112 protein-coding genes, 5 pseudogenes, 1 riboswitch and 2 other annotated features (2 of these 120 running past the window's edge) are annotated in these 115,343 nt (G+C 44.4%); of the genes and pseudogenes, 23 read left to right on the forward strand and 94 right to left on the reverse strand.

Annotated elements, in window-relative coordinates; all coding sequences use genetic code 11:
- Positions 1 to 220: the 5' portion of a 30S ribosomal protein S15 gene (rpsO, locus tag NRIC_RS09940; RefSeq protein WP_146622558.1), read on the reverse strand. Its footprint begins 50 nt before the window's first position; only the first 220 of its 270 coding nucleotides appear in the window; it begins with the start codon at positions 218 to 220; its stop codon lies off the left edge, out of view.
- A 267-nt stretch (positions 221 to 487) separates the two neighbouring features.
- On the opposite strand from rpsO, the gene def reads away from it, so the two are divergent.
- Complete coding sequence (gene def / locus NRIC_RS09945; protein ID WP_146622559.1) at positions 488 to 1,051, forward strand: peptide deformylase; 564 nt, start codon at positions 488 to 490, stop codon at positions 1,049 to 1,051.
- Positions 1,052 to 1,066: 15 nt separating this feature from the next.
- On the opposite strand, the gene NRIC_RS09950 is transcribed toward def, so the two are convergent.
- Genes NRIC_RS09950 through NRIC_RS09960 form a run of 3 tightly spaced genes read right to left on the reverse strand, consistent with a single transcriptional unit; the run spans position 1,067 to position 3,132 of the window.
- Positions 1,067 to 1,591 carry a transcription repressor NadR gene (locus NRIC_RS09950; protein ID WP_146622560.1) on the reverse strand — a complete coding sequence of 175 codons (525 nt, stop codon included), beginning with the start codon at positions 1,589 to 1,591 and terminating at the stop codon, positions 1,067 to 1,069.
- Positions 1,592 to 1,593: 2 nt separating this feature from the next.
- On the reverse strand, positions 1,594 to 2,430 hold the full coding sequence (locus NRIC_RS09955) for a chorismate mutase (RefSeq protein ID WP_146622561.1): 837 nt from the start codon (positions 2,428 to 2,430) through the stop codon (positions 1,594 to 1,596).
- Positions 2,431 to 2,433: 3 nt separating this feature from the next.
- Entirely contained in the window at positions 2,434 to 3,132 is a 699-nt protein-coding gene (locus NRIC_RS09960; RefSeq protein WP_146622562.1) for an NAD-dependent protein deacylase, read from the reverse strand.
- A 136-nt stretch (positions 3,133 to 3,268) separates the two neighbouring features.
- On the opposite strand from NRIC_RS09960, the gene NRIC_RS09965 reads away from it, so the two are divergent.
- On the forward strand, positions 3,269 to 4,294 hold the full coding sequence (locus tag NRIC_RS09965; protein WP_146622563.1) for a hypothetical protein: 1,026 nt from the start codon (positions 3,269 to 3,271) through the stop codon (positions 4,292 to 4,294).
- 73 nt (positions 4,295 to 4,367) lie between these two features.
- Here the strand turns inward: NRIC_RS09965 and NRIC_RS09970 are convergent, their stop codons facing one another.
- From NRIC_RS09970 to NRIC_RS10005, 8 genes are all read right to left on the reverse strand, one after another.
- Positions 4,368 to 4,964 (reverse strand): type 1 glutamine amidotransferase family protein, encoded by a 597-nt coding sequence (locus NRIC_RS09970; protein WP_146622564.1) that lies wholly within the window; start codon positions 4,962 to 4,964, stop codon positions 4,368 to 4,370.
- 67 nt (positions 4,965 to 5,031) lie between these two features.
- Complete coding sequence (locus NRIC_RS09975) at positions 5,032 to 5,331, reverse strand: YciI family protein (protein ID WP_146622565.1); 300 nt, start codon at positions 5,329 to 5,331, stop codon at positions 5,032 to 5,034.
- A 121-nt stretch (positions 5,332 to 5,452) separates the two neighbouring features.
- Positions 5,453 to 6,409, reverse strand: a complete 957-nt coding sequence (locus NRIC_RS09980; RefSeq protein ID WP_146622566.1) for a transketolase family protein — start codon at positions 6,407 to 6,409, stop codon at positions 5,453 to 5,455.
- Positions 6,410 to 7,258 (reverse strand): transketolase, encoded by an 849-nt coding sequence (locus NRIC_RS09985; RefSeq protein ID WP_146622688.1) that lies wholly within the window; start codon positions 7,256 to 7,258, stop codon positions 6,410 to 6,412.
- Between the two features lie 17 nt (positions 7,259 to 7,275).
- Complete coding sequence (gene ulaA, locus NRIC_RS09990; RefSeq protein WP_146622567.1) at positions 7,276 to 8,640, reverse strand: PTS ascorbate transporter subunit IIC; 1,365 nt, start codon at positions 8,638 to 8,640, stop codon at positions 7,276 to 7,278.
- A 108-nt stretch (positions 8,641 to 8,748) separates the two neighbouring features.
- Positions 8,749 to 9,030, reverse strand: coding sequence for a PTS sugar transporter subunit IIB (locus NRIC_RS09995; RefSeq protein WP_146622568.1), 282 nt, complete (start codon positions 9,028 to 9,030; stop codon positions 8,749 to 8,751).
- Positions 9,027 to 11,060, reverse strand: a complete 2,034-nt coding sequence (locus tag NRIC_RS10000) for a BglG family transcription antiterminator (protein WP_146622569.1) — start codon at positions 11,058 to 11,060, stop codon at positions 9,027 to 9,029. Before NRIC_RS10000 ends, NRIC_RS09995 begins: the two co-directional genes overlap by 4 nt.
- Before the next feature lie 378 nt (positions 11,061 to 11,438).
- On the reverse strand, positions 11,439 to 12,350 hold the full coding sequence (locus NRIC_RS10005; RefSeq protein WP_146622570.1) for an EamA family transporter: 912 nt from the start codon (positions 12,348 to 12,350) through the stop codon (positions 11,439 to 11,441).
- Between the two features lie 172 nt (positions 12,351 to 12,522).
- A riboswitch (Lysine riboswitch) is annotated at positions 12,523 to 12,696 on the forward strand.
- Between the two features lie 119 nt (positions 12,697 to 12,815).
- Here NRIC_RS10005 and NRIC_RS10015 point away from each other — a divergent pair.
- The 4 genes from NRIC_RS10015 (at position 12,816) to NRIC_RS10030 (ending at position 16,479) form a co-directional block, all read left to right on the forward strand.
- Positions 12,816 to 14,411, forward strand: a complete 1,596-nt coding sequence (locus tag NRIC_RS10015) for an ABC transporter permease subunit (RefSeq protein ID WP_146622572.1) — start codon at positions 12,816 to 12,818, stop codon at positions 14,409 to 14,411.
- Positions 14,412 to 14,422: 11 nt separating this feature from the next.
- On the forward strand, positions 14,423 to 15,163 hold the full coding sequence (locus tag NRIC_RS10020) for an amino acid ABC transporter ATP-binding protein (RefSeq protein ID WP_146622573.1): 741 nt from the start codon (positions 14,423 to 14,425) through the stop codon (positions 15,161 to 15,163).
- Between the two features lie 109 nt (positions 15,164 to 15,272).
- Complete coding sequence (locus NRIC_RS10025; protein ID WP_175580057.1) at positions 15,273 to 15,719, forward strand: MerR family transcriptional regulator; 447 nt, start codon at positions 15,273 to 15,275, stop codon at positions 15,717 to 15,719.
- Entirely contained in the window at positions 15,712 to 16,479 is a 768-nt protein-coding gene (locus NRIC_RS10030; RefSeq protein ID WP_146622575.1) for an SDR family NAD(P)-dependent oxidoreductase, read from the forward strand. Before NRIC_RS10025 ends, NRIC_RS10030 begins: the two co-directional genes overlap by 8 nt.
- A gap of 53 nt (positions 16,480 to 16,532) precedes the next feature.
- Here the strand turns inward: NRIC_RS10030 and NRIC_RS10035 are convergent.
- Positions 16,533 to 17,133: pseudogene (locus NRIC_RS10035) on the reverse strand (TMEM175 family protein).
- A 150-nt stretch (positions 17,134 to 17,283) separates the two neighbouring features.
- Between NRIC_RS10035 and NRIC_RS10040 the strand changes: the two are divergent.
- Together NRIC_RS10040 and NRIC_RS10045 are read left to right on the forward strand one after the other, a co-directional pair.
- On the forward strand, positions 17,284 to 18,789 hold the full coding sequence (locus NRIC_RS10040) for a helix-turn-helix domain-containing protein (RefSeq protein ID WP_146622576.1): 1,506 nt from the start codon (positions 17,284 to 17,286) through the stop codon (positions 18,787 to 18,789).
- A 1,159-nt stretch (positions 18,790 to 19,948) separates the two neighbouring features.
- Positions 19,949 to 20,608 carry an alpha/beta fold hydrolase gene (locus NRIC_RS10045; protein WP_146622577.1) on the forward strand — a complete coding sequence of 220 codons (660 nt, stop codon included), beginning with the start codon at positions 19,949 to 19,951 and terminating at the stop codon, positions 20,606 to 20,608.
- Positions 20,609 to 20,939: 331 nt separating this feature from the next.
- On the opposite strand, the gene NRIC_RS10050 is transcribed toward NRIC_RS10045, so the two are convergent.
- The 19 genes from NRIC_RS10050 to NRIC_RS10140 form a co-directional block, all read right to left on the reverse strand.
- Entirely contained in the window at positions 20,940 to 21,917 is a 978-nt protein-coding gene (locus NRIC_RS10050; RefSeq protein WP_146622578.1) for a ribose-phosphate diphosphokinase, read from the reverse strand.
- Positions 21,918 to 22,013: 96 nt separating this feature from the next.
- Positions 22,014 to 23,381, reverse strand: coding sequence for a bifunctional UDP-N-acetylglucosamine diphosphorylase/glucosamine-1-phosphate N-acetyltransferase GlmU (gene glmU, locus NRIC_RS10055; RefSeq protein ID WP_146622579.1), 1,368 nt, complete (start codon positions 23,379 to 23,381; stop codon positions 22,014 to 22,016).
- 90 nt (positions 23,382 to 23,471) lie between these two features.
- Positions 23,472 to 24,290, reverse strand: coding sequence for a pur operon repressor (purR, locus tag NRIC_RS10060; protein WP_146622580.1), 819 nt, complete (start codon positions 24,288 to 24,290; stop codon positions 23,472 to 23,474).
- A gap of 345 nt (positions 24,291 to 24,635) precedes the next feature.
- The gene (locus NRIC_RS10065) at positions 24,636 to 25,469 is read right to left on the reverse strand and encodes a metal ABC transporter permease (protein ID WP_146622581.1); all 834 of its coding nucleotides are present in this window, start codon (positions 25,467 to 25,469) and stop codon (positions 24,636 to 24,638) included.
- Positions 25,442 to 26,122 carry a metal ABC transporter ATP-binding protein gene (locus NRIC_RS10070; RefSeq protein ID WP_146622582.1) on the reverse strand — a complete coding sequence of 227 codons (681 nt, stop codon included), beginning with the start codon at positions 26,120 to 26,122 and terminating at the stop codon, positions 25,442 to 25,444. Before NRIC_RS10070 ends, NRIC_RS10065 begins: the two co-directional genes overlap by 28 nt.
- A 23-nt stretch (positions 26,123 to 26,145) precedes the next feature.
- Positions 26,146 to 27,102, reverse strand: coding sequence for a metal ABC transporter substrate-binding protein (locus NRIC_RS10075; RefSeq protein ID WP_146622583.1), 957 nt, complete (start codon positions 27,100 to 27,102; stop codon positions 26,146 to 26,148).
- 650 nt (positions 27,103 to 27,752) lie between these two features.
- Complete coding sequence (ispE, locus tag NRIC_RS10080; protein ID WP_146622584.1) at positions 27,753 to 28,604, reverse strand: 4-(cytidine 5'-diphospho)-2-C-methyl-D-erythritol kinase; 852 nt, start codon at positions 28,602 to 28,604, stop codon at positions 27,753 to 27,755.
- Positions 28,605 to 28,783: 179 nt separating this feature from the next.
- Entirely contained in the window at positions 28,784 to 30,460 is a 1,677-nt protein-coding gene (locus NRIC_RS10085) for a SpaH/EbpB family LPXTG-anchored major pilin (RefSeq protein ID WP_146622689.1), read from the reverse strand.
- On the reverse strand, positions 30,450 to 31,217 hold the full coding sequence (locus NRIC_RS10090; protein WP_146622585.1) for a pilin N-terminal domain-containing protein: 768 nt from the start codon (positions 31,215 to 31,217) through the stop codon (positions 30,450 to 30,452). The genes NRIC_RS10085 and NRIC_RS10090 overlap by 11 nt, the downstream gene beginning before the upstream one ends.
- The gene (locus NRIC_RS10095) at positions 31,214 to 31,867 is read right to left on the reverse strand and encodes a hypothetical protein (RefSeq protein WP_146622586.1); all 654 of its coding nucleotides are present in this window, start codon (positions 31,865 to 31,867) and stop codon (positions 31,214 to 31,216) included. Before NRIC_RS10095 ends, NRIC_RS10090 begins: the two co-directional genes overlap by 4 nt.
- A gap of 687 nt (positions 31,868 to 32,554) precedes the next feature.
- Positions 32,555 to 35,128, reverse strand: coding sequence for a bifunctional lysylphosphatidylglycerol flippase/synthetase MprF (mprF, locus tag NRIC_RS10100; RefSeq protein WP_373862074.1), 2,574 nt, complete (start codon positions 35,126 to 35,128; stop codon positions 32,555 to 32,557).
- 344 nt (positions 35,129 to 35,472) lie between these two features.
- On the reverse strand, positions 35,473 to 37,029 hold the full coding sequence (gene rny, locus NRIC_RS10105; RefSeq protein ID WP_146622587.1) for a ribonuclease Y: 1,557 nt from the start codon (positions 37,027 to 37,029) through the stop codon (positions 35,473 to 35,475).
- A 257-nt stretch (positions 37,030 to 37,286) separates the two neighbouring features.
- Positions 37,287 to 38,342: a recombinase RecA gene (gene recA / locus NRIC_RS10110; protein ID WP_146622588.1), complete on the reverse strand. Its 1,056-nt coding sequence runs from the start codon at positions 38,340 to 38,342 to the stop codon at positions 37,287 to 37,289.
- A 142-nt stretch (positions 38,343 to 38,484) separates the two neighbouring features.
- Entirely contained in the window at positions 38,485 to 39,732 is a 1,248-nt protein-coding gene (locus NRIC_RS10115) for a competence/damage-inducible protein A (protein WP_146622589.1), read from the reverse strand.
- A gap of 151 nt (positions 39,733 to 39,883) precedes the next feature.
- On the reverse strand, positions 39,884 to 41,491 hold the full coding sequence (locus NRIC_RS10120) for an aryl-sulfate sulfotransferase (protein WP_227873781.1): 1,608 nt from the start codon (positions 41,489 to 41,491) through the stop codon (positions 39,884 to 39,886).
- Positions 41,492 to 41,894: 403 nt separating this feature from the next.
- Entirely contained in the window at positions 41,895 to 42,803 is a 909-nt protein-coding gene (locus tag NRIC_RS10125; RefSeq protein WP_146622591.1) for a sensor histidine kinase, read from the reverse strand.
- Complete coding sequence (locus tag NRIC_RS10130; RefSeq protein ID WP_146622592.1) at positions 42,790 to 43,476, reverse strand: response regulator transcription factor; 687 nt, start codon at positions 43,474 to 43,476, stop codon at positions 42,790 to 42,792. The genes NRIC_RS10125 and NRIC_RS10130 overlap by 14 nt, the downstream gene beginning before the upstream one ends.
- A 56-nt stretch (positions 43,477 to 43,532) precedes the next feature.
- Positions 43,533 to 44,291: an ABC transporter ATP-binding protein gene (locus NRIC_RS10135; protein WP_146622593.1), complete on the reverse strand. Its 759-nt coding sequence runs from the start codon at positions 44,289 to 44,291 to the stop codon at positions 43,533 to 43,535.
- A 14-nt stretch (positions 44,292 to 44,305) separates the two neighbouring features.
- Positions 44,306 to 46,624, reverse strand: coding sequence for an ABC transporter permease (locus NRIC_RS10140; RefSeq protein ID WP_146622594.1), 2,319 nt, complete (start codon positions 46,622 to 46,624; stop codon positions 44,306 to 44,308).
- 217 nt (positions 46,625 to 46,841) lie between these two features.
- Here NRIC_RS10140 and NRIC_RS10145 point away from each other — a divergent pair, with 217 nt between their 5' ends.
- Together NRIC_RS10145 and NRIC_RS10150 are read left to right on the forward strand one after the other, a co-directional pair.
- Positions 46,842 to 47,432, forward strand: a complete 591-nt coding sequence (locus NRIC_RS10145; protein ID WP_146622595.1) for a TetR/AcrR family transcriptional regulator — start codon at positions 46,842 to 46,844, stop codon at positions 47,430 to 47,432.
- A gap of 21 nt (positions 47,433 to 47,453) precedes the next feature.
- Entirely contained in the window at positions 47,454 to 47,678 is a 225-nt protein-coding gene (locus NRIC_RS10150) for a hypothetical protein (RefSeq protein WP_146622596.1), read from the forward strand.
- Positions 47,679 to 47,818: 140 nt separating this feature from the next.
- Here NRIC_RS10150 and NRIC_RS10155 read toward each other — a convergent pair whose 3' ends face one another.
- On the reverse strand, positions 47,819 to 48,367 hold the full coding sequence (locus tag NRIC_RS10155) for a TetR/AcrR family transcriptional regulator (protein ID WP_175580058.1): 549 nt from the start codon (positions 48,365 to 48,367) through the stop codon (positions 47,819 to 47,821).
- A 148-nt stretch (positions 48,368 to 48,515) separates the two neighbouring features.
- On the opposite strand from NRIC_RS10155, the gene NRIC_RS10160 reads away from it, so the two are divergent.
- From NRIC_RS10160 to NRIC_RS10170, 3 genes are read left to right on the forward strand one after another with little or no spacing between them, the layout of a single operon-like run.
- Positions 48,516 to 49,280, forward strand: a complete 765-nt coding sequence (locus tag NRIC_RS10160; protein ID WP_146622598.1) for an EFR1 family ferrodoxin — start codon at positions 48,516 to 48,518, stop codon at positions 49,278 to 49,280.
- On the forward strand, positions 49,280 to 49,906 hold the full coding sequence (locus NRIC_RS10165) for a GNAT family N-acetyltransferase (RefSeq protein ID WP_146622599.1): 627 nt from the start codon (positions 49,280 to 49,282) through the stop codon (positions 49,904 to 49,906). The genes NRIC_RS10160 and NRIC_RS10165 overlap by 1 nt, the downstream gene beginning before the upstream one ends.
- Before the next feature lies 1 nt (position 49,907).
- On the forward strand, positions 49,908 to 50,954 hold the full coding sequence (locus tag NRIC_RS10170) for a saccharopine dehydrogenase NADP-binding domain-containing protein (RefSeq protein WP_146622600.1): 1,047 nt from the start codon (positions 49,908 to 49,910) through the stop codon (positions 50,952 to 50,954).
- Between the two features lie 239 nt (positions 50,955 to 51,193).
- On the opposite strand, the gene NRIC_RS10175 is transcribed toward NRIC_RS10170, so the two are convergent.
- The 6 genes from NRIC_RS10175 to NRIC_RS10200 form a co-directional block, all read right to left on the reverse strand.
- Complete coding sequence (locus tag NRIC_RS10175) at positions 51,194 to 51,958, reverse strand: helix-turn-helix domain-containing protein (RefSeq protein WP_146622601.1); 765 nt, start codon at positions 51,956 to 51,958, stop codon at positions 51,194 to 51,196.
- A 157-nt stretch (positions 51,959 to 52,115) separates the two neighbouring features.
- The gene (locus tag NRIC_RS10180; RefSeq protein WP_146622602.1) at positions 52,116 to 52,592 is read right to left on the reverse strand and encodes a MarR family winged helix-turn-helix transcriptional regulator; all 477 of its coding nucleotides are present in this window, start codon (positions 52,590 to 52,592) and stop codon (positions 52,116 to 52,118) included.
- A 55-nt stretch (positions 52,593 to 52,647) separates the two neighbouring features.
- The gene (locus NRIC_RS10185) at positions 52,648 to 53,388 is read right to left on the reverse strand and encodes a CPBP family intramembrane glutamic endopeptidase (RefSeq protein ID WP_146622603.1); all 741 of its coding nucleotides are present in this window, start codon (positions 53,386 to 53,388) and stop codon (positions 52,648 to 52,650) included.
- Between the two features lies 1 nt (position 53,389).
- Entirely contained in the window at positions 53,390 to 54,457 is a 1,068-nt protein-coding gene (locus NRIC_RS10190; protein WP_146622604.1) for an alpha/beta fold hydrolase, read from the reverse strand.
- Positions 54,458 to 54,566: 109 nt separating this feature from the next.
- A complete protein-coding gene (locus NRIC_RS10195; protein WP_146622605.1) occupies positions 54,567 to 55,313 on the reverse strand; it encodes a CPBP family intramembrane glutamic endopeptidase in 747 nt (248 codons plus the stop codon).
- A gap of 222 nt (positions 55,314 to 55,535) precedes the next feature.
- Positions 55,536 to 56,033, reverse strand: a complete 498-nt coding sequence (locus NRIC_RS10200) for a GyrI-like domain-containing protein (RefSeq protein WP_146622606.1) — start codon at positions 56,031 to 56,033, stop codon at positions 55,536 to 55,538.
- Between the two features lie 397 nt (positions 56,034 to 56,430).
- On the opposite strand from NRIC_RS10200, the gene NRIC_RS10205 reads away from it, so the two are divergent.
- Positions 56,431 to 56,967 carry a GNAT family N-acetyltransferase gene (locus NRIC_RS10205; RefSeq protein WP_146622607.1) on the forward strand — a complete coding sequence of 179 codons (537 nt, stop codon included), beginning with the start codon at positions 56,431 to 56,433 and terminating at the stop codon, positions 56,965 to 56,967.
- Between the two features lie 115 nt (positions 56,968 to 57,082).
- Here NRIC_RS10205 and hxlB (NRIC_RS10210) read toward each other — a convergent pair whose 3' ends face one another.
- From hxlB (NRIC_RS10210) to NRIC_RS10235, 6 genes are all read right to left on the reverse strand, one after another.
- Entirely contained in the window at positions 57,083 to 57,643 is a 561-nt protein-coding gene (gene hxlB / locus NRIC_RS10210; RefSeq protein WP_146622608.1) for a 6-phospho-3-hexuloisomerase, read from the reverse strand.
- Positions 57,644 to 57,658: 15 nt separating this feature from the next.
- The gene (gene hxlA / locus NRIC_RS10215; RefSeq protein WP_146622609.1) at positions 57,659 to 58,294 is read right to left on the reverse strand and encodes a 3-hexulose-6-phosphate synthase; all 636 of its coding nucleotides are present in this window, start codon (positions 58,292 to 58,294) and stop codon (positions 57,659 to 57,661) included.
- 186 nt (positions 58,295 to 58,480) lie between these two features.
- Positions 58,481 to 59,650, reverse strand: a complete 1,170-nt coding sequence (locus tag NRIC_RS10220; RefSeq protein WP_146622610.1) for a mannitol dehydrogenase family protein — start codon at positions 59,648 to 59,650, stop codon at positions 58,481 to 58,483.
- Positions 59,650 to 60,081, reverse strand: coding sequence for a PTS mannitol transporter subunit IIA (locus NRIC_RS10225; protein WP_146622611.1), 432 nt, complete (start codon positions 60,079 to 60,081; stop codon positions 59,650 to 59,652). Before NRIC_RS10225 ends, NRIC_RS10220 begins: the two co-directional genes overlap by 1 nt.
- Before the next feature lie 16 nt (positions 60,082 to 60,097).
- Positions 60,098 to 62,089, reverse strand: a complete 1,992-nt coding sequence (locus NRIC_RS10230; RefSeq protein ID WP_146622612.1) for a BglG family transcription antiterminator — start codon at positions 62,087 to 62,089, stop codon at positions 60,098 to 60,100.
- A gap of 63 nt (positions 62,090 to 62,152) precedes the next feature.
- Complete coding sequence (locus NRIC_RS10235; protein ID WP_146622613.1) at positions 62,153 to 63,604, reverse strand: PTS transporter subunit EIIC; 1,452 nt, start codon at positions 63,602 to 63,604, stop codon at positions 62,153 to 62,155.
- Positions 63,605 to 63,793: 189 nt separating this feature from the next.
- On the opposite strand from NRIC_RS10235, the gene hxlB (NRIC_RS10240) reads away from it, so the two are divergent.
- Positions 63,794 to 64,351: a 6-phospho-3-hexuloisomerase gene (gene hxlB, locus NRIC_RS10240; protein WP_146622614.1), complete on the forward strand. Its 558-nt coding sequence runs from the start codon at positions 63,794 to 63,796 to the stop codon at positions 64,349 to 64,351.
- Between the two features lie 123 nt (positions 64,352 to 64,474).
- Here hxlB (NRIC_RS10240) and NRIC_RS10245 read toward each other — a convergent pair whose 3' ends face one another.
- Together NRIC_RS10245 and NRIC_RS10250 are read right to left on the reverse strand one after the other, a co-directional pair.
- Positions 64,475 to 65,977, reverse strand: coding sequence for a sulfatase-like hydrolase/transferase (locus tag NRIC_RS10245; protein ID WP_146622615.1), 1,503 nt, complete (start codon positions 65,975 to 65,977; stop codon positions 64,475 to 64,477).
- Entirely contained in the window at positions 65,970 to 67,712 is a 1,743-nt protein-coding gene (locus NRIC_RS10250) for a solute:sodium symporter family transporter (RefSeq protein ID WP_146622616.1), read from the reverse strand. The genes NRIC_RS10245 and NRIC_RS10250 overlap by 8 nt, the downstream gene beginning before the upstream one ends.
- Positions 67,713 to 67,859: 147 nt before the next feature.
- Here NRIC_RS10250 and NRIC_RS10255 point away from each other — a divergent pair, with 147 nt between their 5' ends.
- Complete coding sequence (locus NRIC_RS10255; RefSeq protein ID WP_146622617.1) at positions 67,860 to 69,017, forward strand: ROK family transcriptional regulator; 1,158 nt, start codon at positions 67,860 to 67,862, stop codon at positions 69,015 to 69,017.
- Between the two features lie 34 nt (positions 69,018 to 69,051).
- Here NRIC_RS10255 and NRIC_RS10260 read toward each other — a convergent pair whose 3' ends face one another.
- The 15 genes from NRIC_RS10260 to yfmF all read right to left on the reverse strand — a co-directional run bounded on the left by NRIC_RS10260 (position 69,052) and on the right by yfmF (position 82,105).
- On the reverse strand, positions 69,052 to 69,828 hold the full coding sequence (locus tag NRIC_RS10260; protein ID WP_146622618.1) for a sulfite exporter TauE/SafE family protein: 777 nt from the start codon (positions 69,826 to 69,828) through the stop codon (positions 69,052 to 69,054).
- Positions 69,825 to 70,940 carry a radical SAM/SPASM domain-containing protein gene (locus tag NRIC_RS10265; protein WP_146622619.1) on the reverse strand — a complete coding sequence of 372 codons (1,116 nt, stop codon included), beginning with the start codon at positions 70,938 to 70,940 and terminating at the stop codon, positions 69,825 to 69,827. The genes NRIC_RS10260 and NRIC_RS10265 overlap by 4 nt, the downstream gene beginning before the upstream one ends.
- Positions 70,941 to 71,491: 551 nt before the next feature.
- On the reverse strand, positions 71,492 to 72,739 hold the full coding sequence (locus NRIC_RS10270) for an MFS transporter (protein ID WP_146622620.1): 1,248 nt from the start codon (positions 72,737 to 72,739) through the stop codon (positions 71,492 to 71,494).
- A gap of 53 nt (positions 72,740 to 72,792) precedes the next feature.
- Entirely contained in the window at positions 72,793 to 73,461 is a 669-nt protein-coding gene (locus NRIC_RS10275) for a TetR/AcrR family transcriptional regulator (RefSeq protein WP_146622621.1), read from the reverse strand.
- A gap of 525 nt (positions 73,462 to 73,986) precedes the next feature.
- Positions 73,987 to 74,232 carry a hypothetical protein gene (locus NRIC_RS10280; RefSeq protein WP_146622622.1) on the reverse strand — a complete coding sequence of 82 codons (246 nt, stop codon included), beginning with the start codon at positions 74,230 to 74,232 and terminating at the stop codon, positions 73,987 to 73,989.
- 25 nt (positions 74,233 to 74,257) lie between these two features.
- Positions 74,258 to 74,752, reverse strand: coding sequence for a flavodoxin domain-containing protein (locus tag NRIC_RS10285; RefSeq protein ID WP_146622623.1), 495 nt, complete (start codon positions 74,750 to 74,752; stop codon positions 74,258 to 74,260).
- Positions 74,753 to 74,755: 3 nt separating this feature from the next.
- On the reverse strand, positions 74,756 to 75,610 hold the full coding sequence (locus NRIC_RS10290) for a DUF6544 family protein (RefSeq protein WP_146622624.1): 855 nt from the start codon (positions 75,608 to 75,610) through the stop codon (positions 74,756 to 74,758).
- Between the two features lie 154 nt (positions 75,611 to 75,764).
- Complete coding sequence (locus NRIC_RS10295; RefSeq protein ID WP_146622625.1) at positions 75,765 to 76,097, reverse strand: energy-coupled thiamine transporter ThiT; 333 nt, start codon at positions 76,095 to 76,097, stop codon at positions 75,765 to 75,767.
- Positions 76,084 to 76,494, reverse strand: a complete 411-nt coding sequence (locus NRIC_RS10300) for an FMN-binding protein (protein ID WP_146622626.1) — start codon at positions 76,492 to 76,494, stop codon at positions 76,084 to 76,086. The genes NRIC_RS10295 and NRIC_RS10300 overlap by 14 nt, the downstream gene beginning before the upstream one ends.
- A 1-nt stretch (position 76,495) precedes the next feature.
- Positions 76,496 to 76,945, reverse strand: coding sequence for a MerR family transcriptional regulator (locus NRIC_RS10305; RefSeq protein WP_146622627.1), 450 nt, complete (start codon positions 76,943 to 76,945; stop codon positions 76,496 to 76,498).
- A gap of 206 nt (positions 76,946 to 77,151) precedes the next feature.
- Positions 77,152 to 77,733: a CDP-diacylglycerol--glycerol-3-phosphate 3-phosphatidyltransferase gene (pgsA, locus tag NRIC_RS10310; protein WP_146622628.1), complete on the reverse strand. Its 582-nt coding sequence runs from the start codon at positions 77,731 to 77,733 to the stop codon at positions 77,152 to 77,154.
- Between the two features lie 15 nt (positions 77,734 to 77,748).
- A complete protein-coding gene (locus NRIC_RS10315) occupies positions 77,749 to 78,570 on the reverse strand; it encodes a helix-turn-helix domain-containing protein (protein WP_265416108.1) in 822 nt (273 codons plus the stop codon).
- A 260-nt stretch (positions 78,571 to 78,830) separates the two neighbouring features.
- On the reverse strand, positions 78,831 to 79,556 hold the full coding sequence (ymfI, locus tag NRIC_RS10320; RefSeq protein WP_146622630.1) for an elongation factor P 5-aminopentanone reductase: 726 nt from the start codon (positions 79,554 to 79,556) through the stop codon (positions 78,831 to 78,833).
- Position 79,557: 1 nt separating this feature from the next.
- Positions 79,558 to 80,850 carry an EF-P 5-aminopentanol modification-associated protein YfmH gene (yfmH, locus tag NRIC_RS10325; protein WP_146622631.1) on the reverse strand — a complete coding sequence of 431 codons (1,293 nt, stop codon included), beginning with the start codon at positions 80,848 to 80,850 and terminating at the stop codon, positions 79,558 to 79,560.
- 1 nt (position 80,851) lies between these two features.
- Positions 80,852 to 82,105: an EF-P 5-aminopentanol modification-associated protein YfmF gene (yfmF, locus tag NRIC_RS10330; protein ID WP_146622632.1), complete on the reverse strand. Its 1,254-nt coding sequence runs from the start codon at positions 82,103 to 82,105 to the stop codon at positions 80,852 to 80,854.
- A 185-nt stretch (positions 82,106 to 82,290) separates the two neighbouring features.
- Between yfmF and mscL the strand changes: the two genes are divergently transcribed.
- Positions 82,291 to 82,734: a large conductance mechanosensitive channel protein MscL gene (gene mscL, locus NRIC_RS10335; protein WP_146622633.1), complete on the forward strand. Its 444-nt coding sequence runs from the start codon at positions 82,291 to 82,293 to the stop codon at positions 82,732 to 82,734.
- 28 nt (positions 82,735 to 82,762) lie between these two features.
- Here mscL and NRIC_RS10340 read toward each other — a convergent pair whose 3' ends face one another.
- The 15 genes from NRIC_RS10340 to NRIC_RS10410 all read right to left on the reverse strand — a co-directional run bounded on the left by NRIC_RS10340 (position 82,763) and on the right by NRIC_RS10410 (position 96,856).
- On the reverse strand, positions 82,763 to 83,008 hold the full coding sequence (locus NRIC_RS10340; protein ID WP_146622634.1) for a Veg family protein: 246 nt from the start codon (positions 83,006 to 83,008) through the stop codon (positions 82,763 to 82,765).
- Positions 83,009 to 83,101: 93 nt separating this feature from the next.
- Positions 83,102 to 83,680, reverse strand: coding sequence for an RNA polymerase sigma factor (locus tag NRIC_RS10345; RefSeq protein ID WP_146622635.1), 579 nt, complete (start codon positions 83,678 to 83,680; stop codon positions 83,102 to 83,104).
- Positions 83,681 to 83,746: 66 nt separating this feature from the next.
- Entirely contained in the window at positions 83,747 to 84,271 is a 525-nt protein-coding gene (locus NRIC_RS10350) for an NYN domain-containing protein (protein WP_146622636.1), read from the reverse strand.
- Positions 84,271 to 85,107, reverse strand: coding sequence for a 23S rRNA (guanosine(2251)-2'-O)-methyltransferase RlmB (rlmB, locus tag NRIC_RS10355; protein WP_146622637.1), 837 nt, complete (start codon positions 85,105 to 85,107; stop codon positions 84,271 to 84,273). The genes NRIC_RS10350 and rlmB overlap by 1 nt, the downstream gene beginning before the upstream one ends.
- On the reverse strand, positions 85,097 to 85,495 hold the full coding sequence (locus NRIC_RS10360) for a Mini-ribonuclease 3 (RefSeq protein WP_146622638.1): 399 nt from the start codon (positions 85,493 to 85,495) through the stop codon (positions 85,097 to 85,099). Before NRIC_RS10360 ends, rlmB begins: the two co-directional genes overlap by 11 nt.
- Positions 85,495 to 86,904 (reverse strand): cysteine--tRNA ligase, encoded by a 1,410-nt coding sequence (cysS, locus tag NRIC_RS10365; protein ID WP_146622639.1) that lies wholly within the window; start codon positions 86,902 to 86,904, stop codon positions 85,495 to 85,497. The genes NRIC_RS10360 and cysS overlap by 1 nt, the downstream gene beginning before the upstream one ends.
- On the reverse strand, positions 86,897 to 87,430 hold the full coding sequence (gene epsC, locus NRIC_RS10370) for a serine O-acetyltransferase EpsC (protein WP_146622640.1): 534 nt from the start codon (positions 87,428 to 87,430) through the stop codon (positions 86,897 to 86,899). Before epsC ends, cysS begins: the two co-directional genes overlap by 8 nt.
- Positions 87,431 to 87,751: 321 nt before the next feature.
- Positions 87,752 to 87,954, reverse strand: a binding site (T-box leader).
- Positions 87,951 to 89,408 (reverse strand): glutamate--tRNA ligase, encoded by a 1,458-nt coding sequence (gene gltX, locus NRIC_RS10375; protein ID WP_146622641.1) that lies wholly within the window; start codon positions 89,406 to 89,408, stop codon positions 87,951 to 87,953. It overlaps the preceding feature by 4 nt.
- A 96-nt stretch (positions 89,409 to 89,504) precedes the next feature.
- On the reverse strand, positions 89,505 to 90,656 hold the full coding sequence (locus NRIC_RS10380; protein WP_146622642.1) for a PIN/TRAM domain-containing protein: 1,152 nt from the start codon (positions 90,654 to 90,656) through the stop codon (positions 89,505 to 89,507).
- Positions 90,657 to 90,788: 132 nt separating this feature from the next.
- The gene (radA, locus tag NRIC_RS10385) at positions 90,789 to 92,159 is read right to left on the reverse strand and encodes a DNA repair protein RadA (RefSeq protein WP_146622643.1); all 1,371 of its coding nucleotides are present in this window, start codon (positions 92,157 to 92,159) and stop codon (positions 90,789 to 90,791) included.
- A gap of 30 nt (positions 92,160 to 92,189) precedes the next feature.
- Positions 92,190 to 92,702: a dCTP deaminase/dUTPase family protein gene (locus tag NRIC_RS10390; protein WP_146622644.1), complete on the reverse strand. Its 513-nt coding sequence runs from the start codon at positions 92,700 to 92,702 to the stop codon at positions 92,190 to 92,192.
- A gap of 212 nt (positions 92,703 to 92,914) precedes the next feature.
- Positions 92,915 to 93,847 (reverse strand): cation diffusion facilitator family transporter, encoded by a 933-nt coding sequence (locus NRIC_RS10395; RefSeq protein ID WP_146622645.1) that lies wholly within the window; start codon positions 93,845 to 93,847, stop codon positions 92,915 to 92,917.
- A gap of 81 nt (positions 93,848 to 93,928) precedes the next feature.
- Positions 93,929 to 94,486 (reverse strand): TetR/AcrR family transcriptional regulator, encoded by a 558-nt coding sequence (locus NRIC_RS10400; protein ID WP_227873783.1) that lies wholly within the window; start codon positions 94,484 to 94,486, stop codon positions 93,929 to 93,931.
- Positions 94,483 to 95,379, reverse strand: coding sequence for a phytoene/squalene synthase family protein (locus NRIC_RS10405; protein WP_146622646.1), 897 nt, complete (start codon positions 95,377 to 95,379; stop codon positions 94,483 to 94,485). The genes NRIC_RS10400 and NRIC_RS10405 overlap by 4 nt, the downstream gene beginning before the upstream one ends.
- Positions 95,369 to 96,856 carry a phytoene desaturase family protein gene (locus tag NRIC_RS10410; RefSeq protein WP_146622647.1) on the reverse strand — a complete coding sequence of 496 codons (1,488 nt, stop codon included), beginning with the start codon at positions 96,854 to 96,856 and terminating at the stop codon, positions 95,369 to 95,371. Before NRIC_RS10410 ends, NRIC_RS10405 begins: the two co-directional genes overlap by 11 nt.
- Positions 96,857 to 97,089: 233 nt before the next feature.
- Between NRIC_RS10410 and NRIC_RS10415 the strand changes: the two genes are divergently transcribed.
- Positions 97,090 to 98,577: a helix-turn-helix domain-containing protein gene (locus NRIC_RS10415; RefSeq protein ID WP_146622648.1), complete on the forward strand. Its 1,488-nt coding sequence runs from the start codon at positions 97,090 to 97,092 to the stop codon at positions 98,575 to 98,577.
- A 267-nt stretch (positions 98,578 to 98,844) separates the two neighbouring features.
- Here the strand turns inward: NRIC_RS10415 and NRIC_RS10420 are convergent, their stop codons facing one another.
- The 6 genes from NRIC_RS10420 to NRIC_RS10445 all read right to left on the reverse strand — a co-directional run bounded on the left by NRIC_RS10420 (position 98,845) and on the right by NRIC_RS10445 (position 104,173).
- On the reverse strand, positions 98,845 to 99,825 hold the full coding sequence (locus NRIC_RS10420) for a WxLIP family cell surface protein (RefSeq protein WP_146622649.1): 981 nt from the start codon (positions 99,823 to 99,825) through the stop codon (positions 98,845 to 98,847).
- A 175-nt stretch (positions 99,826 to 100,000) separates the two neighbouring features.
- Positions 100,001 to 100,675 (reverse strand): chloramphenicol acetyltransferase, encoded by a 675-nt coding sequence (locus NRIC_RS10425; protein WP_146622650.1) that lies wholly within the window; start codon positions 100,673 to 100,675, stop codon positions 100,001 to 100,003.
- The gene (locus tag NRIC_RS10430; RefSeq protein ID WP_146622651.1) at positions 100,662 to 101,249 is read right to left on the reverse strand and encodes a helix-turn-helix domain-containing protein; all 588 of its coding nucleotides are present in this window, start codon (positions 101,247 to 101,249) and stop codon (positions 100,662 to 100,664) included. Before NRIC_RS10430 ends, NRIC_RS10425 begins: the two co-directional genes overlap by 14 nt.
- 90 nt (positions 101,250 to 101,339) lie before the next feature.
- Positions 101,340 to 102,056, reverse strand: coding sequence for an alpha/beta family hydrolase (locus NRIC_RS10435; protein WP_146622652.1), 717 nt, complete (start codon positions 102,054 to 102,056; stop codon positions 101,340 to 101,342).
- Between the two features lie 65 nt (positions 102,057 to 102,121).
- Positions 102,122 to 102,865, reverse strand: a complete 744-nt coding sequence (locus NRIC_RS10440; RefSeq protein ID WP_146622653.1) for a TIGR03915 family putative DNA repair protein — start codon at positions 102,863 to 102,865, stop codon at positions 102,122 to 102,124.
- A gap of 6 nt (positions 102,866 to 102,871) precedes the next feature.
- Entirely contained in the window at positions 102,872 to 104,173 is a 1,302-nt protein-coding gene (locus NRIC_RS10445) for a putative DNA modification/repair radical SAM protein (protein WP_146622654.1), read from the reverse strand.
- Positions 104,174 to 104,682: 509 nt separating this feature from the next.
- Here NRIC_RS10445 and NRIC_RS10450 point away from each other — a divergent pair.
- Positions 104,683 to 105,648 (forward strand): ABC transporter substrate-binding protein, encoded by a 966-nt coding sequence (locus tag NRIC_RS10450; protein WP_146622655.1) that lies wholly within the window; start codon positions 104,683 to 104,685, stop codon positions 105,646 to 105,648.
- 23 nt (positions 105,649 to 105,671) lie between these two features.
- Here NRIC_RS10450 and NRIC_RS10455 read toward each other — a convergent pair whose 3' ends face one another.
- On the reverse strand, positions 105,672 to 107,291 hold the full coding sequence (locus tag NRIC_RS10455; protein WP_146622656.1) for a putative polysaccharide biosynthesis protein: 1,620 nt from the start codon (positions 107,289 to 107,291) through the stop codon (positions 105,672 to 105,674).
- Positions 107,292 to 107,548: 257 nt separating this feature from the next.
- Between NRIC_RS10455 and NRIC_RS10460 the strand changes: the two genes are divergently transcribed.
- Positions 107,549 to 108,154, forward strand: a complete 606-nt coding sequence (locus NRIC_RS10460; protein ID WP_146622657.1) for a hypothetical protein — start codon at positions 107,549 to 107,551, stop codon at positions 108,152 to 108,154.
- Between the two features lie 102 nt (positions 108,155 to 108,256).
- Here NRIC_RS10460 and NRIC_RS19550 read toward each other — a convergent pair.
- The 5 genes and pseudogenes from NRIC_RS19550 to NRIC_RS10480 form a co-directional block, all read right to left on the reverse strand.
- Positions 108,257 to 108,370: pseudogene (locus NRIC_RS19550) on the reverse strand (recombinase family protein); the annotation flags it as partial.
- A gap of 13 nt (positions 108,371 to 108,383) precedes the next feature.
- Positions 108,384 to 109,466, reverse strand: coding sequence for a pentapeptide repeat-containing protein (locus NRIC_RS10470; protein ID WP_175580059.1), 1,083 nt, complete (start codon positions 109,464 to 109,466; stop codon positions 108,384 to 108,386).
- Between the two features lie 112 nt (positions 109,467 to 109,578).
- Positions 109,579 to 110,016: pseudogene (locus NRIC_RS19855) on the reverse strand (AAA family ATPase); the annotation flags it as partial.
- A gap of 58 nt (positions 110,017 to 110,074) precedes the next feature.
- Positions 110,075 to 110,386, reverse strand: coding sequence for a hypothetical protein (locus tag NRIC_RS19860; RefSeq protein ID WP_373862075.1), 312 nt, complete (start codon positions 110,384 to 110,386; stop codon positions 110,075 to 110,077).
- Positions 110,387 to 110,397: 11 nt separating this feature from the next.
- Positions 110,398 to 110,676, reverse strand: a pseudogene (locus NRIC_RS10480) (proline--tRNA ligase); the annotation flags it as partial.
- A gap of 46 nt (positions 110,677 to 110,722) precedes the next feature.
- Positions 110,723 to 110,920, reverse strand: a binding site (T-box leader).
- 197 nt (positions 110,921 to 111,117) lie between these two features.
- Between NRIC_RS10480 and NRIC_RS19695 the strand changes: the two are divergent.
- Positions 111,118 to 111,312 (forward strand): annotated as a pseudogene (locus NRIC_RS19695) (AraC family ligand binding domain-containing protein); the annotation flags it as partial.
- A gap of 15 nt (positions 111,313 to 111,327) precedes the next feature.
- Entirely contained in the window at positions 111,328 to 111,873 is a 546-nt protein-coding gene (locus tag NRIC_RS10485) for a helix-turn-helix transcriptional regulator (protein ID WP_265416109.1), read from the forward strand.
- A 400-nt stretch (positions 111,874 to 112,273) separates the two neighbouring features.
- On the opposite strand, the gene NRIC_RS10490 is transcribed toward NRIC_RS10485, so the two are convergent.
- Together NRIC_RS10490 and NRIC_RS10495 are read right to left on the reverse strand one after the other, a co-directional pair.
- Positions 112,274 to 112,768 (reverse strand): macro domain-containing protein, encoded by a 495-nt coding sequence (locus NRIC_RS10490; RefSeq protein WP_146622661.1) that lies wholly within the window; start codon positions 112,766 to 112,768, stop codon positions 112,274 to 112,276.
- Positions 112,769 to 112,915: 147 nt separating this feature from the next.
- Entirely contained in the window at positions 112,916 to 113,371 is a 456-nt protein-coding gene (locus NRIC_RS10495; RefSeq protein WP_227873784.1) for a hypothetical protein, read from the reverse strand.
- Positions 113,372 to 113,584: 213 nt separating this feature from the next.
- Between NRIC_RS10495 and NRIC_RS19285 the strand changes: the two genes are divergently transcribed.
- Positions 113,585 to 113,731: a hypothetical protein gene (locus tag NRIC_RS19285; protein WP_175580060.1), complete on the forward strand. Its 147-nt coding sequence runs from the start codon at positions 113,585 to 113,587 to the stop codon at positions 113,729 to 113,731.
- A gap of 108 nt (positions 113,732 to 113,839) precedes the next feature.
- Here the strand turns inward: NRIC_RS19285 and NRIC_RS10500 are convergent, their stop codons facing one another.
- The 3 genes in view from NRIC_RS10500 to NRIC_RS10510 are tightly spaced (at most 32 nt apart) and all read right to left on the reverse strand, a layout consistent with a single transcriptional unit that may run on beyond the window.
- A complete protein-coding gene (locus tag NRIC_RS10500; RefSeq protein WP_146622662.1) occupies positions 113,840 to 114,067 on the reverse strand; it encodes a putative Se/S carrier protein in 228 nt (75 codons plus the stop codon).
- A gap of 32 nt (positions 114,068 to 114,099) precedes the next feature.
- Complete coding sequence (yedE, locus tag NRIC_RS10505; protein WP_146622663.1) at positions 114,100 to 115,152, reverse strand: YedE family putative selenium transporter; 1,053 nt, start codon at positions 115,150 to 115,152, stop codon at positions 114,100 to 114,102.
- A 6-nt stretch (positions 115,153 to 115,158) separates the two neighbouring features.
- Positions 115,159 to 115,343, reverse strand: partial view of an aminotransferase class V-fold PLP-dependent enzyme gene (locus NRIC_RS10510; protein ID WP_146622664.1) — the end only. The gene runs 958 nt beyond the window's last position; 185 of the gene's 1,143 nt are visible here — the last part of the coding sequence; the start codon falls outside the window, past its right edge; it ends in the stop codon at positions 115,159 to 115,161.

The following is a 115,343-nucleotide window of genomic DNA, read 5'->3' on the forward strand; positions in this document are numbered from 1 at the left end:
CAGTCTTACGCAGGTAAGCCAACAAGTTACGACGATGACCAACTTTTTTCATTAGACCGCGGTATGAATGGTGGTCTTTTTTGTGGACACGCGCATGCTCATTCAGTTGATTGATTTCTTCCGTCAATACAGCGATTTGTACTTCTGGAGAACCAGTATCTCCTTCATGGCGAGCAAAATCATTGATGATTTCATTTTTACGTTCTTTTGTTAATGCCATGTTTTTCACCTCTTTCTGCTTTTGTTCCTACAACTGAGTAAAACGTTGGTGAAGCGTCCAACCAAGTAGTAGGCAAAGTATGCAACAACATACCTATATTACTTTACTTGATTTAACTGAAAAAAGCAAGGTATGCAGCGAATAAAAGCCGATTTTGATTCAGTAATTTTCCTTAAAGAAATACATTTTTTAAACAGCTCATTTGCGAAGACTCGCTTTTGTGATAAACTATCTTGATGAATAAAGACTTGAGAGGAGACCTTTTGAATGATCACAATGGATGACATTATCCGGGAAGGGCATCCCACCTTGCGCGAGGTCGCACAGGAAGTACCAATTCCGCCATCGGCTGAGGACGTAAAGCTGGGGGAAGAAATGATTCAATTTTTGAAAAACAGTCAAGATCCCGAGAAGGCCGAAGAGCTGCACCTGCGCGGCGGAGTGGGCCTGGCTGCTCCCCAATTAGATATCTCCAAACGCATCATTGCGGTCCATGTTCCTTCGATTGATCCTGAAAAACCAGAAGCAGAACTCAGCACCGTGATGTACAATCCGAAAATTTTAAGCCATTCCGTTCAGCAAGCTTGCTTGGGCGAAGGGGAAGGCTGTTTATCAGTAGACCGCGAAGTTCCAGGCTATGTGGTTCGCGCTGCGCGGATTACCGTTTCCTATTTTGACAAAGACGGCAACAAGCAAAAGATCCGTCTAAAAAACTACGATGCCATCGTCGTTCAACACGAGATCGACCACCTCAATGGTGTCATGTTCTACGATCATATTAACGAACAAAATCCATTGCACCTGGAAGACGGTGTACTGGTGATTGAATAAAGAGGCCTAGCTGAGCTACGCCTCTTTTTCTTCATATAAAATCCCTTTTTCCGAAAGGGCTTGTTTGATCTTAGCTAAATCGTCTGGTTCCTCATAGGCGATCGTATGCAAGTGGATGCCGTCTGTCAGTTGCGACAAAAGACTAGCCTCTGTTGCACGATAGTTCTGCAGGAAATTATCGACATCTTGTTGGGTCTTGATATGCAGCCCGCCTACTAGTTCTCCGTATAAAGGATGCTCAACGATGACATCGATGATTTCTGCACCCCTATCGACGATCGTCCGCAGTTCTTCTTCAGCTTGGGTTTCGTCATGCTGAACCGCTAGTTTGCTGATTCGTTTCGTGCTTTTTTGTTCAAGCACATAGCCTCTAGCGGTGGCGATAATCTCTTCTCCACTCGCCCGCAGCAAGGCCACATCTCCCACGATGATCTGACGGCTGACCCCAAACTCCTTGGCAAAGCGGCTAGCACTGATCGGTTTTTCTGCCGCAGCAAGATCGGTTAGAATCTTTTCACGGCGCTTGTTTCCGTCTTTCATCTCTACTCACCTAATTCTTTCGCTTGAAATTCACGGGAACGCTTCATCATGTCTTCAAACGTCGCAACGATGGTCTCACGATAGTCATCCTCTTTGACCTGAGCGGCAACCTGTTCCAGCACTTTTGTTTCTCTGCTCTGATCGAGAACATCTTGCTGGTTTGTTTTTTTATACGCCGCAACGGCCTTCACCGCAGTCATGCGTTGTTCCATCAGCTCTACTAATTGCCGATCGATCCGATCGATGGTTTGACGCACCTGATCGAGTGCATTTACGGGTTTTTCTGTCTCGATTGTCTTGATGATGCGGGCCGGATTGCCTCCGACCACGACATTTGCTGGGAAGGATTTCGTGATCACAGCTCCGGCGGCAGCCACGACATTGTCACCTAGCGTTACTCCTGGTGTGACCACTACTCCGCCGCCAAACCAAACGTTGTTGCCGATCGTAATCGGCTTGCCAAACTCAAGTCCGCTGTTGCGTTTAATCGGTTCCAACGGATGCGATGCCGTGTACAGCTGACAATTGGGGCCAAACAAGCAGTTATCTCCGATCGTGATCGGACAAATATCCAAAAAAACATTGTGGAAATTGCAATAAAAATTTTCGCCTACAAAGATGTTGTAGCCATAATCAAATGAGATCGTGGGTTCTACATGGACATGGTTTCCCGTCCTGCCAAACGTTGCTTTGACCAGCTGCTGTCTTTTCTCCGAGTCGATTTCTCCGTTGATCTCCCTTAAACGGATACGTGCGCTGCGACGATCCGCGGCCAATTCTGGATCTCCCGCGATATAAAGATCACCAGCAATCATTTTTTCTTTTTCTGTACGTTCCATTCTCTACAACCTTTCAAAAACAGCTGTCCCGTTTGCCTCAACAAAGGTATGGGTCTCCCAGATCGGGATCGGGGTTTGATTGATGACTAAAACAGCTGCAGTGTCTTTCTTTTCATTTATTAAATCACAAAATGGATGGACTTGAAAGCTGGTTCCTGCGATGACGAGCAAGTCAGCTGAATGAACCGCCTGAACCGCTCGCTGGATTGTATCCTCCGTAAAGCCTTCTCCATACAAAACAATGTCCGGACGAATTTGACCCCCACAGTCTCGATGGCTGTCGGAGATCAGATATTCTTGCCAAGGGACCTTTTGGCCGCAGGTTCGGCACGTGCATTCATACAACGACCCATGGAAATCAACGAATCGCTGACTGCCTGCAGCTCGATGCAGACCGTCGATGTTTTGTGAAACAATTTGTACGGATTTTCGTTTTTCCAACTTTGCCATTTTTTTGTGGATTACGTTAGGTGCTGCTTCTGGATGATATAACGTTTTAGCAAAACTGTAAAATTTCTCAGGTTCTCGATTCAAGCAATCAATGCTCAGCAGATACTCTGGTGCCTCGATTCCTTGATAAATGCCCTTCAATGATCGATAATCCGGCACGCCTGAAGGGGTTGAGACCCCGGCTCCGGTCAAAAATGTGATGGTTTGCGCCTGTTGGATCATCTGGACTGCTTTTTGAACTATTGTTTCCATCACTGATCCTCCGTTCCTAATCGTCCTTTGACTTTTCTTTCAATTACTACTATATAGCATTCCACGGTTTGCATAAAGTGGAATAAAAATGTATGGTTAAATTGACTAAAACAAAGAACTATTCGGAGGGAAAAGAATGAGTGCTTCAGAGATTAAAGAGTTGAAAGAACATGTCGAAGAGTTGCTGGATGGGGGAGAAGACCCTTATTCGATTGCCCTTTTTGCAATCACTGCACACTTTTTGGCTACCGCAACGAAAAAAGAGGCGGAAAAACAGATCGCCTTTTTTGACGAAACAACTATGGACTTCGATATGCTGATCAATGCAGAAGAAGAACAGTCGATTCAGCTGGAAATCTATACGATGTACTACCTGCTTTCAAGAAATATCAAAATGTTTATCAAAAGTGTCAATTGGTTGCCAAAATTTACGGCTGAGCAAAAACAGACGATCCTGGATTGGCCCAACAGCTACGTGCTGAGCCTCTTTGAACTATCTGTGCAAAGCTCGAAAGTCACCTTCGTTGACGTAAAAGACAGTCAAAAATATGGACTGGACCTTTCGACAACGGAGTTGATATCTCCTAAGGATGCGAAGGACATTCGTCTGTTCTCACTATTGGTGCCGGCTGAAAACGGCTATGCCTGCGAACCGCCGCTTTTTTCAATGATCAGTGATTCATCCTTGGCGAAGCTGCGAAAGATATCAGACAGAAAAGCCTATGAACTGGCGCTGCTGAAAGAACTTAATCGCTCTTTGGATTTCGATTTTGAGGGCGATGCCTTCGACGACGAAGTCATGTTTTATCCGGCTCTTCGGAAAAAAGGGGAATCTGATAAGGGGTTTGCCAAACGTCTGCTGGCATTGGATGAATTTTTCCAAACCTTTAAACATTACCAGGTTGCTGAGGATTTACTGGTTAAGATCATTAAGACGTTCCCTCAGCTGTTCTTTTCAAATGCCAACGCCTATGTACTCTTAGAGGCCTTACATGAATTGTTCTACAAGCAAAGCTTTGATGAAGAAGAAACGGTTTACCGCTCCGATGAGCTTGCCTACTTTTGGACAGCGCTGATCAAAGAGCACCTGCCTGAAGAGGTTGCTGCACTGGCAGCGTATCAAATCGATCTGAATGAGGAAGGGGATTTCCTGCCCTTCTAATTGAAAAACCCCCAATGAGTTGTTGCACTCATTGGGGGTTTTTATGTTGGCAAGATCGAATCGATCCATGCGCCTAAGAAAGATAAGGATTCCCATACGTCTCACAATATTGATAATAGCCCAAGCGATACATCGCGACCGTTTTTTCCACCTCTTCCGCTGTATCGAAATCCAGTGCTAACAAGAGCTGTTCAGTGAATTCCAATGGCGCTGTTCCGTTCGCCGTCACTAAATTTCGATCTCTGACGGCCTGCTGCTCGATAAAATCGGCCGGATTGGTGTAATTTGAATAATCAGACCAAAAGAAAATGGTGTTGCCAGTATGTGCATAAGACGTCAGCAAACCATTTTTTGCCAAATAATCCACTGCTCCGCAGATCGCCCCCACGACTACGCCGTTTTCAAGATCACGCTTGACTCTGCTTTTCAGCTGTTCATTTTCGAAATCCCAGGTATTGCCGCCGATCAACACAAAAAGCTCCGCTTGTTCAGGAAGATCCGCTAAGCGATAATCGACCTTTGTTGTAAAGCCGCCGATCGAAGTCACCTCATCCTGCAAAGCGGCTGTTTTTATCGTCCATTGTTCGGATCTGTTCAACAAGGCAGACAAATAAGCCCCTTCCCAATCCGCGTACTGATCTACTAAGAAAAAAATCGCTGTTTGTTTCATCTACATACCCACTCCTTTTTTCTTTAATTATACCATACGAACGGGAACTTATGTTCTTTTTTCTCGATCACAGCAAATAATTATTTTCCTTATCAGCCATCCGCAACGCATACAGTTGATACGTCGCAAACCCTTCAACGACCAGCGGCTCCTGCTTGCAAAGTTCTTCTGCTTCTTCGTAGCTGTCTGCTTTTAAAAGATACATTCCAGCCACGCCTTTGTACCCTTTGTACACCCCACAAAGTTCTAGTTTCCCAGCTTCGTCTAATCTTCGGATGTTTTCTACGTGGCGTTCGACTGCGGCTTTGTTCAATCGATTGTATAATTTTGTTTTGATGATCGTCATTTGATACAACCACTTTTCCATAGGTTCTCCTCCTTTTTTTCATTCTGACTTGATTATATCAAAATCTATTCCAAGATTTGACTTTTGCCAAAATAAACCCTCTAAAGCAGAATCGCCTGCTTTAAAGGGTTCAAAAATTGAGCTATTTTACAAATTCTTCTATCTGCTCTAGGATTGCTTCAGTGGTCAAGCCAAATTCTTTTTGCAAGAAGTCAGGTGTCCCCACCTGTCCAAAGCGTTCATTAACTCCAATACGCTTCAGCGGGATTCCTGCACCAGCATCAGCCAATACTTCCGCTGCTGCACTGCCGAGTCCACCAATGATGGAATGATTTTCGATCGTGATAACGCCTTTTTTACCGTCAAATCGTTCCAACAACAGTTCTTTATCTAATGGCTTGATGGTAAACATGTCAACAACCTCGGTTGAGATTCCTTGGCCTGCCAAATGTTCAGCCACATCTAATGCTTCTGAGATCAATTGTCCAGCAGCAACGATCAAGTAATCGGTCCCCTCACGCAACAGATTCCCTTTCCCGATCGTAAAGGAGGAGCCAGGTGCGTAGACATTGCGAACTCCTTTACGATTGCCGCGAACATAATGAACACCCTCTATGGTGCTGAATTCTTTAATGATCCAATCCATTTGAACTTCATCGGCGGCATCGCAAATCACGACATCTGGAATCGAACGCAGCAAGGCTACATCTTCCCAAGTCGTGTGGGTCCCGCCATTGTGCCCTGCCGCAAATCCCGGATCGGAACCAAAAAGATTCAGTGTGTTTTTCGAATAAGCACCGGACAAGAAGATTTGATCCAGCACTCGACGTGTCGCGAAAGGACCAAAGGTATGGATAAAGGGAACAAATCCAGTCAGATTCAGCCCAGCAGCGACGCCGATCATGTTGGCTTCGGCGATCCCAACATTGATGAACCGCTCTGGATTGGTCTTAGCGATCGACGTCCAGCCGCTGGCTCCGCCAAGATCGGCATCCAAAGCCACAATTTTTTCGTTTTCTTCCATCAGCTCTTTTAGTGCCTCAACGACGGTCGCGCGTAGTTCTTTGCCGACTTCTTTGTTTCCTGTCAATTCAAACATCTACCCACGCCCCTTCACTGTTCGTAATTCCGCCAACGCTTTGTCGGTTTCTTCTTGCACTTCTGGACTGTTAAATTTCACAGAATGGTTGGCCTCCATTTCTTCAAAGAAGGTCACCCCTTGGCCTTTGATCGAATCCAAGACGATACAGACAGCCTGGTCGTTGACTGCCTTGCACTGTTCTATCGCCTGATCGATCGCTTCTAAGTCATCGCCCTTCACTTTGACAGTCGCAAACCCAAATGCCCGCATCTTTTCCACCAAATCAAAAGGATTCAAAATCTCTTTTGTAGTGCCATCCAACTGCTTTTTATTTTCATCGATGATCAAGATACAATGGTTCAGCTTGAAATGTGCCAAATACTGGAACGCTTCCCAGCATTGTCCCTCGTTCAATTCGCCGTCGCCAACGATCAAATAAACATAGCTGTCCTTATTTTGCATTCTTAACCCGGTCGCAATCCCTGCTGCCACTGAGGTTCCCTGGCCTAATGAACCCGTAGTGGCGTCTACACCGGGCGTTTTCGTACGGTCAGGATGAGAAGGCAGCCGTGTGCCGCCTTCATTCAATGTGCCTAACCATGCTTTGTCGAAAAATCCAACCGCAGCCAATGCACTATACCAAGCTGGACCTGCATGCCCTTTAGACAGAACCAACCGATCTCTGTCTTCCCACTCAGGATTTCTCGGATCATACGTCATTTGTTTGCCATACAATACTGCCAGCAGCTCAACGATCGACAGCGAGCCGCCGATATGTCCAGAGCCCACCTTGCGGATCGCTTCGATGCTTTCGGTCCGAATTTCCGCGGCTAAGCCTTTCAATTGAGAAAGGGTCTCTTTTTTCATCATGTCGTTCTCCTCTACTATTCAGAAACAGTCGGTGTTTTCTTTCCTTTGGATACCACAGTCAAGCCGATCAATACCGCTAAAACGGCTACGATCCCGGCAATTGCCGCGATTTGTCCACCGAAGTTTGCCAAGTTTCCTAAAAAGATTCCTGTCACCCCATAATCCGTGTCTGAGAAGGTCGACCCTTGGAATCCAAGATCACCCATTACCGGCATCAATAAGATTGGCATGAAGCTGATGATTACTCCGTGGACAAAAGACCCAACCAAAGCTCCGCGCAGACCGCCAGTTGCGTTTCCGTAAACCCCTGCAGTTGCTCCGCAGAAGAAGTGAGGAACAACCCCCGGAATAATCACTGTCGTCCCTGCAAAAACCATAATCACCAAACTGACGATTCCGCCAACAAAGCTGGTCAAGAAACCGATCAACACCGCATTTGGTGCATAAGGGAAGACAATCGGGCAGTCCAAAGCTGGGATCGAATTTGGAACTAATTTTTCAGAGATCCCCTTGAAAGCTGGCACGATCTCCGCTAAGATCAAACGAACCCCAGCCAGAATAACGAATACGCCTGCCGCAAAAGCCCCTGCCTGCTGTAAGGAATATATAATGTAATTCGTGCCGCCGCTTAGATTTTCAGTCACAAAGACATTTCCAGCAAACAATGCTACGATCACATAAACGACTGCCATGGTAATGGTGATACTGACTGTTGAATCGCGCAAGAAAGACAGTCCCTTTGGAAAGTTAATGTCTTCCGTCGATCTTTCCTTGTTGCCAACCCATTTTCCGATCAGACCGCTCAATGCATACCCGAAGTTTCCTGTATGTCCTAACGCAACAGTGTCATTTTTAGTGATTTGACGTGTGAACGGTTGGGCGATCGCCGGGAAGATCGTATTTGCCAATCCCAAAGCCAGTCCGCCAAATAACACCAACGGAACTGTTCCTATGCCAGTTACACTCAAAATCACAGCAATCATGCAAGACATATAAAGTGTTGCGTGCCCAGTCAGATAGATGTATTTGAATCGAGTAATTCGTGCGATCAAAATGTTAAAAGCCATACCAACCAACATAATAAGTGCTGTATACGTACCAAATTGATTCAATGCGAGTGCGACGATCGCTTCGTTGTTCGGAACGACCCCTTGCATATTAAATGCGGCTTGGAACATTTCACCAAACGGCTGCAGCGAGCCTTCGATCACACCAGCCCCCGCAGTTACTACTAAAAAGCCTACAAAGGTCTTGATCCCGCCCTTGACTGTTGAAGCGGCATCCTTTTTCTGCAATACATTTCCCAATACGGCAATGATTGCTACCAGTAAAGCTGGCGTGCTTGCGATATCCACTAGGATGTCTAAAATTCCGTTCATTTTACTTCCTCCCTATATTTGTTTTACGATTTTTTTAACTCAAAAGAATAGAGATGCACAAAAGGTCTAATCGCTGATGATTCGACCTTTTGCTCCTTTTTGATCCTTTTAAAGCAACCCTTTTTCCTGACAAACAGCAGAAACCTTTTCCCTCAGCTCATCCATGTCGATGATACTATCCAAGACGATCACTTCACCTAAGTGTTGTGCGCTGTCTGCTAAATCGCCACCTACAAAAAAGACATCTGCCAGATCAGGCGCTGCACTGCCCATGTCGTAATGAGCAACTTCCACACCGTCAACTCCCAACTCCTTCAAAACGGAATTGATATTCATTTCTACCATAAAGCTCGAGCCTAACCCTGAGCCGCATACTGCTGCAAATTTCATTGTTCCATCTCTCCTTTAGCTAATATTGTCAAAATCTCTTCTTTCGAAGCTGCTGCCAATAATTCATTCAGATTGTCTTTGTTGGAAAGCAGCTTGGTCAGGCTTGATAATGCTCGAAGATGGGCCTCATTATCGACAGCCGCCAAGCAAACGAACAAACGAATAGCATGCTTCTCATCTTCCATCAGCAAAACCGGGTCCTTAACTTTCAATAGAGACATCCCTAATTTTTTCACTCCATCCTCTGGCCGGGCGTGAGGCAGCGCAATGCCTTTTCCGATATGGATAAATGGCCCATATTGATTGACTTTGCTGATCATCGCCTCAATATAGCTTTCCTCGATCCTCTCGCTTTCCAGCAATGGTCTCGCGGTCAAACGAATGGCTTCCTCCCAATCCAGCGATTCTTCAGACAATTGGATCATCTCGGGAGTAATAAGTTCAGTTAACATAGGTCGGCGATCCTCCTTCTTTTCAATCATGCGATTCATTTTTTTGTTCAATACTTTGTAAATTTTTTCCTTCGAGACACCCGGTTTGATCTCGATATACGGCAATAACGCATCGACGATTTCCTTGGCACTCGGCAATGAGAAGCCTGGAATCAACAGCTCCTGTTGGATTTGATTGATCAATTGATTTTTTTCTAATTGCGACATCAATGGCTTGACTAGATACACCGACTTGGCAATATCCAGATTGATCGTAGAAAACACCACATCATAGCTGCTTTCCGGAATACTCTGCAGCTGATCCACAGAGTTGGCTTCCTCAAAGTGAATCGTAGGGAACATCTTTTTCAGCTCCGTCTGCAGGATCAATGAAGAGCTGATCCCGCTTGGACAAACGATCAATGCACGGACCTCGTCTTGTTCCGGCTCTTCTTTTTGACGCGCGATCTCCCCGCCAAAGAGAATGGAAAAAAATCCAACTTCCTCATCTGGAATCCGCTGACCAACCACTCTTTCCAGCGGCAGCAAGGCTTCCTTGGTAAAGCCAAAGATCTCAGCGTATTCCAATTGAATATTTTCGATCAGTACATTCGGCAAATAAAACTGATTGCTGATCCGAAAATATGCCGGCACCAAATGATGAAACAAGTTCATCAGCAACTCGCGAAAGTTCGAGAACTCGATAGCTGCCAGCCCTTCCATGCGATGGATGATCTCGGCTGAGCAGCTGAGCAATTGATCCAACTGGATGTCCTGAATCTCTCCTTGGACTACGGTCATCAAAACCGCCGTTAAATAAGCTGTTTCGATCGACTCGTCCTTTGTAAAAAATGTTTGGTAAATCGCCTCACCCGCTTGGTAGGCAGTCAAGGAAGTCAACAATTCCAGCTGCTCGACCCGCTCCAGCGGATGATGCTTGATCCGGTTCAATGACATGCCTAAGAAAAAAGCAACTTCATCGATACGGCTGGGCACAATCTCCAGACCGGCCATCTTTGTGTGGACCAATATTGCATCCCGTACTTTTGCGTAAAGTGCCAAATCCTGCTGATTCATCCAATGATGCAGTCCGAATTTCCCTGAACCGCTTTGCAGCAATTCCGCTACAAAGTTTTTAGCCAATCGGCGAATCTGTTCTTCCTCTCCGGTCACAAAAAAACCATTTTTTCGAGTGTAGTCCAATTGAATGTCGAAATCGTTCAAGAGGCTGCGCAGTTTTTTGATGTCTGCGATTGCGGTGCCTTTGGAAATCTCTAAGAAATCCTGAAAGTGATACAACGACAGCTCTTCATATTGAGAGTAGCTCAATAGATAAATCAGTGCCTGCCGCTCTTCTTCCGTATAAATCAACGGAAGTTCCTCCCCGCTCACCAGCAGCTGGGCCCACAAGTTTGGTGAGACTTTCGGAACATAGAGCTTCGTGGCTGTTTCCTTTTTTTCCATTCGTAAATGGTCGGTTAGCTCAGTCAATTGCTTCTGCAGCTCTTGAAAGGACAAATTTGTCAATTGGCTGGCCTGTTCAAAAGACACATATTCTTTCGAGCCATGGGATAGGAGATAACTAAATGCATAGTTCAATTCTCCTCACCTCCTGCATTCAGTATAGTTTGAAATCGCTTCATCGGCGACCTCTGTTCGGTACAACTTGTTTAAAAAAAACAAAAATGATTGTACCAAAGACACCAATCCTCGTATAGAGGGATTAATTCTATTATGAATTTCTTTAGAGTTTCCGGGTATTTTCTTACATATTAAAAGGAGAATTCTTGCTATTAAATTGATTATAAAATGACGGTCATGAGGATTGCGAGGCCGTTGAGTGTCTGAAAAAATGAAACCAATTTTCGATACGCATATCATCCAACTAAACTTTTCGCACGTTACTAATAAAACATTTGTTGGTTTTTTCCTTGATCTTTACTAACTGCAAAAAGAGGACAAACGTGGTGTTTGTCCTTAGCCGTCATAGAAGCCTAATATCGCAATGCCGATCATGACCATGGTGATCACGACATATTGCTTCCAGTTTAGTTTTTCTTTCAAAAAAATGCGTCCTAAAATAACAGATATGATCGCATAAGAAGAGATCAAAGGTGCTGCAATGACTGCTTCTTTGCTGGCGATCGCATCGACATAAAAGAATTGTCCGATCGTTTCAAAAATGGCAGCCAATCCTTTGGCTCGTTCTTGAAATATCTGAATTTTTTCACCTTGTTTTACGCGCAGATAAACGATCAGTATCAACGCAACGATCAAAAAAGTCAGCTCGTAGCTCATATTGGCTTGGTCTTCGGGCATGATTTTCCGGTACTCTAAATAATAACTGTCTAAGAATGTTCCCATGCCATCAATAACCATATAGATGATCGGAAAAATGATGGCTAACGCACCAAAACGATACTTTTCTTCTATTATTACGCCTTCTTTTTTTAACTCGGCGTTTTCTTCTCTCTTTTCCAAAATCGACAGCATCAAGATCCCAAGCAAGATCAATGCTACTGCAAACAATTGTCCGCCGCCGATCTGATTGCCCAGCAAAACGATCCCCAAAAGAGCGGTGACTGCCCCAGAAGAATTCGAGATTGGCGAGGAAATCGAAACCTCAATGTAGCGCAGACCAAAATAGCCAACTGCCATCGAACCAATATACATCGAAGAGACTGGCAAATAGCGGATCAAATTAAACCAATCGTAGGAAATTCTTTCGATCATCCCGTAATAAATAACTGCATGAAGCCCCATGACCAAGCCGACCATGATCGTCGTTTTGCTGGCGCTGAACCGATCACCGGGTGCATTGCCCTTTTTGTAAAACAAATCGGCGCTTCCCCATGCTAAAACCGTCAACATGGCATAAACAAACCACATTCCAACCCCTCCTGTCTGCAAACTTCTTCATTAAGCTACCGTAATTCCTCAAAAAGGTCAACCGGATACCCATTATTTTTAAATAACTGCTGTTTCAGTTTCTTCCCATTGACATTTTGGATAACAGCCTTTAGACTATAACCTACAATAACTGAATACGAGATGCCTCAATCAATGAGGTAGAGGTCGCGGGACTTATTAACCCTATCGAGTGGAGAGACACGAAGAAGTAGGACTAGGAAGTTTCGCCGAAATGTGCAGAATTCTCTTTGTTCTGTATGTTGGGACGCAAGTCAATAACTTGCGGACTGTCTTAGTAGTAATACTAAGTTGCGCTATGTTTTGTGAGAGGATCATCTTCTTATCATCTGCAAGCGGCCTTCTGTACATCGGCGGCTTTTTTGTTTTAGATGAACCAGCAGCTAGCTATTATTGATCTCGTGCATAGAAAAAGGGGAGAGTTTAATGAACAAAAGAATTTTTTCAGTTATCGCACTACTAGCGATGTTCGTCACGTTTTTAGGCATGCCGCAGGTGTCCAGAGCAGACGACAAAACGCCGGAGGGCGAGTTAAGAGTCGGCATGGAAGCTGGGTATGCGCCCTTCAACTGGACACAAAAGGATGACCGCAATGGTGCGGTGCCGATCCAAGGCGATCGAGCATATGCTGGTGGATACGACGTGGAAATCGCCAAACGAGTTGCTGATCAGATGAACCGCAAATTGGTCATCGTCAAAACCGAATGGGACGGCCTCTTGCCTGCCCTGCAGTCCGGTAAAATCGACGCCGTCATCGCCGGAATGTCGCCAACGGCAGAACGCCGCAAAGAAGTCGACTTTTCTGATAACTACTACGAATCCCAATTAGTCATCATTACCCGCAAGGATTCAAAATATGCTACTGCAACAAGCCTGGCTGATTTTTCTGGCGCCAAAATTACCGGCCAGCTAAGCACGTTCCATTACGATGTCATCGACCAAATTCCAGATGTGCAAAAACAGCAGGCGATGGACAATTTCCCCGCCATGCGTGTGGCTTTGGAGTCAGGGACGATCGACGGCTATGTCGGCGAACGGCCAGAAGGAGTCACTGTAGAAGCCGTGAATCCTGATTTGAAAATGATCGAATTTGCTCCGGCTGACGGGTTCCAATCCAATCCAGAGGATGTACAGGTTTCTGTCGGGATGCGAAAAGGCGACCCATTGATGGCTGAAGTTAATCAGATCCTAGCGGGAATCCCGTTAGATGAACGTACACAGATCATGGATCAAGCCATCAAAGACCAGCCTGCCAGCGAGGAAAGTGCATCCTCTGATTCCAACGAAAACGCGCTGGTACGAATCATCAAGCAAAACGGCATGATGTTCCTGCGAGGAACGGGCATGACCTTGCTGTTGGCGATTTTTGGTACGACTGTCGGAACAGGTATCGGCCTGCTGATCGGGGTCTTCCGTTCCTTGCCTGAAGCAAAAAGCGGGATTAAACGCGGTCTGCAAAAAGGCTTTGGCTGGCTGTTGAACATTTATATTGAAGTCTTCCGCGGCACACCAATGATCGTTCAGTCCGCAGTGATCTATTACGGGATCGCCATGGCTTTTGGTATTGATTTGAATCGAACCGCAGCTGCCTTGTTTATCGTTTCGATTAACACCGGAGCGTATATGTCCGAGATCGTGCGCGGCGGCATCTACGCTGTTGAAAAAGGCCAGTTTGAAGCGGCCCAAGCCATCGGGATGACCCACGGACAAATGATGCGTAAAGTCATACTGCCGCAAGTTCTGCGTAATATCTTGCCAGCCACTGGGAATGAATTGGTGATCAACATCAAAGATACCTCCGTATTAAGTATCATTTCGGTATCTGAGCTGTTCTTCCAAGGGAAATCCGCTGCAGGTACGAACTATATGTTCTTCCAAACTTATTTCATCATTTGTGTAATCTATTTTGTATTGACCTTTACAGCCACACGTCTGCTTCGCTTGGTGGAGAAGAAAATGGACGGACCAAGTGCCTACGTGCGTTTGGAAGAATCCGATGTTGCGATTGAAGCAGATAAATAGGAGGAACCAGTATGAGCATTATCCAAATTGAACACTTGAAAAAAAGTTTTGGCGAGAATCTCGTCTTAAAAGATATCAGCATGGATGTCAACAAAGGAGAAGTGGTGACCATAATCGGTGCTTCTGGTTCTGGGAAATCAACTTTTCTGCGTTGTATCAACCTGCTGGAGACACCAACGGGAGGTAAAATCCTTTATAAAGGTGAGAACGTATTGGAAGGCGGCTACAATCTGCCAAACTACCGAACACATCTAGGTATGGTGTTCCAATCCTTTAACCTATTCAACAACATGAACGTTCTGCAAAACTGCATGTCCGGACAAACTACCGTGCTGGGCCGGAAGGAAGCCGAAGCTCGAAAAGTGGCGCTGGAAAATCTGGAAAAGGTTGGGATGGATCGTTTTATCGATGCCAAACCAGCACAGCTTTCCGGTGGACAAAAGCAGCGAGTCGCGATTGCCAGAGCCCTGTCGATGGATCCTGAAGTGATGCTGTTCGATGAACCTACCTCTGCCTTAGATCCCGAGATGGTCGGCGATGTTCTGAGTATCATGAAAAACTTGGCAGAATCTGGCCTGACGATGGTGGTCGTAACCCATGAGATGGCTTTCGCCAAAGAAGTTTCTGACCGCGTGATTTTCATGGATCAAGGCCTGATCGCCGAAGAAGGCACGCCTGAGGATCTGTTCGTTCGGCCAAAAGAAGCTCGGACAAAAGAATTCCTGCGCCGCGTGCTGCACCCAGAAGCATAAACAACCTTCGCCAGACGACACCTCGTCTGGCTTTTTTTGTAAAACGAAAAACGGGGCTTGACATGGAGTACACACCATCTTTTATAGTAATTTCATAGAGGTGATGAAATTGAACTACACTGCAAGCGAAGCTGCCAAAAAACTAGGTCTGACCAAAGATGGATTGCGTTACTACGAAAAAGAAGGATTGGTGCCAGCAATCAGACGAAATGATGCCGGTCACCGCATGTACAGCGAGTCTGATATCGAGTGGCTCTATTTGATTCGCTGTCTGCGGGATACCGATATGCCCATCGCCAAAATCAAAGAATATGTGTCTCTTCTGCTGCAGGGCGGTAGTGAGTCGCTGTCCAAACGGCGGACAATATTGCAAGAACACCAAGACTACATCCTTAAAAAGATGCAGACGTATCAGCAGCTTTCCCAGATGATCGATCAAAAGATCACTTTTTATGATCATGCGCTTGAATCGAAGGACCCTGCCGTCACCTGCATGAACTACAATGATGAATGGGAACAGTTTAAATCCTTGATTCGAGGTGCGGAAAATGACTGAGGCCGCACTGATCACCGGCTGCACCAGTGGGATCGGCGAAGCCTTTACCCATCTGCTCGCGCGCGAGTATACGTCCTTGATCCTAGTAGCCAGAAATGAAATCCAGTTAACCCAACAAGCCCAAAACTTATCCGAAGTCTACGGAATAGCTGTCTATCCGATAGTCGCAGACTTGGAGGTCGCAGGTGCCGCTGCTGCGATCGCTCAAAAGACCAAAGAGTCTCGCTTGACTGTCACAACCTTGATCAATAATGCAGGCTTTAATGTCTGCGGCGCTTTTTTAAACACCGATTGGCAAAAAGAGCAGGCGATGCTTCAGCTCCACGCGGTTTTTCCGACCGAAATGATGAAACTCTTTTTGCCTGACATGGCGAAACTCAAAGCGGGTCGTATCCTAAATGTCGGCTCTACAGGTTCGTACCTTCCCACTCCAAATGATGCAGTCTATGCTGCTACCAAGTCCTATCTTCTCTCCGTATCAAAAGCAATTGCTGCTGAACTGCAAGGATCTGGTGTGACCATCACAACCCTGTGCCCCGGGGCTACCAAAACGAATTTTGCCAAAAAGGCCGGCATTGAGGACACTTGGCTGTTTAAATTATTTGTTATGGACCCGAACACGGTCGCTGCGATCGGCTATCGAGCGATGCGGAGAGGAAAATCCGCCGTGACAGCAGGAATTTACAATAAATTACTTGTAAGCTGTTCCTGCCTGCTGCCGAATCCGCTGCTTTATTATATTTCGAAAAAAATGCTCTGACGGGTAATAGACCCACCCTCGTTACCAACAAAAAGGAAACGAGGGTGGGCTTTTTACATTGATAAATCTCTTTTGATCCACTTATTGTAATAATAATCCGCTTTACGGTACGACAAGATCCACAAGCCCGATACTAGAAAGCGCCCGATCATCCCAATCATCGGGTAAATAAACACACTCGCTAAAGTGATCACATTGATGACCATAGACAGCTTGCTGCGCTGATCTCTAGATAGTACTTTGACGACATGACTGTTCGGATCATTGGCTTGAATCACCTTTTTCGTCAAGATTCCAAAGGAGAAGCTCCACATGGAATAGACGATCACATAAGCAAATTCCGGCCAAAAGGTGTTCGGATTTCGTCCGACCCAGCTTGTCACCGCCGGACACAGTGTCAGCCAAAACAACCAAAAAATATTGGCCCAGATCACTCCATAATTGATTTTTTTCGCTCATCTGCATGACCCGGTGATGATTCACCCAAATCACTGCAACAAAGATAAAACTGACCGTGTAGGCGATCAGCGTATTAAAAATGCTGTATAAAGAAGCAAAGGTCGGTGCATCAGGAATTTGAATGTCCAAAACCAAGACCGTAAGAACGATTGCGACGACCCCATCCGTAAATGCTTCTAAACGAGATTTTGTCAAAAAATCACCTTCTTCATGAGAAGAATACCACGAAATTCACTGAATGCCCCCATGAAAAGCTTGCTGCTGCGCATCTTAACTGACAGTTTTTGTCAAATAAAGTACAATGTAGGGAACATCCTTGAAGATTTTTACAAAGGAGGAATCAGGATGCTTTATGAAGAGCTTATGTTCGACCCTTCGCTTTTGCTGCGATTTACGATTTATCGATATTTGGAGCAGTCACAAAAACAAATACTATCCATCAGCCAACTTTCTGATGATCTTGATTTGAATTACCAGCAAAGCGTCATCGAATTAAATGAGATCGACCATGAATTGGCCGAGATTCATCCAGAACACCACTCATTTATGCTGCGTGCTGGAAAGGTCAATATCGACAACCTTTCGGCGACCGTTGACGAATACCGCTACCACCTGTTGAAGCAAGCTGTCCCTTTCCAATTCATCTTGTACTTTTTGGACGAGGAAGACCCGACCGTTGAGAAATTTTGTGAAAAATATTATGTCAGTCGTTCGACTGTTTCCCGGAAAATTGAAAAGCTGAAAAAATACTTAAAACGTTTCAATCTACGCTTTACATATACCGAAGCCGGTATGTCCGGAGATGAACGGTTGATTCGGATCGCCCTGTTCGACATTTTATGGTTGGGAACTCGCGGAATCGACATGCCGCTGAAGGCAGATAATCAAGTCATTGACCAGTTGGTTGAGCATTACCGAGAATACTTCCCACTTTCACGAACCTTTTTTGGGATCCATGAACTGCGTTTGTTCACCGCAATTTTCCTGAAACGGATCGAACGAGGAAATTTTGTCAAGTATGATCCGAGATACAATTTCCTGATGAAGGACAACCCGTATTACGATTTCACTTCATTGGAAACGTTGGTTCCAGTGCCGCTCACTTCTAGACAGCTAAAAGGAGAATCTGGATTCATCTACTTTTTGGCCCATTATGCACCTTTTTACACGATTCGCGACGACACCAGTTTGCGCCAAACGCTTCATGACTTTGAAGTTCGCGACAACCCGGTTAACGAATTCGTGACAGAATTTCGTCAGTTTGCCAAAAAGACGTTGTTCCCTGATCAGCCAGGAGTGATGGATGACCCGCTGATCGTTGGCAATTTACTGAATATCACATTTGCCTATTTCATTTTCCGTCAGCCGTTTCCTAATATCATGAGTCAGGTGATTCCACACAACGACCGCCCTTCTCATGGAGAATACGTCTTGGAACAAAATATTTTGAATTTCATGCAAAGCGCGAGTGAGAATCCTGCCTACCAATTTTCGCGATCTGTTCACGAATTGATGGGCAAGGCCTTTAAACACCTGCTGTTGCCGAGCTTCAATCAATTTCCTTATTCAGAAAATCTGCACGTCGGTATCGCAATGGAACACAATGCGATTTTTGTCCGTCAGCTGTATCGATTCTTAGAGGATCTGAAGTTTGTTGAAGCCGAACCATATGACAATTCGTTGAGTGAAGACTATGACCTGATCATCAGTTCTTCCTTGCTGCTGCAAAAGGAACGTTCGCACCTGCCGATCCATGTTTTGGATCATAACTATGGAGAAAAGGACTTAATCCCACTCTATTTATTGCTGCGGAATACCTACGATAAGAAAAACGAAGCACGAAAAGTATAAACATGAAGAAGCCGAATCCATTGGCTCCTTCGTTTTCGGATAATCTTCAGGGGCCCTTTACTTTATCTTAGTAAACGTCATAAGTCGCCTCAGAAGTTTTACTGTTTGAAAAAACTTTATTCACAGTTCTTTCATATCTGACTTGTATGATATACACATACCAACAAACAACCCTAACACTTTTTCATTTTTAACTCCTTTCCCGTCGGCCACCCACCGACGGGTATTTTTTTGCCAGTTTATCATATGAGACCTGAAAGGCGATCGGTTCGTAGAATGATGATCAGCATGTTTCGTATGAAATAGTCAGCCCTAGATACTGTTCATCAGAAAACAGCATCCTGCGACACTCCAAAAAAGTCAGTTGAAGCGGCTTGGTTTACCAAGATTTTAATTTTCAAACAAATGTTTTACAATTTGTCAAGACTTATTTCACAATTAATTCATAAATCCCCTGTATTATATAAGTATACCAACAAACAACCCTAACACTTTTTCATTTTTAACTCCTTCCTGTCGGCCACCCACCGACGGGTATTTTTTTGTTTTAAATAGAAAGCGTTTCATCAGTAAATCACTTTACTTCTTCTCTAAAGTTTTACTGTTTTGCAATAGATCATTCACAGTTCATTCATATCTAACTTGTATGATATATACATACCAACAAACAACCCTAACACTTTTTCATTTTTTAACTCCTTTCCGTCGGCCACCCACCGGCGGTATTTTTTTTGTTTATTTGGTGTTAGCTGACCGAAGAAAATCAATCAGCAGGGACCTGTGAGCTCCGTTCACAATTTCTTCACATTTATCCTATATTGTACAAGTATACCAACAAACAACCCTTAACACTTTTTCATTTTTTAACTCCTTTCCTCACCAGCCCCCACTGGTGGGGTATTTTTTTGACTAATTAAGATTATCGCTGAAAAAATGACTAATGGATGCCTGCAAGCTCCGTTCACAATTTCTTCACATTTATCCTATATTGTATAAGCATACCAACAAACAACCCTTAACACTTTTTCATTTTTTAACTCCTTTCCCCGCCAGCCCCCACTGGCGGGGATATTTTTTTGCCTGAAAGACATTTGTCCTTTTCCATACTCCGATACTTGCTTTATACTTAAAAGCAACCAAGAAAAGAAAGGAATTGCTTATGATCATTCAAGCCAACGAGGTGTCTTTGTTTTATCAAAAGGTCGGCAGTGGAAAACCGCTGCTTTTGCTACATGGAAACGGAGAAGACCATCAGATCTTTGACGAATTGTCAGCCAAGCTGGCGAAGCATTACACCGTCTATGCTCTTGACAGCCGAAACCACGGACAAAGTCAGAAAACCGCAGACTATTCCTATGAGACCATGACAGAGGATCTTTTTCACTTCATCGAAGCACTGAACTTGTCTTCAGTTGATCTCCTTGGTTTTAGCGACGGAGCGATCATCGGATTGATGTTAGCCATGAAGTCGCCAGAACGCATTCGTCGGATGGCTTTGCTGGGAGTCAACCTATCTCCAGAAGACTTTATCGACGAAGAGTATCAAGCAATTAAAGAAATGTATCAGAAGACCCGCGATCCATTGATTAAATTGATGCTGGAGCAGCCTCAGCTTGCCTTAGAAGATGTTCGCACAGTGAATCTGCCGATCCTGTTGATCCACGGCGAACACGATTTGTTCAAGCCAACTGTTTACCCCCGTCTCAAAGAGGCACTTCCGCAAGCAGAGGTAAAGGTCATGCTGGGGCACGATCATGACAGCTATATTACTCATCAGGACCTGCTTTTCCCTGACCTCCTCGATTTTTTTGAAGCCTAAAAGGACCACAGATTTTTTCTCTAAGCGCTCGTTTTAATTGAGCCTTTCGTTTTCTTAAAGCCATCCAGACTTCACTGTATACCTGCTCCGGATCATCCCCGAAGTTGATAAAAGACAGTTCTGAGGCTTCTGTCCGTTCATACTCTGGAGTCGGCAACCGTTCTGCTCAGCTCTTTCCCAGAGTAAAAGGAAATTTTTTTTAATCGACAGATATACGGTCGATAACTGATTTTCTTTTAAGCAAACGATTGCAAAGCTTGCTCTCATTTTCCATCCAACAAAAAAATCGTTGAGCCTCTTGCTCTTAAAGCAAATGGCTCAACGATTTTATTTATTTAGTTGATTTCTGTGTTTCGAACAATGGGCTGACAGGCTTGTTTTCATGGATACGTTTGATGGCATCTCCCATTAATTCGCCGACACTGATTTCATCGATCTTGTCGATTTTGCGATCGTCTGAAAGGTAGATCGAATCTGTAACGACAAGTTGTTCGATCGCAGAATCTTGGATACGCTGCATTGCTGGTCCAGAAAGTACCGGGTGTGTACAAGAAGCATAAACTTTTGTCGCACCGGCTTCCTTCAATGCATTGGCTGCCAATGTAATGGTTCCTGCAGTATCGATCATGTCATCGATGATCACACAGGTTTTTCCATCCACGTTTCCGATGATGTTCATGACTTCAGCTACGTTTGCTTTTGGTCGACGTTTGTCGATAATCGCGATTGGTGCTTTTAAGAACTCCGCCAATTTGCGGGCACGAGTCACGCCGCCATGGTCAGGTGATACAACAACGACATCATCGCCGCAGACACCTTTATCAACGAAATATTTTGCAATCAGTGGTGCTCCCATTAAATGATCCACTGGGATATCGAAGAAACCTTGAATTTGAGAAGCATGCAAGTCCAATGTCAACAGACGAGTGGCACCTGCTTTTTCAATCATATTCGCAACAAGTTTCGCTGTGATTGGTTCACGGGCACGAGCCTTTCGGTCTTGACGAGCATAGCCGTAATAAGGCATCACGACATTGATCGTTTTGGCACTGGCACGTTTTAGCGCGTCGATCATGATCAACAATTCCATCAGGTTGTCATTGACAGGACTGCTGGTCGATTGAACGACATAGACATGGGAACCACGGATGCTTTCTTCAATATTGACTTGAATCTCACCATCACTGAACTGAGTAACAGAACTTTTACCTAATTCTACGCCTACTTCTGCAGCAATTTTCTCTGCCAACGGACGGTTGGAGTTCAGAGCAAAGATTTTCAATCTTGGATCAAAATAATGTTTCGACATGGGGACCTCCACTTTCTTTTTAACGTACGTTACCGATTATATACTATTTCAACTAAAATACTAGTCATTTTTCAAAAGGATTTCAAGATATTCCTCTTAAAAAGGCAGACGAGAAGCATAGCCTTCTTTATTGACCTGTCTAGCACGCGCAATCGCCAAATCGCCTTCTTTAACATCTTGAGTGATCGTTGACCCTGCCGCAGTTACAGTATTGTCTTCTAAGGTAACGGGTGCAATTAAATTAGTGGAAGAACCGATAAATACATGGTCTCCAATGTTTGTGTGAAATTTATTTTTGCCGTCATAATTCACAAAAACTACGCCGCAGCCGATATTACTATTTTTCCCTAACGTTGCATCTCCAACGTAGGTTAAATGGCCAACCTTGGTATCTTCGCCAATCGTCGCTTTTTTGATCTCTACAAAGTTGCCGATGTGAGCACGCTCGCCAATATCCGCTTTTGGACGCAGGTGTGCATACGGACCAACATCCGCGTGTTTACGAACGACACTTTCCTCCACCACAGAGGATTTGATCTCTACGTTGTCCTCAATCACGCTGTCGACAATCTTCGAATGAGCACCGATCACACAATCAGAACCAATGACCGTTTTTCCCTGCAATTGGACGCCAGGTTCGATGATTGTATCGTGTCCGATTTCAACGCCCGAATCAATGTAGGTCGCAGCAGGATCAATAAAGCTGACGCCATTGATCATATGCATCTTGTTGATTCGTTGACGCATGATTTTATTGGCTTCTGCCAACGCGATCCGGTCATTGACCCCGATCGATTCTTCAAAATCCTCTGTTTGATAAGCCGCAACTGTTTTGTCTTCGTTTTTCATGATCTCGATGATATCGGTCAGGTAATATTCACCCTGTGCATTGTTCGTGCCGATTTTTTCCAGTGCATCAAACAAGGCTTGGTTGTCAAAGCAATACGTCCCTGTATTGATCTCTTGGATCCGTGCCTCTTCCAGGGTAGCATCCTTTTGCTCCACGATCTTTTCAACGATTCCGACATGGTCGCGAATGATCCGCCCGTACCCGGCAGGATGTTCTGCGTGAGCTGTTAAAATCGTCGCACTGGCTTTTTTCCCTTGATGATAATCAAACAGATTGTCCAGTGTTTGGCTGGTCAGCAATGGGGTGTCTCCGCTGATCACCAAAGTCGTGCCTTTTTTTCCTTTTAGGAATTCTGCTGCTTGGACGACTGCATGGCCGGTTCCCAATTGCTCCGCTTGCAAAGCATACTCGCTGCGTTCGCCTAATTGTGCTTTAACCTTCTCTGCGCCGTGTCCGACGATCGTTACGATTTGTTCAGGTTTGGTTTCAATCACTCGCTCGATGATGTGCTCCACCATCGGTTTGCCCGCCACTGGATGCAAGACCTTGTACAACTTGGACTTCATGCGTGTTCCTTTGCCGGCCGCTAAAATGACTGCGTATCGTTTTTCCAAAAATAGTCACTCCCTTATTGTCTAACTCATTCTTTAGTGTAGCTTACTCTGATTTTCAATGCAAAAAGAAAATAAGCAAGGAGACCCTGCTTATTTATCAAAACAATTTCCCGGTACGACCGTGATCGTCTTTGTACTGGTATTGACATCTTTTACGTACAACAGGGAGCGATAATCGCTGATGGCGCGTTCGCCTTTGAAACGAGATTCGGCAAAAACCGTGATCCCTACCAGTTCTGCTTCAAATTCTTCGATCAAGCTCTTCATGCCGTTGACGGTCCCGCCGCCCTTCATGAAATCATCTACGATCAGAACCTTCGAGCCGCGCTCCAGGCTTCGTTTAGACAGCTCCATTTTTTCGATTCGTTCAGAAGAACCTGAAACGTAATTCACACTGACCGTAGAGCCTTCAGTGATCTTCGAGTCCCGGCGCACGATCACAAACGGCGCATTCAAATAGTAAGAAACAGCTTGTGCGATCGGCACACCTTTAGTCGCCACCGTCATCACAGCATCGATCTCTTGGTCTAAATATTGTGCTGCGATGATACGCCCCACCATCCGCAGCAGATCAGGTTGTCCCAGCATATCTGACAAATACACATATCCGCCAGGCAGCAACCGATCTTCCTCCGACAAACGTTCTGCCAAGGATTCAATGTACTCTCTAGCCGCTTCATCTGTAATACTCGGCGTATAGACCACACCGCCCGCAGCTCCAGGGATCGTTTCTAAAAAGCCGCTGCCTCTTTCCTTAAAGGTCTTTTTAACAATCGCTAAATCCTCACTGATCGATGATTTCGCTGAACTGTAGCGTTCAGCAAAAAAAGTCAGGGGAATCAAATCATGGGGATGCTCCAATAAATATTGCGTCATATCGATTAAACGCTCACTCCGACGAATCTTCACGTCATTCACTCCTATTTCGATTTTTTGGTTGTTCTTGCTGGTTCTGCCACATGTGGAATTAGCAGGTTGAAGTATTCAGTAGACTGTTGAACTTGGATACTGGGAACAACGGATTGGGCAGCTTATTTAAGTTAGGCCTTTTTGCCAAAAAAAATCGTCCGTGGTTCACGAACGTTCGTGCCTATGTAGGATGATAGCTTTTAAAAAAATTGGTGTCTTCCAATCTATCGTTCTTCATTATAAGGGTTTAGGGCAAAAAATTCGAGCATTTTATTGATTTTAATAAAAAAAGTTCGGATTTTCTTAGCAAATTCAAAAAAAAAGAGGAAAAGCCTTCGCTTTCCTCTACGATTTTTGCTGTTGGCTGCGCTGCAGCAGCATTCGAATCTTCCGAACGATATTGACTAGCAGGAAAAGAATGATAAATCCTAGTGTGATCGTTGCTCCTGGAGGTGTATCCAAATAATACGAACCAGTCAATCCTCCGATCATACCAATAAAACCAACGACGATACTAATCAGAATCACGATATTGAAGCTTTTTCCTGCCCGTATGCCGATCGCTGCCGGCAATACCATGATCGCAGAGATCAGCAGTGCTCCAGCGATAGGGATCATGATCGCGATCGCTACACCGGTCACGACGTTGAAGATCATCGACATCAAACGAACAGGCAGTCCATCGACCGCCGCAGTATCTTCATCAAAGGTCAAGACATACATCGGCCGTTTGAATAAAGCAAATAGGACTCCGATCAATACGAACAAAATACCTAAAAAAATCACCTGCGACCAAGTAATCGTCACAATCGAGCCAAAGAGATAGGACTGAATGCTAACCGCTGAACTTCCTGGTGCCAAGCTCATCAGCACCAATGCCACTGCCAAGCCGGCTGCCATCAAAATGGCGATCGATATCTCCGAATAGGAGCTGTACATATTTTGCAAATATTCCATCATAATCGCCGCCGCAATTACCACCAGCAATGTGGTACCTGTGGGGTTTAGATTCAGAAAGAAGCCCAAGGCAACTCCGGCCAGCGACACATGCGACAAGGTATCGGCCATCAGTGATTGTCGGCGAATCACCAAGAAAACTCCCACCATTGGTGCGATCCCAGCAATGAAGATTGCCGCCAGAAAGGCCCGTCTCATGAACTCATATGAAAGCAACGCCATTGGGAATTCTCCTTTCGGATCAATCGAATCTGTCGATCAATGTATTTTTTAGTATCGTCATGATCATGAGTAATCATCAGAATGCTTTTATTATGGGCGTGGGCACTATGCTGCAGCAGCTCATAAAAATTGTTGCGAGAGCCTTCGTCCATTCCTGTCGTTGGTTCGTCTAAAATAAACAGGTCAGGATCCTTGGCAAAGATGCGGGCGATGCTGATTCGCTGCTTTTGCCCACCCGAAAGCTCACCGACACGTCGGTGACGCATTCCCCACATGTCGACTGCCTCCAAGGCCTTTTTGACATGGGCGTGATCGCGCGGGGTTAATTTTTTGAACCATTTCCCCTGCGGATAGCGGCCTGAGCTGACCAATTCCAACACAGTGCTGGGAAATCCTGCATTAAAGGACGCGACTTGCTGTGGAATATAGCCGATACTCAGCTTCTTGCCCGCCGCATTTTTCTTAGCGATCGTCACTTTTCCGCTGGTCGGCTTCAGAAGGCCTAAGGTTGCTTTGATCAGCGTGGATTTGGCCGCACCGTTTTCCCCAGTCAAAATAACAAATTCCCCAGGATCGACAAAATAGGAAACATTTTGCAAAACAGGCTCATTGTCATAATAGAAAGAAAGGTCTTCGACTGTAATGTAGGACATCCTCATCCCTCCGTTTTTTCTTTTTAATTGATACTTTCTTCTAGGGCCTTCAGATTGTCCTCCATCACTGAAAGGTAGGTCTCACCTGCATCAATCTGCTTTTCAGTCAGACTCTCCAAAGGATTTAATACCTCCAGTTTAACACCAGTTTCCTTCGAAAGCGTCTCCGCAACCTTCGAGGAAGCATTCTCCTCGAAATAGATCACTTTGGTTTGATGTTCATCAACAAAATGCTTCAATTCGCTCAACCGACTTGGTGAAGGCTCTTGGTCCGGGGACACGCCAGAGATTGATTCTTGTGTCAGGCCATACCGATTGGCAAGGTAACCGAACGCTGCATGTTGAGTCACAAATGTTTTGTTGGCCGCATCTGCAAAGGTTGCTCTGTATTGTTCGTCCAGACTGTTCAGTTTTTCTATATAGGCGGCTGCATTTTTTTCAAAAGCTTCTTTATCTTCTGGATATTTTTTACTTAAGTCATCCCGAATCGTTTCCACTTCTTTTGCTGCCAAGACAGGGTCTAGCCATACATGTGGATCCAGTGCATGATCGTGCCCTTCTTCTGCATGGTCTTCCGCTTCATGGTCATGTGCTTCTTCATGATCATGCGCTTGGCCTTCCATCAGATCGATGTGCTTAGACGCTTCGATCATCGTGGTTTTTTCCGTATCTACTGAATCCGACAAATGCTCTGTCCATGTTTCAAAGGCTGCATTGTTGTAAACAAAGACGTCTGAGTCGGAGATTTTTGCCAAATCCTTGGCGGAGGGTTCGAAATCATGCGGCTCTGTGCCAGCTGGGATCAACAGCTCCACATCGCCTTTGTCGCCTACGACCTCCTTGGTAAATTCATACATTGGATAAAACGTCGCCATGACTTGAATCTTGCCATCCGCGTCATTGGATTCGCCTTGATTGCCGCACGCTGCTAGAAGTCCGGTTGCTGCCACAGCTGCTAATAAAAACAACGCTTTTTTCATCTATTCCACACCTTTCATTGGTTAAGCCACAAATCAATCTAACAGATGTTTTTCTATCCGTCAACCCAAAGCGTAAAATTTACGATTTGCCACCATGAATTGCTGTTAAACCGTAATATATATGAATCTTCAATCATGTATTTTGGAGTTTCGATTCATATGTTTAGTTATCTAAAAAGGTGTTGGGAGTTGCAGATGTCTTCTTTTGTTCGGTCAAATTTTCGTACGTCTATCATTCTACTAAACCTCTCGTATCATCGCTATTTCTCAACTTAGTCGTACCAACTCGTATCTTGTAAACTGCAAAAAGTAGAACTGACAGCTAACTCTATAGTTTGGAGTGAATTTTTCTTAGGAAAAATTCCTTATTTTCGTACGTCTATCATTCTACTAAACCTCTCGTGTCATCATTAGTTCTCCACTTAGACATACCCAACTCGTATCTTACAAACTGCAAAAAGTAGAACTGACAGCTAACTCCATAATTCGGAGTGAATTTTTCTTAGGAAAAATTCCTTATTTTCGTGCGTCTATCATTCTACTAAACCTCTCGTATCATCATTAGTTCTCCACTTAGACATACCCAACTCGTATCTTACAAACTGCAAAAAGTAGAACTGACAATATAAAAAGACCTAGAATTCTAGATCTTACTTCAGTGTGCGCACGAGGTAGACTTCTTCACAAAAGCCTTTTAGTGCGTTGTATATGTGTTGTGCTCGCGATTTTTTTTGGCATAGGCCATAGACGGTTGGGCCGCTGCCGCTCATCAAGGCTGCATCTGCACCGTATCGGATCATTCGATCTTTGATTTGCTGGATCACCGGGTGTTTCTTGATCGTGACTGCTTCCATGGAGTTGCCTAGGTGTTCAGTCATTTTTTGATAGTCCTGTGCTTCGATTGCTTCTATTAAAGCAGAGATGTTTGGATGATGGATCTCATCCATGACGATTTGCGAAAAAATGATGCGGGTCGAAACACTCATGCGCGGCTTGACCACCACTACCCAACATTGCGGCATTGTTGGCAACAGTGTTACTTTCTCTCCAAAGCCCTCTACTAATGCGGTCTGGCCATAGACACAATAAGGAACGTCAGAGCCAACCTCTGCACCTAGCCCGGCAATTTCTTCGATCGACAACCCCAGCCCCCACAAACGATTAACTGCACGCAATGCCGCAGCCGAATCCGTAGATCCCCCGCCCAATCCTGCAGCAACGGGAATTTGTTTGTGGATACGGACCCTCAGCCCTTGATCGATTTGAAATCGTTCCTTTACCAGCTCCAATGCCTCATAGACATGATTTTTCTTGTCGGTCGGCAAAAAGGCCTTGTTGGTCTCAATGATTATTTTATTTTCAGGAATCTCTTCAAGTTGCAGCCGATCTGCTAAATCAATGCTGGCCATCACCATGGATAATTCATGCAGACCATCTGGACGTTTGCCTAAAATATCCAACCCAAGATTGATTTTCGCAGGCGCCTTTTCCATGATCTCCATTTGCTCACCTGTCCTAAATTTTCACTAGGAAATTTTATCATAGCTTGCCTTAAAAGTATAGTTACTCCATTTTAGCATGGACCGATAATCTTTAGAACTGGTTGATACGAATGACGACGTTTAAACAGCAAAAAAGACCATCAAAGCTGTGGTTCAGCTTTGATGATCTAATATGCTCCTTAGATTGCTTGGTCTTGCAAACGACGGTATTTGAAGATTGCAATTCCCATTAGTGAAAGTCCTACTACTAAGAATGCGATGATCCCAGCACCACCTGTAGATGGCAGGAATCCGCCGTTAGAAACGTTTGGCAATGGCATAATACTGGTTGCTCCATAAGAACCAGAGCTTACTGTGAAGTTGAAAGGAGTATCTGGCAACAAGAATCCGTTTGGTGCTTTGGTTTCGACTAATTTGTAGTCTCCAAATTCCAAGCCAGTTACTTCTACTGCTCCGCCATTTTTAGAAACAAATTTAGTTGCTGCTGACAATTCTGATTTGTTGGTGTACTCAGTCCAAGTATTTTTCTTATCTGCTGATTGAACCAAATATTGTGTTTTACCGTCTTTTACTCGAGTGACAGCAAATTCTGCACCGTCTAGTTTTTTGTCGTCTTTGTTTTCTTCATGCTTCACGAATTTGCGTCCGCCAGTTCCAACTGAAGGAGGCAGATCATCTGAATCGACGACTTTGTTGTCATCTTTGCCATCGCGATTCATGAATACGCCAAAACTGTTGTCAATTTGTTGGTCAACTGGTGTATCTTTTGTAAAAGAGATGGCATAGTAAATCTCGATCGTTTTACCACCGTATTCAGCCAAAGCAGCTGCTGTTTTAGCAGACTCAGCATATTTTGTAGGGTCAGCTTTTTCAGTAACATTATGCAATTTGGCACTTAATTTGAATCCAGCGAATTTGTCTTTGTCATAATTTGGAAGGTCATTGATCTTGTAATCTGCATTGAAATTCGCCATGAATTCTGCTAATTTTGCATCCTTTAATTCTTGCCCGCCAATCACGATTTTGGAAATGCCTTCGAATAGAACCCCTTTTTGAGAAACCTGATCCTCGAAGCTTAATTTCGCATAACGTGTTTGTTTTGTTTTGCTTCCGCTAACTGTCTTTTCAACAACCTCACCGATTTGGCTTGGAATCGTGAAAGCTGCCCGGTAAGAAATTTTCTTGCCGATTTCATAGCTGTAGTAGTCATCTGGTGCAGGTGTTACGATTGGGTTGCCATCTTCATCTAACAATTCTTTCTTTAATTCGCCATCCATCTTATTTTTCGGATATAGATGAATATCATCAAGAACTGTGCCATCTTCTGTAACTGCTGGCAATACTAAAATAACTGGATGTCCTTGGTGTTTTTCTGCATCAATTCCTGATGGAATTGTTTCTTCAAAATAGTACACTTTGTAAGTACCGTCCGCAGCGCGTCGATCAAGCTGGAACGTAACATCCCCGTTGCTATCTGTTACATCTGGACTTGCTGCCGAAGTTGCACCAGATGGCAATTGATACGTCTTCATAAAGTTTTTCATTGCCGCTTGGTATTGTGCAGGTGTTTCAGACCCGGTCAGTTCATCGTCAAATTTAGCATAAAAATCGCTCGTTACATCAAAAGGTTCAAATGTAACACCCGGTAAGCCTTCAAATCTCTCCCAATCTGCATCTTCTTCCCCATTATTTGGAATCGGATTTGTTGGGAATTCATCCATTTTCTTTTTGTGCAATGTGACAGTTACCTTGGCTGCCTCTGCTGCACTGGCTGATTCACCCATCCCGAACAACCCTGTTGCAAATGGTACTAGGCAAAGTGCTGCAGTCAATAAACTCAATACTTTACGTTTCATTCTTTCTTCCCCCTGTTTTTTTCTTAGTGTAATAAAGCCCTATCGCCCCGAGTGCAACCAGTAAACCGCCAATTTCGAAATAGCTTCTTACCACATCATTGGTTTGCGGATAAGACTTTCCAGAATTCTGCGGATACTCTTTTACGGTGCGACTTCTTTCAATTGGTTCGTTTGGCTCTTCTATCGGATGCTTTGTTGGCGGTTCCTCTGAAGAACTAGTTGGTGGTTCGCTTGGTTCTGGTGGTACGATCTCTGCATATTTTCCATAAAATAGCAGTTGATAGCTTTCCTTCTGAGTATCTGGATAATACTGCGGCAAAAAAATCACGACTGGCAAGAGATGCTGGTTCCCAGTTTCTCCCTGTGCCAGAATCAAGTAGGCCGCATCCTGACCCTCTTGGTATCTCGGAACTGTTACGCTGGCTTTTCCTTCGCTATCTGTTTTGATTGGTGTGGAATTGAGTTTCTGAAGCTTTTCGTTTTCTACGAATGCCTTCATGGTTTCTTTTGTGGCATCCTTGTCAAGCAAAAATTCTTTGGCTTCCTTCTCAGTCAATTCATTGGTCAATCGCCACGAAGTTAGGTCGTAGACTGACAAAGTAATGTCTTCAGTCCCCTGAACCACTTCTCCTCCTTCTAATCGCGTATGTATCAACACTTGTACTTGCTCCTGCTCAGCAGCTGCCGAACGACTAGGTGAGTGAATACCTCCGATTAATAGAAGAAGACTGACAAAGAAAACAGCTAGTTTTTTCATGATGAGTCCCTCCTTCTATCTAAGAACACATCGTTCGTTGCACTAAGCGTTTCAGCGACTGCAAGGAGACTGGCCTTTTTGATTAGTTCATTTTCTATTCCACTGGCCTTCCACTGAATCCAATTCATGAATGGTTGGGAATTCAACCTGAGTGTTTCTGTTTCAATTTTCATATTCATAAATCGCCAGGCAGCATTCAGCTTCGCCCTTACAGGTTCACTTCTCAAGTGCGGTGATAGAAAGGTTACGTCTTGACTAACTGTACTGTATTCTCCAATCCCATCTGTTTCTTCAAAACCCATTTGCTTTTTTTCTTGAATGAAGTAGCAGCGTCGTTCCTGTTTTCTGAAACAACGAATTAAAAAGTGTAATACTGCAGAGGGTGTATGTCTCTTTTTAGCAACCCATTCATTTTTACCCATTGCTGTATCCATTTCTGGATTCCCTATCACTTGACCGTCCTCATCAAAGTGGTTGGCTTTGCCGTTTGGAACTAAGTTGTGCATTGAACCAAAAAATCGGTAGAAAATTTTTCCTGCATCAACGCTTCTGGTCAAAGTCAATTTTTTTGTTCCAGTCATTTGTTTCAATAAAAGACTGAAACGCGAAAGGATGATTTGGACCAAGATGGTTAATCTCAGCCTTTTCATTTCATATAACTCCTCCCCCCAATTCTCTCTTGTTCTCCTCTGCATCCCCATTTTAATAAATTTGAACATTTTATGCTTATTTTCGTTTATCAAAACTGATGTTATTGTTTATAATTAAACGACCTAACCAATAAATGGTCTATAAAAACAATCCGTTATTTTACAATTTAATTAAATAATTATAAACTTTACAATAAATCATTTAATTAATTATTTTTTCTCCGAATCAAAAGGTGCAATTTACTTTTAACGACACAAAAGACCGGTAAAAACGAAATTACCACGCTATAAATCCTTTACTATCAATGTTATTGCGAAAAAAATATATATTGTTATTTCTATATATTCCTGTTTATTTAAACGCTTTATTCAGATTTAAATTTTCTATTTTCAAATGACTTTAATTGTCAAAACCCTCCGATTTTGAAACATCATTTTTAACACAATCTATTTAAAATTCACCTCTGAGGGTGCGATTTGTCATTCCGTTCGATCGAACATCGTATTTTTAGATTTTATACGTTCATATTTCCTCTTTCCGTTCATTGATCAGAATACTTTTCTGTGCATTCCTATTTTTTTGAAAGCAAATTATGACCACCCGTGAGAGCAGGTGGTCATGATTTGCGGTATTTAATCTACAATAGCCATAGAAAAACCGGACCCTTCTTCTCAGGATCCGGTTGTTTAAACTTCAATCATCTCTTCGGTCAACGTCGCCCCTTTGTTTTTTCCGCGGCCGATCAAAAGCATCAGCTGTAGAGCGGAAAATAAGAAGCTGCTAGGTTTCATATAAGCGAAATACCGCGGCCGCCATTGGTCTACAAACAAAGTTTTCTCCTCCGCGACTTGTTGAAAGGCATAGAAGGAGTTGCCATATTTATAGATCAAGTTCATGATCCGTTCGCCCATGAAGGCATACGAGGTTTCTCCGACCTTCGCCAAAGGTGCCATGCCTTGGTAAACATGCCGGATGCCTTCTTTTTTCAGCTCATCCATGAAGTGCAGCTTTAAGAATGTAGGCAGATCTTCTGGAACATCGTGTCGAAAACGCAGCAAATCGTAAGAACAAGTTGTGGCATCGATCGGCTGTTTCGTTATAAAGCCCACGATGCGATTTTCAGGATCACGAGCGATTCCTACCTGACTCGCCTCCAAATAGTCGCGGCTAAAGCGTCCGACAGAGAAGAATTTTTCTTTTTCCCCATTGAGCCACTCTTCGGAGGTCTCTGCTAGTTCGTCAAATACTTCATCTGGAATCTCATTGAAATAAACAAAGTGATAGCCTTCGTTGGTCAACCGTTTGAATTCAAAACGATCGGCGAACACTTCATGAGGGTGCAGAGTGAAATCAGTGACTGCTGTTTCCCCGATCTTATCAAAATGAAACCCTAGATCGTGCAAAAGCAAGACGTATTCTTCGGAAATCTTATAAAACGCCAGCTGATACCCAAGCGCATCTGCGTGCTTGATGAATGACAAGGTCGCCTCTCGCCATTTTTGCGGGTTGCCAACAGGATCACCTAAGACGAAACACTTGTTGGCCTTCGTTTGAAACCCGAAGACAACTTGGTCATTGCCGTTTTCTTGATAATAATAATAGGTGTAGCCCGGCAACCGCAAGTAATGGCTGGAGGCCGTTCCGCCATAGCGATTGATCAAATAATTGTAGCGTTTTTCATCCCAAGACTCACCAATTTCTTCCCGATCTTGAGTCAAATATTGATACAAGACAGCCAAACACAAAATCGACAAAATCACTCCGATCAGACCGGACGTCCAAATATCTTCAGAAGGAAACGTGAAAAAGCGTGTCGGCAAGGCCTCATTTTTCCAAAATTGCCCGCTGTGATACCCAGCTACTGCATAAAAGATAAACAAGACCCCAAACAAAAGACCGTCGATCAGCAATGTGCCCCATGAATAGACAAAGGATCTCCGCCAAAATTCCTTCCTAGAAGCCCAGACGATCAATAAAACAATCAAATACGCCACGATCAACCGAACAGATGCTGTTTTAGTAACCGTGTTAACGATTCCGAAGATCAATAAAAGAATCGTTGGCCAAAAGGCTTTAGCTACCTTTTGGGTGATTCCCCGAGCAAGTCCGATCAGCAAAAATCCGATCAGCAGATTCAGCGATTGATCCAGGAAATCAAAGGAAAACGGCAGCAGCACCTCAAACAATCGACTTAAATTGGAAAGATTGGTGAAGGTCGAAAGCAGGATCATCATGATCCCAGCAAAATAGACTGCACCGACTAAAATTCCGTGAGCAACTTTTTGAGAAATCACCCGCGGCAAATTATCAAAGTAGCGATTCATTCTTACACTGGTGCTGGTCAGGAAAATCAAAATTCCAGTTGCAAACGGCAGCAGGTAATAAAAAATCCGATAAAACAAAATCCACACAACGGCCGTGCTTTGGTCTAGGCCAAGATGTCCCAAACCTAAGATCATCATCACATCGAAGGTCCCTGCTCCTCCTGGCACCATCGTCAGCATCCCGAGTCCTGTAGCAATCACGAACATCGGATACACCTCATGGATCGCCAAAGCAATGCCCATGAGTCTCCCAATAACCAGAAAAGCGGCCAAAGCACCCAGCCATTGCCCTAATGAAGCCAGATACAGTTGTAAAATCTGTTTGCCTTTGAACTCCTTGAACAAGGTTTTGCGTCTGAAATAGACCAATATAAACAATAACGGCGCAAACACTCCGCCCAACAGCAGCCAGATTCGATAACGCACGAAAGGATTCTCCGTTTGGAACAAAAACAGATCGATCGACGTAAAAAAGGCCAGAATCGACAAGCCGGTCAACATAAATAAAGCCATTTTGGACACATTGGCTAACACTTTTCTTTTTTCCAGACCTTTGCCGTAAAAGCTGGCCCGCAGACTTGCCCCTACGATGCCGCCAAAGCCGGCCAGATTATTGATCGTATTGGTCGTCCAAGCAGCCACCAGCCATTGCTTACGATTCAGCCTCGGTCGACCTTCCTTCTCCAGCGTGACGATCGCTACATGATCATACAGCAGCATCGGCAGCAGGCAGCCGATCCCTACGGCGAACATGCCGCCCAGTGACCAGCGATCCTGCTGTTGAATCTTCTGCCAAATCGCCGCCCAGCTCATGCCTTGAGCGATATGAGTGACCTGATTTGCAACGAAGAAAAGGACGACACCGAAAAATAAGATCTTCAGCAAGGTCGAATGGCGTTTGAACCATTGACTGAAAGTTGCTATGCTTTTTTTCACATCAGTTCTCCCACTTCTTTTTTTCTATCGTAGTCTATTCTAAGCGATTTGCCAACTTGTAGCCATTTTTTTCGAAAACTTCTTGTTTCTTTCTTAGCCTGATTTCTGGTCAACGAATCATCCTGCTTTACTGAAAGAAACGCAATAAAAATGAAGAGCTTCAGAGGAAAATATTTCAAGAAAACTAAGAACACCACCCAACTGACTAAGCCCAGAACAACAACACGGCTAGACAAGAGAACTGCCTAGCCGTGTGAGTATCTCGATTATTCTATTGAATTTCTTACCAGTACTGCCAAAAAACATCAGAGACAAGGATCTTAGTCCATCTCTGATGTTTATTCTTATTTCGCGTAATCGGTTGCTCGTGTTTCTCGAATCACGGTGACTTTGATGTGGCCTGGGTAATCCAATTCATCCTCGATCTTGCGACGGATGTCTCGAACTAAACGAACAGCTTCCAAGTCAGAAATTTCTTCTGGTTTGACCATGACACGAACTTCTCGTCCTGCTTGGACGGCAAAGCTTGAATCCACACCGTCAAAGCTGTTGGAGATGTTTTCTAGGTTTTCCAGACGGCGAATGTAATTCTCCAATGATTCGCTTCTTGCACCCGGCCGTGCCGCAGATACTGCGTCCGCAGCGGCGACTAATACGGAGATAACAGAAGTGGCTTCTGTGTCTCCATGGTGGGAGGCGATGGCATTGATTACCGTTTGGTTCTCGCGGTATTTCGCAGCTAATTCTGCACCGATCTCTACGTGAGAGCCTTCGATCTCATGATCTAGGGCTTTTCCGATATCGTGCAGCAAACCAGCTCGTTGTGCCAATTGAACATCTTCGCCCAATTCAGCAGCTAGAACACCGGTTAATTTTGCTACTTCGATCGAATGGTTCAATACATTTTGACCATAGCTGGTACGAAAATGCAAGCGACCCAAAATCTTAATCAGATCTGGATGCAAGGTATGCGCACCAACCTCAAAGGCTGCCTGCTCTCCGTATTCACGGATCCGTTCATCCATTTCCTTGCGAGATTTTTCCACCATTTCTTCGATTCGTGCCGGATGAATCCGACCATCTTGAATCAGTTTTTCTAACGTCATGCGCGCCGTTTCACGGCGGATCGGATCAAATCCGGACAACACCACTGCTTCTGGTGTATCATCGATGATCAAATCGATCCCCGTCAATGTTTCCAAGGTGCGGATGTTCCGTCCCTCACGTCCGATGATCCGGCCTTTCATCTCATCATTTGGCAGGTTCACTACCGAAACAGTCGTTTCTGATACTGAGTCTGCTCCGCAACGCTGGATCGCCATTGCCAGAAGATTCTTCGCTTTGCGGTCCGCTTCTTCCTTGGCACGCTGTTCAGATTCCTTGACCATCACTGTCAATTCATGATTTAACTCTTCTTCTGTCGTCTTCATGATGACATCTTTGGCTTCTTCTTTGGTCAAAGAGGCCACTTTTTCAAGTTTTGTTTGTTGCTCTCCAATTAGTTGTTCTACTTCTTTTTCTCGCTCGTCAATTAATTGCTGTCTAGCACTGATTTTTGTTTCTCTGTCTTCTAGTGAGTGCTCACGCTTCTCTAAAGAATCGTCTTTACGATCTAAAGACTGTTCTCTTTGAAGCAAGCGATTTTCTTGTGTTTTTAATTCTAGTTTGCTTTCTTTCAACTCACTTTCAACTTGTGCTCGATACTGCTGGTTCTCTTCTTTAGCTTCTAATAAAGCCTCTTTTTTCAAGGTTTCAGCTTCTTTTTGGGCAAGATTGAGAATACCCTTTGCTGAATTTTGTGCACCTTCAATTTCTCTTTCATGACGCGACTTTGCAACCATGAACCCTAAACCAAGACCGACAATTAAACCGATGATAGCGAGGAGAATAGGAACTGTCATTGAATCCACCTCCGTACTATCTATTTTTTTATGTGTAGTTTTTTGATAAACATCGTTAAAATTATCAATATGCCTACTTGCATACGTGTGTTATCACACAACTTTATTCTAATGTTTGAAAGATAGCGTGTCAACTTTAATTGTTAGTGCAGTCAATCACGAATCAAAGCGGTCCTAAAAAGAGAAAAGCGCTTTATTTCTTACATAAAAAAAGCGACAGCGAATCCAATAGACTCACTGTCGCTTGAAGGTCTTGCTTATTCGTCTTCTAATGGCAATTCTTCTTGGGCGTTCTCTGGATCCGCTGCTGTAACAGTACCTTCTTCACCGATTCCAAACGCTGCCCGAACACGTTCAGACACTTCTGCCATCATCTCAAGATGTTCAGACAGGTAGCGTTTGGCATTTTCCCGTCCTTGACCGATCCGATCGCCTTTATAGCCGTACCAAGCACCGCTCTTGTCGACGATGTCTTTTTCCACGGCCATATCCAAAAGCTCCCCTTCTTGAGAGATGCCTTGGCCGTACATGATGTCGACTTCGGCTACTTTGAATGGCGGTGCGACCTTGTTTTTAACTACTTTGATCTTCGTACGGTTCCCGATGATGTCGGTCCCGTTCTTCAATTGTTCTGCCCGACGAACTTCCAAACGAACGGTCGCATAGAATTTCAGCGCACGTCCACCAGGAGTGGTTTCCGGATTCCCGAACATGACACCGACTTTTTCGCGGATTTGGTTGATGAAGACAGCGATAGTCTTCGTCTTGTTGATTGAACCAGACAGCTTGCGCAGCGCCTGTGACATCAAACGTGCCTGCAGTCCGACATGGGAAGCCCCCATCTCGCCGTCGATTTCCGCGCGCGGTACTAAAGCTGCTACCGAGTCGATAACGATGATATCGACCGCTCCACTGGATACCAATGCATCCGCGATCTCCAGACCTTGCTCCCCTGTGTCTGGCTGTGAAAGCAGCAATTCGTCGATATTGACGCCTAATTTTTGTGCATATTGCGGATCAAGGGCATGCTCCGCATCGATAAAGGCCGCTGTTCCGCCTTGTTTTTGTACTTCTGAGATAGCATGCAGGGCAACGGTTGTCTTACCAGAGCTTTCTGGTCCATAGACTTCGATGATCCGTCCACGGGGATACCCACCAACACCTAATGCGACATCTAATGCAAGAGAGCCGCTTGGGATCGTCGATATTTGCTGATCGATCTTATCCCCCAATTTCATAATCGACCCTTTTCCGTAGTTCTTTTCAATTCTCTTCATTGCAGCGTCTAGTGCTGCTTTGCGATCATCAGCCAATGCGAATCCTCCTATAAATAAATGTATTGTTTTTTCGTATGACGTTTCTTCTATCTCAACAAATAAATCTCTTTAGCAACATCCTTAGTTTATCGGTTCATGTGGGAAAAATCAAGAGAAATACGAACAAACATTCGTATTTTTAGTTTTTATTTAGAATTGCCCGCCGAAGCAGATCCAATCCTTTCATCACCGCACTGTGGCGGACATAGGAGCGGTCTCTTGAGAAGTGATTTTCCGTCACTAGGGTCTCGCCGTCCTTTTGCGCCAAGGCAACGAATACCGTTCCTGGAATCTTTCCTTCCATTTCCTCAGGACCGGCGACTCCAGTGAAGGACACTGCAAAGTCCGTCCCAGCCTTTGCCAGAGCTTGTTCAGCCATCGCCTGTGCGCATTCCTTGCTGACGACCCCATAAGTATCCAGCAATGAACGATCGATGTCTAGAAAGCTGGCTTTCGTCTCTTTCGAATACGTCACAAAGCCGCCAGGAAAGACCGTTGAGACGCCGGGAATACTTCCCAATGTCGATTGGAATTCGCCGGCTGTTAAACTTTCCGCAGCAGTCACCGTCAGATCACGACTCTTCAACAGATCGACAGTGACCTTTTCAAGGCTATTCTCTTCCCCGTATCCGTAAAAATGCTCGCCGACCTTCGCCAATATCTCCGACTCAACTTGATCCAGCAGCACATTGCCAGAAGTCTCATCAACCGATTGCGCAGTAATCCGCAGAGTGACTTCATTCGGCTTTGCATAAGGAGCGATCGTCGGATTGGTTTGCTGCTCAATCAATTCTGCCAATTCGGTCACCAGCAAGGACTCGCCGATCCCGTAAAAACGCAGGACACGAGAAATCAATTTTTCGGGAGCGGGAAATTCCTTTTGCAGCAATGGGCGGGCTTGCTCTATGAACATCGGCTTCAATTCGCTAGGTGGTCCGGGCAATAAAACATAATTGTTTTTCTCTCCCTTGTAAAGACAACCAATCGCTAATCCAGTCCGGTTTTGCAAAGGAATCCCATCCTTCAAGGTCTCTACCTGACGCAGGTTGTTTGGCGTCATCGGATGTTGCCGATTCTTGAAGAAAGACATCATGTGCTCGTAGCCAGCCTGATCCTGCACCAATGGAACACCAACATGCTCTGCCAGAATATTCTTCGTCAAATCATCGTCTGTCGGCCCTAATCCGCCGCACAAGATGATTAAATCGCTGCGGGTATCTGCCAGCTCTAACAGCTCCTCTAAACGCTTGGGATTGTCTCCTACGACTGTATGATAATAAACCTCCACACCCATGTCGGCCAGCTCCTCCGAAATGAATGTCGCGTTTGTATTCACGACTTGCCCCAATAGTAATTCTGTCCCGACTGCAATAATTTCTGCTCTCATTTCATCCTCTTCTTTCTTAACATACGCATTTTCCTCTCAACTATAACAGAAAAATTGAAACGCTTCACGAACCCGCTTCAATTTTCGGCATTCTACAGAAAAAAGCACAAAACATGCATCAGCTATCGCATGTTTTGTGCTGTTCTGCCAATTAATACGTCCATGCTTCCGGACGGATCGATTGTCTTTTCGCTCGATAAACCCAAGCTCCTGTTGGGAAACCACTGATGTCTGCCTGGAAGATCTTCTGACCATTGCGATCGACCTCCAAGATCGAGCTGACCTTACCTTCTTTGCGATACCCGAAATTAATCAGACAATTGGCTGTTTCTGGCAAATAGTAGGCACTGCCGATGATTCGAGTGTGGTAACTTTCTCCCAGTTCCTCTCCGAAGGTCCAAATTTCTTCAACGGTTCCTGTTTTTTCATTGATCCGAATTTGTTGCGCTTCAGAGTACTTTTCCGAAGCTTCTTTGTCCCCGTGAGTAACAGCAATATTGTTGTCGTAAAACATCAGATCCAACGTATCTGAGTTCCCATCCTGATCTGGCATAATCACCGCCGCATGCTGTCCGCCAGGTGCTTTGATCTTCCCACTCAGCAAATACTTCTGCATGCTTTTCGGCCAGTCGCTGCCTTCACTGATAATCCACTTGATCTGACTCGTCTGATAGTCGATCTTCACGATTGCATCCTGGTGTCGCCCAGAAAGAATGATACTGTCGTCTGAGGTATCATAGACGACAGAATTTTGATGAAACCAATCGACTTTACCGTCCTCTCGTTTTGTTGACTCATATTCTTCATACATCTCTTTTGGAAAAACGTCCTTTAAATCGATCGTCTTGACAATCTCTCCGGTCTCACGGTCGACCTCGACCATTGTATCTTCGATATATTTGCTGCCATCGTTAACCGTCAAAAGTAAATTGCCATTTGGAAGCTCAATGCCGTCATGGTGAACCACGGTGGTTTCTCCCTGTTCGCTTTTCCCGCTTTCATTGGCTGCAGTTGAAGCTGAAAAGTCATAACGATGGTAGATTTTTCCTAGATAATCAGTTTCCAGCAACACATTGTATGTATCCCCATCATTGGATTGCTTAGTCAAATACAATAAATTCCCGTTTTCTAATGCCTCGAATACATGGCTGTTGTACTTAGTGGAATACCAGCGGACATCCCCATTTTCATCAAAGGCATAAGGCTGTTTAGTACTAGGAATGATGAAGGTCAACTGATTTTCACCAAAATCAATCGGCTCTCCTTCCGTCTTTTCAACATCAATCGTAGAAAATGAGTCCGGCAGCGGTTCCGTGTCGATCGGTACTATTTTGACCTGTTCGTTCCCATGTTCGTCTGTTAATGTCAGTTGAACAGAGTTGGTTTGCCCTGCATACAATCCGGTGATTGGAAGACTATGCTTCGTCACATATTCATCAAACGCATAACTGATTTCCGTTTCTGCATCTTTACCCGAAACTGTTACACGCGTTCGCATTGGTATGTCCGTTTGAAACTGAACCAAAGCCGTCAGTGGACTGGTTCCATATGGATTGACCTTAACGAAAAAATTTTCCAAAGTGTAGTCTCCATTGTTCAATGCAGAACGATACTCGACTTCTTTCTTCTTTTGTTCCTCTTCCCATTCCTGATTTAAAGAGACCTGCACTTCTCCTTCTTCCATGTCATCTTGCACTGTTGCCCCCATTGCACAGCCGCTTAAACATAGAAGTACTGCTGCCACTAAAAATTTCTTCACTACGCTTTCTCCTCCGAATACTATCCAAATTAATATCGATTTCATTTATAATTTATCAATAAAATGAGAAATGTTTGTGAACTTTTTCTAACTATCTATTTGAGAGACTACAAAACACAGAAGTTGTTAGTTGTATAATCCAATCATTGCAGTTTACAAATCAGTGATAGCTAAATAGACGGCTAGACCACGAGAATCTTCTTTCTCATCTGTTTCTGTCCGCTAAAAAGGGTGCTGGCCTTTGAGGGATTTCCCAAAACCATCACCCGATAAAGAACAACGAATGAACAATCATAAAGCGTTGTCCAAAAGAAGTCGTGTAAATTTCTGTAGATACTATTCTGTTTTTTTTTAGGCTCTTCACAGTCATTCAAGCTTTTCTCTACGCTGATTTGTTGCAACACTATAAGATCACAACAAACCTCTTTGTAAACCTTTCGTCATCTTCCAACTCGATCATAAAACCATGCTTCTCAATGATTGATTTGGTAATCGCTAAGCCCAATCCACTTCCTTGAAAATGACGCTCTGTTTCATTTTCGCTAACAAAAGGATGAAACAAGTGTGTTCGCTTTTCTGACGGGATTTTTGTTCCATCGTCGGCAAAAATAATTTGCGCACTGTTTTTCTTTTCTTCTATTGTAATTCGCAGTTTGGTTCCTAAAGGGTTGTGCTTGCAAGCATTGACCAGCAGATTGACAAAAACACGTTTCATTTCAACCTTATCAATGGCGCGCATCATTGGGGCTTCCGGCAATTCTACGATCAAATCAATCTGATGCTGCTCCAGCAGATCATAGCTCTCTGCGATCGTTTCCTTTAACAGATAGTTGACATCCTGCAGCTCTCGCTTCAGCGGATAGTCCGCGGCCGTCAATTTGGTGTATTGGAACATGGCATCCAGTAGTTCGTCAGCGGTGAGTGCTTTTTGGTAAATGATTTCAGCAACTTCTTTTTGTTCAACGGGATCAACAATTTCTTCCTGCAGTGCTTTAGAAAACCCCGTGATACTGGTCAATGGTGTTTTTAGATCATGGGCAATATTAGCAAACAGAAGCCTTTGCTGCTGTGCAATTTCTTGGCTTTTGGCTGTTATCCTTTTATCTAAACTTCGATAAAATAAAAAGGAGAAGACACCGATCACAATGACCTGTGCCGCCACACTGCTGAACAATAAGATGAACTGGTATTCAACAGGAACGATCAGCTCTCTAAGCTGAGTTGCGACTTCCTCCAGCAATCCAACAGTCAATGAAAGGCCTAAAAAGTGACAAACAAAGGAACACAATATCGCGTGCTTAAGTTCTTTCATGATGTCCCTCCAAGCGATAGCCTAAGCCGCGAATCGTTTTGATGCGTTCCGTTCCAATCTTTTCTCGCAGCTTGCTCATCATGACTCGTACGTTGTTGTAGCCAGTTAAGGAGTCCTGCCAGCCATGACTATAAATCTGCTCTTTCGTAAAAACTCTTCCTGGCTGCTCCATCAATAACTTCAATACCCGAAATTCTACCGCCGTTAGTTCGATTGGCTGATCCGCAACATAAGCCACACACGCATGTAGGTCTAACCTTAGTTTATCAACCTTCAGCTGGCTAGATTTAGCCAATGCGGTTCCTAAAGAATGATATCTGCGCAGCAACGCCTTCACTCGAGCAGTTGCTTCATGAGGATCGAAGGGCTTTGTCAAATAATCGTCCGCACCAATATCCAGTCCAAAAATCCGATCTGATGCCTCAATCCGCGCAGAAATCACCATGATTGGAATATTGCTTTCTTTTCTGATTCTGCGGATTAACTCAAAGCCGTCGACTTCCGGCATCATAATATCAACAATCACTAGATCAATCGGCTGTTCTGCCAAAAGTTTCAACGCTTCACGACCGTTTTCGGCCTGATGCAGCTGCATGTCCTCGTTTCTCAAATACATTTGCAGCAATTTGAGAATCTCTTTTTCGTCGTCTACGTGTAAAATATGGTATGTCATCAGCATCACCTTCAATCCACAAGTTTATTGATTTCATTTTAGCATAGCTGTTCTTTCTAAATCTCTGCAGCCAGCATTTTCTGATTGATTCGTTCCATTCGACGTTCTAGCTGCTGCCCAGAAAAGCTGCCTAGCACCAATTCATCCACGATTCGCCCATCTGCCATCAACAGGACGCGTTCACTCTGCGCTGCAACTTTCGCATCGTGAGTCACAAGAACAACGGTCGTTCCCTCTTGGTTGATTTTTGAAAGGATGTCTAAGATTTCCTGTGCTGCCTTTGAATTTAACGCGCCTGTCGGCTCATCGCCAAACACAACGGACGGTCGGCTCATCAAAGCCCGACAAATCCCTGCCCGTTGCAGCTGTCCACCGGAAACCTGTGTGATTCTGCGTTCTTTCAATTCGGCAATTCCGACTCTTTCCATCAACATGTGTGCTTGTTTTTCCAGCTCTTGCTGATTTCTTTTCTTATCATTTAAGCTAGGAAGAAGAATATTATCTAGTAAGGATAAGTTTTTCAGCAATGTCGGCTGCTGAAAAACAAATCCCATGTCCTTTCTGCGCAAATCGGCCAATTCACGCTCTGACATCATTTGCAGCGGGTGATCATCAAACACAATCTCTCCAGTATCTACACTATCCATCCCGCTGATCGCATAAAGCAAAGTTGACTTGCCAGAACCTGAAGCACCCATGATCGACACAAATTCTCCCTGTTTTACCTGAAGATCCACTTGATTCAGCACTTGAACCCTTTCTATCCCTTCACCGAAGAATTTACTGATGTCGATTCCCTTAATCATGGTTTTCATTGTCTTTCCCGCCTTTATTCTTTTAAATTTTCTGCCATCTCGATGTTCCCTGCCTGAGTTACAACTGCTTTCGTTGCTACGATCGTGACAAGAAGCATGAGCAAAGGGCAACCGAGATAAATGAGCCAGCTTCCTGTCATTTGAATACTAATCCCGCCCATCATCGATGCCATCAATCCAGCTAAGGTTTTTCCTAGCGTCATGGATAAAAACACACCCAATCCTAAACCGAGGATCAGAATTGTTACACTACGAGCCAAATATTGGCGGCTCAGTTCTCGATTAGTGAAACCTAATACCTTAATCGTGGCAATTTCTTTTCTATCTTTTATTAACAGCAGCTTCATAAACAACGCCGTGATTAGACCGGTAATCGCTAAGGCAACCACTAATGCCCCAACAGCGATCAACAGGATGGACCGAATCATAGCCCCATATGTCTGGTCACGATGCAATCGGGCATTGTTTAATTTGGCATAAGGCAGCTCTTTTTTGTATTGCGCCATCTTTTGATTTAATTGGCTAGGATCCTTTAGTTTCATATAAATGTTGGTCCACATTTTCGCTGTCTCTCGATCCTCAAACGTGGCTTTAGCAGTTTTGCCTCCATTAAATAAATTGGCGTAGATTCCACAAACCGTAAACACTTCTTCTTTATCCCCTCGAATCAGGATTACCTTGTCTCCTACCTTTTTCCCGTATTCTTCAGCATTGATGGTCGATAAGGCAATTTCGTGTGTCTTGATAGGTGCTTTTCCTTCAAGATAAGAGACTGGAAATTTTTGATGATCTCCCAGCTCAACTGCCAGCACATTATCCGTTGAACCGTTCTCCTTCACGTGGAAGTTTTTGGTCACAATCTTGCTGTAATCTGCAATATCAGTGTCTTTACCAAGGTATTCTTCGATCTTTTTCTCGTATTCCATGTTATTGACTGACTCGTACAAGCTGGTCATCATATCCATCTCGCGGCTAAAGCCCAAGTTCTCTACAAAAGAATCTGCAGCAACCGTATGATAGGTCATAGCCGGAACGATCATGATGAAAGAGGACAAAATGAACACCAGCAGCATCGTCACGTATAGTTTTTTTTGATTGAAAATATCGATAATTCCCATACGCACATCTGTTGGGAGAAAGTTCAGTCTGCGAAGCGTAAAGCGTGAGTTAGTCGAACGTTTTTCATTTGCTCCGCTGAAGCGAATCGCTTCTATAGCGGAAACTTTTTTAAAGCGGTTCAATAATTGATACACATAGCTGACCATTAATAAAGTCACTGCAATCACTCCGGCAACAGCGAACAGCCAGCTCAATTGCTCATTTTTACTTTCCCCCATATAAAGCTTGATATTTCTCAGTAGGAGATGGCTCATCGGCAATGAAATCAGATACCCCAGCAGACCGCCAATGACGGAAATTGCCGCGTATTTGACTAAATAGATTTTTTTGATATCCGTTACTTGAAGTCCAATCGCCTTCATCACACCGATTTCTTGGTAATCCTCTTCGATTTTTGCCAACAATGTGAATCGAATACACATGAAAGCCATTAAAACAACCAATAAACTAATGGTCAATAGGATCGCGATCATGATGCCATCTGACATTGCGTTGCCTAATTTAAATAAACGATAGGTGCCAGAAGGCCCATTGGTTTCCAATCCTGCTTTCTTATAAGCCGCCTCAAATTCGTTCAACTTTGACGGATCCTTTAAACGAAACTGGATAATGTATTCCAAAGCCCCCTTTGAAAACAGCTCATCGTATTCCTGCTGATGCAGCAATATTCGCTTAGATCCAGCCATTTGCGAGTTCATACTCCCATCTCGCAAAAAACCAGTGATTCTCAATTCTTTTCCAGCGATGATGACTTTATCACCAAGCTTGGCAACTCCTTGCTTCATATAATCCACAGGTGCATATAATTCTCCAGGTTTAGGTTGAATGCGCCGATTCTCCATATCTAACAAATAATCAAGCTGGCTGTTTTGTGTAGCAACACCATTGTCTTGAACACTGTCTGCAAAGCTGTAATCACCGATTTGAATGTTTGAACCTTCAATATTCAAAAACTCTGAAGCCTCGTATGCAGCGACATTTTCGTTGTTTCTAGCAAATCGATCTAACCGTTCTCGATCTAATTCTCCCGCATGCATCTGCATATAGTGTGGAACCTTCGCCTCTTCCATCAACGTATCAATCGAACTTGTCAGATTAACACTCAAAATCATTGCCAAAGCTACTAACACCGATGCAACAGTGACAAATAGCAGGGTGGTGATGGTAATCAATTTACTTTGAAGCACATCGTTTTTTACAATTCTCCAGTACATACAAAATCCCCCTCTCCTTTCTTACCGATAAAGTCACTATAAAAGAAGAAGCTTTCCTGAATGTCCGCGAAGTATTAACCTCACCTTAAACTCGAAAAACAAACATCCTTTTTCAAACCCAGTCCATTGACAAACTTCAAAAACATGGTATGATTATTTTATGAATATAATTTACGAATATTCATAAAAATTGTTTCTATATGAAAAGAGGGATAAAATGCCGCTAAAACCAATGCTTTCCGATGAAGACAGAGAACGACTCAGGAATGAACTGCTCATCCTTTGTGAACGCCTTTGGATCATTCAAGGGTACAAAAAGACTAGTATTAAGGAACTCTGTGCTAGGACACGGATTGCCATCGGGACGTTTTATTCGATGTTTCCCACGAAGGAAGCACTTTTCTATGAAACTTCGTTGACGATCCAAAATCGCCTGAAGGATCAATTTTTACAAACAGTGTTGGAACAGCCAAATAAAGAAGGCTTTGCAGCAGGACTGAAAAAATTGTTCCGTGAGTTTGACCGAAAACCGTTTTTATACGACGTAAACACGCCCGATTTCCGAGCCTTTGTCACCAAATTATCCGAAGAAGAGATGCAAGCATTAAAATTTGAGAGCCTCGACTTTTTTGACGCCACTTTGCTGGCGGCCCACTTACAACTTAAAGTCGAAAATGCAAAAGCCTACGCGATTTTCAGCGCCTTGCTTTCAACACTGACGACAAAAATGACGATTGCTGAGCTGTATGATTATTTTAATGTGTTTGATTTTATGGTCGATACCATGGTGAATGAACTATTTGAATAGATCGATTGAGGAGGAAAAAATATGATGAATGAAACAGCGAATTACTTTGAAAAACTAGCGAAACAAATGGGATTGACGATCCAACTGCCTCGCCCTAGTAAGGAGATGAAGAATACTTCTGCCCTGACAAATGGACTGGTAGGCGTTGGCCTGATCACATCGGGTGTCGTGTTTAGGAAGACATCCTTGACTGTCTTAGGTGTGGTCAGTATTGCCGGAGCGGTGATGCTGGCGATCGATGAGTAGATGAGGGATCATCTGCTTTTTTTTGGCGAATTTTTGAGAGCAACTACTTATAATTGAACAACATTTTGTACATATTTCCAAAACACTTTTCCTATTTACACGAGAAGAAAAAACTGCACAGTCACTCATAAGAAATTCCCTCATGAACAATCAAACTTAACCAACAGTCGATGCAGCAGCTCAAACACTTGTTTTAATGACAGTTCCAACTCCGAAGTCAGCCATTCTTCCAAGACGCCGATCATCCCGGAAACGATGAATAAAGCTTCAATCTGATCATAGGTTGATACCTGCTGGTAACACTCATCCTGCAAGACCTTTTCTTTGAAAATTTCTTTGATTTTATACAGGACATTGCCATTTGCGTTGGACTGCATCAGCAGCAAGAACAGCTCCTTTTTTCCTTCTATATAAGTGGCAACCGCTTCCATCAATGATCGTAGATTTTCAGCAGTGACATAAGGTGTATATTGTTCGAACAATTCAACCAACTCTGCATACAGTTCCTCTTCTAGCTGCTCGTACAGGTCGTAGGTATCTTTGTAATGCAGATAAAAGGTTCCCCTCCCTAAATCGGCTCGCTCTGACAATTCTGCCACAGTTATCTTATTCAAAGGTTTCTCTTTCAGCAATTCAATAAAGGCTTGATGAATCGCTTTTTGGGTTTTTAGCTTTCGCCGATCTGTCATGTTTTCTCTCTTTTCTGAACACTTCGCTGAAACGTGTTGATTAATAGACACTTTCTTGATCATTGCCGATAGTGCTCGCTTTTGCTGCTTAGTATAATGCACATATGGTTGTTAATCAACAGGTGTTTATAAAATTGGAGGTGACGCAATGATTTTGTATTTTTCAGGTACTGGAAACAGCCGCTATGTGGCGGAACTTTTAGCAAACGAGTTAGGAGACGAACTGCGGTCATTGAATCAGCTGATAAAAGAGCAGAAAACCATGGCGCTGGTTTCCGAACGTCCATGGGTGATCGTTTGTCCGACCTACGCTTGGCGGCCGCCAAGAATTGTCATCGAATTCATTGAACAAACCTACTTCACAGGTAGTCAAAAGGTCTACTTCTTCATGACTTGCGATACCAATACGCTAAATGCCATCCGTTATATTCACGAAATTTGTCAGAAAAAAGACTGGGAGCTTACAGGATTCGCCGAAATCATTATGGTGGACAATTACATCGTTCTGGCAAAATCGATTCGTCCCGACGAAGAAATTCAAAAGCGAATCAATCAGGCAGAAAAAACGGTCAAACTATTGGCAAAGAGGATTGCGGTTAATGGTTCTTTGCCTTCCTTTTCAAAAACAGGCGGACTGGCCGGAGCCTTTATCAGTGGACCCGTTAATTCCTTCTTTTACCGTGTACTGATTAATGGCAAAGGATTTTATGCTGCTCCCCAATGCCTTCAATGCGGAAAATGTGCGACGGTTTGTCCTTTAAACAACATTCAACTAACCTCTGATAAACCTTGTTGGGGAAGGAACTGTACGCATTGTATGGCTTGTATTGGCATTTGTCCGGTTCAAGCGGTGGAATACAAAAACAAGACCCAAGGAAAAAAACGCTATTACTTGAAGAAAAGAGGAAGTTGATGCATTATCGACACACTACAGCAGATGATTTGGAATCCGTCCTCCGTTTATCGACAGAGGCATTCTTTGCAGATCCGTTGTATACCATCATGAAGAAATTTTGTAAAACGGAAGCTGCCTATCAGCAATTTATTCAGATTAGTCAACGGGCGTTTATCCGATCTTATTTGACCACGACACCTTGTCTGGCAGCCCTTGATCAGGACAAGGTAATTGCCTTTGCCATCTTGGAGAAGCCCGATCACCAAAAAACAGATTTTCTGGCTTACCTCAAAAACGGCGGCTGGAAACTACTGCGTTTCGTAGGCATCCCTTCACTCATCGGCTATATGAAGCTGCTGGATCAAATCATGGAGCCTTTGAATCAGATAACTGTGCCGAATTGGTATTTGGCTCATTTGGCGGTGGACCCAGCCTATCAGGGGAGGGCGATTGGCAGCAACATGCTGCAAGAATGCATCATTCCCCTTGTAAAAGAACAAGATGGCAAGCTGCTGACCTTGGGAACGCAAACAGAACTCAACCAACGATTTTATCAAAAAAACGGCTTCACTTCGTTTGATCATCGTTTGTTAACATGGAAAGAGCAGGAGTTGAATACCTGGAGTCTGCGGAGGGAGGTCTAGTATGGAGAAACTCTTCATTATTGGCGGGTATGGCGATGTAGGCAAAGCCGCCGTTAAAGAACTGCTCGTTCACACGAAGCAGGAAATCATCATTGGTGGACGTCATTTACACCGAGCAAACATTTTTTTAGAAACACTAGATACTTCTCGGGTGTCCTTTCGACAGATTGATGTTTGTGACGAAGCCACTTATTTCCATCAATTAGCGGATGTTTCCTTTGTTCTGATGTGTCTGAGCACTAAAACAATGGAGTTTGCTGCCTATTGCCTAAAAAAAGGAATTCACTACCTAGATATTTCTGCTTCCAGCCGACCGACGATGCAATTGGTTGAATTAAAGAAAGCGGATATTCGTGCTTCAGCAATCTTAGGAATTGGAATTTGTCCGGGCTTATCTACCCTTCTGGCCCGAGAGCTTTCTAAGAAATTCGATGTAGTCACCAAAACCGAGCTCTCTTTGTTATTAGGGATAGGCGATCACTATGGAAAGGATGCATTGATGTGGTTGCTGGATCATCTTTCTCGACCTTTTGATTGGACAATCGACCAGAAAGTGGTGAAGAAGACTCCTTTTCTAAACAAAAATCTTATCGCTTTCTTCCCGTCAGAAAAGCCCTACGCTGTTTACAACTTTGACCTGGCGGATCAACAAATCATCACCCAGCTCCTGCAGCAAACCAATGTCACCACTTCTTTTGGCCTAGCCGATCGCAACTTGACCAAAGCGTTGTCTGCCCTAGCAAACCTGCGATTTTTTTATCTGCTTCGTTATCAAGGGGTTTATCATTTGGCTCTGCGTTTTGCTCATATCAGCACTCAATTTGCTAAAAAAGCAACGCCTCACTTTGCGATCCACGTCAATGTGACCGGAACAAAAGACCAGAAAGAATTCTCATCGGAACAAACGATACACGGAGTAAATAGTTCCGAAACAACTGGAAAAGTTTTAGCACGGACCTATTGTCTCATTTCAAAAAGCCGGCTTTCTAATGGCGTTTATTACCTACCTCAGGTTGTTGAAATAGAGCAATTCTCTGATTTTTTATAGACACAAAAAACTCGCAGGAAATTAATCTCCTACGAGTTTTTACACAATTTGTTGAATACAAAGCAAAGCGGATAAGGTTAAAAATACGCCAGTCTGCGATTTTTATTCTTCTTTACGACATTATAAATGAGCAGGATCGGTACCGTGAAAATCACTGCAAAAACGGGCAGTACCTGAAGGAAATAATAGAAGTTACTATGCATTTCGTTTGCCACCCCATACACAGTGATCAACCAAGATCATTTGCTTGTCTTCGTCAAATGATTTCCTAAAATGTAAAACAAGCCCGCCAAGAAAAGACACGGCAAGGTTGTAGTTATCGCACTAAACCACAGCGGTTCACTTCTTACCCACCAATTGGTCAAACCACCGCCCACGATCCCCAGCAAAAAGAACAGTGAAAGCGAATAACAAACCTCCCAGTTCATCCGCCTCTGAATACCTGCTGTGAGCCAAATCAAACCTAGCCACAATAAGCTAAGCGGCAATGCTACCGATAAGAAAAAAGAAGTTGCCGTGTATCCAGACCAGAGCAGCACCTGATCCATCAACCCCGTAAAAGAAATACATACCACACTACTTGTCCCCATCAAAACTCTTGGCGACCAGCGTGTTCTCTTTCTATAAATATGGCTCAATGCATCCATACTGCCTAACGCAAGCAGGACGATCAGCGACCAAGTCAGCGTATGATTTACTATAAAATTGACCAGCAGACAAATCAGCCCACTGACGGCTGTGATCCCATAAAAAATGGTACCTATTATTTTTCTATTCATTGTTTTCTCAATCCCTTTCACCACATGTTGGTCTTCTTTCAGCAGAACATCCAAAGAGAGCTGATACAGGTCGCTTAAGGCGATCACTGTTTCTAAATCCGGATAGTTTTTATCCAGCTCCCAATTTGATATCGCTTGTCGAGAAACATACAATCGTTTGGCCACTTCCCCTTGTGTCAGGTTCAGCTCCTTTCTGCGCTGTTGAAGTTTTTTTCCAATCGTCATTGTTCTGCCTCCTTAGACTGAACCTACCAAACGGCGGGTGAAAAGTCGATCAAGTATCTCTTGCATCGTTGGTGTGAAGGGATTTACACTCTATTATTCTATCAAATTTTCTGTGTCTATGATTACTCTTTTTGAACAAATGCGTGACCCTGTCGCCTTAGACTTCTCGGCCATTTGCTTCAAAACCATCCTGCTGCGTACCATCGTATTGATACAATTTTCGCAGCAGCTTCCAAAAGACCTCCAGCTCTTCATTGGAAAATCCTTGGAACAGTTCCTGTAAAAACGCCCAACCTCGAGCATTGCTTCGGTTAAAAACGGCCTTGCCGGTTTCAGTGATGACGATGTTGACCGCTCGGCCATCCGCTGTGTTTCTTTCAGTTCGCAAATAACCTCTGCGTTTTAAATTAGTGATGATTTGCGCGGTGCTTTGTTTTGAAGCCCCTAATTTTGAGGCAATCCTGTTTAAGGTCGCTTGACCTTCTGGAAGGTGGGCGATCGCGATGAAGGCCATCAGTTGGCGTGAAGTCAGCTCCTCGATGGCTTCGTCTCCGGCAGTTTGCACTTTGTTGGTCGCCGAAAATAGAGTGGCGTAGGTTTGGGAAATCAAAAACAGTCGTTGCTTCTCATCCATGATCAAGCTCCTAACTAATCATTATACTGGCCATTATAGCAAAGGTTTATCCACTTCACGACCTTTGTTTCAAATAGTGATCACCTAAAAACAGCAACAAACAAATCAGCAGCAGCACAATAGAAGAAGACAACTGGTTAAAGCTCGGCGGATATACATCGCCAAACGCATTAATTCCCGCGTGAAGCAAAATGCACAATGCAGGACTTTCATAACGGTTCCATAGGATCGTTAGTAAGAAGGCTAAGCTAAACACACAGATGGTAAAACCAGCCAAGCTGGTCGTGTCCTGACCAGATCCTTTCACCAGCCATAAGGGTAAATGCCAGCTAGTCCAGATTATCGCCAGAATGCACGTTGCCTGAAAACTAGAATATTTCTTTTGCAGCAATGGCAACAGATAGCCTCGCCAGCCTGGTTCTTCCAGCCCACCACCAAAGAAAATCATAATAGGTAACTGGAATAAAGCAGTATAAAAAGGTGCTTGTTGCTCATTGTCACCCAAGAGAATGGGCAGAAAGCAAAATCCCCAAGCAAAAATAATAACTAACAAATACCCAGTCACTGGCTGCTTCAGCGCAATGATCTGCTTTAAAAAGGCAGTTCCCTCACCAGATTTTCTTTTTACGATCCACGCCCCAATCAACGGCGCTGCCGTACCTAAACTGTATAATGGCAGACCGATCGGTGAAAACAACGCCACTCCTGCAAATCGAATCAGGAAAGCCAGCAGCAGCCAACAGCTCCAGGAAATCACAAAGGTTATTGATAAATATTCTAACACTTTTTGTTTCATTCTAATCCACTCCTTGCGTTTGGCGAACAATCTCTTTGATTGCCTTCATAAATTCCTTTGGCTCTTCCATGTTGGGACTGTGGGCTGAATGCTCAAATAAGTAGAACTTTTTATCTGGTGCCTCAAGCTGTTCATAAAAATCCTGGGCCAATTTTTGCGAAACTTGGTAATCGTATTTTCCCTCCAATAAGTAAACGGGCACGTCGAGTTTCTTGATCGATTTCAAAAGATTGTCCTCCGCATAATCCTTCGTGTCTAGATATTTGTTCGACAGCGGCATGCCTTTGATGGCTTGCAGCTTTTCTGACACCGTGTAGCCTTTAAAGAAGAAAAGATTTTTCAGCATTGTTCCGATCGCTGGACCGTCGTGTCGAATCCCTACGCCATAATCTTCCAGCAGCATGTTATAGGCAGAACCTTCAGGATCAAAGATTTCTAACTGTTTTAAGGCCTTCTGATCGTCGATTTTTTTTGCATGATTGCGTAAATAATTATAGGCCATCTTTTGCCCTGCTTTTTGATGAACGACTTGACCAATGCCCAGATAGGCAGTGTAAAGCTCGGGATTGTTTTGAACCGTCTTGATTCCAACATAGGACCCCCAGGAATGCCCCATCAAATAGATCGTTTGTCTATCAAAACGTTCTCTCAAATAATTGGTCACTTCGACGGTGTCGCTGATCGCAGTCTCTGCGGTCAACGTTTTCGGATCCAATTGTTTCGGATTCGACATCCCGGTTCCCCGCTGATCCCAATAACAGACCACAAATTCGCTTTCTAATCGGGCGTTGGTTTCCCACGCCTGTGTCATCGCAAATTCTGGTGATCCCGGTCCGCCGTGCAAAAACAATAGCACCGGCTTGTTTTTGTCCTCTCCGCGAAGGAACATTCCTTGTTTTACACCATTGATTTCCACAAACTGCTTTTCATTGATGCTGTTTCTGAAGGGCTCGTCTCTGGCAGCTTCCAACTTCGGAACGTTCCCCGGACTATTTATAAACAAGACTGCCAGAGCAAGCAGCAAGAATAATACAAGTAGTCCTAAGACAGATAACATCACTTTTTTCATCCTTTCTCCTCCTTTTAGTAATTATAATTACTATTTTAAGATAGCATAAGAAGAAAGCGATGAAATCAGCCTCTAGACGGATTCCATCGCTGTTCACTCATTTTATAGCCTATCTCGAAACTCTGCCCTTTTCCGTCCAATACACCAGCAGGCAGGAAACACCCATGCTGAGCAACGTCAAGATGATCGAATACAGCAGATTTCCGCCGCCCAGCAGTTGGGTAAAAGCATTCAAGCATGCATGATACAGCACACATAGCCACAAGCTTTCTGTGATAAAGAAAATTGCTGCCAGAATAAATGAATTTCCCAATAGCCCAATGAAAAAAATCACCAGCTCCGTCGCCGTCATGCTGAACAAGGCCCCATTCAAAACAAAATACAGTATATGCCACAAGCCCCAAGCCAAAGCCGTCAAAAGAGTCGCTGAAACAAATGAATAGTGGACCTCCAACATCGGTTGAAAAATGTACCGCCAGCCTAGCTCCTCAATACCGCCAAACAATAGCGACAATAAAAAATAGCCTAAAAAGCTTCTCAGCGAGATCGGTCGAAAAACAGCTCCAAAATTCAGCAGGAGGAACGTAAATACTAGAAAATAAGCTGAAGCTGGCTGCCGCAACGCAAAGAAATCGCGAAGCACTTCTCCATATTTTGATACCTTACCTGAGGTTTTAGCAGTTACCAGTCCCGCAATCGCCGTCGACCCGCCGCCAATGCCGAGCCCGACAGCACCTAATAACGTATTCGTTGTGGGCACGCCACTTCTATGTAATACGAAAAACAATAAAGCAATCGGGATGATCAAGCCGAAAGAAATTTTCAAATAGCGCAGAATCAATTGTTGGTTACTCATAAGCTCCTCCTGTTTCTCTTCTCACATCTACTTTTTTAGTATCTCACGTTGATGAAGACGAAAACAGCGGCTTAAGTCGGATTTTCTTTTTCGTTCTCTTGCAGCTTTTCCCTAATCGCCGTCCTGTCTCTTTGTACATAGTCGTAAAGGAATGGCTTCGCATCCTTCTTTGCTCCTAGATAAAAAAAGCAGAATCACTCGAAAAGCAATTCCGCCATTTCTTTATTTGCGTTTCACTGGTACCCAAATTTCTACATCATCACCTTGTCCATACACCTCGATATCTGGTCCGCCAGAAGTCATTTTCCCGGTGATGTAGCCTTTATTCAACAATTCATAGTCCTTTGACTTTGGCGCCCACTTCGTCACTGCCGCTATTTGTGTCTTGCCCAAAGTATCTCTGGTACAAGGAAAAACAGCCCATACTAATGCTGGCACTTCGACTGTTTCCAATCCTTCCGGCGCTTCGTTCGTCGTCGAAACCGCAATATAATAGTCAAATATGCGTGAATCTGCTGGGTCGATATTGTAAAAGCTGGCTGAGATTAAGCCAAATGGAGCGTGGTTAATCATTGGCAGCAGCTGTTCTTGCTTGCCAGCAGATAAAATCTCGTTCCAAAAGGCTGGACAATCCTTCATGCCCTGCCGTTTTTTATTGGTGGACGTCTTTTTAAAGCCCACAAGTGTAAAGCTGTCTAATTCTTCGATTCGATATTCCATCGTGATTCCTCACTTTCTTTTCCTTACTATAGCAAAGGGGTGGGGCGTTCCTTTTATCACTTTCTGGTCAGAAAAGGATAAAAAGGGACAGCGGCAAACCGGTCTAATCTATTTTTTATCCCTTAATTAATTAAAGAATAAGTTTCCAGACCGTATAAGAGCAGACCTAATGATCCTTGACCAAGTTCAACATGCGAGTTATTTTGAAAAACCAGTCGTCGATTTTATTCAGGTAAAAATGATGGACTAAAAAACCGACTTCGATAAATTTGAAATCGTTCATACTCCCCTGTATACTTGACTCAATTAAACAAAGGAGGCTTTTGTTTGACAAACTTCTGTTTACTTTCGGTGATTTGCTCTTTCTTAGACTAAAAAACGAATGGAGAGAGTAAAAATGGAGTTACAAATACGTAAGACCACTCAACAAGACCGAGAGGCAATCTTTCAATTAGAAAACTTGGCTTTTCCAGAGGACACGGAGGTTGCCGTTTTAGCAGATGATCTTTTGGCAACCGAAAAGGATGCACTGTCTCTGCTGGCTTTAGTGGAGGACCAACCAGTCGGACATATCCTGTTTACAAACTGCCACATCGAAGGGAGAGAATCTCAGCCTTCAGCGACGATTCTGGCACCCTTGGCTGTCCTTCCGGCTTATCAAAAGATGGGCATCGGCGGAGAATTGGTAAAAGAGGGGTTAAGGCGTTTGAAGGCTCAACAGGTAGAGATCGTTTTTGTTTTAGGACATATCGAATACTACCCCCGCCACGGTTTCCTGCCTGCACTGGGATTGGGCTATTATCCGCCTTATCCTACTAAAAAAGGTCTAGAGGATGCTTGGATGCTACAGACCCTCAACGAGGCGATTGACTTGGAGAATTACACTGGGCGGGTAGTTCCGGCAAAAGCGATGGATCGTCCGAACTATTGGTAATTTCTAAAAAACCCCTTCAACATCCCTGTATTTCTAGAGATGTGAAGGGGCATTTTGCTGAAGCGAATGTTTCATGTGTAACAATGAAACTTTTGAACTGCTTAGGTACCAGAGTCTATTCGAGATTGGCATGACGATAATCCATATCTGTCTGCTCCTGCTTCAAGGTCTTTTTCAAGTCGACGATCATGGCATCGTAGACCAACCAAGACAATTGTTCAAAGGAAGACCCGTTTGGCTGAATCGATCGGGCTTTTTCTGTCGCTTTATCGCCAGTCGAAATACCCGGAATTTGAATCAGTGCGTCTGCCATCGTGCCGATCGGGTTCGTTGGATGGATCGTGATCGTTGCTAATTGGGCTTTTTCACTCTTAGCCTTTTTAGCCATATTGACGAGTCCTTCGGTGCGTCCGGAACCAGAACCGATAATGATCAAGTCGTTTTCCCGAATCGATGGAGTCGTTGGCTCGCCGACAAAATACACGGTGAAGCCTAAATGCATCAAGCGGTTTGAAAAAGCACGTGCCGCAAAACCAGAACGGCCAGCACCAGCGATGAAAACGCGATCGGCGTTTAGGATCAGCGATTTCACTTGCTCCAACTGAGCTTGGTCTACTTGTTGGGCATCTTCGGTTAATTCAGTCAAAATCGCACGTAAGTTTTTTGATGGTGTCATTATACTTGTCCTCCTTTACTCGTTCGCCAGCATTGCTTCTTTAATCAGGCGAGCTTCTTCGACAGGGTCTGGGGCATGGGTAATGCTGCTGCCAACGATGATGATGTCAGGTTTTAGAGCAACATAGTGTTTGATCGTCTTGCTGTTAATGCCTCCCGCAACAGCGATCTTGGTTTTCTTGGCACAGGAAGTCATGACCTTTAGATCATCCAGCGGCGTCCGACCGCAGGCCTGCTGATCTGCACCGGTATGAACAGCAATGACATCCACACCCAATGCTTCCATTTCTGCAATCTTTTCTTCCAGATTGGCTACACAGATCATGTCAACTACGACCTGTTTCTTAAAATCGGCACCTGCCTTCACACATTGTTTGATCGTTGCGACATCCGTAACCCCCAAAACCGTCACGTATTCTGCCCCAGCTTCAAAGCCCAGCTGTGATTCATAATACCCGCCGTCCATAATTTTTTCGTCCGAGAGGATCTCTTTATTTGGAAACTTCTCTTTGAAGCGGCGAACAGCTTCCATCCCAGAATCAATCACGAATGGGGTACCGATCTCAATAATGTCCACGAGCTCCTGAACTTTTTCCGCAAAACTCAATGCTTCTTCTAATTTTAATTCGTCCAATGCTAGCTGTAATTTCACTTTTACTCACCCTGTCTTTTAATAGTTTTTCAAACTTGTTGCCTGTGCTGAAGCTTCTATCAGAAGCGTGATCTCCTCGTCTAGATCAACGATCGTCAAGGACATCCTATCCTCGACAATAAAAATCTGTATGTTTTTATCCTCCAATCCAAAATCAAACTACCTCTCGGTTCGAACATGCTGTCTTCACTTTACTCGTCTCTGTTTTGTCAGAAATTTCTGATAATTTCCTTTAATCACCTGATGCATCCGTGTGCCTGCTGAAATCGTTGTGAAGTGGACGATCGCCTGATCGATCCCGTGTTCTGCCACAAAGGCCAACAATTCCACCGATTGTTCGTCTTCTGGATTATCAAATAGAAAGGCCGCCGCGATCCCTTCTAACAGCCGAGTATTTTTCAGTCCGTGTTCTTCGCATTGCACACATGGCCCGACTAAGCGCTCCTCCGGCTGCAGCTTGCGAATCGGCGAACGGGATACTCGAGTAATCATGTCAGTGATTCCTGGCGTTTGGTACCGATCCATGATGAAATCAATATAGTCCGCCATATCTTGTTCGGTGAAGCCATGCTTTTCCATCAGTAGATGTGCAGACTCCCACATGGTCTCCCGGATCAGCTGCACCAGTTCTTCATTGCTGAACACATCGCGCATGACCGAATATCCGTGCACAAAACCGATATACCCTGCCCATGCATGGCCGCAATTCACGACATACAGCTTGCGTTCGATATATTTCTTCAAGTCAGTCGTATACACCGCATCTTTGATCGGTTTGTCTGTTGGGTCCACTAGTTTGGATTCTTCGATCACCAATTCATAATCACGACCGATGTCGATCGTTTTTTTGTCCTGATGTTCAGAAGCCAGAACCATCCGATCCACCGCTGTATTGGGAAACGCAGCAATCTGATCGAGCCACACTTTCGCAGAGGCATCTAGTGCTAAGATCGCATTGCGCAAAATCTCGCTATTGAACATGGCATTTTCACAGGCTAAAATGGTGACCCGTTGGCCATTCTCTGCTACTCGTTTCTTTAATCCTTTTAGCAGAACCGGCGCGATCTTCGGCAGGTTTTCGGCCCAGACCGCTGTTGTGATCAGCTCCGTCGTACGGATCTTTTCAATGATCTCTTTCTGGTCTTCGATGGAAGACAGCGCATGGAGGTTGGTCAATTGTTTTTTCTGATAGCCTTCATTGATCAAATACAGATCAAAGGTGTTGGTTTCGTTGATTTGCTGTACTAGGTCGCGATCAATATCCACGATTGTGACCTCATACCCAGATTCATATAGTAAATCGGCGATAAAGCCGATGCCGATGCTTCCTCCGCCAAAGTGCAGTGCTTGCTTCATTAAACGACGACCTCCTCAAATATTTTCAGAATTTCTGACTTCGATGTTGCCTGACGGAGAATCTCCACGTTTTCCAGCTCCGAGCAGATCGCAGCGATCTGTCCTAGGATCTCCAGATGTTCATTGTTTTTTCCTGCGATGCCAAACACCAAATAGGCGATGTTGCCGTCAAAATCAACGCCTTCTGGCACCTGCAGCAACGAAATCCCAGAAGAGTGGATTCTTTCCACGGATTTTACGATCCCATGAGGAATCGCGATGTTGTTGCCAATGTAAGTAGAGACTTCTTCCTCTCTCGCCAGCATATCTTGAATATAGCTTTCTGCGACATAGCCATTGTCGACTAAAATTTGTCCAGCTGCTAAAATAGCCGCGATTTTGTTTTCATAGTGTTGATTCAATTGAATGTTCTCGTCCTTAAAAATTTTCATTGTCCCATCTCGCAATCTATACAATTTCATTCATTTTTACTAAATACGTTCTCAATTCATCAGCAGAGCCGATTTTAGTCAATTCATAGACATGGTCAAAGAACAGCTCCTTCACTTGACTGTAAAATCGATGACCCAACTCAGAAGACTCCTCCGAGGTATCTAGCACGATCAAGTAGTAATTCCCCAGCTGTTTGGAGCTTTCCGCAATCAGCTGGAGCCGATCTTCCATAATCGTCGCATTTCTGCGAAGGATAAAGAGCACCGTTTGATTCTGCTGAACCGTAGTTTGGATGCTGCTGGTCAAATTGGCCTCATCGACCTCCAAAAAAGTGGCCAGTTGTTTTAACGCATCCCGTTTTTTCTTGACTCTCGTAGTAAAAATCGTTTGTTTGCTGTAGCGGCAATGCTTCATTAACGCTAAAATCTTTTGTGCATAGAACAGCTTTTTCGTTAAGTACTTCTCGAAATCCTCCACATTCATCTGTTTTTGTCGTTGAATGGTTTTCAAATCGGTGTATTTATGGTTATTGATCTTGGTTTGAACCAAGGCCAACTCCTGCTCATTCAATAAAGGCGACACCTTCAAGTATTCTTCTGGTGCGAGGGGTAATGGGATTGTAGATAGAACCAATTCATACTCGTGCACGTTTTTGTTGTGCAGGTCCGTTAAGGAGATAATGTCTTTCACATACACCTCAGGCACCTCATATTCCAGTCGGCTGGTCAGCATTTTAGAGGAGCCCATCCCGCTGGAGCAGACGATCAACACGCGAAAGGCTTTATTCGACAGCTTGTCGATCATCATGACAAAGTACAGAACCAAAAAGCACAATTCGTCCTCTGGAAAAAATTCCTTTCCGAAGACTTCTGCCGCCGCTTTACTGACAATTTCAAAGATAAACAAATAGTTCCTTTTGATCTCGTCTTTCATCGGATTCCTGACAAACAACCCGCTGTTGATCCGAGTCACGGCCTTTTTCAAATGAGTGGTCAAATCACGAATCTGCCGGTCGTTGTCATGCAGCTTTACACCTAGCTGTGCTTCAACATGGCCGACCATTTCCTTCACCGAAGCCGCAATGTCTCGGTCAAACCGCGGCAAGTCAAATTCATTGGACCGATCCTGCTGAAAATACAAATGAATGATCCATTTCAAGTAATCCAGAAACGCTTCCGGATGGCTTTTCTCCGCCAGAATTGCTTTCTGTTTTTCCACCATTCGATGGTACAGCTTGTTGCCGATTTGATTTAGTTCAATCGTGATCGTATCGATCGTATTGTTAGGCAGCGTGCTCATTTGGCAGACATTCAGCCACAAGGACAGTAAAATGACCAGCTCCTGCAAATCATTGTCATCAATGTCAGTCTTCAATTGTCCAAGCTGCTCATAAACAAAATAAAGCGGCTCGCCGATTTTTTGAAAGCAAATCTTTTTGTAAAATGAATCCTTCGAATGCTTTAGTAAAAACCATGCAATAAATTCCGATGACGCGACGTGCTTGGTTAAAATATCCAAGATCAGAATATGGCGATTCATGATATCTGTCTCAAGTTTGATCCCCTCACCCTTTTTTGAAACCACGCGAATACCTTTTTCCAGCAGGTTATCTGTCAAAAAGGCGATGTCCTTTTTGATCGTTGAAAGAGAGACCAATAATTCTGCGGCGATCGCCTGCATCTTCGTAAAGTCCTCTTCCAACAATAAAATCAACGTGACCAGATCAACCCGTTCGGTGACTGATAAAATTTGATGGATCGTCTGCTTTTGAAAAGCCTGCTTTAAGGCCGACAAATTTTCCGGCTTGCCTTGGATCTCAAGTCCTTCTGAGGGGATTGACACCAATTCCAGCTGAAACTTTTTCAGGGTCGCTTTGATATTTTTTAGTTCCCGGTACACGGTTCGCTCATTGACATTTAGGCGGTCGCTGATATCTTGTACGGTATGCTTGTTTCTACTAGTTAACAAAATCGTTAAGATTGAGCTTTCTCTGGTCGATAAGTACATCTAGATTCCTCCCCAGCCTTAGTAGAATTCATCATACTACACTAAAATAGAAGCGGACACTGCCTATTCCTCATTATTTTCTTTGATAAATTTAATGAAGCGATCGTATTCACTGTTGTCCAGGAAGTTTTTGATTGTCAAAATCGGGATCTGTTTGCCGCTGGTCAGACTTTTGACTCTTTCTAATAAAATTTCATTGGTGATAATCAGGTCGGCATTTTCCGGGATATTGTCCACCGAAACATTCTTGACTGTCACCTCCAGCATGTTCTTGCGCGCCTTGGTACTCAACATGGAGGCCCCCATCGCACTGGATCCCATTCCGGCATCGCAGGCAATGATCACATTTTTGATCATTTTGCCTGTTGGAGCAGCATTCTCTGTTACGATCAGTTCCGGCATTGCGGATTCAAAGCCTTCCGCAGTTGACCCCCCTGCCCCTTCCAACGACAGCTCCTCTTGTGCAGCTTGATCTTTTTTAAAGCTAAGCTTCAAGAAAAAGGCGCCGACTACAAAGGAAACCAGCACTGCAACCGCATACATGGCAATATTTATAATAAAATTCCCTCGAGGCGTCATCATCAGCAAAGCCAAAAAACTTCCCGGTGAGACTGCTCCAACTGTTCCTCCACCAAACATTTGTCCAATTGCCAATGCAGCCATGTTGCCTGCGATCGGCCCTAAGATCGTGATCGGCTTAATCATGGCATATGGAAAAGCAACTTCTCCGATCCCGCCTAAGAATTGGATCAGCATACAAGCGGGTGCCGACTTCTTAGCCATCCCCGTTCCAAACATTGAAAAGGCAATTAGTAAACCTACCCAAGCGCCGCCGTTTGCTTCAACCAAGAACAATAAGGATTTCCCTGTTTCCAATACCTGCTGCGTTCCTAACGGAATCATAATTCCGTGATTGACCGCGTTGTTTAAAAACAACACCTGTGCCGGCTGAACAAAGATACTGGTCAGCGGAATCAAATTCCGTGCCATCAGCCAGTCGACGCCGCCCGAGATGAACGAGAGAATGACCGCAAAGATCGGTTCAACTGCTACGAATCCAATCAGAGCAATCGCAAATCCCAAAAAGCCCAGTGAGAAGTTGTCCACCAGCATCTCAAGACCTGGTTTGACCTTGCCTTTAAAAAGACCATCGATCTTCTTCATCAGAATCGCACCGATCGGACCCATGATCATCCCGCCAATCAACATCGTGATATCTGCTCCAACTACTACCCCCATAGTCGCCAAAGCTCCGATCGCGCCGCCTCGTTTTCCATACACATTGTATCCGCCGGTGTATCCAATTAAAATCGGCAATAAATAATTCAAAATTGGCGGAACCAACTCATTCAAATGCTCATTAGGCGTCCAACCGGTCGGGATGAAAAATGCGGCCATCAAACCCCAAGCAATAAAAATCCCGATATTCGGCATGACCATCGAACTTAAAAATCCACCCATGCGCTGGATTTTCGCCCGCCAGCTGTTTGCATTTGCAGGTTGCTGAAATTCCATTTTCTTTTCCTCCTTGAGAATACTTATTTTTCGAAAGCACCTTCTGATACTTATTATAGGAGCCGCAATTCCGAAAAGCCATCGTTGGAAGGGCCACCTTTGTCAGATCGCGCCTGTCAAAAATACTCTTGTGGAGAGAACCCGCTTTTTTTACACTTTGGGTATTAACTATTCTTGGGAGGGATTTATATGTCAGTAACGCAACACACACAAGCGATCATTGAAGAATTATTGTCCTTTGTTCCATATGAACGAGAAGAAGAGCTGGAAAGACTCGTCCATGCAATCCTGCAGGCCAAATCGATTTTTCTTTCTGGCGCAGGCCGGTCAGGGGTGGCGATTCGCGGATTTACCAATCGACTGCTGCACTTGGGTTTATCGGTTCATCTTGTTGGGGAGATCAGCTGCCCTAGAACCGCTCAAGGCGATCTTTTGATCCTCGGCTCCGGCTCTGGGACAACATCCAGCCTGGTAGCGTTGGCAAAGAAAGCCAAAAGCAATGGTGTCACCTTAGCCCTATTGACGATGGATAACGAATCCGAGATCGCCCAAATAGCAGATGTCGTTGTCGTGCTTCCCGGCGTCTCACCTAAGCTAAAAGAAAACAAGCTCACCTCGATCCAGCCGATGGGTTCCGCCTTTGAACAGCTCAGTTTTCTAACCTATGACGGGATCATTTTAGAACTGATGGCGCGTATGGAGGAAACGAACGAGACCATGCATGCAAGACATACGGATATGGAATAAAAAACGCACGGGAGAACCTTTTTATCGGTTCTCCCGTGCGTTTTTTAAGCCATGTATTCTTCGGGAACGCTAGACTTGATAAGCATGTTCATGTCATTCGATCGCCGATCAATAGTTCTTTTTCTAGGCTTTTACATCGTTGGTCTCTTTCAAGCGAGTTGCCTTTTCCATTGGCAGGCCTGTATCATAATCCAATTGCCGCGGTTCATACTCTTCATTTTCTCGTTGGCGCGTATGGCGATCATTTTCCCAGCTGGGTTCTTTGTCTTTGCGCCACGGACGAACCGCCCATTGATAGCCTCTAAAGGGATCACGAGTCTCATTCATCTGCTGCAGCATCCGGTCATGCAGCGCATTGCGTACCGCTTCGTAATCCGGAGAATCAATCAGATTGATCGTTTCATATGGATCATTGACAAGGTCGTAAAATTCATCCGAATCAAGCAAATGAACCACCAGCTTGTACTTCTCGCTGGTCGCAGCCCGCATCATCTGCACCCCGCCAAACCCATCGTGATCCACCTCGTATCGGGTAAATTCGGTAAATACCACATCATTGATTTCCTGTTCAGCATCGTAGATTTGAGGCAGCATGGATTTGCCCTCCAGCACTTTCGGAAGCGGCACACCCATGTAGTCTAGAATCGTTGGCACCAAGTCGATATGAGAAGCAGGGCTGGTAATCGTTTTCCCTGCTTCGCCACCGCGGATGATCAGTGGCACATTGGCTATTTCCTTGTAGCAAGCTGCATTTTTCATCTGTAATTTGTGATTGCCCAGCATTTCTCCATGATCCGAGGTAAATATCACTAATGCGTCAGGATAATTCTGGTTAATGATCTCCATGACTCTGCCGATCTCATAATCAACAAAGCTGTTGCAGCCTAAAAAGAGCGCTAACCCTGACGAAGGCTTGTTAAGCTCAGAACCAGGCTTTTCCATATCTTCTCCAGACCACAATTGCTGATACAAAGGTTTTTGAGTCAAATCATCATCATAGTTTGGATTATAGTCAAACGAGTAGCCTTCATACATGCGATTGAACGGTGCCGGACACAAGCATGGACCATGGGGCTCATCATACGAGATAGTCAGGAAAAAGTCGGTCTCCTTGTTCTTTTCCAAGAACTTGACTGCGCGGTCTGTACAACGATGGGCGTAGGTAAAATCCTCTGTCATCCAGTCTTCGTATGAGGATTCCGGTTTTCGTGAAGCCATCCGCTGCTCATCGGTCAATTCCTCTAAATAGGTGCGCATATCATACCAATACTCTGGGTCCCAGCCTTCTGGACAGCGGCCCAATCCAAAATAATCGGCCCCATCTAAATGGTATTTACCAATATAGCCGCAATGAATCCCATTGTCTGTCAGGCGTTGTCCCACCGTCTTTACATTGTCTCCCATGGCAATGCTGTTGGTGTACATGCCGTTGGAATGCGGGAACTGCCCGGTAAAAATCGCTGAGCGTGCCGGACCGCAAACCGGTTGGCAGCTGTAAGTATTCTCAAATTTGAGCCCCTCCTCCGCCAACGCGTCAAGGTTTGGGGTGTGCATGTCCGGGTTGTAGCACCCCAGCATATCTTTTCTGGTAGTATCTGTCATGATAAAAATTAACTGCTTATTCATTGGCCATGTTCTCTCCATCTAATGATTCAATAGTAGGTGCTGCTTTGGATTTTTTATCTTGAAGGATCAGCGTCACTCTAAACAATGCAAAGGTCAATACGGCAAAAAGTCCCGTAATGATCAAGAAACGCGATTGGTACTCTGGCTGATCAACGATTCCTAATGGTGAGAAGATAACGTACGCATAGACCGTTGCCATCGCAATCACGATCGATACTGGTTTAGCATATCTCCAAGGAGTCAGATCGACCACACCAACATCCTTTTGCTTGTAGGCTTCTTTTCGTGGACTGATAATCCCCGCGACCAGCATGATCGCAACACAGCAGACGAAGAGGATGCCATACACATGCAGATAATGGATCGACAGGTCAAACACAAAGTTGTACAGCGTATACGCCGTGATGAAAAAGAAAATTGCGATCTTGGCACCGATCGCCGGTGTCTTTTTGGTTGCGAAGCCCATCAACACCACCACTAATGTCGGAATATTGAAGTACCCCATGATACTCTTCATAAACGCGTACAAGCCATCTGGTGCTTTCGCGATCTGCGGCGCCACAAAAATCGCAAATATCGTAATGAAGGTCCCAAAAACTTTTCCGATCTTCACCAGCTTTTCATCATCAATGTTCGGATTGATGATCGGCTTATACACATTGATACAAAACATCGTTGAAGCGGAATTGAGTGCCGAATTAAAGGAGCTTAACACGGCTCCAAACAGCACCGCTCCAAAAAAGCCTAATAAACTTTTCGGAAGGACACGAGCTACAAGGTAGGAATAGGCCAGATCCTGATGGCCGATTTCCGAGCCATACAAATGGAAGGCAATGATCCCTGGAAACAACAGCATCACCGGCACCATGATCTTGATCAAGCCAGCATATAAAACGCCTTTTTGGCCTTCGACTAAGTTTTTAGCACCGAACGCCCGCTGAACGATCTGCTGGTTGCAACACCAGTAAAAGGTATTTACCAATAGAATCCCTGTAAAAATCGTAGAAAAAGGGACATTTCCTGGCCCAGTGACCGCATTCAATTTCTCAGGATGACTCGTCACCAGCTGATCGATCCCAGCCATGACGCTGCCGTCCCCCAGCACACGAAGCCCCAGAATCGGAATCAGCAAACCACCGACCATCAGACCGACACCATTGATCGTATCCGATACCGCCACCGCTTTTAAGCCGCCGAAGATCGCGTAGATCCCGCCGATCAAGCCGGTTCCGGCAATCACATAAAACAGCGACTGCTCCGGAGTGACCCCTAGCAAGGAAGCCACATCAAACAAAGAATTGACTGCGATCCCTCCTGCGTACAAGACGATTGGCAAGGTCACCAGCGACAAACTAATCAAAAATAGAGCGGTTACAATGTTTCGTGTTCCTTTGTCAAAACGCTCTTCTAAGAATTCCGGCACCGTTGTGAAGCCGCTTTTTAAATACTTCGGCAAAAAGATTAAGCCCATCAAGACCAGCGTCAAACCCGAAGTGACTTCCCAAGACATGGACGTCAAACTGCCGGCAAATCCATTCCCATTCAACCCCACCAGCTGTTCTGCGGAAAGATTCGTCAACAGCAGCGATCCGGCGATCACGCCGCCCGTCAAGCTTCTTCCGCCTAAGAAATACCCAGAATTTGTCGATAAGTCCTCTTTTCTAGTGATCCACCAAGAAATAATTGCAACCAGAGCGGTAAAGAAAATGAACGTTGCAATGGTAAAGAAATCCATCAATACTCCTCCTAACACTTTTTAATTTACTACGTGAACCAATTATCTATATTTATAACGCTTTCATTTCACGTTGTCAATCAATTTTAGGATATTTTTTCAACTTTTTTTATGATATGGTATAGTGAGTAAAAGGAGCTGTTGAACATGAAGCACATCTCTGATATCAAGGAAAACAACAAACGGTCAATTTTGAAATTGCTTTATCAAAATAAACCTTATTCTAAAAAGCGCATCGCTAAAAAGCTGTCCCTGTCTGCGTCTGTCATCACGAAGCTGTGCAACGAGCTTCAAGATGAGGGCTGGATCACAGAGCAATCCACCTTGAACAGCGGAAAAGCCGGTCGCAAGGAAATCGAGATCGTGATTAATGCGTCTCACAAATACTGCATTGGCGTGGTTTTAAATCACCTGTACACGACGATCGTCCTGACCGATCTGCAAATGAACGTCATTGAAAAGCAGCGCTTCGATACCCTTCAGGAAAGCGGAAAACATGTTGCTCAGCTGATTCATTCACTTAGTGAACTAATTACAGCACATCATCTTGCACCGTCTGATATTTTAGGCATCGGAATCAGCATCAAAGGCAAAACCGATGGACGGATCTCCTTCTCTGGAATCTGGGAAACACCTGTCGATATCGCCTCGGTGATCGAAGAAGAGCTTCAGCTGCCCGTATACTTGGACAATGGCATTCGCTGCAGTGCTTTGCTGGAAAGCTTTACCTACGAATACCGGACCTTCATCTTCATTAAATACATGGAACCCGGTATCGGCGGCGCCGTTATGAAGCACGGCGAACTTTTAAGAGGCGACCATCACCTGATCATGGACTTTGGTCATCAAATCATCGACCCTTCCGCCGACTACTGCCCGATCTGCAAACGCCGCGGCTGTTTGGAAAGCTTGATCTCGATCGAAGGTATTATCCAAACCTTGAAGCAGTCCTTTTCTCCGAAAAACGACCCGACTCTATGGGATATCTGCAACGGAGACAAAAATCAGATCACTGCCGAAACGATCGTAGCAGCAGCAGAAGCGGGCAGTATCGAGTTAAACCAATTGTTCAAAAAAACTGCCAACGATTTTGCGATTGCTTTGCTGAATACGGTGGCACTGTGGGACATTCCACGAATCATTTTAATCGGCGACTTCTTCCTTTCAAGACGTTTCGTCCAGTATGTCGAATCCGCCTTGCTGGAGCTGCAGCTGTCGCCTCAGACCTTCTCCATTGATTATAATATACACGACGATGAAGATCTGTCCTCCATCGCATTATTGTTGAAGCATGAATTGGTGTAAAAAAAGTACGGATTCGCGAGGAATCCGTACTTTTTTACATCAGCTTCCAGCCATTAAACAAATTGATCAGCAAAACCACCACGATCACCAATTGGAAAACCGTCGTCACCCGTTCTTCAGACAGCACTTTGCTGAATTTCGCCCCCATAAACCCGCCAACGATCGCCGCCGGCACGATAAAAAGCAGCAAAGATAGGTCATAGCGACCGAAACCACTGCTAAAGGCAATCGTCAGAAGCTTCGAGAGCTGTGAAAAGAAGATCGTACCGATCGAATAAACTGTTGCCTCTTTGATCGGCAACGAAAAAAGCAGCATCAGCAGACTGACATTGATCGGACCTCCGCCGATCCCTAATAAGCTCGCCAAAAATCCCAGAAACAATCCGCAAAGCAAAAAACTCCCCTGATACTTAAAATCATACTGCCTCCATTGATTTTTACTGTAAAGCAGCGCAAACAACAACGTTGCAACCGTCAAAACGATCTGAATGATTTGAACTGTGGACTCCTTTTCATACAGCAGAAGCAATCCTTCAAAGGCACTATTGCCCAAAAAACCGCCGATCACCGCTCCAAAAGAGACCCAGCCTAGAACTGGCCAGTTGATCCGTACGCCATTTTTTAGTTGCCGGATCGTGGAAACGATCGACATCGTAAAAACGGCGACGGTCGAATAAAACGAAATGGCGGCTACCGAATGAAACCCAAACAAATCCAAAACCGGCTTGATCAACACACCGCCGCCCATTCCAGAGATCGCTCCGATCGCATTTGCAACCACGATGACCATAAAATAAATCAATCCTATCACCTTGCTGCCTCCTTCAACATAGCCAAAATCGCAGGGATTTTCGGCACAAAGCTTTTAAGTACTTCCTGGTACCCGCAAAATTCTTCCTGTTCATTCACATAAATGGCATCCTTCATCCGTTTACATCCGCCGCGACACATCTTAAAAAAAGGACAGCTGCGGCAATATGAACTGGTTACGGGCTTTTCTGATACAAACAGCTTCGACAAATCCTGCTCAAATAATTCCCTCAATGTTTGGTGTTGAATGTACCCTAAACGATATTTGTCCAGTACATAAAAATCACACGGGTAGACACTGCCATCCGCCTCAATCACGTATTGAATCTGGCAATTCCCTAAAATGCCGCAAGCTGTAGTCTGATGGTTTACTAAAAGATTTAACAGGTCATCGAACAATTTTATGCTGACGTAGTTTTTATGCCCTAAATAATCGAGCCACAGCTCCAGTAAGCGCTTGTAAAAATACGCAAAACTTCGCGGCGAAAGTGCATAATCTGATTTTGTTTGAGCCTCCAGCTCATCTAAACAAGGAATAAATTGAATGTACTCAATCTTCTGCTCAACAATAAACTGGAAGATCTTTTCCGGTTCATCCGCCAGCGCATCAGTCAGTACACACAGCACGTTATAATTGATCTTGTAGTCGTCAAAAAGCTGCTTTGTTTTAAGGACTCGCTGAAATGTACCCCTGCCTTTCGGATCAAGGCGATACCGATCGTGAAACGCCGAATATCCATCGATCGACAGCCCGACTAAAAATTGGTTTTCCTTCAAAAAAACACACCACTGTTCGTTGATTATCATGCCGTTCGTTTGCAGACAATACTCGACTTGAACCTGTTTAGCCTGACGCTGTATCAAGGAAACGATTTGCTTAAAATAAGCCAATCCTGCCAGAGTTGGCTCGCCTCCCTGAAAGGTCAACGTCAACCGATCGCCCGCTTCAAGATCACAATAGATATTCTCAATCATTTTTTCCGCTGTCTCCGCGTTCATCCTTCCAAATGAACGAACGTCTCTCAGTGAAGAAATATCTGCATAAAAACAGTATGTACAGCGAATATTGCATAACGCAGAGGCTGGTTTGATCAATACTGAAAGATGCTTCATAAAATACCTTCTCATTTCAAAATAATTAGTTCACGTTAGAACATTTTAACCATTACATGGATTGATTGTCAAATCTATTTTTGTTAATTTCATTCTAAATGGCCGTTTTTAAAGTAAATTATTTTGTTTTCCGATGGTTCTCGTAGTGAATCAAAAAAATGTCAGGAACCTTTTAAGAATTTTCATATTTTCTGCTTATGATTTGAAGCACTGCAAAAGATGCTTCTGCTTAGCCAGTAAGAGAGGTGTAAGCTATAAGAAAAAGGAGCTGATAGCTTATTTGACACCAGAGCAGGAAAAGCTAGCTAAAGAAACGTTGGCTAAAGATGGTCAGACTCCGGAATAAGCCTTTATGGATTATATCTATCTAAAAAAATGAAGACAGTAAAAAAAGCAATATTCCAGAATGATAGAAAATCCTCATGTTCAGAGAACGCCCCTCAAACTGTGAAAGATTGGATTCGACATCGATGAATTTCAACTATCCATTTTCCCTGCAAAAAAGCACATCATAACGATGTGCTTTTTGAATCTATTCTTGTTCTAGTCACTCACCCTGCCCGCTTCACCACATAAATATCGGTCTCCTTCGTTTGTTTGAACCAAACAAAGCACAGGAAGGAAATCAACGCGATAAAGCCACCGACTGCCATGATCGGCAACAACATGGAGGTTCCGCTTTTTTTGAACAAAGCCCCTATTAGAAATTGTCCCAATGGTACGGCTGATTGGGAAACCGCGGTCATCGTGGCCATCATCTTGCCCAAGTTCTCATTCGGAGTGACTCGCTGCAGCAATGAGATCAAATATACCGAAATCGCACTCACCATCACACCGATGATAAAAGTAATCCCCACAACTACCCAAAATCCAGCATCTGACCGCAGCAGGTTCACTAAGATACCCATGAACAGCAGCAACAGTCCAGTAATGGTAAAAATCCGATAAAAATTGTCAAAGCGGACATTTCTTGTCAGCCGGCTGGCAAAGACCGCTCCTAAAATACTTGCCAGGCTAAAGCTGGCCATCCCGATACCATACAACGTGTCATCCACCTGCAGGCCCATCCGGAAAATCACCGGCAAGCCCACGACCACAAAAGCACCTAGCGAAAAATCGATCGCTGCCACGATCAGCACTACCCGAAAAAGCGCCCGGCTTTCCTTCAAATCCGCAAAACCAGCTTTTAAATCCGCGACCAGCAGTTGGATTACTCGACCTGTTTGCTGGTGTTTCTCATACGGAATGTTTAAAAGGCTTTCGATCAGTGCGGCGACCACAAAGAAGAAAATGCTGCTGCCGATCAACAGCTTTGCGCCGAATATCCCGTAGAGAACACCACCGATGATCGGAGCGGCAATTCTGGACAATTGCAGGATCGCATTGGACAGACCGTTGATTTTCTCCAGCTCCTGCGGCTCAACCAATAAAGGAATACTGGCTCCAACCACAGGCGTGTCAAAGCTGCTGACAAAGGACAGTAGGAACAGCAGCAGCCCGATCGCAAAAATCGATTCCGTCATCCCCACCACCAAGAACAGCAGCAGGGCCAAAACGGCATTCGCTGCATCCATCATCACCATCAACACCTTGCGATCAAACCGATCCGCCATGGCTCCGCCAATCGGCGCAAACAACACGGCGATGCTGGACACGGCTAAAATCACGGCGAACACGTCTGCTCTGCCGGTCGTATCCAACACATACAAAGATAAAGCAAATCGCAGGATCGAGATTCCACAGACCGAAATCAGCTGCCCGACGATCAAATACACGATATTTATCCGATTCTTTTTCATTTATTCCCAACCTTCTTTTTGATAAGCCTGCGGATCATTGATCGAACCCGGTTCTATAAATCCTTTGAATCAGCCGCTTCCTGATAAACCATGTCGTAAAACTGATTGATTTTTTCCCGAACCTCATCCAAATGCTGTTGCGGCGGATGGACGTAATTCTTCCACATCAACAACAGATTCTCGATACGGCGGTTGCGTTTTTCCACCGTTTCGGCAGGCCAGAGATCGATGTCACTACAGGTTACTGCTATTAAAATAAGCAGCTCGGCCGCTTCTTCTGGATAGTCGCAGGTATAGATTCCCTGATCAACGTACTCCTGAATCACCTCTGTCATCAGCGGAATCGGCATTTTGATGCGCCGGTCCTTCACCTTATAGGTCACGATCGAGCTTTCCCCTGATTTGGCATAGCGCATCAGCTGACTGGTAAATTGATTGGCTGAGTCGCTGAACAATAGATGCAGCAGCCGCTGTTCTAACGGAAGTTTGACAATATCCGCTCGCCATTCGTCCATCATTTCCTGAATTCCCTTGTCAATCACTGCATCCAAAATTTCATCTTTGGAGGAAAAGTAGTGATACATGCCGCCCTTTGTCAGGCCAAACGCCTTCTGCAGATCCGTGATAGTCGTTCGTTCGTAGCCCTTTTCCAAAAACAGATCCAATGCTATTCGAATCAGCTGTTCCTTCCGAGGGGCAAAATCCTTCTGTGTGCGTGGCATAACGGCACCTCCTTATTAATATACCGACCGCGGTATGTTTATTATGACGTGATTGTCCTTGGTTGTCAATCTCTTTTTGCAAAGGCGGTGTTTGCGCTTGTTAAAAGCCCTTTGCTCTCACCGAGTCGGAATGAGAGCAAAAGGCTTGGATCATTCCTCAAATTTTTGAAAATACGCTCTACTTAACAAAAAGGAATACACGGAGAGCACCACGAAGATCACTACCTTCGTCACTAAAGGCTTTCCGGCAGCCAAGCAGCAAATAAGGAACTTCCTGCAATAATTAAAAAGAGTTTGACCTTCCTGGTCACAGAATAGCGTTGCAGTGACGCAGCAATTCTTCCAGCATCCATCTAGGTCAGGCAAAGAATCAAGTCGAAAAAACTAGAAGAGAAAAAACGATATAGATTAAATGCAGCTGATTGTAAGCCACTCCAAATGCTAAGGAAAAGCTGTAATACAACAAGATTGCTGTTAACGAGGTTACGATAATCAAACTTTTTTGAGTGCCTTGCCTTTTGTATTTTAGCAAGGAGAATGCAAAGCTTGGAAGGGCCCAAAAAGCATCATACAATCTGTTCCAATAAAAATCGGCGCTTTAAAATAAGAGTCGTGTTTATAAAGCCCATATCCCCACATTTTTATAGTCTCGCCATATTGGTTGACGAAATGAAATGCATAATCTGTATTGAAGGCAAATAATCCTGCAACAGAGCAGATGGCTCCAAACACAACAGTTAGACTTAACACGGTGACTAGGATCTTTCGCACTTTTTGTTCCTCTCTTTCTGTCCGACTAAAGCTGAATCATCTGCACCTGGTCTAACTGAACGAAATCAGCCTTCCCAGCCTGCATCACCTCATTGATTGCTTTGTTTAATTCAGTTTCTGCTCCTTTATTACTGGCCTTATTAAGTATTTTTAACAGCATCTTCTCTGGAAAACTCAATTGTTCCTTGGAAAGCCGGCCACGCAGGTGAACCATTTGCGCCTGAGGGATTTCTTTTTGGATGCCGATCTGAATTTCTGCCAGCTTTTCCGTATCTTTTCCTGACGTTAAGCCAACAGAAATGACCGCGACCTCCGTTTCTGGCGAAAGCTGCTTGCTGACTGCTTCGATCCCAGTGAGTTTGCCGGCATAGACCGAACCGAAATAAAACACACGATCCACCTCGTCAAGCTGTTTGAGCTCCTGGTAATCAAGAATCGGAAAGCCTTGTGTTCTTGCAAATGCTTCCGCATACTCTTTGGTACTTCCTCGTTTAGATGCGTAAATGACTAAATCATTCATTCTTCATTTCCCCTTTTCATCATAGCCATACTGCAACGACACCATTTCCCCGTCAAAATAAATCGAATCGCCTGCCGGATAATGCCAGATGGCCTGCAGGCGTTTAGGATGCAACAGTCCGTTCTCCTCTACATACTCCGAGAATTTAGCTGTCCAGGGTGCTTTTGACTTGTTTCCAGAAGGGTCGATGGCAATTCGATCTTCCGTCGTGAAGCGTTCCAGTTCTCCCCGAGCGCTAAAATAGAAGATGCCGCTCACCTCATAGCCGGAATGCTTCAATGTCCCCTTGACCGTCTGTGAATCTACCTCTTCCCAAGTAATGAAATCCTGAAACACCACACTTGGTACGATCAAACATTCAGATAAATAGGTCACTAAGCAGCTGATATAAAAATCCTCCCTTGTTTCATCAAAGAGGGTAAACTGTTTGCCCAACACACCTTTCATCGAGCCTTGGTTGTTGACATAAGCATCAATCCCTTGAAACGGAATACCGTAAAGCCTTGTATCAATCAACGCTAATGCATTTGGCTGATTGCCGTCATTGACGCGTTCGTAATCGATCTTCAACGGTTTTTGACCCACATTCAATACAAAGTCCACGGACTCAAATTTGGCGATCGAATAACGCATTTTAGGCTGCTCTGCAAACCCGCAATGTTCCAAATACTTCCTCAAGCTCCTTGGCAAACGAGCGATTTCCTGTTTAGAGAACACTTCCGGTCGTCCAAGACTGCTAGCTTCAACAAGCTGTTGTTTCTGCTGATGAAAAGCCCTTTTTACCGGCGAATAACCAACACTCTCGTAAGCGATGATCCCGCCTAGCACGATCAATAAAATGCCTGCTGTTAGTCCCATTCTCCTCATAGCTCCCCCTTTTAAAAAACAATGTATATTTGAATAGTAACTTGTTACCTATTAACAATCATAGCATATAGTCAAAAAAGAAGAATAGGTCCTGAGACTTATTTGGACAGAAAAAAAAGAAATGATCCTGTGAAGAATCATCTCCTTAATGGATAAAAATGTGCAAGCCGATCAGTATGAAGCATAGGATTGACGCATACGTATGTCGCTGCTTTTTCTCTCTGGTTTTTTTCTTAATAAATAGGAAACTGTTTAAATAGCCCAGCATGGCCAGAGCCCCTATACCAAAAGGCTGATCAAAAAACTGATCGACTCGAAACAATGCGTGAAAGCCTGCTAAAAACAACATCAGCCAGCCAAACAGATAATGGTTTTTCTTGACGAAAGTCATTCCCGACGACCGTCGTCGAACTGCCATTAAAAACAGCGGCAGCATACACGCCGCACTTGTCCAGCCCGCTGCATCAGTCAGAGTCATTCGAATCGCCTACCAATGCAGTTTCGACTGCTTTTTGAATCACCTTGCTGGAATTGGTGGCACCAGAAACAGCATCCACACTGATTTTTTGCTGCTGAATGATTCGTTGAGGAATCACCTCGGCCTTTTCTCCGCGGTCGTTTCGATGCTCCAGATCGATTTTCTCAATTTTATGATCCTTGACCGTCACTTTGACCTTGGCTCCAATGATGTCCGCATCTTTTTCCCCGATGTATTCGCCATCTTCAACCGTGGATAGATCCACGTCATGAATGGTGATTTGATTGATGATGCTTTTGTAATTTTGCATTCGCCGGAAATAATAGATGCCATATCCTGCAGCCAAAAGAACCATTACACTCCCAAGTATGACGATCACCCTCATTTTTTTACTCATTCTAATCCCTTCCTTTGCGTGTCAGCTTGTGAACATCGATTTGCTGGAACAACTGATCGATCTGAGCGTCCAGCTGTTCCCGATTTAATTTGTACAGCTCATGATTCGCCAATAAAGGCTGGATGCCTTCGATCACCGCCACGATCTCCGTCCACATTCGGATACGCTCCTTCATTTCTGCCACATGCTGCTGCAACACTTGATTCGCCTGATCATTGCACTCTTGTCCTTCTGGCTGATAATATAGCGACGTCATTGTGCGAATATCCTCCAAGGAAAAATCTGCATACTTCATCACCATGACATTTTTGATGATCAACAGGTCTTGTTCGTCATATACCCGGTATCCGTTTTCTCGTCGTTTTGAAGGCAATATGTCTCGCTTATCATAATATCGCAGTGAAGCCGGCGAAATTGAAGTCAATTTTGAAAATTCTTGAATAGTCCACATCGGCTCTCTCTCCTTTTCGAGTAACTTAACATTAAACCACGGGTGAAGGTCAATGGGATTTGCATTTTTTTTGCCGTTCAGGTGAAAAATCCGACTTTAGACGGAGAAAAAAAGCAGCAACACCTCCGAAATAATCGCATTGATCACTTTAAAGATGTTGCCGCTAACGAAAAAAGACAACTGCCTCACACAGCTGTCTTTCCACTCTACATAGAGCCTTTAAAAATATTGGTGTTTTTAGCAAAGTAATCGTAGCCTGAATAGATCGTAAAGAACAGGCACACATATAGCAGGATTTGATCCACTGGAATCCCGATGTAGTTAAACGGCACATTGTTCAAATACAAGAAGACGATCCCGGTCATTTGAGTAGCTGTTTTAATTTTTCCCGGCATGGCCGCCGCCATAACGCCGCCACCTTGTTCCACAATCAGTAAACGCAAGCCGGTGACTGCTAATTCACGACATACAATGATGGCAACGACCCAAGAAGGGGCCTTTCCTTGTTCCACTAAAATAATAAAAGCGGTCATGACGAGCATTTTGTCTGCTAACGGATCGGCAAATTTCCCGAAGTTGGTCACTAAATTTCTTGAACGGGCGATCTGACCATCCAAATGGTCAGTATAACTGGCAATCGCGAAAACGATCGCTCCAACTAGTTGGGTAACTGGAAGCATCGTGTTGCCTGCTTGGATCGTTCCCCAATCCCATGGAACTAAAACAATGATCATGAACAACGGTATCATAAAAATACGCAACACCGTCAGCTTGTTTGGTAAATTCACTTTCTTGCTCCTTTCTTATGCTGCATAATTCAGCGTCAATCGGATATTTTTCTGATTGAGCGACTGATTGGGTTGAAAATCCAATGGTTGATCATTGACTTGGACATTCACGTAATCGGCAACTCCAGCAACGACTAAAACGTGTGTGGCATCCGCAGGTATGTCGGTTGTCTGTGTTTCCTCCGGCTGCAAAACATGTTGATACACCATGACGTCATTGATCTGCACACCGATCCAAGCTTGGCCGGTCTTGCCGGTAAAGGTCAATCGAGCGGGCTTTTGCACTTGATCTAACCGCATGTTCGCCTCGGTGAGGCTGTCGTTTTCCATTGTCGCAGTCATTTGCGGCGGCTCTGGAGACGTCGCCGGTACTTCACTAGCAGCTGGCGGCTCTGCAGAAGAGCTAGAATCCTCCACCTGAATCGAGCTGGGACGGGTGATCATGTCTTCTGAACGATGATCCAGCCACGTCATGTAGCCGACGATAATCACGATTGACAACGCGATCAGACCAAGAATGATCGTTGGCAAACTGGCTTGAAGCTTCAATTTTCTTGGATCCGCCACATGCTTATTCGTGCGTGATCTTCCTATTGCTTTTGGTTCTTCGTAAGCAGAAGGCGGCTTGTCTTTGCCGTCATAAATAGCCAGCAAATGGTCCGCATCAACTTTGACGACTTCCGCATACTGGCGAATAAATGTGCGAACATAATATTCACTCGGCAGCCGCTCGAAATCATTGTCCTCGATCGCCAGCAAATACCGCTTGGGGATCTTGGTTTTTTGCTGCAGCACATCAAGCGTGATGTGCTGCTGCGTACGGGCTTTTTGTAACATTTCTCCTATTGTGTTGATACTAACCACTCGGTTTCTACTCCTTATTCGTATTAAGGTAATCATTTTCCTTGGAAAATGAATTTTTTGCTCATGCCGTATACCATCCTACTAAACAGTCTGTGTTTTTTGTAGATGGTCCATTTTTCTAAGTGTTACTGTCTGTTTTCTCTTACGAAAAGTAGGACTGGCACCCTTATTCGTATTAAGGTAATCATTTTCCTTGGAAAATGAGTTTCTTGCTCATGCCGTATACCAAACCTTCATTCCATCCAGCCGCCGGTAACGGGGAGGATGATGCCGGTGGTGTAGCTGGCTTCGGGTGAGCAGAGGTAGCTGCAAGCTGCGGCGATTTCTGCTGGTTTTGCTAGTCGGTTCATAGGGATTTTTGCTAATAATTCAGCTTGTTCCTCTTCAGTCCATTCCTGGTTCATGCGGGTATCGACCGCTCCGGGAGCAACGGCATTGACCGTGATCCCTAAGGTGGCGACCTCCTTGGCATAGGCTTTGACAAAGGCTTCTTGTGCTCCCTTGACCGCACTATAAACAGTCTCCATACTGCTGCCGCGGTGCCCATAAACAGAGCCGATAAAAATCACCCGACCTTGTTTGCCAGCACTCAGCTTGCCCTGCAATTGCTGCAAAAGCAGCAACGGTGTTTTGACGTGGACCTGCCATAAGGCGTCAATTGCTTCGCTCGAGACCTCTGTCAGCAAGTCATAAACGGTATGTCCGGCAGAAAAAATAACTGCATCGACCTGAAAAAGCTGCGTTAAAAATCCAGTGATCTCAGACTCCTTCAGCATGTCTAAGGATACCACAAAAAAATCTTGCTGAGGATAATGCGACCGCAAGTCTGAAACGAAATTTAAAACTTTTTCTTCGTTTTGATAGTAATGGCAGTACAACGACCAGCCGTTTGCTGCCAGCCGGCGACAAATCGCTTCTCCGATGTCGCCGCTGGCTCCCATGACCAATCCGTAAGGCATCCTAGTCCTCCTTACGCATATAAAACCGGCTGAAGGCCTCTTCCTTGATCAGACGTTTACCGGCAGATAACACATCTTCCAGCTGCACCTCTTGGATCAATTCCGGCATATCAAACAACGTCCATTTGCCATATAAGGATTGAGTAAATTGATTGGCCACATACTCCAACGCATTCAAAGATTGGAAATACTTGCCAAGCATCCGTTTTTTCAACAAAGCCAAATTCTCTTCCGACAGCTCTGGATCATTTTCAAAGTTCAGCAAAATCTTTGTCATCTCTTCAGCAAAGCGCTCAGGATCTTCGGTATCGCCGCCAAAATCGACAAAATAGAAGCCGCGATCCAATGATGCATCATAACCAAAGCTGTCGTCAATGATTCCCGAATTGTACAAGCGCAAATAATTTTGTGATGTACTGCCTACCAGCAATTGCAGGAGGAGATCTATCGAAATCTTGAAGATCAATCGCTCACGGTCGTCTTCTGGCAACGGCGCGATACCTTTGATTCCCACGACCGCTTTCGGGATCGTGATCGGCATCGTTTGTTCGCTGAAAGGGACGATATCTTCAGTTGCCTCTTCCGGGAATTTGCGCTGGATGGCTTCCGGTGCAGAAAATTCCTTTTCGGCTTGGTTATCGCGAATAAAAGCCATCAGTAATTCCGGCTCCAGATTTCCAACTACAAACAACGTCATATTGCTTGGATGGTAAAACGTGTTGTAGCAAGTATATAGATCTTCGGCAGTAATGTCAGCGATCGACTCGACAGTCCCGGCAATATCGATATGCAGCGGATGCTTCGGATACATGTTTTTCAAGATACCGAAAAACTGCTGCCAGTTTGGATCGTCCTGGTACATTTGAATTTCCTGTCCAATAATGCCTTGTTCCTTTTGAACCGATTTTTCTGTAAAATAAGGGTCTTGAACAAAATCCAGCAGGGTCTGCAAATTCAACTCCAGCTGATCCGTCGTCGAAAAGAGGTAGCTGGTACGAGTAAAGCTGGTAAAGGCGTTGGCCGATGCGCCTTGCTCCCCGAACTTCTGAAAGACATCGCCATCTTCTTTTTCAAACATTTTGTGCTCTAAAAAATGCGCGATCCCATCAGGAACGGTGATATAGTCGCTTCCGCCGCGGGGAACAAACGTATTGTCGATCGAGCCGTAATTGGTACTGAATAATCCATACGTTTTATGATAATCATCCTTTGGCAGTAAGTAGACTGTCAGGCCGTTAGGCAGCACTTCTTTGTAAAGTGTCTCATTGATAGTTTGATAGATCTGCTTTTCCATCCTATTGTCCTCCATCTAAAAAGAAAATCGCCTGTAATTGGATCTGCTTAGCAACCTTTTCAACCTCTTGGGGCGTAACAGCATCCAATCGGGCCAGCCACTGTTCGTCTGTTAAGTAGGTTCCCGGCATCCATTGTTCCATATAGGCGATCTCAATCGCGTTTTGCGGACGATCCAGTCCTAATAAATACTGATTTCGCAGCATTGCCTTGGTCTGCTTGAAGGCCAGCTCGCTAAATTCTCCCTTTTGAAGGGCCTGCAGCTGCTCCGCTACTAAATGCAGCACTTTCTCACGGTTCTGGCTGTTGATCCCAGTTTGGACATTCATGTAGCCGCGAAAGGTGTCAAAGGAGCTGGAAGCATAATAAGCCAAGCTTTCCTTTTCCCGTACGTTCATAAACAATTTCGAATGCGGAAATCCACCAAATAAGCCGTTAAAAACGAGCAAAGGAAAACGCGCCTTATCTTGGAAATAAATGCCCGTTGAGTATGCCAAATTCAACTTGCCCTGAATGACGGACTCCTGCAGCTGACTTTCACGGATCACATTGCTGACGGGCTGGCTGTAGTAAATCTCCGGCTTTGTTTCTTCTCGATCTGTAAACGGCAGTGCTGCGAACAGACCCTTGAGTGTTTCTTCCTCCACATCCCCGATCACGAAGATGTCGATCTGGTCATTTGCCAGCATCTCCTGATAATACGCGGCGATACTTTGGCTGGTTTCATGCACCAGGTCTTCTAGACTGCCAAAGCTGGGAATTTTTTGCGCCTCTTCTGTGAAATAGGTTTCTTGCAACTTTAACGAAGCCAAGGTCTGCTTGTCCTCGTTCAGACTTTCCAGATAGCTTTGCAGATTTTCTTTTTCCAGCGCAAAGGTTTGCACATCAAAAGATCCCTCTTTAATATTCGGATGAAACAAAATCTCTTTGAAAAAGTCAACGGCCTGCGGCAAAATATCTGGATCATTAACATATTTTCCGTTGACTACGCTGACTCCGATATTCAGCCAGTGCAGATTGCCTTTGCGACCGACATTGATTCCAAAGCTGGCTCCGTAAAGCTCTGCCAATTGGGCACTTAATTTGGTCTGGTCCGGGTAGTTGGCAGAATTGGTCTCTAATAAATTCGACAGCAGCGAGCGTTTGGTCATTCGTTCCCGCTGCAAACGGGTCGTAAATCGAGCGTAGATATGGATCGTTTTATATTTTTTCGTCGGCAGAACATGCAGACGAACACCTTGTTTTAGTTGAATCATCTCTGGACTCCTTTTGGCCGGTCAGTTGGACAAGCCCTCTTTATTTTATCCGTTACTGCCAATTATAGCATAGGGCTAGTGGACAATGGTGAAATTGCTATACTTGTCCAAGCCGTTTATTTCAACTTTTTTGAGGATTTCGTTATACTAAAAATGAGACAAGTAGGAAAAAAGGGTGTGACGTTATGTTTAAAGAATTTAAAGAATTTTTGATGCGCGGAAATGTATTGGATCTCGCTGTTGGTGTCGTGATCGGGAGTGCCTTCACGGCTATCGTGAATCAAGTCGTGGATGGATTGATAACCCCGCTGGTGGGATTAGTTGTTTCCTTCTTCACTGGCGGACAGGATTTGGACAGTGCGGTCTCCGTATTAGACTGGAAACCTCGTGCAGGTGTGACCTTCGCATTTGGCGATGTCATCAGTGCCATCATTACCTTTGTTATCACTGGCTTCGTGTTATTCTTGATCGTCAAGGCAGCCAATAAAGCCCGCGATTTAGGCACCACGGAGGAGGAAGAAGATGAAGTACCGACCGCCGAAGATTACTTGGCAGATATTCGAGATCTGCTGGCGGAGCAAAAGCATCTGCAGCTCAAAGAAAGCGACGAAGAGATTGAAAAAGAATAAAAACCATGGAGCGAATGCTCCATGGTTTTTAAACTGCTTCAGTTAAAAATTCGATTTCTACCGTACGGGTCAATACGTCGGAATAACTGTAAGAGACACGTTCAAAAGAATTTTCTTCAGGATCTAAATCAACCACGAACACGGAAGGATACGTTTCTGTCAAAATTCCTTTGCGTTGTGTTTGACGCTTTCTACCTGTTTGAGCGACCAGCATGATCGGACTGCCTAATCGATCCTCCAGGCTTTTTTTAATCGTAGCTAAAGTTGTTGGCATACAGTTCACCTCAACTTATATTATAACAGAAATTTATAAAAATATCAATGTTATCATAAGAGAAATTGAAATGCAACCCCTCGCCAGCCCTTTTCATTTGTATCCGTTTGCATTTTTGGGTATTTGATAAGATAACTCTTTTTTTATCTTGCGTTTTGCCCGCAGCAGTGCATTTTTGATCGTCCGCAACTCCATCTGGCGTTCTTGTGCGATCGCTGCAATGTCTGTTCCCTGCAAATACTTTTTCAACACCTCCGCCTCTAAAGAAGAAAGCTGAAAATCAGTCTCCTGAAGAATTTCATTGATGATCAGCTGCTCTTCGATTTGGCTATTGTAAATCATTTGCTCGGCGAGGTAGTCGATCCCTTCTTTTTCGATCGACAGCGGGTTGCGTTGAGCTTTGCGCTTTTTGGCTTCTTGTTTGCGCAGCAAACTGCGCACGCGATTTTCAAAGATCTTTTTGAAATAGAGGCCGAACGTGGTATTTTGGTCGCTGCGGTACGTGCGGGCCGCATCATACAACGCACAGAGTCCTTCCTGCAGCCAATCATCGAGATCATAGTCCTGCACAAAGAATTTCGCTTTGAGGTTGAACACGACAGGCACATACTGGTCAAATAATTCCCGCAGCGCCTCTTCGTCTCCCGTTTTGACTTTGCTTACTAAGTCCATTCTGATCACTCCTTTTTACACCGTCATCATACAAAATTTCGGCGTAAAAAGAACCTGCCAATTTTGCTAGTCCTCACTCAATTCTGCTCTTTTTTGCGACAGATCCGCTAATTGTTCAGGGGTCCAAGGCGAGTTTCTACGAAAATTGGTAAATTTGGTATCCTTCGTGTCACTCAAAATCAGCTCTTCGGTTTTTTGAACAGATTTATACAATTCGCGAGCTGAGGTCCGCAATGCCCCTTGCGAAAAGATCGTCCATTGTTCAGCCAGATCACTGGTGGCTACGGTGACCTGCGTCAGCCGATCATTCAGTTCCTTGGCTGTGCGCTCAATGTAACTGTCTGCGGTTTCATCCTCTTTGGTAAAAATGACCGTCAGCTGATATTTTTGATAGCTTTTTTGAATTCCAGGCACCAGCTGTGCATCGAAAACGACAATAATCTCCAGTCCCTCGTATTTGGCATAATTAGACAGCCGCTGCAATAATGCTTCCCGGGCATCTTCTAAGCGGTCCTGTTTTTTTAACAAGGACAGCTCAGGCCAAGCACCGATCATATTGTAGCCGTCCACCATCAACAATTTCTTCTTCATTAGAGCTCACTTCGCTTTCGCAGAACCTCGTACATCAGCAGACTTGCTGCTACGCTGGCATTCAAGCTTTGCACGTGCCCGGTCATTGGGATCGTCACCATTTCGTCTACGTCCTTTTTCAGACCGGCACTCATGCCTTTACCCTCGTTGCCGATAATCAAGGCGATCGGGCCAGAAACCTTCCATTGACGATAATCGGTCCCCTGCATGTCGGTACCAAACACCCAATAACCGGCTTCCTTCAAGTGTTTGATGGCTTGGCTCAAATTAGTCACTCGGGCGATTGGAACATATTCCACCGCACCTGTAGAAGCCTTCGTCACAACAGGCGTGATCCCTACCGAACGATGCTTTGGAATGATCACTCCACTGACACCGCTGGCATCTGCCGTCCGCAGAATTGAACCAAAATTGTGCGGGTCTTCCAGTCCATCAAGGATTAGTAAAAAGGGCGCTTCTGTGTTAGAAATAGTGTCAAGCAAGGTCTCCAGTGAAAGATATTCATACGGCGTAATCCCTAGAACGATTCCCTGATGGACCCCGCTGTCACTCAACTTGTCCAGCTTTTGTTTAGGTACCCATTTGACCGGCACCGACTGCGCCTTGGCCAATTGCTTCAACTGCTCGATCTTCTCTCCGCGAGCATCCTCCAGCAGAAACAGCTTATTGCCTCGACCGGCTTGCAGTGCTTCCACACTTGCATGATGACCAAAAACGAAGTTATCGGCCTCCTGTCCCTCGGTCTGTTCAGGCTGACGTTTTGCCTCGTGCTTATTCCTCTGTTTTGATGGTTGTTTAGATTGATGCGTTGGATGTTTCCTGCGTTTATCCTTCATCTGTTTCACCTACTTTCTTGATACACCATGTGATCAATTCTTCGACTCGGTCCTTTTCCTCCAGCAGATGCAAATAGCCCATGACGGCTTCGAAGCCTGTCGACATCCGATAGGTCATGATATCGGTATTTTTAGCCGATGTATAGCTTTTCGCATTGCGGCCCCGCCGGTAAATGGCCATCTCTTCTTCGGTCAACAGTTCTTCTGCTTCCATTTGTCGGATCAGATCGGCCTGCGCCTTGGCGGACACATAGCGGGTCGCCATGTGGTGCAGCTTATTGGGCCGTGTTTGACCAGAACGAACGAGAAAATCCCGAATATAGGTCTCATAGATCGCATCGCCTACATAGGCCAAGGTCAATCCGCTCAATTGTTTATAATCTGTCATTAGGCTCTTCTCCACCGTGTTCCTTGAGGGGTATCCTCTAAAATGATGCCTTGCTCCTTCAGCTGGTCGCGAATCTCATCGCTACGGGCAAAGTTTTTGTCTTTACGAGCTTGGATGCGTTCCGCGATCAGCTGATCGACCTCTTCATCCAACAATCCTTCTGCTTCAAACACGATCCCGAATACATCTAGTAAACGAGTGTATACATCGATGGCATAGGTCAAGACAGCAATAGAAACTTCTGATTCTTCGATGTATTGATTGATCCATTTTGCCAGCTCGTAAACGACAGTGATTCCGTTAGCTGCATTAAAATCGTCGTCCATTTCTTCGACAAATCGCGTTTCCAATGCATCAATAGCTTGGATTTTTTCTTGGTCACCAGTCAATTGTTCAACGGCGGTCTCTTTGCGGAATTCTGCATTTTCCAGCGTCGTTTTTAAACGCTGCAAATTGACCTGAGCATCCTTCATCGTTGCTTCGCTGTAGCGGATCGGACGACGGTATTGTGTCGTGGCCATGAAAAAGCGCAGCACTTGAGGATCGATTTCTTGCACCATGTCATGCACCGTCACAAAGTTACCTAGCGATTTACTCATTTTTTCATCGTCCTCGCCAATGGTCACATAGCCATTGTGCATCCAGTAATTGGCAAATTTCTGGCCAGTTTTGGCCTCACTTTGAGCAATCTCATTCTCATGATGGGGAAATTCCAAATCCTGACCGCCGCCATGGATGTCGATCGTGTCGCCCAAATGTTTAGTAGCCATCACTGAGCATTCAATGTGCCAGCCAGGACGGCCCTTGCCCCAAGGTGACTCCCATGAGATTTCATCTGGCTTCGCAGACTTCCACAAAGCAAAATCCAACGGATCTTCTTTTTGCAGTTGCTCCGCTCCGGTTCGTTGACTGGCACCGATTTCCAGCTCGTCAATGGACTGGTCGCTCAGCTCGCCATAATCATTGAACTTTCGCGTGCGATAATAGACATCCCCTTCTGCTTCGTAGGCGTAACCTTTTTCGATCAGCACTGCGATAAAGTCGATAATATCTGGGATATGGTTCATTACCCGCGGATGCAGCGTTGCGGGTTTCACATTCAATGCCTGCGTATCCTCCTCGAAAGCCGCAATAAAGCGATCCGCCACTTCGGGTGCAGTGATCGATAATTCCTTCGCAGCCTTGATGATCTTGTCATCCACATCGGTAAAATTCGAGACATAGTTTACATCGTAGCCGCGGTATTCAAAATAGCGGCGGATCGTATCAAATGCAATCGTACTGCGGGCATTTCCGATATGGATATAGTTGTAGACGGTCGGTCCGCAGACATACATGCGCACCTTGCCTTCTTCGATTGGTGTAAAAACTTCTTTTTCACGTGTTAATGTGTTGTAAATTTCAATCATGTTGAACCTTCTTTCCATGAATTCTGACTATTTTTGCTGGAATTCCCACTGCGGTCGCATGGTCAGGAATATCGTTTAAAACAACGGCCCCTGCACCGATTTTTGCATAACGTCCAATTTCGATCGGTCCCAAGATCTGCGCATTGGCGGAGATAAAGGCTCCTTTGCGTACCGTCGGGTGACGCTTCCCTTTATCTTTTCCGGTTCCGCCCAGGGTCACTCCATGGAACATCACGACGTTTTCTTCGATTTCTGCCGTTTCTCCGATCACAACTCCCGATCCGTGATCAATAAACACTCCGTTGGCGATCTTCGCTCCCGGATGAATCTCAATGCCGGTCAGAAACCGCCAAAATTGTGAGTGAATCCGTGCCAGCAGGAAAAGCTTTTGCTGGTACAAAAAATGCGACACCTTGTGAAAAAACAATGCATGAACTCCCGGATAGGTCAATACCGCTTCCACACTCGATTTGACTGCCGGGTCATTTCGTTTGACCGCTTCGATCGTCTCTTTCCACCATCCCATTTTAATCTCTCCTCTCCTGTGAAACAATAAATAACTCCTTCAACCCTGTATGTATCCTTGACACTCAGACTCGCTGTGACGGCAGACTGAGTGCTGATCAACGGTGTAGTGATCTGTCGGTCTATTCAAAAGATTTCATATCCTATAATCTCCTAAACATTAAACTGACAGCTACTTTATACGATAGATATTCATTTTTCACCACGCAGCTCACTATGTTAAGCAATGCACACAACTATTCACTAATCCGTTCAATAGATTTTGTATTATGCATATTGTGAAAAGCATACTTGATAAAAAAAGCGTCTTTTTGAGTTGCCTCAAAAAGACGCTTTTGCGTGGTTCCACTTTTGTTCGCAGCAGTGTGCTGCCTCGGTACGGGTAACGGTCGCCGCCGTTTCTGACTACATGTCGTCAGAACCACTCCAAGATGCATTTCACAGAATCTCGCCCAGCCGCTTGCACCACCCGCGACCTCTCTGTCAAGCAAGACCTCTGCTACTTCTTCTTTTCGTTGTGTTTACATTACTTGATTCAAATGAGCCAAAGATTTCTCTCTGCCTAGTAATTCGACTGTTTCTGGCAATTCTGGTCCGTGGGTCACTCCGCTGACGGCTACCCGAATTGGCATCCAAAGGTTTTTGCCTTTAATCCCAGTTTCTTTTTGAACGGCCTTGATGGCTGCCAGGACACTCGCAGCATCGACGATTTCCATATCTTCCAGCTGTTGTTTAAAGGCACTCAGCACGGTAGGAACCGTTTCGTCTGCTAAAACAGCTTGAGCCGCTTCGTCCAACACAGGATGTTCTTCGAAGAACAGGTTGGAAACTTCCACGATCTCTGCCGCATAGCTCATTTGCGGTTGGTATAACCCAACGACGCGTTTGACCCATTCTTTGCGCTCTGCGCTGGGTGCTTCTTCTACTTTGTCTGCCTTAATCAAAAATGGCAGGCATAATTCCGTTAAGGCACCCAGGTCCATGTCCTTGATGTAAGTGTTGTTGACCCATTCCAGTTTCTTTTGGTCAAAGGCTGCTGGTGATTTGCTCAAACGTTTAGTATCAAACATTTTGATTAATTCCGCTTGTGAGAAGATTTCTTCTTCCCCAACCGGTGACCAGCCTAATAAGGCAATAAAGTTGAACATCGCTTCTGGCAGGTAACCTAATTCACGGTATTGTTCGATAAATTGCAGGATCGAACCATCGCGCTTGCTCAATTTTTTCCCTGTTTCGCTGTTGATGATCAGCGTCATGTGTCCAAATTCAGGACGCTTCCAGCCAAAGGCATCGTAGATCATCAATTGTTTCGGCGTATTGGCGATATGATCGTCGCCTCGCAACACATGGGTGATCTTCATCATGTGGTCATCGACTGCCACAGCAAAATTGTAGGTGGGCATGCCGTCGCGTTTTTGGATCACGAAGTCGCCGCCAACGTTGTCAGATTCGAAATTGATCTCGCCTTTGACCATGTCATTGAAGCTGTACGTCGTATTGCGCGGCACACGGAAACGAATCACTGGTTCGAGTCCTTGTGCTTCTTTTTCCGCTTGCTCTTCCGGCGTCAGGCTGGCACATTTCCCGCCATAATGCGGCATTTCACCACGCGCACGCTGCGCTTCACGCTCGGCCTCCAGCTCTTCTTCTGTACAGTAGCATTTATACGCCAAATTGCTGGCCAATAGCTGATCGATCAGCGGTTGATAAATGTCTTTGCGTTCGGATTGACGATATGGGCCGTACTCTCCCGGATTGTTAGGTGATTCATCCCAGTCGATTCCTAGCCAAGCCAAGTTTTCCAGCTGGCTCTTTTCGCCGTCTGCGATGTTGCGTTTTTGGTCAGTATCCTCGATTCGGATAATAAATTCACCGTCATTGTGACGTGCGAATAAATAGTTGAATAACGCTGTTCGGGCATTTCCAATATGCAAATGTCCTGTTGGACTTGGTGCATAACGCACACGAATTTTTGACATATAGCTTCCTCTTTCCCACTTATTAGCAAATTTTTGAAACCTGCTATTCAGCTAAAATTGTACAATCAAACCCTCTATTAGTAAAGGGGACAATCCTTACTTCTTCTTATCTGTCTGATATTCGATTTTCTTTTCAGGTGAATCGTCTTTGATATTGCGACCAGAATGGGCTGGCTTCGCGAAAATCATGCGCCCTGCAGCCGTCTGCAAAGCACTTGTTACGACCACTTCAATGTGTTCATTCATGTAATGCTGTCCGTCCTCGACAACGACCATCGTGCCGTCGTCCAGATAAGCGACTCCTTGCTGTCTTTCTGTTCCGGCCTTCACAACCAGAACATTCATATTTTCACCTGGAATCACTACCGGTTTCACTGCATTTGCCAAGGCATTAATGTTTAGCACCGCCACATTTTGAAACTCAGAAACTTTGTTCAGGTTGTAATCGTTGGTCACAATCACGCCATCCAATAGTTTAGCCAGCTTGATCAGCTTGCTGTCGACCTCGTTGATATCTTCAAAGTCGCCTTCGTACATCTCCACAGCGATCCCTTCTTCTTTTTGCAGCGCGTTCAAGATATCGAGACCACGCCGTCCCCGAACCCGTTTCAAGCTGTCTCCTGAGTCCGCAATATATTGCAGCTCATACAACACAAAATTAGGAATCAGCAGGACGCCTTCTAAAAAGCCTGTCTTGGCAATGTCATAGATCCGACCGTCAATAATCACACTGGTATCCAAAATCTTATACTTATGGAAATGGTCGCCTGCTTTGCGTTCCAGCATCTCCCCTTCTGAAGGCTCTGTTTTCTTAGAACGCGGCGTCAGCATTTTCTTCCACTCATCGATCCGGGTGGTTCCTACACGGAAACCCAAGTACCCCATCAGGATCATCACCAATACCGGCAGGGCACTATTGACCACCGGAATATTGACGTTGTACAGCGGATTCGATACGAAAAGTCCTAACGTAAGACCAATGATCGTTCCAACTGCCCCAAATAATAAATAAGTTAAGCTAAATTCGTTTAATTGTTTTTCAATTGCTTTGATACCAGTTGAAATAGGCTCGACGATGATCAAAGATAATAATGAAAAAATAATGGCACCAATCAGACCGTTCGTCAATGAATTATTCAACCAAAAATTGTCTGTTTGTCCTATTGCCATCCATGCAGCAGGCAGCAAGGTGATGCCCATACTGATTCCCACTAAGACAATAATGACGGTTAACACACGCTTTTGCATAACTTCCCTCCTCATTCTTCTTGATTATTACTATTTCTGGAAAAACAAGACCGTTATCCTGCTTCCAGCAAGCTAAGTTCTAAAAACGAACATCTTAGATTGATCTTCGTTTTTAGAAGCTGCGGTTAACAGTTACTTAAATACTTTTCGCAAGGTTTCGCCGATCGTTGCAACCGGGACCAGCTCGATGCCCTTAGGCGCTTTCCAATCTCCAAGGTTGTTTTTTGGCAGGTAAATTTTTTTGAAGCCCAGCTTCTCCGCTTCCTTGACTCGTTGTTCGATGCTGTTGACCCGGCGAATCTCTCCTGTCAAACCGATTTCACCGATGAAGCATTCGGTGGCCGCGGTGCCCTTTTCCTTGTAGCTTGAAGCGATCGAGACTGCCACCGCTAAATCGATCGCCGGTTCATTCAGTTTGACTCCGCCAGCGGCTTTCAAAAAGGCATCCTGATTTTGCAACAGCAGGCCAGCTCGTTTCTCCAGCACGGCCATGATCAGCGAGATGCGATTAAAATCCAGACCTGTTGTCGTTCGTTTGGCATTGCCAAACACGGTCGGGGTCACTAATGCCTGCACCTCGACCAAAATAGGACGGCTGCCCTCCATTGCGACGACGATGGCTGACCCGGTCGCCCCTTCCAGACGCTCCTCTAAGAAGACCTGAGAGGGATTGGCCACCTCGACTAAGCCCTGCTCTCGCATTTCAAAAATACCGATCTCGTTGGTCGAGCCGAAGCGGTTTTTGACGGCCCGCAAAATTCGAAAACTGTGGTGCTTTTCGCCCTCAAAATACAAAACCGTATCCACCATATGCTCCAGCATTCGCGGCCCTGCAATATTTCCTTCCTTGGTCACGTGGCCCACAATAAAAATCGCGATGCCGTTGGTTTTTGCCAGCTTCAACAGCTCTGCCGTCGTTTCACGGACTTGGCTGACCGACCCAGCCACACTGGAAATATCCGGCTGGGTCATCGTTTGGATCGAGTCGATGATCACAAATTCGGGTTTTAAATTCTCAATGGTTCGGCTGATCTCCCCCATGTCAGTTTCCGGATACAAATAGAAATCGGTCTCGCTGGAGCCCAGCCGTTCGGCACGCAGCTTGATCTGCTGCGCACTTTCCTCACCTGACACGTACAGTACTTTGCCGCCTGTTGCTGCCAGCTGGTGTGAAACCTGCAGCAGCAACGTTGATTTCCCGATCCCGGGATCTCCGCCAATCAATACCAGCGAGCCGGGAACGACTCCGCCGCCCAGCACTCGATTCAATTCAGCCAAGTCGGTCTGAATACGGGTCTCTTTTCTGAAAACCACGTCCTTCAGCATCAAAGGCTGCGCCTTTTCTCCTGTCAGGCTGACCCGGCTGCGGCGATCATCTGTATCTTGGATAATCTCTTCCACGATCGTGTTCCATTTTCCACAGTTGGGACAACGACCTAAGTACTTTGGCGAAACATAGCCGCATTCTTGGCAAACGAATTGTGTTTTGGCTTTCTTTGCCACACTTTCCACCTCTTTGATTTTAACATAGAACTAGTTATTTTGGTTGGTTCCAGATGAGCCGAAGCCGCCAGAACGTTCCATGGAAGACTGATCGCCGTCTGCTTTTAAAAACGGCAGGAAAATCCCTTGCCCGATGCGCTCTCCCTTTTTGATCGTCACATCTGTCAGACCAAAATTCGTGAACTGAAACATAATGTGCCCTTCGTTGTCTGGATTGTTATAATAGTCGCTGTCGATCACGCCCACTCCGTTGCTCAAACTTAAAAAGCGTTTCAACGGATTGCTGGAGCGGTTCGCCAGCTGCAAATATTCATCTTCACCCATGTAAGCCTTAATCCCGGTCGGTACCAGTACCGGCTTCATGATTTTCTGACTTTGTTCCTCTCCTGAAACGTGCTGGAAAAGCTGCTTCCAAAAAGCGGGGATCACGATGTCTGCTGCTGCCTCAAAATCGTAGCCAGCGGCATGTCGCGTTGCTCGTTGCGGCACTTGGATGTTTTGGTCCTGATATGCTGAAATAACTTCAAATCCTCTTTTTTTCATTGGTTGCTCCTTAAAAAAATTATAGTGTTATTCTACCATAGAGCAGATCGCTTTATGAAAATGTTTTGGGAAAACTATATGGAAATTTAGTGAATTTTTTTTGCAGTCTGCACAAGTGTTCTTTTTTGCCTCGCATTCCCTGCCAAAAATAAGGAAAATGATTGTTTTGATCACGTTTTTTTACTACCACTAGAAAAGGGCAGAACCACGTTCTACCCTTCGCGATGATAATTCGGATCAAATTCATCCGTTTCAATGTAAATATACGCCTTTTTGCCGGTAAGCGACTGGCGAATGTCTTGCTCGATCCGATTAATTACCTGATAGCTGATGGCCTCAAAAGGGTCTTGAATGTCGATTTTGGCTGCTACCAGAATCTCGACCGGACTCAAATGAACGGTCTTCACATCGATCAGCTTTTTGACCTCTTGACGGTCAAAGGCTTGCTTGATCAGCCGCAGATCAGAAGCAGCGACACTTTCACCGATCAACAAACTGTAAAATTCTCTGGCCAAAAAGATTGAAGCCAGAAGCAGCATCATCCCGATCAATAATCCGCTCAACGCATCGAACATCGGATTGCCGGTAAAGGTGGTCAGCAGGGTTCCGATGATCGCCAAAACCAGCCCAATCACCGCACAAAAATCTTCGGTAAAAATAATCAGGATTTCACTGTGGCGACTTTCTCGCAAAAAACGGCGAATCGGCAGTTTCTCTGTATTCAGCTCCCTAATCTCCTTGATCGCCACCCGCAAAGAACTGCCCTCGATCAAAATTCCGAAGATCAAAATGATCAGCACGATCCAAGGATTGTCGACTTCGTGGTTGGGATGGAACAGCTTTTCCAATGCCTCCATGATCCCCAGCGCACCCCCGCCGAAAAACAGCATCATCGCTACGATGGTACTGAAAAAGTATTTTGCCCGACCCTCGCCAAATTGATGCAGCTCGCTTTGCCCACGGCCAGCCCGCTTTTCGCCAAAAATCAGCAACACTTGATTGCTGCAGTCCACGACACTATGAATGCTTTCATTCAGCATCGCCGCACTGCCGCTAAGCGCATATCCGACAAATTTACTGACGGCCACCAGCAGGTTGGCTGCCAGTGCAGCAAGAACCGCAGTCGATCCGCTTTTCTTTTCCATGACGTTCACTTCTCTCCACAGTTTCCCTTTCATTATATACTAGAAGCACAAAAAGAGCGGCTTTCACCGCTCCAAGAAGTGTCAGTTCAATATACCATATAAAAACATATCCAACGCCTCTTCAAAAGAGGTCGTTCGATTCCCATAAACATTGGGTTGAAGATAAGCAGCCAATAAAATGAACATCTGCTTGACTGCCTGCTTTGCAGGAACTGTTTCTCGTAAATTGACTGATTCCTGCTCAAGCACCTCGACAAAAGGCCGTTCGTAGGACTCCTGCCACAGCTGATACAAGTTTTGGGCTGCTTCTTTAGAGAGCACATAATGCATGTCGTGCATCATCATGTAAAAATCAAAGGGATGGCGCTCCTGTAAATACAACAGCATTGTTGAAAGCTTGGCTTCGAGCGGCGCCTGCTCTTGCGCCAATTGCTTCAGCTGAAACTTGACCTCACGAGCCAGCGCATTCATTACTGCCACGTAGATATCTTCTTTTTTCTTAAAATGATAATACAAATTGGGCTGCGTAATCTGCAGAGCCTCTGCGATCTGACGGGTCGACGTTGCTTCGTACCCTTGTGTCATGAACAGCTGCTCAGCCACTTGAAGGATTTTTTGGTCCATTGGTCGCTCTGTCATGGATTCATCAACGCCTTTTCCTGCTGAATTCGTTTCAATTCTTTTTGGACCGTATGAAAAAGCCTGATTTTCCTGGCCTTGCTGACAGCCTGCCGTTTAGTAAATACCTGATAGCCATTTTCCCGAATCACTTGCAGGATCTCCCGGTAAAAATAGGCTGCTGCCAGTAATGGTGCCCGACAATCTTCATCGATCAGCGGCATCATTGTCAAGGATTTCTGATAACTCTTTTCTGCCCGTTCGGCTTCGTATTCCCACAATTCGATAAATCGCGACGTGATACGCTGCTGCTTCAAGTCCTCTGCGGTCACGTGCCAGCGGTTCATTTGTTCCTTAGGCAAATAGATCCGTCCAGCTGCTTCGTCTTCACCCACATCTCGAAGGATATTGGTGAGCTGCATCGCTTCTCCCAGCAGCTTGGCCTCTTCGCGGATCTTTTGCCAGTTTGCTGATAAAATCGGCAGTAGCATCAAACCTACTGAGCCAGCTACATAATAGCTGTATTCCTCCAGCTCTGCTTGGGTTTCCGGCTGGTGAAAATCAGCATCTCTGGCTTGGCCCTCCAACATATCAAAAAAAGCTTCGATCGCCATTGGATAATGTTTGAAGACCACCATTAAAGCCCGCCACATTGGTTCATCAGGGTAAGTGCCCTGTTGGAAATCCAGCAGGCGCTGTTTTAAGCGCGCCAATTTTACTGGGTCCTTCTCCACATCGATGATGTCATCGGCCTGACGGCAAAAGGCATAGATCGCATAGACACTCATAGCCTTTTCCTTAGGCAAGCGAGAAAAGGCCGCATAAAAGCTTTTCGAATGCTGGATAATGATCTGTTCACAGTAATCAAAATCCGCTTGGTGCTGCTGAAAATCGGTCATGTACTTATTGGTCATCTCGCAACAGCTCCTCCACTGCTAGTTTAGCACTTTGCATCACGATCGGCACACCAGCGCCTGGGTGGGTGCTGCTGCCGCAGAAATAGAGACCCTCCGCATCATCAAATTTGTTGTGAGGACGATAATAGTTGCTTTGCCTTAACGTAGGCTTCAAGCCAAAAGTCGCCCCGCGATACGCATTGAATTTCTCTGCAAAATCCACTGGAGTGTAATGCTCTTCAAACACGATATGCTCTTTTAAATCCGTAAAATTGGTTTCCTTTTGGATTTTTTGGATCACGTAGTTGCGGTACTGCTGGATCGTCTGCTCATTCCAGTTGGAGAACTTAGATAATTCCGGCACAGGCACCAGCACGTACAGCGCTTCATGGTCTTCTCTTGCCAAAGAAGGGTCCAGCAAACTTGGTACATATAAATAATACGATGGATCCTCCGGCAGTCTGCCGTCATCGAAGATATCTGAAATATTTTTCTTGAAATCCTTCGCAAAATAGATCGAATGCAGCGCATCCACTTCGTATTTTTTGTCTAACCCTAGATACATTAGGAAACAAGAGCAAGAGTATTCCATTTGATCGATTTTTTTATCCGTATATTTGCCGCGGTCTGCTTCGTTTGGCACCAATTCCTTCATCGCATACGGAAAATCTGCGCCGCAGACGATGGCATCGGCTTCGATCAGCTGATGATCCAGACGAATCCCAATAGCTCGTTTGTCTTTAAATACGATCTCTTGGATTTCGGCATTGCAGTGCAGCTCGCCGCCAAGTTCCTTGAAAACCTTCTCCAAGCCCTGCGCCAAAGTGTACATGCCACCCTTCATGAAGTAGACGCCATACAACAGCTCGATCATCGGAATGATCGTATACAACGACGGGCCCTGATATGGAGAGATTCCAATATACAACGTCTGAAAGGCCAGCGACTTGCGCAGGCGATCATCCTTAACGAATTTAGAGATTGAGCTGTAGGCATCCCCAAAGGTTTTCAGCTTCAGCCCGTTCAACAGCGATTTCGGATTGTAAAAATCCCAGAAAGAGCGGAAGGAGCGCATGATAAAGGCTTCTTTCGCGACCAAATAACGTTTGTAAATATCTGCTAAAAAGGCAAAGTACCCTTGTGCATCTTCTTCTGAGATCTCTTCTAGCATCTTTGTCAGCTTGACTAGGTCTGATGAGAACAATAAAGGTTCATCATCGGAAAAATACAGCTTCAGCATCGGATCGATCTTTTCCATTGGAATATAGTCGTCCGGATCGCGGTCGCAGAATTCAAACACCTCTCGATAGATGTCCGGCATCATCACGATCGTCGGTCCGACATCGAAGGTAAAACCTTCCTGTTTGATTTGATTCATTTTGCCGCCGACCTGCCGCTCTTTTTCATATAGATGGACCTGATAGCCCAGCTTTTGCAGGCGAACGGCTGCCGAGAGCCCTGCGACGCCCGCGCCAATCACGATTACATTTTTCATTTTCTCTTCGCCTCCTCTATTTTATTCTATTATTTATCGACCGATAAGTAAAAAAATAACTATACACTTTTAACGTTCGGTCAGATTTATTTGCATTATTTTGATAAAAAACGAGCAGAGCAGGCAACCGCTACGAGCTGAGATCTGTGATCTCCTCCAAACATCCGCCTAAAACAAATTGATTCCTGGATAGCGAAGATAGTAAAATAGAAGCGTGACAGGGGGCAGAGAATATGCTGAGACAATACATGGAAAAAGAAATCGTACGAAAAATCGATCTGATCGAGCTTCTCTGGGGCAATGAGGAACGAACCTCAATGGAATTAGCGTTGGATCTAGCCGTTACCCCAGCGACCGTCAAAAACGATATTAAAACTCTGAATCTTTTTTACACTGATCCAGAGGAGCCGTTGATTCTTTCAAGTCCTTCCGGCTACTCGATTTTTGATAAGAAAAGAAACAAACGCGCGGTCTTAACTCAATTATACAACGACTCACTCTTTGTTAGAGCCTGCTGTCATTTTCTTAAGCACCAGTTTGTGGAAATCGAGAAGTTTGCTGACAAGGAATACATCTCCTTAACCAAGGCCTATGAACTGAAAAAAGAAGTCCTGCGATACCTTGAAGAAATGGGTATTTTTCTTTCAGACGATCCGCCTCAGGAGACGGAATGCAGGATTCGTTTCCTGGTGACTTATTTTCAAATGAAGCTGGGGATCGTTTTTATTCCTGTTCCTAAATTCAATCAATACCAGTTTGATCGGCTTTTCGAACGAATCGAGGTGCAGGAAAATTGCTTGTTTTCTAGCTATTCAAAGCAATATGCCAGTTTGCTGTTTCAATTAGATTTTGACCGCTGCCAATCGACACCGATAGCCTTCGATGACGAAGCCCTTCAGCTGTTAAAAAAAACAGCGGTCTATCAAAGACTCAGAAAACCGCTTCTTGCGTTTCTAAAGTCCGAATTGCACACCACAACTATTCATGAAGATCAGCTACTTTATTATGCTCTAGTCATCAACATTATGAATGCCAATTATGTCGATGATGCAGGCCCAAAGGATACCTATCAATCGTATGTGCAGCTGATTCGACATTCACAAAAATTGAGATTTGAGCTTTTGGTCCAACTGTTTCAGGAGGAATTTCAAGGGAGTCTCGATGCGGATTCCTTGATTTTTGAAGCTGCTCTAATCACTTTTTTACGAAAAACGCTGTTCAACCTGCAGCCGTTGATTCCAGAGGAGCATATTGAACTCGGAAACTTAGCTCTCGTGCCAGTCAGTCTTTTTATAAAGGTGAAAGCCGCACTGGAAAAATGGGCACAGAAAGCGCAGCTCAATCTGTTGTTTTCAGATGACCACATGAAGTATTTGGCATCGAAGCTTTATTTTCTTGTGCATGAAAAAGAGCCCCCAAAATCCATCTATATTTTGACGAGTTTTTATACCGATTATCTTCTTGCCAATGAATTGTTGACTACTGAATATGGAGCGCTGGTTCAGGTGAAGCAATTCAATCCTAAAGAAGCGCTCTCGTATAGAAAAAATGACTTAATCCTGTTTGATACAGACTATGCTGTCTTGAAAAAACTTCCGTGCCGCAAATTGCAGACCTCCTACATTTTTGATTTAAAGGAGCTGCAGGAAATTCGAAAGTGCCTATTCAAATACGACCTGACTGAATTATCTCGGGCAGACAACCTCCGGCTCCAAGAATGATTGAAACGTATGTCACCCCATCGTGTTTCACTGGATGGACTGACATACGTTTTCTAATTTACTGCAATTTTGTTCAGATAGGCTATGCCTTTTGCCGTCACTCTCAATCGGCTTTTGCTATCCGATTGAACAAATCTTCGATGCAGCAAAAAACGAAGAGCTGTCCGGCTGCACTAACTTTGCTGACTTAATCGAGTGAAAGAACAATCCGGGTACTTTTCGATGTAGATCAGGGTATGGGCTGTTGCTGTCAGATTCAAGGTCGGCTCATTTCCAAACCCTCAGATACATCGACAACCTCAAAATGGCAGCGACTAAGACGATCTGCAGCAAAACCACCCATTTGTATTGTTGAAAAAGCGTGGGCCGTTTTCTCAAAGCTGCATCCTGTTTGTTCAATTTTTGGCACTGGTCGTTTTTAATCACAAATTCTTTGGTCAGCTTCCACGATTGACTGCCCTCCCAAACCTTAAACGTCGCAACATAGACCCCTGGTTCAAAAGGCCGGCCCTTTAAAGGGATGATCAAATTCATGGCATCATTTGGAGCAAGCTCGACCTCCTGCTGCTTCGTTTGATATAAAATATGCTCCTCTCCCTTTCGAGTCACAGAACCTTTGACTTCCGATAGTCGAACGTATTTAGGTTGGAGATTACGGATTTTCTGACTGATAACATTTCGATCCTCTTTTTGGGTAGCTTCCGCTTGTTCAAGGACTAGCTGAGTAGGCAGCTGTTCAGGCTCACTGGATTGTAAAATTAACGGAATTTCTGTAGTTTGATCAGTGTTCTTTTGCCGCAAACAAACCGCCCCTAACTGAATGCCTTTTAAGCGCACGGCAGGCATTTTTATTTGAATCGGCAGATCTTGAACTGCATGAGGCGCCAGTCGAATTTCCCTTCGATCCACGCTTGCGATCTCCTCAATGTTAGCCTGTGCACTGTCGTCAAGCTGCCGAGCGGACTGGTCAAACACGACACTGCCTTTTTCATTCGTGTGCCCTCGAGACAGAGATGGGAGCACTGTGATCGCCTGATCTGTCGTATTTTCCAACCGCAGATACATCGTTTGTTCGAGGTTGGGAAACACCTGGAGATGAAAAGAAGAGGCTTGTTTATCCAGTTGATTATCCGGTAATTGAGGAATTGCGGTAAACGAAGCGGTTTCTGCTGTAGCTGTGCAAGCATTTCCCAGAACAAAACTGATCCCGCTAATCGTTGCTGCTAACAGCAGCATCCACTTTTTCAACACGTTCTCCTCCAGACTTACTGCGTATTTTTGTTTGACTTCCACATTAAGTATAGTTGCTTTTTTCTAGGAGAATTTTTATTAAGTTATCCCCTGCGGTAAAAAAAGTCTGAATACGGAGCCTTTGTGCTGTTGAAACAACAAAGACACCATCCTCGTAAGAAGATGGTGTCTTTTATACCCATTGTTCCGGGTGATCAAATAAGTGTTGGACTTCGTCATAAAACAACTTCAGATGGTAGCCGTCGGTTGCTGCATGATGCACCGTGATCGACAGCGGCAGCCTTTTTTTACCCTCTGCTTCGACGAATTTCCCAGCTTCAAGACTTGGGAAATAGTAGTCCTTACTTGGGAAATAGTAGTCCTTTTGCTGATGATAGTGCAGCGAAAAACTTGAAAAAGAAAACCAAGGAATACAGGAAACAACATAAGCATTGACTGGCGGCGATCCTTTTTTCGTCAGCATTCCTAAATCCCTGCCATATTCTTCAACATCCGCTAAATAGCTTTGATAAAATTGCGAGAAATCGGCTTGGTATTCGGTCCAAAGCAGAGAGACCGTTTGATTCTCTGGATGAAAACAGGGATAAACGGGATGCAGTGTCTCCCAGACACCCAGCTGCCCTTCATTGATCCCGATTCGCAGCTGCTCAATCTCGCGAATCACTCGACTCATCACATACAAATAAGCAGGAAAAAACTTACAGCCTCTTTGCTTTAGCAGCGCATAAGTTTTCGTCACATCCAGTGAATTAGTAACCGAATAGTTCGTCGGCGCGATGTTGGCATAGTAGTAAAAAGCCTCGGCCCGAGCCCACTGCTGTGCATCGATCGGTTTAAAGCTCATCATGGCGGAACAGACCTTCCTTCGTGCAATATGAGTAGATAGCGGCACCATAGAACTTCGGTATTCTGACGGCTGCCTCCTGCTCGGGGTACAGCTTCGCTAGCCAAACCTTATCTCCTGATACCGCTGCGATAAAGGAGATGTAATGCTCTTTGGTCATCGGATGATCAAACGTGAGATACACCTCTGATTCTATGTCTTCTCGTTTCATTTGGTGCTTCTGGCCTGCCGAATAGGCTGTCAAAGCCTCTAAGTGCCGACCGCAGCAGGAAACATCCATTTTGCCTATTGAAAAGCTGCTGTTTCCGCACGTTTCGCAGCTGTAAAAAGCGATGCTTTTTAAGTTTCCGTTGCTTTGCTGATTGATGGTCAATTCACCGCTCAACAGCTGATCGATGTCCACGTTCAATAGTTGGGTGAGTTCCCTCAGCAAAGAAATGTCTGGACACCCGTGACCACGCTCCCATTTGGAAATGGTCCGGTCACTAAGGTTCATCTCTTCCGCGAGTTTTCTTTGCGTCCAGCCGCGTTCTTTTCTTAACGCAGCGATCAGCTGACCTGTTTTTTCATAATTCATGTTTTCACCTCTTTCTCTAAGCGTAAAACAACGGAGCGCTGGAAACAACCAACGCTCCGTAGAGTTTTGTATTCACCTGAAAAAAGAGTTTTATTTTAAATGCTCTAGCCAATCTTGCAGCGCCTTCGCTACCTGCTGTGTCTGATTGCTGATGGTGGATTCACCGTCGCCCGTTTGAGCACCATAGTCGCCAAAGCCGGCATGATTTCCTCCATGGATCGTTTTATACTCCGTCGTTGCTGGTAGTTCTTCTTTCGCTTTTTGATACGCCCTGTGGTTCAACACCTGATCATTGGTTGCCGTCAATGAAAGCACCGGAATTTCTATTCCCTTCAGGCTTCCTTTTTCATCGGGATAACTCGCCAAAAAGAAAGCACCTGCTAGTTGCCTGGTATGTTCTTTGGCAAAACGGCTGGCCATGACTCCGCCCAGCGAATGACCGCCAATCACATACCGCTTGTCAGGGTGTTCCTTCAGCACTATGGATGCCCGATCAGGACTCAATACGGCTAGGTCAAGCGGCATCTTCATCAAGTAGACGGGATAACCAGCAGCAGCCAGTTTTTCAGCCCATCCGCTGTAGCTGGCGGTATCCACCAATGCCCCCGGATAAAAGATGATCATTGGCTTATCGGTATTTTCTGCTGAGAAGTACAACCAGTGATTCGTTTCAGCTGCTTGTTCTGCAAGCTGCTCAGTCCGCGGTTCTGCTGCATAAGATTGCGTCTGAAGAAACGCGTATCCTCCTGCAACTGCAACAAACAGCACGGACACAAGAACCAGTAAAATTTTTTGTCCTTTTTTCATTGGCCATTTCTCCCCTTTTTGTTTTTAGCATAAAAGAAAATCATTTACTTGTAAAAGCAAACGATTTAGTCGAATTCCACCATATTTCCGCGAAAACGCAATGGCAAATGTCCCATCTGTACCCGTCGATTGGTGCGCTCGTCGATCGTGACTGCTCGCAAAAAGGTCTTCCACTGAGATCGGATCGCGGCCTCCGAAGCTTGCTGATCAAACACTGGACAATCACTGTCCTCGATTAAACGTGTCTGACCACGCTCGATCAGAGCCAGCAGCCGATGGGTTTCATCATAGATCATGATCAGCTCCTGCGGATAACGCTCCGCAAAATGCGGACAAAGAAACGGCAGCGAATAATGCTTCGGTGCGATCTTACTGAACAAGACCTCACCGACATATTCGAACCGCACAAAGCCCGTATACAAATGGACCTCCCCCAGCAACGTCCGAATACTTTTTTGCAATGCCAAAATGGAGGGATGTCCAATAAAATTCTCAAGCACATCCTTGGTTTCCAGTGCGATTTCGATCGCATCCAGCAAGCAACGCTCCTTTTCCGGCAAACTGCAATGAAAGCCCGTCTGTATGAAGGACAGATTGGCTGGCCGAATCCGCTGCTTCAATCGCAGATAAATTTTCTCCGCTCTGCGTTCATCAGTCGAGATCCATTCACTCAAAAAAAGGGTCTCGATCGCGGTCTCCGGTCCAACAACCATTGCTGGAAATACCCTCCTGGAAAAGGCTTGATCCACCACAGACAAAAAGCCGAAAAAGCTGCCATCGTATTCCCATGATTCCTGAAGCTCCTTCATCCTGCATCACCCTTTCGCCTTGGCATGTTCAAACCGTTCCACGTCAAACAGACTTAATTGTTCGCTGGTGGACTGGGTATTCAACTGCTTCAAGGTGTTGTATTGCTTGGAAGAAATCAACGAAGAAATGATCCACTCTGGATCTTTGATCAGGCCTGCCGGTGTTTCACGATTACAGGAAATAAAATATTGCGCGCGCTTGATAACGATCCCTAATTTTTTCAAATCATTCAAGTGCAGCCGGTAATATTTTCGAGCCTTCACGATGTTTTGGGCACCCTTTGGACCGATCCCCGGCACTCGCAGCAATCGTTCATAAGGCGCCGTCTGCAGGTCGACTGGAAACTGGTCATAATGCTGGACCGCCCAGTTGGCCTTAGGATCGAGATACAAGTTGAAATTTGGCTTTTCTTCGGTCAAGATCTCATCTGCTGAAAAGCGGTAAAACCGCATCAGCCAATCCGCTTGATACAAACGGTGCTCCCGCAGCAACGGCGGTTCACTATTGACGGCCGGCAGCAGCGAATCCTGATTTACAGGAATATATGCCGAGTAATAGACCCGCTTCAAATCATATCTTTGATATAGATTTTCTGAGATCTTTACGATCGAACGATCACTTTCTGGACTTGCCCCAATGATCATTTGTGTCGATTGCCCTGCTGGAACAAAACTCGGACCCTTTTTGACCACCATCGGCAGATACGATTCTTCCTGTTTTTTCTTCGTGATCTGCTTCATTGGTTTGTACAGGGCGTAAGGGTCCTTGTCTGGGGCCAATAATTTCAAACTTTCGCGAGAAGGCAGCTCCACATTCACACTCATCCGATCCGCCAAAAAGCCCAGCTCCTCGATCAGCTTCTCATCGGCACCAGGGATCGCTTTGACATGGATATAGCCGCGAAACCCTTTTTCTTCCCGCAAAATTCGAAGTGCTTTGATCAGCAGCTCGCAGGTATAATCCTCGTTTTTGATGATCGCTGAGCTTAAAAACAGGCCTTCGATGTAGTTGCGCATATAAAAATCCATCGTCAAATCAGCGATCTCCTGCGGGGTAAAGGTCGCTCGAGGAATCGCATTCGATTTCCGGTTGATGCAATAATGACAATCAAAAATGCAAGCATTGGTAAATAAAATCTTCAGCAGGGAGACACATCTGCCATCTGGCGTAAAGGAATGACAGATGCCGGAGACAGCTGTACTGCCTACCGTTCCTTGTCGGGTGTTGTTTTCCACTCCGCTGCTGGAACAGGAAACATCATATTTTGCGGATTCTGCAAGAATCTCGATTTTTCTAGCTAGTTCCATCGTTCCACTCCTTATTATTCGAACGTACGTTCCCATTTTAAGCTAGAAATAGTTGTTTGTCAAAGAGAAGCCGAATTTCTTTTTTCTATTCATGCATTATTTTATTTATTTAAAAAACCTTTTATATCAAAATATATGCTGCCATAAAAATAAATTTTTTGTATTTTATTGGATTTTGATGAAATTTATTATTTACATCTCATTTATCCTGAGCTATACTGTAAAGCAATTACTAGTTGGAGGTCATCCTTATGATGAACAGAACTCACTCACAACTGAATAACAGCTTCTTCTTTAGCTTTTTTAGATAGGTTTGTATTCATCAAGGTGGATGCAAACGACCTACGTTTTGTATCTATCTATGATGGCTAAAGAGATTTGACGTACCACCAGCCATGTAGAGGAAATTCTAAATGGCTGAAGCATATCGCGAATCAATTTTCGTCTTTCCATCATCCATTTAGATTTCTAAGTGGATGATTTTTTTATTGAAAAAGGAGAGAGAAAAGATGAAAAAGAATGTATTGATGGGATTAAGTTTAGTTGGATTGCTAGTATTGGGTGCATGCGGCCAAGGAGATGCTGGAGAAAAGTCGGATGTGAAAAAAGTCGGTATCCTGCAAACTGTTGAGCACGGCTCCTTCGATGAAGCTCGGGAAGGCTTCATTCAAGGATTGGCTGACAATGGGTACAAAGAAGGCGAAAATCTAGAGATCGACTACCAAAATGCCCAAAACAACCAAGACAATCTGAAAAGTATGAGCGAAAAATTAATCAAGGACGATCCAGATCTGCTGCTGGCTGTCGGCACACCTTCCGGACAGGCCTTGGCAAACGGCACGCAGGACATTCCTACTTTGGTTACTGCAGTCACCGATCTGAAGGCCGCAAAATTGGTCAAAAGCTATGACAAACCGGGCACTAACATTTCGGGGACTTCTAACTTGTCGCCGATCAAAAAACAAATCGATCTGCTCTTATCGGTCGTGCCTGATGCCAAAAAAATCGGTCTGCTGTACAACGCAGGAGAAGTCAATTCTCAGATCCAGATCGATGTAGCCAAAGCTTACTTGGAAGAATTAGGCCTTGAAGTCAATATTAAAAATGCTACCACTACAAACGATGTGCAGCAGGCAACCGAATCTGTAGCCAGCGATGTCGATGGTATCTACATTCCTACCGACAGCACCTTCGCTAGCGCTGCAACTGTTGTAGGAGAAGTTGTCAAAGAAAAGAAAATTCCATTAGTGGCCGGCTCAGTTGATCAGGTCAAAGAAGGCGGATTGGTCACATTAGGTGTTGACTACGTATCCTTAGGTCATCAAACAGGCGAAATGGCCGCAAAAATCCTTGATGGTGAAGCCACACCTCAGGAGATCCCAGTTGAATATGCGAAAAACTTGGCTTTCTATGTCAATGAAGACATGGCAGCAGCTTTAGGAATCGATCCAGAAAGCATCAAAGAACCAAAATAGGCAAAATCCCCAGCGATCTCACTTCATTTATCGAGATCGCTGGGGACTTTTTTACTTTTCTGATTGCCATTCAATGTTCGTTTCGCTCGTTTCAGCTGTTCCGGCAGACCTAAAAGACTATATACAAGCGTACCGATCAATGCAACCACTGCACAAACTAGAAAGGCCTGCATTCGTTGAGACATCACCAAATGTGCGGCTAAAATTTGATAGCAGACCCTGCATATAATCCCCATCACAACAGTGGCGATCGTGATCCGTTTTAAGTAATCTCGTACGTACCGAAGTGGCCGAATCGCAAATTCCTGACAGAGAAAGCGGTACCCGCGAATTGTCATAAAGCTGAATGCGCCGATCGTTGCCAAATGAAGCCCATAACCCTGAAGCCAAGCCACCAATGGCAGCTGCAAAGCAAATTTCAAGAGCAGTCCCTTCGTCACCAGACGCATGGATTTTCGATGAAAGCCCAATGCCTGAAGGATAGCAAATACGACGGAGAAGCCGCAGCAGGCGACTGTTGCTAAGACCGCCAACAGCATATACCCGGTGGTTGAAGGATCATAGCCAAAGAAAATCGTGTACATCGGTTCAGCCAACACGATCATCCCCAGTGAAGCCGGCAATAAGAAGGTCAGCGATAAACGCAGGATATCCGCAATGCTTTTCATCAACTCTTCTGTTCGGTTGACACTTACCAGCAGCGGCAGGGAAGTGACTGCCACCGAGTTGACCACTGACAGCAGCAGGACCGTCAATTTATTTGGATTGGCTGATGCCTGCGTGTACAACACTTCGACTTCTTTGGTGTTTAATTTTCCTAAAACAGTATGCAAAATGGTTTTTAATGTGACCTGATCGATTAGCTGTGACAAGGAAATCGCAGCACCGACGTAAATAAACGGCAGGGATTCTTTGATAATCGAGACAACGATCGCCCGTCGCCCCCGCAGCAAGCTGTTTGGTCGAACCACAAAATAACGCAGTCGAAAATAATTTTTCCGTTTTCCTACCTTCATCAGATACAAGATACTGATCACGCCGCCAAAGCATGAGGCCATCGTGCTGATGATCACGGCCGCAAATACACTGCCGTCAGTCAACACTCTAAAATAAAAGGTGCCTGCCAAAATCACAATCACTCGAATAAACTGCTCCAGCACCTGCGAAACACTGTAAGGAACCATGTCGCTCATCCCTTGAAAGTAGCCCCTCATAGCACTCAATATCGGAATGACCAAAAGGGATGGACAGAGACTGCGGATTGCCCAAGTCGCCTGAGCCACATCACTGACTGGACTGACACGACTCAGCCAAGGAGCAAAAATGAACATCAACAACGCCGAAACGACCCCGATTACTTCCATCACCGCAACAGAGCTTTTAAATAATTCTCCGACCCTTTGCCGATTCTCCCGTTCTGTAGCGATCTGCTTGGCGATCCCACTCGGAAAACCCGCAGTCCCCAACGTAAGAAATAGAGCATAAGGCAGATAAGCCACATTGTATAGCGCCTGGGCCTCCAATCCAGATTTCTGCGAGCCCATCATCATAAGCCAAGGAATCAGATAAACAATCCCCAGCACCTTGCACAAAATGCTGGCCGACGAAAGCCAAAAGGTTCCAGATAAAAGATTCTTTTTCACACGTTCTCCAATCTATAATTTTCTATTCTGCTATCTTACTAAATTTTCCTCAAACACAGCCAGACAAGCAGCCAAATTTTAGTCGAAGCTTATGAAAGACGATTCCCACTCCCTTTTTTTACTGACGTATACAGAGAAAATATAGTATCCTTTTATTAAGAACGCATTTGGGGAAATGCCTATTCAGTAAATATACGCAAAAAAGGAGGATCGGATTTTCAGATTTGGAAAAATTAGTAAGAAAAGGGGCGGAAAAGATGAAAAAGTTACTAAAAATAGGATTGGTATTATCGTTAGGGCTTCATTTTACAGCTTGTGGCAATGGGGAAACAGAACAAACCATCACAAACCAGTCACAGACGATTGAATCATTGGAAAAAGAGAACAAAGATCTTAATAAGACAGTTTCTTCTTTAGAAAAATCTCTTGATTCCTTCGAAAAAAAGGAAAAGGCCGAAGTAAAGAAAGAAAAAGAGCAGAAACTTGCAGAAGAAAAAAAGGTCAAGGAGGCCGAAGAGACTAAGAAAGCAGAAGAAGAAAAACAAAGAAAGCAGGCAGAAGAAGCCGCGGAAAAAGCAGAAGAAGAACGAATCGCTGCCGAGCAGGCAGAGGCTGCCAGAAAAGCCGAAGAAGAACGGATCGCCCAAGAAGCTGCGGCTGCGGCACAGCAGCAAGCAGCTGCTCAAGCGGAGGCAGAACAACAAGCGCAACAAGCCGCTCAGCCGGCACAAGGCACAACGGTCTATGTGACTCCCACCGGCAGCAAATACCATACCCACAAATGTGGGAACGGCAGCTACTCACCCGCTACTTTAGAAGAAGCCCAGAACCGCGGGCTGTCTCCTTGCTCAAAGTGTTATTGATCTCACATTCAAAAGGCTTAGCGACCTCTCTGAGATCGTTGAGCCTTTTTCCAATGCATGTTTACTCTTCGCCGGCTTCCTGTTTTTGCGCGGTCGGGAGTGTCTATTTGTATCTTTTCTACTCGATTTATCAGTAAATATTTTCGAGCAGTGGGTTAGGGACTCGATTTGTCTATCTAAATTCTGATCTTTACTACTTACTCTGGTATATCCCATTCGAGACAAATTATCACTCCCATCTAATTTCTTTAATTGGTTCAATGTTTGATGTATCTATTCCACCAGCTTGTAGGTAGGACAATAAGTCCTCAGTTATTTGAATGCCGCTAACATTCGCATTATTGAATCTTGCCCCTTCTAGATTACAATTGATGAAAATGGCGTTTGTGAGATCAGCATTTGAAAAGTCGGCATCAACAAGAAAAGTGTTCAAAAATCTACTATTTTTAAGGTTTGCTCCTGCGAAATTGGTATTGAAAAGTTTAGCGTGACTGAAATCAGCCCCTTTCAGGTTGGATCTGCAGAATAAGAACCAACTCAGGCCTGAATACGTAAAATCACAGAATTCAAAATTAGTCTCTCTAAAGTCAGAAGTAAAACTGGTAAGATTCCTCAATTTTTCTAAATCGTGTATCCAATCATATCCAATGTAGCTATACTGGGTAGAGTAGTTGTGTAAATCGAGCATTGATAGGTTTAATAATTTCAAGTTGTAATCAATGACGGAGTCCCCTATTCTTAAAGTTGAAACAAATGTTTCTCTTAATAAAGCAAGGTATTGATCTAAAATTTTTTGATCAGAAAGCCTAGAATCCTCTCTATCAACATTAAATAAGACTCTTGCGCTTTTTTCCATTTGTGAATGAGCTTTTTGAATCGAAACGTCCATCTCACTCCAATCATTAATAAGTGTTGCTAATGAGTAGCAACCAGCCATAAAAGTTTCTCTGTTTGAAAAAAGTTCAACTGACTTTACAAATCTCACATTCAACTCTCTTTCCATTTCTAAAATAATCTGTCGCTCTTTTTTACGCTGATTAATAATCCAGAGATAGATGGTGGGAATACCGGCTGTGATAACTACAAGAGATTGGAGTGAAATATCTATTCGGTCAGCCCAAATTTTGGGTATAAGCCATACAAGAAAAACGGTAAGTAAGAATGAAAGAATAAAAAGTATCTGTAATGTTCCTATCGATAAGGTTCCATTTTTCAGTAGTTCTCTATTTTCATATTTTAATACAGTTAATTCTTCCTTTATCTCAATATGTCTCTTTTTTTTACCTGTTTCTGTTTTGGTTTGAATTTTCATAATTACCTCCTTTATTTTGAGCAACTCCATTGTGGTTTGTTAAATTCAATTATATCAAACAAGTGTCACTTTTATTTTTAAGTGACGCATTTTTACTATAATACATGGATGGTTATAACCCAATAACTAAACTATCTCTTTCTGCTTCTACAACATCGACAGTAATAGTATTTAACTGATTAATTCCCAGTATTCGATGGATTTGAGCAAATAGTCGGTGCAGTAATCTAAAATTTCCTTTCGCAATCTTTATAATGCTAGTAATTGCTTAATAGTCAGAAAAATCTTCCAATTTCAGATCAAGTCCTAGATCCGACCATTTGTATTCAATAATATGATGAATCTCACCTTTGCTTAAATTATCAAACTCATGTGTAAATCCGATTCTTGAATAGAGCTGAGGGTACCTGCTTAGTCTTTTTTCTATACCAGGCATACCGATTAAGAGCCTGGCAATGTCATTTTGATCATAAATATCTCTTAATTGCTCAAAAAACTGAGGCTTTAAACGATCAATTTCGTCAACAATAATTAAATCAATTCCCTTATATGCGTCAGTCGATAATCCGCCATCTTCTTTTCCTTCTTTTTCGGTTAGATAAATATTTCTAGTCAATCCGCACGCCAAAAGTATGAATATCACCACTAATCTTAGTTTGTCTTTCTGCTGGCGCTGTACAAAACATCGTATTAACATGAATAATTTCTTTCGTTACATCTATTCCGATCTCCTGGTTAACTTTAAAATCAATTTGTTTATAAATACTATCCCAGTTAGCATAATGGCGTGCTGATACAGTCTTTCCAACTCCAGGAATTCCATAACAGACTCCAATGTATTTGTATTTAATGCATGCGTCACAGAATTCCGCAAATCGTTTATATTCCTTCGTCTCAATAAATGTTTTCGTCTTATTCATTGAAATACCTCACCAGCTTCTGTTACCCATGGGAGTTCAGGAGCAAAACCTTCAACATGTTCGGCTTCTTTCATGAAATAACTTTTTGGAATTAGCATTGGAAAATAAACATTTCGGATATCTTCCTCACGAAGATATTTATTCACTTCTTCTTGGATATGTTCCCATAATTCATAACCATCAGGACGAAAAACAATATAGCCACGTACTTCTGAGTAACTCATTAATTCTGCCTGTTGGATAGTTTGTAGATACCACTTTGAAAAATCACTTTTTTGTAAACTTGTCATATAAATTCCCTCCTCTAATATGTAAAAAAACAATCTCATCCTGTGAAAAAAGGACGAAATTGTTTCGTGGTACCACCTTAATTGGCTATTAATAACCCAACTTGAACCTTTTAACGCAAGGTATACGAGCTAGTTTGTTAACCGAGCATTCAGCAGGTTCTATTTATTTTAGTTATCGAATTTTCAGCGTCATCGATTCTCTATTAACTTGAATAAATTTACTAGTCTAAATGATCTCTTTGGTATACACATATCTTAACAAGAAGGAGCTAAAAATATAAAAATATGCTCAAGTAGAATTAAACTAGTTCATCAAGGATTGAATAAACTATGAATTATCAGTTGCATGAAGAGAATAAATATAATGATTCAACTTTTCCTTTTGAAATCTATCGAATTAATCGTTTTTCTATGTAACCCAAAGGGCGTGGTTTTAATGATTTACATTGGCACCAAGAAATTCAATTCACTTATGCTGAAAAGGGACCACTGGAACTACAGATCAATGGAGAGGCTTATTTGTTAGCCGAGCAAGAGGCAATTTTTATTCCGGCAGAAGCACTGTATACTACAAAAACAATGGAGTTTGATGGTAGCTACTACAGTCTTAATTTTCATCCAATAATGCTGTCTTTTTTTCTTGGAAGTACAATGAAACAAAAAGCGGTTCTCCCCTTTTTAACTCAACAATTACCTATTATTTTTAATGAATACACTTTTTGGCAAAATAAAATTTTAAATCGAATTCTGAAAATAAATAAAATTTATTCAAAATCAAAAGAACTACACTGGCAATATCAAATTGCAGTCGAACTAGTCACTATTTGGAATGAATTGTTGCCATATTTTAGTAAGAGCCAGTCTCAAAGGGTTTCAAAACAACATGTTCGTCAAAAAAATGCAAGAGATGCTAGAACTTATTGTAAAAATTTTCAAAAAGAACTTACTTTGGAAAAAATTGCAGCAGTGGCACATGTTTCTATTTCTGAATGTTCCCGTACTTTTAAGGACTTTACGAATTATTCCCCTTATGAATATTTGCTGCAATATCGAATTCGCGAAGCTGCCAATAGAATTTTGGTCATTGACGACAAAATTGAAGTAATTGCAATCCAAACTGGTTTTAAAGATGGCTCTAGTTTCATTCAAGCCTTTAGGAAGAACACCGTTACAATATCGGAAAAGTATCAAATATAAGTTTTATCTGATTGATATCATTTCAAGCAAGTCAAAAATTTTGAAGAACATTGTTTAATGTGTTCGTTTCTCTTAAGTAAAAGGGAATAATATGGCTTATAGTTATTGTTCAAAAAAACTTAGATAAGATGATTTATTTAGGTCTTGTTATTCTAATAGAACTAATTTTAACTTTTTAGTGTACGCCAAATATTGGTAAAACATTTAGACATTTAATAATAGAAATGACACCGGAGTACCCCCAGCAGACATCTCCTTTTACTTCCGGCGCAGCTTTTCCCTTAAAAATTGAATTAACATTTTACAATATTATTTTTATATACCGTTTTTTAGTTCGTCTGTTTTCCAAATATCCGAGTAAAAGCCGAAAAAAACACCTGCGCAAAATGCAGGTGATTGATCAAGACCGCAATTCTTCAAAAATAGAAAGCCAGCTTGCCTCATAGACCACGATGTAGACCGTGATGTCTTGATTTTCCGTTCTTGTGGCAACATCGAGTAAGACGCGTGCTGCCTCTTTCTTAGGATAGCGATAGATTCCCGAACTTAACACCGGAATCGCTAGAGATGTTAACTGGTACTGATGCGCAAGGGCAAACACCGCTTCATAGGCTGCAACAAGCTTCTGCTCCTCGCCATGCTCTCCATCGACATAACGCGGCCCGACCGCATGGATCACATATTTTGCATTCAATTGGTAGCCAGGTGTAAGGACTGCCGTTCCTGTGGGCGTCCCACCAAACTGAGCCATGACTTTTCCCAGCTCAGGACCCGCAGCCCTGTTGATCGCACCATCCACTCCGCCGCCAGGAATCAGGCCCGCATTCGCAGCATTCACGATCCCATCTACTGCCAGGTCCAATCGTGAAATATCTCCAACCATAATTTCTACCATGAAAAATCCTCCTTCAAAACCGTTGCTTTGTTCACCGTCGAAAAGGCTTCCTTTGATTATCAGCCAGTAGAAGGGAATGATCAAGGATCTTGATTGGTGTTGATAGGCTTCTTTTTCTACGCAGTCGTAATCCTCTTGACCCAGTCCTTATGCAACCTTGTGGTAACCACCTTGAACGTATCCGTATTTTGGTTTCTTTGGAAGATCAAAAATCATCTCATAACGCTCTTTTTCGTCCTCGTATTCTTTCCAAAATCGATTCAAAGGAATATGCCAATTAATAAAATTAGACCAGAGAATGGTTTGTTTGTAATACTTTGCAGGAACTTCAAAGGTAAAAAAAGCATACCTTTCAAAGCCTGGGAATCCATCATTTCTGGCGTGATTCAAATGACAAATATCTCTCCATACCCATATAAAATCACGATCTAAAGAAACTTGAACTCGTTTTTTGAACTGCTCCTTCATCCACTCTAATGCCCATAGCGCTTCCTCGTCGTCTGTAAAAACCGATAATTCCGGGTCGATACACCTTGGAATAATAAAGCCTTCCGCATCAACGTTCTTAAGAAAGCCTCGTTCTTGAATGGTATATATCTTCAAATAAGCGCCTCCAATTTTGCGAAATTAGTTATCTAAACAAAGTATAACATTCCAATGATCGCCAAAAAAGCAATTGGTCACATCTTTACCTGCTTGCTATTTGCCATTGGAATAATAAATATAGTCATGAAAAAATGGTAGGGTACTTATATGCATTGGCGTTTTATTGGCAGTAAGCAGGTGTTCCAAAAAGATTACTCGAGAGGATTTAAAATGACAAAAGAAGATTTTGGGATGGCCCTTCATGAAAACGAATTGGCTTTAGCCAAAGACAGTCGTACTATTTTCAAAGCCGAATACGAACAGTCTTTGCAAAAGATCCTGTCTCTACACCAGCATTGTACAAGACACACCCAATGAGTTAACATCATTTATAAATCAATACGGAATGCGTCCAGCAAGAAAGCAAAAAGAACGATCGAAAGACTGCAGTAAAGGCATCCTCTCGATCGTTCTTCTTTACTTAAGCTATAGCCTCACCAGCTTGCACGACAGCTCCGTTTCATACCGCTGCATCAACGCTAAGATCGCCTGTTCCCAGTTCGGTTCAGAGCGCCAAGCGATGCCGCAGCCGGCAGATAATTTTCGGGGAATCGGCATCAGTCGTCCCTCGATGGAGGCTTGTTTGCACAAGCTTGAAAAGTGCAGTGCTTCGTGTTCGGTATCAAAGGTCACGAACAGCCATTCTTTGGACACAGCGAATACTCCTTACTTATTCCATTTGACGGTTAAGCCGTCTTTTTCCCACGATGTGTGAGTGCGATGACAAACAACAGGACAATACATAAAATCACGGCGATTCGGCCAAATTCCGTCGTCCCTTCTCCAGAAGAAGCCAGACCAAAATTGTGGGCAAAGGCAGCGCCTACCAGCATACCGATCACCGTCACTCCAGCATCTGAAGACCCCTGTCCAGTCAAGATTAATTGCCGCAATGGACAACCGCTTAACAGGACGCCAGCAAAACCGACAACATACAGCCCAAGAATATTCCATAAATGCTCAGTATGTGCGATCGGCTGTTCTGTAAAGCCTAGGTTGAAATTACCTGTTGCCAGGTTGTAGATCAAAACGACGACAAACAACGTCAGGACCCCTGTAAATCGGTTAAAGTTCTTCATTAAAATAATGTCGCGGATACTTCCAGAAAAACAAATCGCTGACAATTGTGCTAAACCTCCAAAAACTAAGCCGCCGCCCAGCGAGATCAGAACCGGTGCATGAAAGCTTCCAGGCCCTTCTGCACTGACACTAAACAAAGACGGAACCAATAGAAAAAGGCCAAACAACGCTAGGAAAAAGCCTGGAATCATCACACCGCTGGTGGTTTTCGTTTCCACAGACTTACCTAAAGAATAACCTGACTTCAAAAACAAGCTGCCTGTCAGAATACCACCCACAAATCCGATCAGACCCACATAAGCATTTAAATCGCCGCCGCTCATCCGCAGGACCATCCGCAGCGGACAGCCAAGAAAGACCAGCGCACCAATCATCATCATAACTCCTAATAAAAACCGCGTTGCCGTGGATGATCCGCCCTTTGCCGCAAACTCCTTGCGCGGGATCGCCACCAGCATCGCACCAAATATAATCCCAATAATTTCAGGACGCAGGTATTGCACAGGCGGTGCCGTATGAAGCTTTGCCGAACCAGCAATATCGCGGATAAAACAAGCCACACAGATCGCCATATTCGCCGGATTGCCAAAATAAGCCAGCAATGCTGCAATCAATCCAAACCCAATACCAACAGAAACATACATCTTTTTGCCTTCCATAAATCATTACCCCTTTTGACGAATTTTTTGTAAAGCATGGATGGCTTCCATGATCTCAAACTCAGTCGTAAAGGAAGATAAACTAAAACGAACCACTCCTTGTTCCTCTGTCCCCAAGGCCTTGTGCATCAAAGGTGCACAGTGCCCGCCCGGACGAGTAGCGATCCCGTATTCATAGGCCAGCAGATCGC

Origin of the sequence: Enterococcus florum, assembly GCF_004309355.1 — a bacterium.
In the GTDB taxonomy this organism is placed as follows: domain Bacteria; phylum Bacillota; class Bacilli; order Lactobacillales; family Enterococcaceae; genus Enterococcus_A; species Enterococcus_A florum.

Excerpts from the sequence above, each read along its gene's own strand:
- NRIC_RS09965 (WP_146622563.1), top strand. The coding sequence starts at position 3,269 with ATGAGTGCTTCAGAGATTAAAGAGTTGAAAGAACATGTCGAAGAGTTG.
- NRIC_RS10445 (WP_146622654.1), bottom strand. The coding sequence starts at position 104,173 with ATGGAACTAGCTAGAAAAATCGAGATTCTTGCAGAATCCGCAAAATAT.
- NRIC_RS10130 (WP_146622592.1), bottom strand. The coding sequence starts at position 43,476 with ATGACATACCATATTTTACACGTAGACGACGAAAAAGAGATTCTCAAA.
- NRIC_RS10265 (WP_146622619.1), bottom strand. The coding sequence starts at position 70,940 with ATGAAGCATCTTTCAGTATTGATCAAACCAGCCTCTGCGTTATGCAAT.
- NRIC_RS09950 (WP_146622560.1), bottom strand. The coding sequence starts at position 1,591 with ATGAAAGACGGAAACAAGCGCCGTGAAAAGATTCTAACCGATCTTGCT.
- NRIC_RS19860 (WP_373862075.1), bottom strand. The coding sequence starts at position 110,386 with ATGAATAAGACGAAAACATTTATTGAGACGAAGGAATATAAACGATTT.
- NRIC_RS10395 (WP_146622645.1), bottom strand. The coding sequence starts at position 93,847 with ATGGAAAAGAAAAGCGGATCGACTGCGGTTCTTGCTGCACTGGCAGCC.
- NRIC_RS10190 (WP_146622604.1), bottom strand. The coding sequence starts at position 54,457 with ATGAAAAAAGTGATGTTATCTGTCTTAGGACTACTTGTATTATTCTTG.
- def (WP_146622559.1), top strand. The coding sequence starts at position 488 with ATGATCACAATGGATGACATTATCCGGGAAGGGCATCCCACCTTGCGC.
- NRIC_RS10030 (WP_146622575.1), top strand. The coding sequence starts at position 15,712 with ATGACTGAGGCCGCACTGATCACCGGCTGCACCAGTGGGATCGGCGAA.
- NRIC_RS10040 (WP_146622576.1), top strand. The coding sequence starts at position 17,284 with ATGCTTTATGAAGAGCTTATGTTCGACCCTTCGCTTTTGCTGCGATTT.
- yfmH (WP_146622631.1), bottom strand. The coding sequence starts at position 80,850 with ATGGAAAAGCAGATCTATCAAACTATCAATGAGACACTTTACAAAGAA.
- NRIC_RS10135 (WP_146622593.1), bottom strand. The coding sequence starts at position 44,291 with ATGAAAACCATGATTAAGGGAATCGACATCAGTAAATTCTTCGGTGAA.
- NRIC_RS10315 (WP_265416108.1), bottom strand. The coding sequence starts at position 78,570 with ATGTTACAAAAAGCCCGTACGCAGCAGCACATCACGCTTGATGTGCTG.
- NRIC_RS09975 (WP_146622565.1), bottom strand. The coding sequence starts at position 5,331 with ATGGAAAAGTGGTTGTATCAAATGACGATCATCAAAACAAAATTATAC.
- NRIC_RS10450 (WP_146622655.1), top strand. The coding sequence starts at position 104,683 with ATGAAAAAGAATGTATTGATGGGATTAAGTTTAGTTGGATTGCTAGTA.
- NRIC_RS10415 (WP_146622648.1), top strand. The coding sequence starts at position 97,090 with ATGCTGAGACAATACATGGAAAAAGAAATCGTACGAAAAATCGATCTG.
- NRIC_RS10255 (WP_146622617.1), top strand. The coding sequence starts at position 67,860 with ATGAAGCACATCTCTGATATCAAGGAAAACAACAAACGGTCAATTTTG.
- yedE (WP_146622663.1), bottom strand. The coding sequence starts at position 115,152 with ATGGAAGGCAAAAAGATGTATGTTTCTGTTGGTATTGGGTTTGGATTG.
- NRIC_RS10150 (WP_146622596.1), top strand. The coding sequence starts at position 47,454 with ATGATGAATGAAACAGCGAATTACTTTGAAAAACTAGCGAAACAAATG.
- NRIC_RS10440 (WP_146622653.1), bottom strand. The coding sequence starts at position 102,865 with ATGAAGGAGCTTCAGGAATCATGGGAATACGATGGCAGCTTTTTCGGC.
- NRIC_RS10425 (WP_146622650.1), bottom strand. The coding sequence starts at position 100,675 with ATGATGAGCTTTAAACCGATCGATGCACAGCAGTGGGCTCGGGCCGAG.
- NRIC_RS10470 (WP_175580059.1), bottom strand. The coding sequence starts at position 109,466 with ATGAAAATTCAAACCAAAACAGAAACAGGTAAAAAAAAGAGACATATT.
- NRIC_RS09955 (WP_146622561.1), bottom strand. The coding sequence starts at position 2,430 with ATGGAACGTACAGAAAAAGAAAAAATGATTGCTGGTGATCTTTATATC.
- gltX (WP_146622641.1), bottom strand. The coding sequence starts at position 89,408 with ATGTCAAAAATTCGTGTGCGTTATGCACCAAGTCCAACAGGACATTTG.
- NRIC_RS10380 (WP_146622642.1), bottom strand. The coding sequence starts at position 90,656 with ATGCAAAAGCGTGTGTTAACCGTCATTATTGTCTTAGTGGGAATCAGT.
- NRIC_RS10245 (WP_146622615.1), bottom strand. The coding sequence starts at position 65,977 with ATGAATAAGCAGTTAATTTTTATCATGACAGATACTACCAGAAAAGAT.
- hxlB (WP_146622614.1), top strand. The coding sequence starts at position 63,794 with ATGTCAGTAACGCAACACACACAAGCGATCATTGAAGAATTATTGTCC.
- NRIC_RS10180 (WP_146622602.1), bottom strand. The coding sequence starts at position 52,592 with ATGGATGAGAAGCAACGACTGTTTTTGATTTCCCAAACCTACGCCACT.
- NRIC_RS10250 (WP_146622616.1), bottom strand. The coding sequence starts at position 67,712 with ATGGATTTCTTTACCATTGCAACGTTCATTTTCTTTACCGCTCTGGTT.
- NRIC_RS10195 (WP_146622605.1), bottom strand. The coding sequence starts at position 55,313 with ATGAGTAACCAACAATTGATTCTGCGCTATTTGAAAATTTCTTTCGGC.
- NRIC_RS10295 (WP_146622625.1), bottom strand. The coding sequence starts at position 76,097 with ATGACTCTGACTGATGCAGCGGGCTGGACAAGTGCGGCGTGTATGCTG.
- NRIC_RS10165 (WP_146622599.1), top strand. The coding sequence starts at position 49,280 with ATGCATTATCGACACACTACAGCAGATGATTTGGAATCCGTCCTCCGT.
- NRIC_RS10485 (WP_265416109.1), top strand. The coding sequence starts at position 111,328 with ATGAAACAAAAAGCGGTTCTCCCCTTTTTAACTCAACAATTACCTATT.
- NRIC_RS10115 (WP_146622589.1), bottom strand. The coding sequence starts at position 39,732 with ATGAGAGCAGAAATTATTGCAGTCGGGACAGAATTACTATTGGGGCAA.
- NRIC_RS10290 (WP_146622624.1), bottom strand. The coding sequence starts at position 75,610 with ATGGGACTAACAGCAGGCATTTTATTGATCGTGCTAGGCGGGATCATC.
- yfmF (WP_146622632.1), bottom strand. The coding sequence starts at position 82,105 with ATGATTCAACTAAAACAAGGTGTTCGTCTGCATGTTCTGCCGACGAAA.
- ispE (WP_146622584.1), bottom strand. The coding sequence starts at position 28,604 with ATGGAGATCATGGAAAAGGCGCCTGCGAAAATCAATCTTGGGTTGGAT.
- NRIC_RS10350 (WP_146622636.1), bottom strand. The coding sequence starts at position 84,271 with ATGAAGAAGAAATTGTTGATGGTGGACGGCTACAATATGATCGGTGCT.
- NRIC_RS10345 (WP_146622635.1), bottom strand. The coding sequence starts at position 83,680 with ATGGACTTAGTAAGCAAAGTCAAAACGGGAGACGAAGAGGCGCTGCGG.
- NRIC_RS10160 (WP_146622598.1), top strand. The coding sequence starts at position 48,516 with ATGATTTTGTATTTTTCAGGTACTGGAAACAGCCGCTATGTGGCGGAA.
- NRIC_RS10270 (WP_146622620.1), bottom strand. The coding sequence starts at position 72,739 with ATGAAAAAGAATCGGATAAATATCGTGTATTTGATCGTCGGGCAGCTG.
- NRIC_RS10200 (WP_146622606.1), bottom strand. The coding sequence starts at position 56,033 with ATGGAATATCGAATCGAAGAATTAGACAGCTTTACACTTGTGGGCTTT.
- NRIC_RS10005 (WP_146622570.1), bottom strand. The coding sequence starts at position 12,350 with ATGTGGTTTGTTTATGCCATGTTGACGGTTTTAGCATGGGGAAGCGCC.
- NRIC_RS10050 (WP_146622578.1), bottom strand. The coding sequence starts at position 21,917 with ATGTCGAAACATTATTTTGATCCAAGATTGAAAATCTTTGCTCTGAAC.
- NRIC_RS10390 (WP_146622644.1), bottom strand. The coding sequence starts at position 92,702 with ATGAAAAAAAGAGGATTTGAAGTTATTTCAGCATATCAGGACCAAAAC.
- NRIC_RS10305 (WP_146622627.1), bottom strand. The coding sequence starts at position 76,945 with ATGTGGACTATTCAAGAATTTTCAAAATTGACTTCAATTTCGCCGGCT.
- NRIC_RS10205 (WP_146622607.1), top strand. The coding sequence starts at position 56,431 with ATGGAGTTACAAATACGTAAGACCACTCAACAAGACCGAGAGGCAATC.
- NRIC_RS10015 (WP_146622572.1), top strand. The coding sequence starts at position 12,816 with ATGAACAAAAGAATTTTTTCAGTTATCGCACTACTAGCGATGTTCGTC.
- NRIC_RS19285 (WP_175580060.1), top strand. The coding sequence starts at position 113,585 with ATGACAAAAGAAGATTTTGGGATGGCCCTTCATGAAAACGAATTGGCT.
- NRIC_RS10065 (WP_146622581.1), bottom strand. The coding sequence starts at position 25,469 with ATGGCGTTGCTTTCATATGAGTTCATGAGACGGGCCTTTCTGGCGGCA.
- NRIC_RS10430 (WP_146622651.1), bottom strand. The coding sequence starts at position 101,249 with ATGAATTATGAAAAAACAGGTCAGCTGATCGCTGCGTTAAGAAAAGAA.
- NRIC_RS10435 (WP_146622652.1), bottom strand. The coding sequence starts at position 102,056 with ATGAAAAAAGGACAAAAAATTTTACTGGTTCTTGTGTCCGTGCTGTTT.
- NRIC_RS10460 (WP_146622657.1), top strand. The coding sequence starts at position 107,549 with ATGAAAAAGTTACTAAAAATAGGATTGGTATTATCGTTAGGGCTTCAT.
- NRIC_RS10090 (WP_146622585.1), bottom strand. The coding sequence starts at position 31,217 with ATGAAAAAACTAGCTGTTTTCTTTGTCAGTCTTCTTCTATTAATCGGA.
- ymfI (WP_146622630.1), bottom strand. The coding sequence starts at position 79,556 with ATGCCTTACGGATTGGTCATGGGAGCCAGCGGCGACATCGGAGAAGCG.
- NRIC_RS10275 (WP_146622621.1), bottom strand. The coding sequence starts at position 73,461 with ATGCCACGCACACAGAAGGATTTTGCCCCTCGGAAGGAACAGCTGATT.
- NRIC_RS10410 (WP_146622647.1), bottom strand. The coding sequence starts at position 96,856 with ATGAAAAATGTAATCGTGATTGGCGCGGGCGTCGCAGGGCTCTCGGCA.
- NRIC_RS10235 (WP_146622613.1), bottom strand. The coding sequence starts at position 63,604 with ATGGAATTTCAGCAACCTGCAAATGCAAACAGCTGGCGGGCGAAAATC.
- NRIC_RS10405 (WP_146622646.1), bottom strand. The coding sequence starts at position 95,379 with ATGACCAATAAGTACATGACCGATTTTCAGCAGCACCAAGCGGATTTT.
- hxlB (WP_146622608.1), bottom strand. The coding sequence starts at position 57,643 with ATGACACCATCAAAAAACTTACGTGCGATTTTGACTGAATTAACCGAA.
- NRIC_RS10230 (WP_146622612.1), bottom strand. The coding sequence starts at position 62,089 with ATGTACTTATCGACCAGAGAAAGCTCAATCTTAACGATTTTGTTAACT.
- NRIC_RS10225 (WP_146622611.1), bottom strand. The coding sequence starts at position 60,081 with ATGAAAATTTTTAAGGACGAGAACATTCAATTGAATCAACACTATGAA.
- rlmB (WP_146622637.1), bottom strand. The coding sequence starts at position 85,107 with ATGAAGGATAAACGCAGGAAACATCCAACGCATCAATCTAAACAACCA.
- NRIC_RS10170 (WP_146622600.1), top strand. The coding sequence starts at position 49,908 with ATGGAGAAACTCTTCATTATTGGCGGGTATGGCGATGTAGGCAAAGCC.
- NRIC_RS10340 (WP_146622634.1), bottom strand. The coding sequence starts at position 83,008 with ATGCCAACAACTTTAGCTACGATTAAAAAAAGCCTGGAGGATCGATTA.
- NRIC_RS10140 (WP_146622594.1), bottom strand. The coding sequence starts at position 46,624 with ATGTACTGGAGAATTGTAAAAAACGATGTGCTTCAAAGTAAATTGATT.
- NRIC_RS09985 (WP_146622688.1), bottom strand. The coding sequence starts at position 7,258 with ATGAAAAAAGAGACCCTTTCTCAATTGAAAGGCTTAGCCGCGGAAATT.
- NRIC_RS10155 (WP_175580058.1), bottom strand. The coding sequence starts at position 48,367 with ATGACAGATCGGCGAAAGCTAAAAACCCAAAAAGCGATTCATCAAGCC.
- NRIC_RS10185 (WP_146622603.1), bottom strand. The coding sequence starts at position 53,388 with ATGAAACAAAAAGTGTTAGAATATTTATCAATAACCTTTGTGATTTCC.
- NRIC_RS09970 (WP_146622564.1), bottom strand. The coding sequence starts at position 4,964 with ATGAAACAAACAGCGATTTTTTTCTTAGTAGATCAGTACGCGGATTGG.
- NRIC_RS10360 (WP_146622638.1), bottom strand. The coding sequence starts at position 85,495 with ATGACAGATTATAAACAATTGAGCGGATTGACCTTGGCCTATGTAGGC.
- NRIC_RS10125 (WP_146622591.1), bottom strand. The coding sequence starts at position 42,803 with ATGAAAGAACTTAAGCACGCGATATTGTGTTCCTTTGTTTGTCACTTT.
- NRIC_RS10085 (WP_146622689.1), bottom strand. The coding sequence starts at position 30,460 with ATGAAACGTAAAGTATTGAGTTTATTGACTGCAGCACTTTGCCTAGTA.
- cysS (WP_146622639.1), bottom strand. The coding sequence starts at position 86,904 with ATGATTGAAATTTACAACACATTAACACGTGAAAAAGAAGTTTTTACA.
- ulaA (WP_146622567.1), bottom strand. The coding sequence starts at position 8,640 with ATGAACGGAATTTTAGACATCCTAGTGGATATCGCAAGCACGCCAGCT.
- NRIC_RS10300 (WP_146622626.1), bottom strand. The coding sequence starts at position 76,494 with ATGAGTAAAAAAATGAGGGTGATCGTCATACTTGGGAGTGTAATGGTT.
- NRIC_RS10070 (WP_146622582.1), bottom strand. The coding sequence starts at position 26,122 with ATGTCCTACATTACAGTCGAAGACCTTTCTTTCTATTATGACAATGAG.
- epsC (WP_146622640.1), bottom strand. The coding sequence starts at position 87,430 with ATGGGATGGTGGAAAGAGACGATCGAAGCGGTCAAACGAAATGACCCG.
- NRIC_RS10285 (WP_146622623.1), bottom strand. The coding sequence starts at position 74,752 with ATGAATGATTTAGTCATTTACGCATCTAAACGAGGAAGTACCAAAGAG.
- NRIC_RS10490 (WP_146622661.1), bottom strand. The coding sequence starts at position 112,768 with ATGGTAGAAATTATGGTTGGAGATATTTCACGATTGGACCTGGCAGTA.
- NRIC_RS10175 (WP_146622601.1), bottom strand. The coding sequence starts at position 51,958 with ATGACGATTGGAAAAAAACTTCAACAGCGCAGAAAGGAGCTGAACCTG.
- rny (WP_146622587.1), bottom strand. The coding sequence starts at position 37,029 with ATGACAGTTCCTATTCTCCTCGCTATCATCGGTTTAATTGTCGGTCTT.
- NRIC_RS10400 (WP_227873783.1), bottom strand. The coding sequence starts at position 94,486 with ATGACAGAGCGACCAATGGACCAAAAAATCCTTCAAGTGGCTGAGCAG.
- NRIC_RS09980 (WP_146622566.1), bottom strand. The coding sequence starts at position 6,409 with ATGTTTGAATTGACAGGAAACAAAGAAGTCGGCAAAGAACTACGCGCG.
- mscL (WP_146622633.1), top strand. The coding sequence starts at position 82,291 with ATGTTTAAAGAATTTAAAGAATTTTTGATGCGCGGAAATGTATTGGAT.
- NRIC_RS09995 (WP_146622568.1), bottom strand. The coding sequence starts at position 9,030 with ATGAAATTTGCAGCAGTATGCGGCTCAGGGTTAGGCTCGAGCTTTATG.
- NRIC_RS10045 (WP_146622577.1), top strand. The coding sequence starts at position 19,949 with ATGATCATTCAAGCCAACGAGGTGTCTTTGTTTTATCAAAAGGTCGGC.
- NRIC_RS10220 (WP_146622610.1), bottom strand. The coding sequence starts at position 59,650 with ATGAAGCAAGCACTGCACTTTGGCGGAGGAAGCATCGGCATCGGCTTT.
- NRIC_RS10095 (WP_146622586.1), bottom strand. The coding sequence starts at position 31,867 with ATGAAAAGGCTGAGATTAACCATCTTGGTCCAAATCATCCTTTCGCGT.
- NRIC_RS09960 (WP_146622562.1), bottom strand. The coding sequence starts at position 3,132 with ATGGAAACAATAGTTCAAAAAGCAGTCCAGATGATCCAACAGGCGCAA.
- NRIC_RS10020 (WP_146622573.1), top strand. The coding sequence starts at position 14,423 with ATGAGCATTATCCAAATTGAACACTTGAAAAAAAGTTTTGGCGAGAAT.
- NRIC_RS10075 (WP_146622583.1), bottom strand. The coding sequence starts at position 27,102 with ATGAAAAAAGCGTTGTTTTTATTAGCAGCTGTGGCAGCAACCGGACTT.
- NRIC_RS10145 (WP_146622595.1), top strand. The coding sequence starts at position 46,842 with ATGCCGCTAAAACCAATGCTTTCCGATGAAGACAGAGAACGACTCAGG.